This is a genomic window from Sphingopyxis sp., assembly GCF_035686825.1.
Classification (GTDB): Bacteria; Pseudomonadota; Alphaproteobacteria; order Sphingomonadales; family Sphingomonadaceae; genus Sphingopyxis.
The window spans coordinates 729,147-840,065 of the sequence record NZ_DASRYZ010000003.1; the positions used below are offsets into that span (position 1 = coordinate 729,147).

Here is a 110,919-nt window from a genome sequence, read left to right on the forward strand (position 1 = left end):
GGCAGGCGACGATATTGGTGCGCCGCCCGGCGCGAGCTCCCCGCTGCGCTGCGGGTGACACCTTGCCCGTGCTGGCGATCTAAGGGAAGGTTCAGAGCGTCAGCCCGCCATCGACGACCAGGGTATGACCGGTCACATAGGATGCGAGCGGCGACGCGAGGAAGACCGCGGCGCCCGCCATGTCGCCCGGCGTTCCCATCCGGCGCTGGGGGATCGACGCCAGGCTCTTCTCCAGCCGTTCGGGATGCGACGTGGTCGCCTTGGTCAGCTTGGTGTCGACGAGACCCGGAGCAAGGCCGTTGACGCGAATGCCGTCCGAAGCGAACGCCTGACCGAGGCTTCTGGTAAGGCTTATCGCCCCCGCTTTTGAGGCCGCATAGGCGGGGTTTCCGATATTGCCCCGCAAGCCTGACACCGAGCTCACGATGACGATGGATCCGCCCGCTTGCGCAAGCTGGCCCCGGAACTTGCGCGCGATATGCATGAGGCTGTCGAGGTTGACGGCCATGACCCGGTCCCAGCCGTCCTGCTCGAACTCGCCGCGGCCATAGACGACGGTTCCCTGGCAAAGGATCAGCGCGTCGAGCGTTCCGAACGGGGCCGCCGAGGCTTCTATCGCGGCGGGATCGCCGACATCGACGCAGGAATAACCGAGCCCGGCGAGGTCGGAACCCTCGCCGGGATCATAATCCGAGGCGGCCGCTCGCGTCCCCCAGACATGAACCTCGGCGCCGCGAATCCGGAAACCTTGGGCGATCCCGTTTCCGATACCGCTCGATCCGCCGACCACGAGAACGTTCCGGCCGGCAAAATTCGTGTCATCCTGCATTTCCACCTCTCCGCGCCGCCGCTTCCGCACGACGGATAACAGCTCTTCGCCGGCGCCGCAGCCGATGATGCTTGCGCGAGCGTCGCACCTGATTATTTATCTAATAGATATAGGCAAGCCCGATCTTGCCCTCGCCTCGGACGGTAGACGGGCGAGAAGGAATTCGAGCGCATCCAGCTGCGCCCCGCCCGATATTGGGACGAGCGCAAAGGGACGGAGAAGCGAGAAGCTCTCGTCAGCTTAGGGACGCCGGGCAAGCGTTTCCCACGTTTACTTTGCCGATGATCGATTGCGAATGAATGTCCGGGGAAGGGTGAACTCCAACAGTCCATATGCCAACGGGACAAAAGCAGTCTTGCAGCGCCCGAGCTCGCGGTATCGGTGACCACGATCGGCGTTGGGGGACAACTGCGTCGAATTTCGTCCTGTGAACGCGGCATTGATCGTCAAATTTCTCGTCCTCACCTCCGCCGACTTAATATCCCGCCTCCACCGAAAGCCGGATCGCGTCGGCGGTCGTTTCAAGCTTCAGAGCTTTGAAGAGCGCCGCGCGATGCATTTTTACGGTGCGTTCGGATATACCGAGCCGGTGCGCGATCTGCTTGTTCAAATTGCCCGCGGCCAATTCGATCAACACTTCGCGTTGCCGCGGCGGCAAGGCATCGATCCGCGCGCGCGCTGCCGTGCAGCGGTCATTTGCATCTCCCGGAGCATCGACCGGCGATAGCGGACGTTCGGGCATTTCAACCCTTGTAGAACATCCAGCCGATCATCACCCCGCCGGTTATGACGAGAATTAGAGAGAGCCATCGCCAGTCGCCCATACCCAGCCAGACTCCGGACATAATCGGCCTGCGAGCCACTGCGACGCGAGCACTGTGCGCAATCCGGTGCGAGTAAATGGCCGCGCCCGACAAGGCGAGACCGGTCATCAAGAGGCCAAACAGGAACCAGGGAATACGCGTCCAATAGCCAGCGAATGTTCCGAAATGCAGCGGATCAGCCATTTCGGAAATGCGCTGATGAACGCCCAGATCGCCGCCGTCGCTGGCCATCACGACGCGCGCGGACGCGCCGTCGACCCATATGGCATTGGCGCGCGGGCGGACCAGCCAGGCGCTGCGCTGACCCTGAAAAACGAAGGCGCCCGACTTTTCGTCGGGAAACTGGACGGATTCTACGACAAGGGTCGGGTCGGCGCGACGCGCTGCAGCAAGACTGACGGCTAACCGGTCGGCGGCGCTCGTGGCTGCCGCCCCCGACGGCAAAGCCGCAACCTCGCTCGTCGGCTCGGGGAGGCCGGGTGCTTCTCCGCCGAGCTGCTCGACAAGGTACCAGAGGCCGGTAAGCGCGATGAGCGCAACGAACCACAGGCTCCACACCCCGGCGAGACGATGAAAATCACCCCACGCCGTGCGCACGTCGCGCCAGCGGATCGGCTTGAAGAAGCCACGCCACCATTTCCTATAAACCACAAACGAAGTGACGAGACTGATCAACAACAGGATCGCCAGCGAGCAGACGATCGGGATGCCATATTTGACCGGCAAATTGAGATGCCGGTGCAAATTCCGCAACACGCGCTGGGCATCGACGAAGCTTTGTTCGCCCTGCACTTTCCCCGTCGTCGGATGGACATGGAGATAGCCCCGGCTTTCATCGGCGCGCTGGAACGCCACGCGCACAGCGAACGCTCTCGCGGTCGGGCGGGCGATATAATTGATCGTCGCGACGCCGGGATAGCGTGCGGAATTTTCGGCGATCAAATCCCAGCGGGGCGGCCCGTCGACCGAGGACGGGGAGACGCGCAACGTCGGGTGCAACAGCCAGTCGATCTCTGCGCTGAGTACGGCCAGCGTCCCGGTGAACAGGATGAAGGCCAGGAATAGCGAGAGCTTCAGTCCAACCCACTGGTGAACCGCCCACCACAGCCTGCGACCGCTGGCCTTCTTTTTCACAGGAGGAGCTGCAGCAGCGGCGGTCAGAATTTATATCCCACTTCGACGAAGGCCGACCGCGGTTCGCCCGGGAAATGCCCGCCGCGATCGTTGAAGCCGGAGGCGGCATAGGTCTTGTCGAAGATGTTGTCGACGCGCAGCCGGACGTCCCACGGACCGCGGGTCCAGGTCACCGATCCGTCGAACACGAAATAAGGGTTCACCGGCTGGTTCGAAAGGCTGATACGCTTCGACACATAATCGCCGCCGAACGCGAAGGCCAAACCGGTGCTCGGAATTTGGTAGCGCGTCCAGAAGCCGAGCTTGTTTTTCGGGGCATTGGCAAAGCGGCCGCCAGCGACGACGTTGCCGATGCCGCCATTGGTGTCGGTAGTCGATTTGGTGACCTTGGTATCATTATAGGCGTAGGTCAGCGTCAGCACCCAATTGTCGGTGATATCGGCCGCGATATCGACATCGACGCCCTTCGACACAACTTCGCCAAAGGCGATATTGTTGTTGATCCCGTCCGGCGGCGTATTCGTGTCGCCGAGCGGATCCGCCTGCAGCAAATTTTGCCGCTTGATCCGGTAGACCGACAGGCCGCTTTGGATGCGCCCGCCGAGGAGAGCGGTCTTGACGCCGCCCTCGAACATGTCGCCCGTCGTCGGCGGAAACGGCCCGCCGGCGCGCGGGTCCTGCGCCGAGGCCGACTGCGGCTCGAAGCTCGTCGCATATTGACCGAACAGCGACAGGTCGTCGCGCACGCGCCAGACAAGGCCGACGCGGTAGCTCTCGTCGCGATCCTTGAATCGCGTGCGTGCGCCGTTCGCCGCGATACTGACATCCTCGAAGCTGTCGGTGCGGATGCCCGCGACCGCGATCACCCGCCCGATCGTGAGTTCGTTGAGCAGGTAGAAGCCGTTGCGCTTCGTATCGGTATAGGTCGTCGTCGGCGTCTGGAGGTCATAGGCGGCAGGATCGCAGGCACGATAGACCGGGTTCGCGAAATCGAGCGGGCATGGCCGCCCCGCGACCGCCGTGGCCCCGCCGGTCAGCGACGTGGCGGTCGAGGTGGCGTCCTCGGTGCTGTAGTCGAAGCCTGCGAGGATGCGGTTCGAAATGCCATCGGCGATCTGCGCCGACCACACCGCGTTGCCGCCAAAAGACCAGCTCTTCGTGCCGCGATACTGGTCGCGATACTGGCGCGCCACGGCGTCGAAACGGCCATCGGCGTTCCGATCGAGCAAAGCGATCGGCTCATGATATTTCTGCTTCTCGGAGGCGTCGATGCGGCGGCCGCCGACGTCGATCTTCAAATTCTCGGTCGGCTCGAACTCGAGCTTAGCTTGAAACGCCGTCGAGCGAAGATCGAGAAAGTCGCTGGGTTCATTATGGTTCCAGCGCCGGTCGGCAAGGAAATGGCCGTCGGCATCGACCGCGATGCCGCGCAAGCGGTTGGCGGCCAGATCCTGCTCGATGCGCCAGGCCTGCGTCGTCAATTTCGCGAAGCCTAAATCGAAGGTCGCACCTGCGTCGAGGAGCAGCGACTTGTTGCCTGCAAACTTGCGTGGCAAGTCGCGGTCCTCGAAGAAAGCGCCGCCGCGCAGCGAAATGACATCGTTGACGGGACCGGTCACCTCGACCTGCCCGCCGTATCGGTCCTCGGTCCCTGCGACCAGCTTTGCCGACGCCGAGAAAGTCTGCGACGGCTTTTTGGTCACATAGTTGAAGAGGCCGCCGGGCGCGGTCTGTCCGTAGAGCATACCCGCCGGCCCCTTAAGGAACTCGACACGTTCGATGTTGAAAAGCTGCGGCACCGCAAAGCCGATATATGGATCGCCGCGCAGGCCGTCGTAGAAATTCTCCTGCTGCCGAAAGCCGCGCGCGGTGACGCCGGCATAGGAAAAGAAGCTGACGCCAGAGATATTGCGATAAAGATCTTGCGCATCGCGCGCGCCCTGGTCCTCGATCAAATCGGCGGTGAGCACCGTGATTGACTGCGATGAGGCCAAGGGCTCCGTCGGCATCTTGCCGCTCGCCGTCTCTTCGACGCGATAGAGTTTCGACACACGCCCCGTGACGATGATTTCGTCTCCCGCGCCGTCGGCGGCTTCCTCGGCAAATGCGTTCGGTGCCATGGCAGCGGCCGCGGCGGAAAGCCCCAGCGCAATCTTGCGAATCATTCTCATTTCCCCTTTTCGAACGCGCCGCTAGCGCAGTTGAGAATGGTTCGCAAGAAATTCGATTGGCGTGTATGGCGATTGCAGACCGTGCGCTCATCAGCGAAGGAGAACGGCGGCCGTCAAGGAACCGGTGCATTCCTCAAAGAGGAGCCAGCTTCGGCCGGCAAGGATCGGCGAACGGCCCGCGTCATCAGTCGATAGCCTCGACGATTGGGATGGACGCCGTCAAAGCTGAACCCGTCGTTTGTCGCACCATCGCGAGTGGTCAGCACGGCGTGATAGTCGATGAATTCAAGCTTCTCGGCCTCCGCATAACTCCTCAGCCAATCGTTCAACGCGGCAATCTGCGGCACGGGCTTCAGGTCCGGCTTCCATGGAAAATGTGCGGCTGGCGGAATCGAGCCGAGGATAACCTCGATCCCGTTCGATTTGGCGAGCGACACCATAGCCTTGATATTATCCTTATACTGGTCGGTGCTGGTTGGACCGGTGTTGCCTGCAATATCGTTGGTGCCAGCCAATATGTGGACGATTGCCGGCTGCAGCGCGACGACGTCGGCCTGAAAACGAAGCAGAATTTGCGGGCTCGTCTGGCCGCCGATCCCCCGGTTGACGATGCCTTTGCTGAAGAGGTCCGGATCGCCGAGGACCCAAAGTTCGGTGATCGAATCGCCGATAAAGACGACCCGCCGTTCCGACTTCGGGCCGGCGCGCAAGCGTTCGTTATCGGCATGATAACGGCAGAGGTCCGGCCAGTCGCTCTTTCGCGCCTCGGCACTCGCCAAGCGGTAAACGGCAAGCTCGGGCGGCGGCGGTGTTCGCGTTTGCGGCATCGTCACGAGGGCATAGAAATGGGCCCTTACCGTATCCGGAACCGCGACCACCGACCCCTCACAGGGATCGGAAACCATGCCCACGCGTGGCTGCGGCTGGGCGGCGGCACCCGCGGCAGCGCCGAATGACGCCAGCAAAAGGATGGAACGGATCACGGAAACCCCCTTTGCCACTTCGTCTTAATCCGGATGGCGCGCCTGCCAGCTTGCGACGCGGTCGATCGCGTTGGCGCGGATGCTCGCATAGAACAGGCCATAGTCGTTCCGGTGATAGCTGCCGTACAGCCAGCTTAGCGTATCGCGGAACGGCGAACCCCAGGCGACATCGACGTCGAGAAGCATGTCGGTGCACCGCGCGCCCGTCAGTCCCTTCTCGAGCGGCGCCAGCGTGGCCGCCTGCCTGGGATAGGGCGCCTCCGGGAACGGCAGGCTGCCGGGGTTCGACGCCGCGTTCGCTATGCCCTTTTCGTTCCAGGTCAGCGGATTGACGCAGATCGCCGGAGCGGTGCTTTTGACGCGTTTTCCCTGCCACCAGAAATCGACGTCCTTGGTCAGCATCGACGCGGCGGTGCGGCCTTCCTGACTGGCGTTCCACGACAGCACGCAGCCGGTCTGGCGCGCATCGTCGCACGTCGGCAGGCCGAGCGAAGCGAAGCTCGCGGGCGTATAGGCCCCCACCGTATAAGCCGCGACGAGCCGGTCCTGCAGCGGTGTCCCGATGATGGCTTCCTGCAGCAGGCGAACGGCGTGCCCCGTTCCCTGGCTGTGCGAAGCAATGATGAAGGGCCGGCCGCCGTTATAATGTTCGACATAATAGCGAAACGCGCGAGCCACATCGTCATAGGCGAACGCCACGGCATCGCCGTCGCGAAGCCCGGCGAGCGAGGCTTGCCGATAGTGCGGCGCGTAGAGCAGGCAGCAGCCATTGAACGCCGACAACTGCGCGAGCAGCACCGGGCCGTTATAGGCACCCTCGACGTCGTAAGGCGCGTTCCACACGTCGTTCTTCAAATACATCGTCGGATGGATGAAGAAGACGTCGGCGGGCGCCTCGCCTTCGTCGATCGCCGTAAAGCCCGGCGGTACCGAACGTTCGAGGCCATTGGCACCGGGCAGCGCGAACCACGCCGCTTTTTGTGCATAGTCGGGTGCGGGCGGCGCCTTCGTCTGCGCGAACGGCGCGTCAGGTTTGCGCGTGCTTTCGACCAGGCTTTTCGTGATCGAACATTGCGACAGCAGCGCAAGCAGGGCGACGATCGTCGCCAGGATTTTCCAGCGTTTGCGGATTCTGCCGGCCTTGCCGCGCAGCCAGTTCGGCTGGCGCTCGGCCGGCGCGATCACTTGCCGCCCTCACGCGCCGCGCGGCGCGCCTCGCAGGTCGCGATGAAACCCGCCGCCATGAAACGCGCCATACGCTCCTTGACCGCCTCGAAATCGTCCGACAGGCAAAGCCCGCCCGACAATTTGTCGATGCGCCCGGTTCGCCCGAGCGTCAGCATCAGCCCCGCCGACACGAAATGATAGCCCCAGAAAAGATCCTCCTCGGGGCAATCGGGCATCGCCTGTTTGATGATTCCGATCAGTCGCAACACGACGTGATCGAAATGGGTATCCATCAATTCGGCGCCCCATTCGGCGGTGTTGCTCATCTGCGCGCCGAGTTGACCATAATGGCGCCAGCCGATTCCGCCTTCGGAAAACAGTTCTAGATCGGTGTCGAGAAACGCCCGCAACGCCCCTTCGACCGACGGCCGGCCCTCGACCGCCGCTTCATAGGCATCGAGCGCCTTCATCCGCCGCTCTACGGTGACCGAAGCCCGGCGCGCGATCACCGCGTCGAACAGCTCCTTCTTGTCCTTGAAATAATAATGGAGCAGCGACTGGTGGACGCCGACCTGCGCCGCGACTTCCTTCAGCGTGACGCCATAGAGCCCACGCTTCGAGAATAATTCTTCGGCGGCGTCATATATCTGCTCCATCGTCGCCGCGCGCTGGTCGGCCTTGGTCGGCCGTCTCCGGTTCGTCTGCTTCACCGCCTTGGTCATTTTATCCCCTTCGCCGCGGGTCACAAAAGCCCGCGGGCAGGCGTCGTCATTGGTTCAGCCATGATCGGCTCGCAAGCGCATTTTGTCGATCTTTCCGGTGAGCGCCAGCGGCATCGCGGTGCGCCGGACGATCGCATCGGGCAGCCACCAATTCGCGACGCGTCCCCGCAGCGCATCGAGCAAAGTCTCGTCGCTGACCTCGACGCCGGCGCGCGGTTCGACGATCAGCACCGGACGCTCGCCCCATTTCTCGTGCGCACGGCCAACGACGGCAACGAGCGCGACCTCGGGCAGACCGCCGACGATAGCTTCGATTTCGGCAGGATTGATCCATTCGCCGCCCGATTTGATCAGGTCCTTGGCGCGCCCGGTGATCGACAGATTGCCGTCGGCGTCGATCGTCGCGAGGTCGCCCGTGTCGAACCAGCCGTTCGCGTCGGTCGCTTTCTCGTCGTGGCCGAAATAGCGTTCGACGACGCTGCCGCCCCTGACCCACAGCCGGCCCTCGCCGCCGCGCTGATCGGGCAGCGGCGCGCCCTGCGCGTCGGTGAGCAACAGGTCGACGCCCATCGGCGGGCGGCCCGATTTAGCCGCGACACGGGTTTTCGCGGTCGCCGGCATCATCGCGCCGAGCGGGGACAATTCGGTCATGCCCCAGCTCGTCTGGACGGTGACGCCCAGCCGCCGTTCCAGCCGCTCCATCAGCGCCTGCGGCACCGCCGAGCCACCGAGCAAGAGCCGCTTGAGCGAGGGCAGTTCGCCGCCGACCGCGTCGAGATGGTCGACGAGGCCAAGCCACACGGTCGCGACGCCCGCCGCGACGGTGACTTCCTCATCGGCGATCAGCTTCGCAAGGCTCGCGCCATCCTGGTCGCGGCCGGGAAGCACGAGCTTCGCGCCGACCGCGGGCGCGGCGAAAGGAAAGCCCCAGCCATTGGCGTGAAACATCGGCACCGCGACGAGCACCGAATCTTCGCACGTCAGCCCCATGACGTCGGCCTGCAGCAGATGCGTCGTGTGGAGATAGTTCGAGCGGTGCGTGTAGGTGACGCCCTTGGGGTCGCCGGTGGTGCCCGAGGTGAAACAGAGCCCCGCGGGCGCATTTTCATCGAACCCGCCCCAAGCCGTGGGCGCCCCGTGCGTAGCGAGGAGGTCGGCCAGATGCCAGAGCCGCGCACCGGTCACGACCGGCACCACGTCGCTCGCCGGGCCATCGTCCATCATCACGACATGCTCGATCGCGGGGCACTGCCCCACCAGATCCTGCACGAGCGGCGCGAGCCCGCTGCTGACGGCGAGCACGCGGTTGCCGGCACGGTGCATCATCTTCGCAAGATGGTCGGCGGTCAGCCGGGGGTTGAGCGTGTGACAGACGATGCCGGCGCCCATCGCAGCGTACCAGCATTCCATATGCGCCTGCGTATTCCACGCGAGGGTGGCAAGATGATCGCCTTCGCGAAGCCCGAGCGCCGCGAACGCCCCCGACAGATGGTTGCTGCGCTCGCAGAGCCCGGCATAGTCGGTCCGCGCCGGGGCGGCGCCGGTGACGATCTCGCGCTGCCCATGCCATTTCGCGGCATGGCGGAGAAATTTGTCGAGCGTCAGCGCATAGGGTTGCGGATTACCGGAAATCACGGGCATGTCTCTTCTATATATGGGGCGACGGGAACGGTTATCGAAGCGGAGCCTCAGGCAGCTTCACGACTTGCCTTTCGTTTGAGAACGCGCGCGAGCGCGAGGTGCAGCGCGATCGCAACGAAATAGAAGGGAACGAGGCTGTAGAAGGCGAGCTGGAGCGAGTTGTCGGGGTGCGTCGGCTTCAGCCAGTCGCTCACCGCGCCCAGCCAGGTCGGACCGAGGCCAAGCCCGATCAGATTCATGATCAGCAGCAGCACCGCGCCGGCCAATGTCCGTTGACGCGCCGGCACCGCGTTCTGGACCAACGTCACCGCCGGGGTCAGGTAGAAATAGTTGAGGAAGGTCGGCCCGAGCAGAAAGAGCATCGCGAGCGGCCATGCCGGCGTGTGGACGAACCCGATGAAGAAGGGCACCGCAAGCAGCAGCGAGATCGCGGGGATCAGCCCGTAGGCTTCCGGCCGCTGCGCCGCATAGCGGTCGACGAGGCGGCCCGAAAGATAGATGCCCGCGCTGACCCCGATGCCGAGGACGAGCGCGTACCAGATCGCGATCTGGTCGAGCGTCATGCCCTTTTCACGCATCAGGAACAGCGTCGTGAAGCCGAGCGTCGCATAGGTCACGAACTGGGTCGCGCCCGCAGCGAGCGAGACGAGCGTCAGATCGGGGCGCGCGAAGAACATCTTCATCGTCGCGCCAAAGGTCGGCGCATCGCCAGCCGGCTCGATCGTCCGCACGACGTCGGTCGCCCCGCGTCGCGGTTCGCGGACGAAAGCCCAGACGCCCGCCGCGGCGATCAGCCCCGCAATGCCGAGCAGCAGGAAAGCCAGTCGCCAGTCATAGGCGGCAGCGACCTTCGCCCCGAACGCCACGCCCAGCGCCTGCCCGAGCGGCGGGCCGAGATTGAACAGGCCGAGCGCGAGCCCCCGCCGTTCGGGCGGAAAATAGTCGGAGATGATCGAATAGGAGGGCGGTACGCCGCCCGCCTCGCCGACGCCGACCCCCATGCGCGCGGCGGCAAGCTGAACATAGGTCGTCGACATGCCGCACGCGATCGTCGCGGCGCTCCACAGCGCGCAGGCGACCGAAAGCACGCGCACGCGATTGGTGCGGTCGGCGAGCCACGCGACGGGGATGCCGAGGACGCAATAGAATATCGCGAAATAGAGCCCGCCGAGCAGCCCGAGTTCGCCGTCGGTGATGCCGAGGTCGTCCTGGATCGGCTTGGCGAGGATCGACAGCAGTTGCCGATCGAGAAAGTTGAGGACGTAGACGAAGCACAGCGCCGCAAGGACGAACCAGCCATAGCGATCGCCCTGCCGGCCGGCAGGAGAAACAGACGGGGACGAAGCTGCCGGCATTGCGCGTTATTTCCCGGAAAAAAGAGGCGGACATGGCCAGGACGTGGCCATGTCCGCGAGGGAGGATCAGAAATTGCGGCTGACGCGCAGGCCATATTGGCGCGGCGCCCCCGCAAGGCGGCGCGCGCCGTTGATCGCGGCGACATAATGCTGGTCGGTCAGGTTGGTGCCATAGGCCGCGATCGACCAGTCGCCGGTGGTCAGCGTCAACTGGGCGTTGAGGATATTGCGCGCCTCCAGCCGGTCGCCGAACAGCCGGTTCTGGAACAGGCTGCCCCAACTCGCCGCGATATGCGCGAAGTCGACGCGCGGCGTCAGTGTGGCATCACCGCCGAGCGGGATGGCATATTGGGCGCCTGCGCTGAGCGTCAGCTTGGGCGCATAGGCCTGTTCGTTCCCGGTCAGGTCGAGGCAACGCGGCGTCGCCGGACCGTTTTCGGGGCTGCACGGGGCGGGTGCGCCGCCGAGCCGCGGATCGGCCGCGAAGAAGGTGCCGAGCTTGGAATTGGACACCGATCCCGCGAGATCGAGCGAAAAGCGGTCGAAGCTTCCCTGCGCCGAAAATTCGACGCCATAGAGCTTGGTCGTGCCAGGCACGTTGAAGATCGACGAGATGCTCGGGGAAACCGGGTCGACGATGCTGACCTGGAAATTCTTGTAGAGGTTGTAGTAGCCGCCAAGCTGCGTCCGCAGATGGCCGTCGAAGAAGGTGCCTTTCCAGCCAAGCTCGAAATCAGTGACATCCTCTGCATCGAACGCCAACGGCGTCCGGCCGAGGATATTCGGACCATTGAGGCCGCCGGCCTTGCTGCCGGTGGCGACGAAGGCATAGAGGAAATGGTTCGGATCGACGGTCCAGTTCAGCGCGACCTTGCCATTGACCTTTTTGTTGACGGTCCGGTCGACCTGCGGGAGCACAAGGATCGGGCCGGGAATGCCCGTGAAATAGGCCCGCGCTTCGGCATCGTTGGCCGACGTTGTGCGCGACCAGCGCCCGCCGACCGTGATCTGCAACCCGTCGGCCAGTTCGTAACCGACCTGCCCGAAAGCCGCGAGCGCGGTCTTCGGATTGGTGCCGACGATCTCGATATCGAGGGCGGTCGGCGTATTCGGCGTCGCGTCCGAATAATAGCCGCCGTTTTCGGGGATGAATATCTTGTCGTGCTGATAATAGCCCCCGAGCACCCAGGTGAAGGGGCCGGTGTCGGGCGAGACGATGTTGAATTCCTGGCTCCAGATTTCCTCGCTGATATTGTCGCGGAACGACAGCGCGGGAATGATCGTGGCGGTGCCGTCGGAGTCATAGGATATCTGCGTCGTGCCGCGCTGAAACCCGCTGATCGAGCGCAGCGTCAAGCCGCTGTCGAACTTATATGCGACGTTGAGCACGACGCGGCCGAATTCGTCGCGGCCGCTGAGATGGGCGTCGCTCGCGACATCGAGCGGATCGCCGGTTTCGGTGGCGCGGCTCGCGGGCAGGCCGCCATATTCGATATTGTTGTAATCGCCCTTCAGCAGCACGGTGAGTTCGGGCGTCGGCTCCCACGCGATGCTGACGCGCGCGCTGTAATCGCGGCGGTTGCCGGGATTGCCGGTCCACGGACCCGACATGTCGTAGAAAGTGTCGCGCCGCTCCATATTGCCGGCAAAGCGGATCGCGAGCGTGTCGCTGTGCGGGATATTGAGCGCGCTCTGCAGCTTCATATGGTCGTAATTGCCATATTGGGCGAGGAAATAGCCGCCGACGCGATCGAAGGTCGGGTTCTGCTGGGTGATGAACACCGCGCCGCCGGTCGCATTGCCGCCCGCGAAGGTCCCTTGCGGTCCGCGCAGCACTTCGACGCTGGCGATGTCGTAATAGGGCTCGCTCTGAAAATAGCCGGGCAAGGTCGCGACGCCGTCGCGATAGGTGATGACGCCGACGCCGATCGCGCTCGTCTGTTCGGTCTTGCCGATGCCGCGGATGTTGAAGGCGTTCCCCTGCCCCGTCGTGTTCACCGTCAGCGAGGGCGAGGCGAACTGTAGCCCCTCGACGCTGTTGACCCCCTTGCGCACCAGATCTTCGCCGGTGAGCACCGTTGCAGCGACGCTGCTGCGCTGCAGGCTGGTGGTGCGGCGTTCGGCGGTGACGACGATCTCGGCGCCCGATGCATCGGCGGCCGCCTCGTCGACAGGTGCAGTCGTTGTCTGAGCAAAAACCGGCACCGGCCCCAGCAGGGCCATGGCCGACACGGAAAGCAGCAGCTTCCTCATCCTATCTTCTCCCAATGGCGAAACGCTCTGCGGCGTCCTCGACCGGAGACCTGTGCCCAAAACGGCGCCATGTCAACTATCATTCATACACGAATGAATATCATTTCGGCCTGTCTTACGTTACGTTATCCTTATCATAATGCCGATATCCGGAAAAATATCATCAAAGATAATTCACTAATTAATAGCGTAGTGAATTTCTTGAATCGATGTTAAGCCTTCCTCCGACTCGCAAAATGGCGGGACGGGAGAGACAGATGCCTTGCCAACATGCCCTGGCGTGCGAGCCCTCGCACACGCTCCGAACCTCTCGATCGACGGTCCTTCCCTGCCGGGGCGGGCAGCCACGACAGCGAACGGAAAAATGACTGCGCGACGCGTCCGTCAGGCGGCGTTGCTGCTGTGGGCTCTTCTTGCCGGCTGCGACGATGGGCCCGACGCCGATCCCGCCTCGCACCCCGCGGTCGTCATTCACGCCGTGTCGCAGGCGGAACGCAAGGCGTCGCAGCCCGCGCACGTTCCCGCGCCACCTGCCCCGCTGACGCCCGAAAACCGCCCCCCACTCACAGAAATGGCACCGCAAAAGCCATTCACCGACCCGCCGCTACCGCCCGAGTTGCTCGACGACGGCGACCTCATACCGCTGCCCTCCCCGCCCCGCCGTCAATGAAGAAGGAGAGGATATGACCCGTTCGCTTTTCCGGGCGCTCGCCGCCCCGCTCGCACTGCTCGCCGCTTGGGCGGCCTCGTCGGCGCCCGCCTCGGCGGCGCCATGCGCGAGCAACTGCCTTCAGCCCGGCGACCACCGTATCGCCATCTGGTCGGGCGGGCTCCTCCGCTCCTTTCTTGTCCATGTTCCCGAGAGCTACACCGGTCGCGACGATGTCCCGCTGTTGCTCGACTTGCACGGTTTCAGCAGTTATGCCGCCGACGAGCGCCAATGGTCGGGACAGCTCCGCGAATCCGATCGCCGCGGATTTATCGCGGTCTGGCCCGAAGGCATGGCGCTGAGCTGGAACGCTTATGGCTGCTGCTTTCTCGGCAACGCGCTGCTCGTCGACGACGTCGCCTTCCTGCGTTCGGTGATCGTCGAAATGAAGCGCCGCACCCATATCGACGATGACCGGGTATATGTGACGGGCATCTCGAACGGAGGCGGCATGGCGCAGCGGATGGCGTGCGAGGCGGCGGACGTCGTTACCGCCGTGGTATCGATATCCTTCCCGCTCAATAGCGACCAGTGCCGCCCTGCGCGCCCCGTCAGCGTGACGGCGATCGCGGCGACCGACGACGGCACGATCAACTATTACGGCAATTCGCCCGTCTGGCCGCTGCCCGCCACCCTCCTCGGCGTGCCGCTGGGAATTCAGGGCGCCCGCGAAAGCCTGGCGGCGTGGAAGCGCCTCGATGGATGCAGCGACGAACTCACACGCATCCAGTTGAAGGACGACGTCCGTGTCGAGGAGTATCGCGACTGCCGCGGCGGGACGCGCGCCGGCCTCGTGACGATCGTCGGCGGCACGCACGTCCTTTACAGCGGCTATGTCGGCCTCGGTTACTCGGGCGACTATGTGGCGCCGATCGACGTCGCCGAATATATGTGGACGACCGTCTTCGACCGGTAGCATGTCCAAAAAAGCGCGGGTGGCCGCCTGAAATCGGCTGGCTACTCGCGTTTCGGCCTTTCATATCCGGTTGGCCTTTGCCCGCATGCCGAGATATCGTGCGCTGGGTTTCAGCGTACGCTTGAAAGTTTTGCGGTCGACCTCGACCAGCCCGAACTTTTTGGCATAGCCCGAGGTCCACTCGAAATTGTCGAGCAACGACCAGTAGAGATAAGCCTTCACGTCGATACCGTCGTCGATGCACTTGCTGACCTCGGCCATCGTCGCTTTGATGAACGCGATGCGCGCGGCATCGTCGGTCGTGCCGATCCCGGTTTCGGTCAGATAGAGCGGCTTGCCGATATGCCGGGCGGCGTAGCGGATCGTGTGACCGACCGCGGGCGGATAATTCTCATACCCCATATCGGTCAGCGGGGCGCCCGGCGTTGGCGGCAACAGCCCCTTCGGTCCGATGCGCAGCCGCGAATAGGTCTGGACACCGACGAAATCGGACTGGCGCGCCGCCTCGATCCAGCCGCCGTACATCGTTTCCTCGGCTTCTTTCCCGCGATGGTCTTCGCCGACGCCCTGAATCTCCTGCATCGACAGCGTCACGCCGACGGGCAGGTCGGACCGCGCCGCCTTGATCGCCGCATAGGCCTTGGCATGCGCATCGAGCATGACCCTGTCGATCTTGTCGGGATCGCCGAACAGCATCGACGAGAATTTCGGCGAGTTGGTGCGGCGCGCCGCCGCGGCGATCATCGCGCGGGCGTTTTCCGCCGCGGCGTCGCTCGCAAAGCGCGGAATCACCTTGCGCAGCCCAAGGATGTTCGCTTCGTTGAACGTCGTCGCCATGCCGATCAGCGGCCCCAGCCTCTCCGTCGCGCGGCCGCAGAAACGCGCGAACAGGTCGGCGCCGTCGGCGACCTCGAATCCGCCGCGCATCGCGAACCACAAGGGCACGGTGAAATGGTTATAGGTGACCATCGGCATCAGCCCGCGCGCGCGGCATGCTTCGAGCACGCGGACATAATGGTCGAGCGCGGCTTCCGAGAACATGCCCTCGGCGGGTTCGATCCGTGCCCATTCTATGCCGAAGCGGTAACAGTTGAGCCCGAGGCTCGCCGCGATGTCGAGGTCTTCTTCATAGCGATGATAGCTGTCGCAGGCATCGCCTGACGGGTCGACGAATGCGGTCGGCTTGTTCGTCTCGAGCAACCAGCTGTCAGAAGCGGTGTTGCCTCCCTCGCTCTGGTGCGCCGAGATTGCGGTGCCCCAGAGGAAACCCTCGGGCGCTTTTCGCCTCACGGCCAGAGCGCGCGCGGGCGCCGTCGCCATGGCCGCCACCAGTCCCGTCGCACCTGCGACGATCTGGCGCCGGGTCGGCCGGGTCGATGCAATGGTCATGGCCTCTCCTGAACCCCGTGTTTTTTCGCCGCGCGGTTTCAGCGAGCGGCAGGCGCCGACCAGGCCTTGATCGCCGCAGCCATCGAAGCCGCCTTGGCTTTCTCCTCGACCGGGGCCAGGCGCGCGGCATGCGGCTTGGCGCCGATGACCAGATAGTGGGTCGGCGGGGTCGTCACCGCGGGCCAGCGCACCGCATCCTTGCCATTCGGGTCGCCCGTCGTCGCGAACCGCACCCAATAATCGCCCATCAGCTTCGACACCTTCATATCCTCGGTGTCCCAGCGATGTTCGGCGGCCTTGTTGCCGAACAGATATTCGAGCTCGCCGCCATGGTCGGTCCCCGCCGCGGTCGCGCGCTGGTCGACCGGCACCTGATCGAAGAAATAGGCGAAGGCCTTGTTGCCCCCCGCCGCATGCATATCGGCCACCGCGATCGACGGCAGGACGAAGCCGAGACCTTCGGCCAAATCGACGGCAGCGGCGCCGGGGTCCTTGCCGTTCAGCGCGATATAGCCCGCATGAAGTTCGGGAAACGCGCTCCCCAGGACCATCTTCGCCGTCGCCTCGGTCATGCCGCCAAGGCTCGATTCATTGGAGTTCGAGCCGATGATCAGCGGGACGCCCATCTGCTTGTTCTTGTAGAAGGCCTCACCCGGGCTCATGGTGACAATCTTGCCGTCGATGAACGGGAAGGCGCGCGCCTTGATGATTTCGGAAACCGGAATCTTTCGGAGTTGCTCGGCGGTTGCATCCTTCAAGCCCAGTTCGTCGGTGAATTTCCGGCCGAGCATTTCGGCATTGATCGCGCCGCCGCGGATCGGTGCCAACACGGTGTTGCCCGATCCCGACTGCGACGCGGCCTTATGGAACAGGCCCGCGGCGGCCGGGGATCCCATCAAAATCTGCACCGCCCCTGCCCCGGCCGATTCGCCGAACAGCATGACATTGCCGGGATCGCCGCCGAACTGGGCGATGTTGCGCTTCACCCATTCGAGCGCCGCAATCTGATCCATAACGCCGAAGTTGCCGAGTTTGCCGTCGGGGTCTTCGCGGGTCAGCGCCGGATGTGCGAAATAGCCAAGCCGGCCGAGGCGATAGTTCATCGTGACGACCACCGCGCCGCGCGCCGCGAGCCCCGATCCGTCGTACAGCGGAACGCCTGCCGCGCCAAAGACGAAGCCGCCCCCGTGCAGAAAGACCATCACTGGATATTTGCCGGGCTTCTTCGGCCGCCAGACGTTGAGGAACAGGCAATCCTCGCTCTGCGCGCCGACCTGCGCCCAGGCTTCGGTGCGAACGGGCTGCGGGCAAGCGTTGCCATAAGCCTTCGCGTCGCGAACGCCACTCCAGGCGAGGGCCGGCTCCGGCGCCTTCCAGCGGAGCGGCCCCACCGGCGGAGCGGCGTAAGGAATTCCCTTGAATGAAATGACCAGTGCATCCGCCGTACCGGCGACCGTGCCGGTGTCGGTCGCCACCGAGCTTTGCGCGAACGCAGGCACCGCGAACGACGCGCCCAGCAACAATGCGAACAGCATATGCCTCATCATCAATCTCCCATGGCCGGATCTGATCTCCGCGTTTTCGCGGGGACCGTCCGTTGTTTCAGTTTCCCGATCGATGCCCGGGCAGGGCCCACCCCATCAAGAATCCCGAGGCCATCCTGCAACACCCTCAAACCCTCGTCAACATGTTCATTAATTTATGAATGAATATATTGACGAGCGTGGCTCCTTGGACATGCGTGGGCGGCGAAGCAGATCTCCTGATCATCAGCTGTTCGAGGGGGAGTGCTGTTGGCGCCGCGCCCGCGATGTAATCCGCAGCGAATTTGGCGATCGCGGCGCGGTCGGTTTCGAACTCTACTCAAAGCCCGACATCCGCATCGCGAAAGCCGAACGCGACACTATCTCAAAGGTAGTCGACCCAGCCGAGTTTTTTTGGTTGCCCGGCGATATCTTTGCCGACGCGAGCGGTATAGCGCATCTATCCGGAACAATTCGGTACCGGCCGATGTGACGAAGCGAACAAACGAACAATCCAGGATTGAAACTTTGAGCGGTGCAGCAGAAAGGACGCGCGGGGAACCAAGGACTGCGAGCATTTTGCGGCAAATGCGCGTGGCACTAGGCATTTCGCAGCTTGAATTGGCGCTTCGCCTCGGCATGTCTCAACGCCACATCGGTTTTGTCGAGCTTGGGCGTGCCCGGCCCAGTTTAAGCTTGATCCTCAGTTGGACGCGCGAGACTGGCGGGACGATCGACGAACGGAACGCGGCCTTGGTGAGTGCGGGCTATTCGCCGGCGCTTCTGGAAAGCGCACCCGCCGAATGCCGTCAATCTGCCGAAATTCGGACTCTGCGCGAAATGCTGGTCGCCCACGAACCCTATCCCGGGATCATATTCGATGCCGATTGGACGGTAAGGGCCATGAGTGAAGGTGGACAATGGCTTTGCAGCGTCGGCATGCCAGGACTTCTCGAACATGACGGCGTCCCGTCGAGCGAAATTGACATGATTACCGCTGTCACCCACCCGGCGGGCCTATTGTCCAAGGTCGTCAACGCTGCTGAAACCGGACGGGCATTGCTACGGCAACTGCGGCTGGAGCAACTGACCAGACCTTCTCTCAAGGCCCGTGTCGATCGATTTGAAGAGTCGCTGACAGCCAGGTACGGAGCGGCGGGCAAATGCGCACGCGCGCCGGGCGACACCCATCTCAAGGTAATCCTGGACACCGAATACGGGCAGATGACGTTCCTGCTCGTCCAGACCGTGTTCGGATTACCGCAGAATGTAACCCAGAAGTCGTTGCGCTCGGAACTCTGGTTTCCGTTCGATGACGCAACGAGGGTGATAATGACGACGCGAAGGCGATTAGGTCTTGCAGCAGGAAATCAGTCAACGAAGCAGGTTATGCGCTGAGCGAGACGATGCCGCTGTGAAAGCAGACGCGCACCATTGTCGCCGCAGCAGTTTCCGGGGCCGTTGTACGAAAGGCCGCAACGGCCCTTCGCACTTGTTCGCGGTTCAGGATCGAGGGCGGGCCGCGCGGTTCCAGCCGGAGGCTGCGATGCGCCGCCTCCGGCTCGACCCATGCGCTTCGCCGCAAGGCCGGGGTCAGTAGCAAAGAAATTTGTTCAACGCCTCGAGCATGCTTTCCCAGCCGGATCGATGCCCCGCCACGTCGTCGAGACCATCCAGATACAAGCCTTGCTCGATAAGCCGCATGCGCGTGCCGTCGCCGTTCGCCTCGAATGTGACCGCAACGGTGCCGACGAACCCGACCCGGCCTTCGGTCATCAGCCAGGTTGAATAGATGATCCGCTTGCCGGGCTCGATCACGAGATAGCGGTTCTCGTTGAGATATTCCGCGCCGCCATCAGGGCCGAAACGGCACAGATCGGACTCGCCCACGGCGAAGCGGAACGCATCGAAGCTCATGGACCAGCCTTCGCCCGGGTCGCTCCATGCGAGTTGGGCTTGCTGATCCGACCAGGCCGCGAAGACCTTTTCGACCGGTATATCGAATTCTTTCGTCAGATCGACGGTTCCCTCGGAAATACTCATCGCAAACTCCTGCGTTCGGTTGGGGGGCGCTGGAAAGAATGCTCGCCTCAGCCCCGATCCGGCAGAGGCAAACTGGACTGTTTCGGGGCTTTTGTGCCATATGATGTCGATGCCCATACGACCAGTGCCGACCATTCCGCTGCGCGTGTCGATCCTGGTCTTGCCGGAGAGCGGCACGATGGCCGCTTTCGGGCTGCATGAGGTGCTGGGCGAAACCTCCCGGAACGGATGCGCGTTATCGCGTCCGATCCGCCCGACGCTCGTTGCTCGCCAGTTGGCCCCCTATCGGTCGAGCACAGGCCTCGCTGTAACTCCCGAAGAAGCGTTGAGTACGGATTGTGCCGACGTCGCTATCATTTGCGACATTCATTTCGACAAGGACGAAACCCCGGCGGGGCGGTGGAGCGAAGAGATCGCGTGGGTGCAGCGCCACATCGAAGCTGGCGCACTTGTCTGCTCGACGTGCAGCGGATCGGTATTGCTTGCCGAGGCTGGCTTGCTGGACGATGCCGAGGCGGCCTCGCATTGGAGCATGGCGGACATGTTCCGGGATCGGTATCCACGCGTCCGGTTTCGACCGGAACGGATTTTGTGCAACAGCGGCCGCGGCGGTCGATTGATAACGACCGGCGGTGCATCGGCGTGGCAGGATCTCGCTCTGTATTTGATTGCGAGATACTGCGGCGCAGCGGAGGCCGCCCGCGTGGCGCGCCTCTTTCTGCTCGGCGATCGCGGCCATGGACAGTTGCCCTTCGCGTCTATGACTCGACCTCGCCAGCACAGCGACGCCGTTATAGCGACGGTTCAGGAATGGCTGGCGGACAATTACGCGACCCCAAACCCGGTGTCGGCGATGGCGGAGCGGTCGGGTCTGCCGGTTCGCAGCTTCAAGCGCCGCTTTTCGACCGCGACCGGCTATTCGCCCGTCGGCTATGTGCAGGCTCTGCGGATAGAGGAAGCCAAACAGATGCTGGAAACCGAAGATTTGGCAATCGAAGAGATATCCGCTGTCGTGGGCTATACGGATCCGACATTTTTTCGCCGGCTGTTCAAGCGCCTCGCAGGCGTTACGCCGGCCGAATACCGCCAGCGCAGCAGTATCCTGCCTACCGCATAGTTTCGATGGCAAGTCCGGAGTGCTCGCCTACCTTCAAGATAGTCGTTTCCCGCAGTCCCTTCTGTCATTTTCAACGCAACGGACTGGAAAGCAGCTGATGACGCCGCAAATTCTCCTCGGGTTGGCCGGTTTTCTATCGGCGCTTTGGCTCGTCTTTCACCTGGTTCAAGGGGGTAAGGAAGTTGTGAGGCCATTGCGCGCGTCGACCGGCCTTGATCCCGCGGTGCGGGACACTCTCTACATGTGCTGGCATTTTGTAACGGCAACCCTCGCGGTCATGTTCGCATCATTTGTTCTGGCGATCGCCACATCGCGACAAGATTTGGCCATCGTCGGGACATCTATCGCGTTCGGTTTTACGCTGACCGGAATTGGACAGGTGCCGGCGATGCGTGCCCGCTACCGCGATCTACCCCAAGGCTGGCTTTTTCTGCCGATAACAATTTTGGGTTCAGCTGGACTGATGCTTTGATCGCTTGCCGAGAGTTCAGCCAAGCCCGAGGCCCCTGATATTGGCGACCACCTCGTCCGGAGGCTGCCACCCGAGGCGGCGCCTCGCGGCTCTGCTGCCTTGGTCCGGTCTGTCGAAGCATATATTGGACATTTAGTGCATCTCCGCAGTTCGACTGGAAGTTCGACCGGACCCGGTGACAACTCCAGCCCGTTCCCACCCTTTGCGAAGGCCAGTCTCACTATGTCCAAAAATGCAGTCACCAATCTTGCGTTGGCAACAGGATTACTTCCGCCAGCGGGGTGGCAGAGTTTGGTGCTGGGAAAGGCCGGCGATGTCCAAATCAAGCTATTCAAGGTGGATCCCGGTGGCCTGCAGCAAGAGACCCACGTCGCATGGTCAGAAAGCTTGATCATGATCAAAGGAGAAATGCAGGTCGAAATAAATGGCTCGATCCACACAGTACGCGCAGGCGAATATCTAAATATTCCAGCGGGGCAATCTCATTCCATCTGCCCAGGAGGGCACGGACATTTTCTTCTAATAGATCCGGAACCCTAACACTCATCATCAATAATGTTGGCGCGCCACGACGGGCGAAGAAGAGAATTACGTTTTTGCTATTGCTCTCTGAGATTGGCCGGAGTTTTCTAGCGCCATAAATACGAGCAAGCTATATCGCCCAATCGACAGCAATCGCGTTCGCTTGTTCGAGCACGAGATCTACCGCGGCTTTTTGAAGGTCAGGCGGATAGCCATAGCGGGCCAGCAGCTTGCGAACCTCGATCCGCATCTTTGCTCGCACGCTCTCTTTTTGCGTCCAATCGACAGTAACGGTGCTGCGGATTGTTTTGACGAGCAATTGAGCAAGGGTGCGGAGTGTCTCACGCTCCATCAGGTCTCGGGCTGATCCGTTTTCAGCCAACGCATCGTAGAAGGCCAACTCTTCGGGCGCCATGCCTAGCTCCTCGCCGCGCTTGGCCAATGCGGAAACCTCACGCGCCAGCGAAATCAGCTCATCGATCACCTGCAAGCTATCGACAGCCCGATTGTGGTAGCGGGTCAGAACATCGGCGAGCCGCTCACTCAGCTTGCGCGCTTCGACGATGTTCAGCCGTTCGCGCGCTTTAATGTTGCCCTGCAAAAGCCGCCGCAGTGTTTCAACCGCCAAGTTTGGCTGCTTGGTCTGCTTCACTTCCATCAGGAAATCGTCGGACAAGATGGCAAGATCGGGCTGCTCAAGACCGGCATCCTTAAACACGTCCAGAATACCATCAGACATGACGGCCTGCGACAAGAGTTGGCGGATTTCCTGTTCGATTGCCTGCCTGCCGCGTCCGCCCTTGCCAGACGTGTATTTGATAAGATTGGCCCGCAAGGCGACGATCAGCGCCACCTTTTGCCGTTTCGCCGATGCGCGCTCATCGCCTGCCGCGATGGCGAAGACTGCCTCGGCCTGCGTGGCAAGGTCGATGAACTCTGCACGGTGATCGCCGGACAGGATTTCTTCTAGGCACTGTTTGAGGATGGTCAGGCGGGCGGCTGGATCAGCATCGAAAAAGGCCTGCCAGTTGACCTTGCCGAGCAATGCCAGCGCGGATTCAACCTTGGTCAGAAGCTGGCGCACCGCCTCATCCATGTTGAAGCTGACCTGCTCTTGATCGCGGGCGCTATACTGTGCCAGTGCAGCCCGCAATTCCGCCCCGATGCCAAGATAGTCGACGATCAGCCCGCCCGGCTTTGCACCGAACACGCGGTTGACCCGTGCGATGGCCTGCATGAGGCCATGCCCGCGCATCGGTTTGTCGATGTAGAGGGTGTGCAGCGAGGGCGCATCGAAGCCCGTTAGCCACATGTCGCGCACGATCACCAGATCGAAGCCGGATACTGGATTCTTAAAACGGTCAGCCAGCTCCTCAAGCCGCGACTTGGTGCGGATGTGCGGTTGCATTGCCTGCGGATCAGCATTGTTGCCGGTGATGACGACCTTCATCATGCCATCGCTATCGTCAGAAGAATCGGAGCCTACCCATGCGGGGCGCAATCGGGCGATCTCATCATAGAGGGCTACCGCGACTTGACGGCTGATCGCCACGATCATGCCCTTGCCACCGCCCATCGCTTCTTTGCGTTCCTCGAAATGAGCGACGATGTCGGCGGCAATCGTCTCAATCCGCTCCTTGGAGCCGACAATTTCCTCAAACCGGCTGAACTTCGCTTTCAACTGTTCTGCGGCGCGAATGTCGCTGCCCTCGGTCAGCTCTTCCGCCAGTGCATCCAGTTCTTCGCGTTGCCCTTCGTCCAACCGCAACATCAACTTGGCGAGCCGGGCGGAATAATGAATCGGCACCGTCGCCCTGTCGATGACCGATTGGGTCATGTCGTAAGTGTCGATTACATCTCCAAAGACCGCGGCGGTGCTACGATCCCGCTCGTCAATCGGCGTGCCGGTGAAGCCGATGAATGTGGCGTTGGGAAGCGCCTGCCTCAAATACTCGGCAAAGCCGACTTCCTCGCGCACCTCATCGCCGCGCGTAACAAACCGGCGATTGAGGCCATATTGCGAACGGTGCGCCTCATCTGCGATCACGATCACATTGCTTCGGTTGGTCAGCAGCGGGTGCTCGCCTTCATCGCCACGAAACCGCTGGATGGTGGTGAACACCAACCCACCAATATCGACCTTGAGCAGTTCCCGCACCGCCGCCACGGTTTCAGCGTTGCGTGGCTCGCCACGGATGGCGCTGCCGTGCGCGGTGAAGGTCTTGAAAAGCTGATCGTCCAGATCGTTGCGATCAGTGACGACAACGATTGTCGGGTTTTTCAGCTTCTTCGCCAGTTGGAGCTGGCGGACATAGAACAGCATGGTCAGCGACTTGCCACTGCCTTGCGTATGCCAGACTACACCGCCCTTGCGGTGCCCGCCTTCACCCGCTGCCTTGGTCGTTGAGGCCAGCGCCCGCCGCACAGCGTGAAACTGGTGATAGCCAGCCAGCTTCTTCGATTTGACCACGCCATCGGCCATTTCAAAGGCGGTATAGTCGAACGCCAAGTCAAGCAGTCGCGCCGGATCGAAGGCACCCTTGATGAGCACTTCCAGCTCTGCGCGGCCAAAGTCATCGTGCTTATCGCCGTCGATGGTCCGCCACGGTTGGAAGCGATCAAGCCCGGCAGTCAGCGAGCCGATGCGCGCTTCCATCCCGTCGCTGATGACCAGCGCCGTGTTGAAGCGGAACAGTTCAGGTGTCTTGTTCTTGTAGTTTTGAAGCTGCTCGTGCGCCCGGTCTATCGTGGCGTTTTCATCGGCGGGGTTTTTCAGTTCCAGCACCGCCAGCGGCAGACCGTTGACGAACAGCACTATGTCGGGCCTGATCGTGTGCCGCTCGTTTTGCACGACGAACTGGTTGGCGGCGATGAAGCTGTTGTTGTCCGGCTTCTTCTGGTCGATCAGGCGCAGGCGGACAGTCCGGCTTTCGCCATTCTCGTTAAATTCTGCCGGAACGCCCTCGATCAGCATTTTGTGGAAGGCGCGATTGTTTTCCAGCAGGTTCTGCGTCGGCGCAGCCAGCACAGCGCGGATGGCCGTTTCCACCATGCTTGAGGTCGCATCGGGGTTGAGCGTGGCGAGCGCATCGCGAAGCTGCCCTTCCAGCACCGTTTGCCGATAGTCGGTGCGGGCGGTCATCGGGCCATCGGGGGCAAGATAATCGCCGGGCAGCACCCTCCAGCCGGAAAGATCAAGCCAACTCATGGCCGCCAGTTCAACCGCGCCCTCGTTGAAGCGATTGGGGGTGGAGTGGCCGCCGGTGGACCAGTTCATGCGGCGGCTTCCTCTTCGGCATCGGCGGGGTTGGTAAGCCGCCATTCGACAAGCGCCGCCTCGTATTGGGTTCGATCAAGGGTAAAGAGAATGCGGCTGGCCTCAAAACTGGACCCCGCGATTTCCACCAGCTCATACTCGCTATCGATGCTGTCGTTGAACTCTCCTTCCATTTCGTATGATGGGCCGGACGGCTCCTCCACCTCTTCGGCAGGGCGACTCCATGCGACATCGAGCAAGAAAGACACCAGCGCGTCGCAAAGGCCGCCCAGCATGTAGGCATGCTGGCGCTCAAGCGTGGGCCAATCGAGTGCGCCACCATGCCGCAGATTGGGAATATTGCTCAATGCGGCCAACGACGATGCCGCCCCGTTTATGCTGCCAAGCAGTTTCTTGAGATGGTGTTCAATCTTGTCCTTTTGCGGATGGTTGCCCAAGGACAGGTCAAGTGCCTTGATGACCAAGCTGGTGCGCTTGGGGAAATCATCGTCATCCCCATAGGTGATCCGAAGGACGCCATGTACGCTATGCTGCATTGCTTCGAACATTGCGCGCACATTGGAAAGGCACGTTAGCGGCAGTTGCTCAATGCTCTGTTCCAGCGCGGCAACATGCAATTCAAGGTTGCCAGCCCGCTCCGGGTGTCGCTCGATCAGATTTCGCAGGAGCTGGAGCTGATAGGCCATGCATTCCCCTATGCGGCGGCAATCGAATTTGCCGCGTCATCCACGCGAAGCTCGCCAGACAAGAGTTTAGGGAGAAGCGCATCACGAAGCTGCTCCAGATTCTGGCATTCGGCAAGACGTTTGCCAATCTGCGCTATGTGAGAAAGAGCAATTTCGTTGAAGGCCTCAAGCACTTTGCCATCATCCGAAGCAAATTGTTGTTCGGACATATATGACCAATCCGCCCTTGGCATCCGCGTTCCTGTTGATGCGCCAGATGCAGAGGCAACAAACTTTTCTTCGCTGAAGCCAAAATACATGAGCGCCCGGTATTTCTCGGATTTGGCCCGAAACACAAATATGTCGGACGAAGCGATGCCCTCAAACGACATGACCGACACTTTGTGAAAATATGGCCTCAGCTTGCCGAACAGCAAATCACCTGCCTTGAAATACAGCTTTCCGCTTTCAACGTCACTGGCGTAGCCGTGGCTGTCCATGCCAAGCGATTTGCGTGGCATGTGCTCAAGTCCGACATAGGGTGTTTCGGGCGGCAGAGCCTTCGGGTCTGCCGTTGATCGAACAGACCCGGCAATTTCGTCGGCGCGCTTCCAAAGCCACCCCTTCGGCAAGCCATCATCGTCAAAGCCATCGGGGAACAACGCGGCGATGTCGGCAGGCAGGGCAGTGTCGCGGCCTTCGGCTTTGGCGTGAACAGGGTCGAAATCGACAAACCAGCTCTTAAATAGCGCCCGCGCTATTTCCTCCAGCGTCATGGCCATCTGGCGGTTGAGGTCGATCTTCATGTCGAGGCCTAGCAGGACGCCACCGATTGAAATCTGATCGTCAATTGGAGGCAATGTGATCTCGAACACTGTTCTTTGGTCGGTGAGCGAGATGTAAGGTGCCATGTCAGTTTGTGCAGCGGACCAACTCATCTGGTGCCGCATCTCTTCTGAATGAAGGGCATAATACAGCCAACTCGGGTCAATCCTGCGAGGGTTCAATGACCGCCAAAAGCAAAGCTGCGGAGAATAAATGAAGGCTGGATCATCGGGACGCACTAGCGCCATTCGACCGATCGTGCCCTTCGTCGTTATCACAGCGTCGCCTGGCTGAGACCGTTTGTTGCCGACTGATGCAAGCGACGCTTCACCAAGTAGGTCAACACCTGTCGTATTCACACGCCCGTTGACATCGCCGGCCCTAACAAAAGGTAGTCCGGTATCAGCCATTTCCGAATTTTTCGCACGATAGCCGTCGCCAATCTCAAGCCAGCCGTTGCCAATAAGCTGAGAAACTTTCAGTTTCGCCCAATTGTCCGGCAACTGCGATGCTGGCGCATCACCAGCCATAACCAACCCTTTTCAGTTGGTTGCGAATTTCCATATCAAGCACATTCCCGCGCTCCATCTGTGTCTTCAGCGTCGCGTTCAGGCGGGCCATCTTGTCCTTGAAGAGCTCGTCATCTTCGGCCTGCGCTGCCTGCTCCACATACATGCCGGGGGTGAGAACGAAACGCTTGGCGGCAATGCCCTCAATTTTCACTGATTTGGCGAAGCCGGGCACATCCGCATACTTGCCGTTCTTTTCCCGCCACGCGTGATAGGTATCGGAAATGGTCGCCACGTCTGTTTCGGTCAGCTCTTTCAGCGTCCGCGTAACCATCGTGCCCATGTTGCGCGCGTCAATGAACAGCACCTCGCCGCGCCGGTCACGCAGCTTCTTATCCTTCACTATGCCGTTCGATTTGTCGCGGGCGACAAACCACAGGCACACCGGAATCTGCGTGGTCGAAAAGAGCTGACCGGGGAGCGAGACAATGCAGTCGATCACGTCCTTTTCAATCAGCCGCTGGCGAATTTCGCCTTCGCCGGATTGCTGGCTGGACAGCGAGCCGTTGGCCAGCACAAAGCCGGCTATACCGTGTGGCGCCAGATGGTAATAAATATGCTGGACCCACGCGAAATTGGCGTTGCCCGATGGTGGCGTGCCGAACTGCCAGCGCGCATCGCCCTGCAATTTCTCCTGCCCCCAGTCGCTGGCGTTGAACGGCGGGTTGGCGAGGATATATTCCGCCTTGATGCTAGGGTGCATATCCTCGTGGAAGGTGTCGGCCCACTTGCTCCCAAGGTTTGCCTCTATGCCTCGGATGGCGAGGTTCATCTTGGCCAACCGCCATGTCGTGGGGTTGGATTCCTGCCCGTAGATCGAAATGTCGTTGCGCCCGCCCTCGTGCGCTTCGATGAACTGTTCGGATTGCACGAACATGCCGCCTGACCCGCAGCAGGGGTCATATACTCGGCCCTTGAAGGGCTCGATCATCGCCACCAGCAGCCTCACGACGCACCCGGCGGTGTAATACTGTCCGCCGCGCTTGCCTTCGGCGATGGCGAACTGGCCAAGGAAATATTCGTAGACGCGGCCCAGCACGTCTTGCCCGTGATGCTCGTCGCGGAACGCTAGATCGGAGAAAAGCTTGACCACCTCGGCCAGCTTGGTCTGGTCCAGCTCGGGCCGGGCATAGTTCTTGGTCAGCACGCCTTTCAGCGTGGGGTTCTCAGCCTCTATCGCCAGCATCGCCGCGTCTATAAGCTCGCCGATGGTCGGCTTGGTGCTGGTGGCGTTTTCCTTGAGATATTCCCACCGTGCATGTTCCGGCACCCAGAACACGCTTTCAGCAGTGTAGGAATCTTTCTCTTCAAGCAGCTCATCCCGGAGCACGTCAGGGATGGTCTGATCCGACGCAATCTCATTGCGCCGCTCATTGAAGCGGTCAGAAATATATTTGAGGAAAATAAGCCCCAGAGCGACGTGCTTGTATTCCGCCGCGTCCATATTTCCGCGAAGCTTATCGGCGGCGGCCCACAGCGGCGCCTCGAACGAGCGCGTAGCTGAAGCATTTTTTGGCTCAATTCGAACCTTTTTGGGTCGCCCCCGAGCCATATGAATCACCCCTGTAAAGCATTATTTTTTTGTTCTTTAGCCAGAGAATGCTCGTTGTCCTAGCGCCTCGTTGCCCCTCCCCAAGGATGGTCTTCCCGAACTGGATGGTCACCAAGGCAAGCTCGAGGATATGGGTGACGGAAGCCGCCGCATCTTTTAGCCTCATGGTAAGCCATTGAAACTTGCTGGAAAATTGATCGCTGTATAGCTCGAACTGCCTATAACCTTACAGTAAGCCGTTGAAAAGTAACCACAATACTCCCGGAGCTGGCACCGCTTTTATCTTGCCTTCCACACCGCCTCCCATTTTCGCTGTCCTGCAATGTGAAACGGCCCGCCCGCTATCGAACGCTGCGGATACGCGTCCCTCGATCATCCCTTCCGCCAGCCTCGCCATATCCCGAAATCCACTGTTAATTATGATGGCTCAGCATCGTCTGCGAGACTCGGACGCCGTGAGTTTGAATAAGGCCCAGACCTTGTATCGAGTGCGGCGCCGGGTCGTCCTGATTGGGAGATAGTCAGGTGGGCGAGCGACTTTGGGTCGGCCTCGATGTCGGTGTTCATATGACCTCGGCTTGCGTGCTCAACTCTGCCGGGGAAACGATGCTTGAGCAGGACTTTGCCACGTCCGTGGCGACTGTGGACGCGATACTGCGCCCCTTGTGCTGCGACAAAATGGGTGTGATTGGCATGGAAGCGGGATCGACGAGCATCCATCTCGCTCGCGGCCTCCGTCGTCTCGAATATCAGGTCGCCGTATTTGAATGCCGACAAGTCAGCGCCTACCTCGGCATCAGGAAGAACAAAACAGATCGCAATGACGCTCGGGGCATCGCAGAAGTGGCGCGGTTGGGACGCGGCACAGTTTCAGAAGTGGCAATCAAGAGCCTCGCCTCTCAACGCATCCGGTCAATGCTGGTCACTCGGCAGCATCTCCTCAGAATGCGGGTTGGCGGTGAGGCCGGAATAAATGCGTTGTTCCACCTATACGGTGGCAAGTTACCAAGGAGCACTTCAACAGCGGTGCTGAGACGGAACACACTAACTGAGATTGCTCGACTCCAGAGGGACGAAAGGGTTGATCTTAAGGAAGATATCGAGCCAATTCTCGACTTATGTGGGCGCCTACGCGCTCAGATTGAAAACCTTGATCAATCCCTTGCAGCAATGGCCAGCGAAAACGAAGTGTGCCAGCGATTTATGGGCATTCCTGGCGTTGGGCCAATCACCGCACTCTCATTCTATAGCGCCGTTGACGACCCCGAGCGCTTCCGGAGAAGCGCAGACGCCGGCCCATATCTCGGACTTGTCCCCCGTGTTCGCCAATCCGGCGGCACGGTCGCGCGCTTTCGTATCAGCAAAACCGGAAACACCATGACGCGGCAACATCTTGTGGGTGCCGCTATGGTCATTCTGAGGGCGACGACCAAAGAGTCTGAATTGAAAAAATGGGGCCTTGGTTTGCGCGAGCGTCGAGGTTGGGGCAAGGCCCGGGTTGCCGTCGCGCGAAAGCTGTCATCTGTCATGTTGGCTATGTGGAAGAATGGCAGCGAATTTAACCCTTCGCCCCGAAAGCGTACGCCTATTGGCAATGGCCTAGCGGAAATTAACTCCCCATAGCGGGAGCGGCAGACCCGAACGCCGGATTCGGAATTAGGGGGCCAACCCTGAAAAATAATTTGGCGGGGTCTGCCGATATGCAACCTGTTGCGCCTGCCGAGCGTGCAGCGATGGCAGAAACGCCGCGCCCAAAATGCGATGTTGCCGGGCCTCGATGCTTCGCATCGGACCCACAATTTACAGTCACACACCTCACGCACGGGTGCATAACGCTTTTCCGCCACTTTTTGAGAGGCTAATCCGACTACACAGCCGCCCCGTTTGTTCAAAGTGACGGTTTTCTGCGAAGTTTCGAGGGTGCGCATCGCACTCTGTTCGGACGCGAACTCGGCGGACGAAAAACGCGCGAGCGGCGAATCGGCCGCTTAGGGTTTCTGCTCTTCTTCTCGCCGTCGAAGCTCCCGCTCGACGGCCTCGCGAATAAACTTCGCAAGCTGCCGGTTTCCGACCTGCGCTTCAATTCGACGGATTGTGTCCACCGATAGCCGGATGGTCGTTGCTTTCATTCCGAGCGGCGGGCGTCCCATGCCGTCGTCGCTATCGGCCTCTCGCTCAATCTCAAAGAGAATCGCGTTAATGACATCGTTTATTTGCATATACGCTACCGTTTATGATATAAACGATAGCGTAAACAAGCCTTGGTTTTTCGGCGGACGATGAACTGAGGTCGAATCACACAAGCGACGGAGGCGACATGATCCACAATGCCCATAGCGCCCGATCGAAGTCGGTCAGGAGAGGCACACAGCTAGCCACCCCGATTACGCCGTCCTTTGGCGAGCAGCCGACCGCATTCCCCGAACTCGTGAGATCACGCGCAGGCCGGGTGTTGAGCGAAGCTCGCTACCGAAACGGCGAGAGTTTCTATGTCGCAATTGCAGAATTGCGCTTCGGCAATACGAGCGACCTACTCTACCACACCGGCATCGTGGTCCAGATGGCGCTAAGCTCGCATCTCATGGACGTGGGTTTTGATGATCGATGGTGCGCCCGGAACATCGGCCTGCACATCGGTAAGTCGCTGGCATATGCCAATGCGACCGGCCTCAATTGTCGATCCCCCGAACTGGAGCGGCTGACCCCTGTCCTGTCGCCCTACAGCGTCTGGCGCAATCCGGACCTGAATGGATCACGGCCCCCGCCCCCCGCATCGCTGCCGGACATTCCGCCCCTGCTCCGGGACTTACTCGATCATGTGCGGGGTGTGACGGGTCACCCCCACCCCCGGCGGAGGAAAGCTCATGGCTGACGACAACATGGCCGTTCGCTTCGCGCGCACGATCCGTAACCTGCTCGTCCCGCTGCCGGTCGTTCCGAGCTGCGACGAAAATGTTGATCCGGAGATCAGGCGGGTTGAGCAAGCCATTGCTCGCTTGCCAAAGCGCACCCGCGAGGTGTTCATGATGCACCGCTTCGACGATCTGGGTTACGACCGTATCGCGCACCGGCTGGGTATCAGCGAAAAGGCGGTCGAGCGGGAGATGGTCAGGGCGTTGCTGGCTATTCGCAAGGCTAGGAAAGATCATGCCCGCGAGCTTCCCAAATAGCCTTCTGGCAAGGTCGCCGATGGCAGTGATTCGCGACGCGAGGCCAGACCCAGACCCGAAAGCCGCAACGGCGCCAGCATCCCATCTGCGCCATCGATTGTTTTTCTACCCCACCGTACAACGAGCGGCCCGGAATGGCGGATTGTTGTTTCATCGCGCCACGAACTGCGCGACCGTTGCATCATGGCCCGCCCCTCCCCCGAGCGAGCGCCAAGCGCATCGGAGCAGCTTGAAGCGCTGCTCGGCAAGCCTTGGCCGTTTCCCGGTCGGCCTCCCAAGCATGACCTCTCGACATGGCGCGTCATCAACGACTGGCCCGATCCCGTTCCGGTCACGTTGGCGGAAGTCGAAGCGTTCGAGCGCTGGTTTGGCGATCTTTTCGACGAGTTGTTTTCCCCATCCATTTGAGCTGCCCTTACGGAGATTGCCATGACTGCGCCGCACACCATCACGGGGGCGCGCGCAGCCCTCTATCTTCGTGTCTCGACCGCGAGGCAGGCCGAACATAATGTGTCGATCCCCGACCAGCGGCGACAGGGCGAGGACTGGTGCGCCGCGCGCGGGTTCAAGATCGTCGAAACATATGTCGAACCCGGCGCCACGGCGACGAACGACCGCCGCCCCGTTTTCCAGCAACTTATCGAGGCCGGGACGTCCAAGCCTGCCCCGTTCGACATCGTGGTCGTCCACAGCTTCTCGCGCTTCTTTCGCGATCATTTCGAACTAGAGTTCTATGTCCGCAAGCTCGCTAAGAATGGCGTGAAGCTCGTCTCCATCACGCAGGAGATGGGCGACGATCCGATGCACGTCATGATGCGCCAAATTATGGCGCTGTTCGACGAGTATCAGTCGAAGGAGACCGCCAAGCATGTGCTGCGCGCAATGCGCGAGAACGCACGGCAAGGCTTCTGGAATGGGTCGCTGCCGCCAATCGGCTACCGCGTCGTCGCGGCCGAACAGCGCGGCGCGAAGATCAAGAAGCGGCTGGAGATTGACCCCTTCCATGCCGAGACGGTGCGGACCATCTTCCGGCTCGCATTGCAGGGCGACGGCGGCTCGGGATCGATGGGGGTCAAGGCTATTGCCGCTTGGCTCAACGAGAGGTCAATCCGCACCCGCGATGGCGGGCGCTGGGGCCTTGGCGCGGTCCATCAGATACTCACCCGCACGACCTACACCGGGCGCCACGAGTTCAATCGCCGGGGCAAGGACAGGAAGCTCAAGCCGAAGTCGGAGGCCGTGTTGGTCAATGTGCCCCCGATCATCGATCAGGGGGCGTTTGACGCGGTGCAGGCGCACTTGCAGGCCCGCAACCCCAAGAAAGTGCCGCCGCGCGTCGTAAGCGGCCCCACGCTGCTTACAGGGCTGATCCATTGTGCAACGTGCGGCGGTGCCATGACCATCCGCACCGGCAAGGGTGGCCGCTATCGCTATTACACCTGCTCGACCAAAGCACGGCAGGGGCCGATGGCCTGCTCCGGCATGACGGTGCCGATGGAGAAGCTGGACGATCTGGTCGCAAAGCATCTGGAGGACGAGCTTCTCCTACCCGACCGGCTGGAAACCATCCTGTCTGCGGTTTTGGATCGGCGGCAAGAGCAGACGACGCGCAAGCGCGCCCATGTCGCAGAACTCAACAAGCGAGCTACCGAAGCCGAGCTGCGACTAAAGCGGCTTTACGATGCCATCGAAAACGGAATTGCCGAGGTCGACGACGCCGACCTCAAGGAGCGCATAGCGACCCTCAAGGCAACGCGCGATCAGGCAAAGGCCGACGCCGAGCGCGTCAGAACCTCGCTCAGTGCTGAAGGGCGGAAAGCGGTCGCGCCCGAGATGCTAGCGAAGTTCGCCAGCGCCGCGCGTGAGCGGATGCGAAATGAGAATGGCGGCTATCGCCGTGATCATCTCCGCGCGCTGGCACAGCGGGTCGAAGTGGATACCGATGAGGTTCGGATTCTCGGCTCAAAGAGTAATCTGCTGCAAGCACTGATCGCGGGAGCCGCCGAAACAAAGCCGGGCGCAGTGCCCAGCTTTGTTCCGAAGTGGTGCGCCCGGCAGGATTCGAACCTGCGACCACCCGCTTAGAAGGCGGGTGCTCTATCCAGCTGAGCTACGGGCGCGCGGCACGGCTGTGCCGGGCGCGAATAGCGCGGTTTGCGTCCGCCGCAAAGCAGGTTAAGCAGCGGCCGATGACCGATTCCGACGCGACCCCCGCCAAACCCGCGCCCGTCAGCGCCGGAAGCATCCGGCACTTTCGCTATTACGACCTCGTCATGGCCGCTTTCGTCGCGGTGCTGCTGCTGTCGAACATCATCGGCGCGTCGAAGCTGTCGATGGTCGGCGGGCTGACCTTCGGCGCGGGTATCCTCTTCTTTCCGATCAGCTATGTCATCGGCGACGTGCTGACCGAGGTCTATGGTTATGCGCGCGCGCGGCGGGTGATCTGGACCGGGTTCGCGGCCCTCATGTTCATGGCGGTGATGAGCTGGATCGTGCTCGCGATGCCGCCGGCGCAGGACTGGTGGTGCAGCGGGACCGAGACGCTGACGCTGAAATCGGGCGCCGACGCGGCGGGCCCCGGCGCGGTCTGCCAGCAAACCTATGAAAGCGTGTTCGGCGCCGCCTGGCGCATCGTGCTCGCATCGATGGCGGCTTTCTGGGCCGGCGAGTTCGTCAACTCCTATGTCCTCGCGCGCATGAAGCTCGCGACCGAGGGACGCCACCTGTGGATGCGCACGATCGGCTCGACGATTTTCGGGCAAGGCATCGACAGCCTGATCTTCTATCCCATCGCCTTTCTCGGCATCTGGGAAACCGAACAGGTGTTTCTGGTCCTCACGACCAATTGGGCGATGAAGGTCGCGTGGGAGGCGGCGCTGACCCCGGCAACCTATGTCGTCGTCGGCGCGTTGAAGCGCCGCGAAGGTGTCGACGTGTTCGACGAAGGCACCGATTTCAACCCTTTTGGCGCCAAGGTCTGATCGCGAATGACCCTGATCGAAATCGCCTCGCTGTTCGAGGCCCGCAAACTGTCGGTGATCGAAGCGACCGGCTTGGGCAAGGATGCGCTGCACATCTATTTCGGCATGGCGCTGTTTCTGGCGGTGCGCTTCGCGTGGCGCGGTCGCGGCGGCTGGGTCGCGGCGTGGCTCGCGGTGCTCGCGATGGCCTGCGGCGGCGAATGGCTCGACCTGACCATCGAATATAGCAATGCGACGGTCCAGCCCGACGCCGAGCATTGGCACGACATCTGGAACACGATGTTCTGGCCGACGGTGCTGCTGCTCGTCGGCCGCTGGCTGCAACCGCAGCGCGACGCGCCGGACGCCTCCGATCGCGATCGGGTCCTAGGCGAGGACGCCGAGCGCCGCCTCGAACAGGCGTAGCCCGTCGGTGCCGCCATGCGCGCGGTCGATCGCGCGTTCGGGGTGCGGCATCATACCGAGCACATTGCCCGCATCGTTGAGCACGCCCGCGATGCCTCGCGCCGATCCGTTGACTCCATCCGCATAGCGGAAGGCGACGCGCCCTTCGCCCTCGATCCGGTCGAGCGTCGCCGCGTCGGCGAAATAATTGCCGTCATGATGCGCGACGGGGATGTCGAGCGTCTCGCCCGCCTGATAGCCAGCGGTGAACAGCGACTGGCTGTTCTCGACCGTCAGCGGCACGGTGCGGCACACGAAATTGAGGCCCGCGTTGCGCATCAACGCGCCCGGGAGCAGCTGCGCCTCGGTCAGGACCTGAAAGCCGTTGCACACGCCGAGCACCGGCACGCCGCGCCCCGCGGCGTCCGAGACCGCGCGCAGGATCGGCGACCGCGCCGCCATCGCGCCCGAACGCAGATAATCGCCATAGGAAAAGCCGCCGGGGAGCGCGATGAAGTCGGTCCCGTCCGGAAGCGCGCTTTCGCGGTGCCACACCATCGCGGGCGCCTTGCCCGTTACAGCCTCGAGCGCGACCGCCATGTCGCGGTCGCAGTTCGAACCCGGAAAGACGATGACGGCGGTCTTCATGGCCTTGGCTCCTTTACGGCCGTTCGATGCGATAGTTTTCGATCACCGTATTGGCGAGCAGCCTGGCGCACATCGCGTCGAGATCGGCGTCGCTCGTCCCGTCGGCGACGTCGAGCTCGATGAAACGGCCGGCGCGCACGTCCGATACGCCGCCGAAACCCAGCCCTTCGAGCGCATGATGGATCGCCTTGCCCTGCGGGTCGAGCACCCCCGGCTTGAGCGTCACATAGACATTCACTTTCATCGGGGCGGACCTTTGCTGGGAAGGGCGGGAAGATGGGCGCGCCTATGCCCGCGAATCACTTCGGGGGCAAGGGGTGGGCGGCGATCGCGACGCCAAAAATGCGGCTGTCCGGATTGCGAACCAATCGCATCTTTGTTGTTGCGAATCTCTCGCACTATCCCTAAATCAGCATTGTTGAGAAGGATTCGCACATGGTCGTCTGTGTCTGCAACGCAATAAGGGAAAGCCAGCTGCGCGATGTCGCGCGGAGTGGCCAATTGCGGTGCGCCAAGGCGGCCTATGCGCAATTGGGTCGCAAACCCAAGTGCGGACAATGCCTGTCATTCGCTCGCAATATCATCAGCGACGCCGCCGCCACCGCCTGATTTTTCTTGGTTTTCCGCCATTTTTGACCTTGGCCTGATGGGGCCGGGGCGCCTATAATGCGCCCACTCCATTCCCAAGACGAAATGACAGGATAGACACCATGAAGGGCGACGAAAAAGTCATCGATTTCCTCAACGAGGCGCTCAAGAACGAGCTGACCGCGATCAACCAGTACTGGCTGCACTATCGCATGCTCGACAATTGGGGCGTCGCGCGCCTCGCCGCGTTCGAGCGCGAAGAGTCGATCGACGAGATGAAGCACGCCGACAAGCTCGCCGATCGCATTCTCTTCCTTGGCGGCCTCCCCAACTTCCAGCTGCTCGGCCGCCTGCGCGTCGGCGAAACGGTCGAGGAAATCCTCAAGGCCGACCTTGCGGTCGAGGAAGAGGCGATCCCGCTGCTCAAGGACGCGATCGCCCATTGTGAAGGCGTGCGCGACTATGTCAGCCGCGACCTCTTCGCCGACATCCTCGAAAGCGAGGAACATCATGTCGACGAGCTCGAAAAGCAGTTCGAGATGATCGAGCGCATGGGCATCGAAAATTATATCCAGCTCCAGTCGAAGCCCGCCGGCGACGACTGAGAATCATCTAAGAATCAATCGTCGCCCCCGCGCAGGCGGGGGCCGCTGTCGGCCTATTCCAGCGCTGCTGGATAAATCGCTAGCGGCCCCCGCCTACGCGGGGGCGACGTGAACCTGCGGATTCACGTCGTTTTCAGGGGCGCTTTCGGGCGCCTCTTTTTTTGCTTGTATTTGCGAATAATTCTCAATAGCAAGGTGGGGCAGTCCCCTCCTGCCGGCCGCTGCAACTTCAAGTTGCCCCAAAGCGGCCGGCATCTTTTTCCGAACGGGGCGAAGCGGACCGAGGGACTGCACGGGCCGGGAGAAACGAACCTCATGCAAAGCAGCGAGCTGATCCGCCAACTCACCGAACAGCCGCTGGTGCGCGACCTTTCGGTCGAAGCGGCGCAGGCCGTCCTCGCGCTGCGCTACTGCATTCTCTGCCGCCGCAGCGAGCGCGACCCGATGCCCGAACTCGAACGCCGCTGGGGCAATATCCTCGCGGCGCGCCGCTATCGCCTCGTCGTCGAGGCGATCGGCCATGTCTGGCCCGAACCCTTCGCCGTCGCCCCGCCTTGCTGCCCGCGCGTGAGCTTCGACGAGGCGCTGCTCGCCGCGATCGTCGGCGCCGCCGCGCGCCGTGATCGCGTCCAGTTCGACTGGCTGACCGCCGAAATGCTCGGCAGCGACGCGCGCGAAATGCTGTTCGTCGCCCTCGAAAACTTCATCCGCGCCCGCGCCCCGCGACCGGTGTGATCGGCGGTTTTGGGGTGGGGAGCGGACGGCAAACTACCCTCGCTTCGTCATCCCGGACTTGATCCGGGATCCACGACGACGGCGCAGCTATGGATCCCGGATCAAGTCCAGGATGACGATGAAGGAACGTCCGCTCCCGGTCGAAACCGGATGTTCCACGAAGACAAATTTGCATCCGTCCCCCCGCCTCCCTACATTGCTCCCTCAATCGCACCGGAGACTTTCGCCATGAACGACAATCTGACCGCAACGCCGCCCCGCCTTGCCGCCAGGAAAGTCCTTGTTCATGTCTCCCGTTTCTCCCTCGATCACCATCGCCAACCTCGGCTGGTCCGCGCCTGACGGCCGCGCCGTCCTTTCGGACCTCGATCTCCATTTCCAGCGCGAGCGGGTCGGCGTCGTCGGCCGCAACGGCGTCGGCAAATCGACGCTGCTACGCCTGCTGACCGGCGAGCTTTCGCCCGCTAGCGGCAGCATCGCCATCAACGGCAGCATCGCGATGCTGCGCCAGACGGTACAGGTCGCGGCGCACGAAAGCATCGCCGACCTGTTCGGCGCGCGCGCCGCGCTCGCGCTGCTGCGCAAGGCCGAAGCCGGCGCGGCGAGCGTCGAGGAAATCGGTGAGGCCGACTGGACGCTCGACGCGCGGATCGACGAGGCGCTCGCGGGCGTCGGCCTGCCGCTCCCCGCCGACACGCCGCTCGCGGCGCTTTCGGGCGGTCAGCGCACCCGCGCCGCGCTCGCCGGCGCGATGTTCGCCGCGCCCGATTTCCTGCTCCTCGACGAACCCACCAACAATCTCGACCGCGAGGGCCGCGAAGCCGTGCGCGATCTGCTCGCCGGCTGGCGCGGCGGCGCGATCGTCGTCAGCCACGACCGCGAACTGCTCGAGGAGATGGACGCGATCGTCGAACTGACCGGCCTCGGCGCGGCGCGCTACGGTGGCGGCTGGAGCGCCTATCGCGCGCGCAAGGATATCGAGCAGGAAGCGATCGAAGCCGCGCTCGCGGGCGCCGAAAAAGAACTCGGCCGCGTGCGGCGCCAGGCGCAAGTCACCGCCGAGCGGCAGGCGCGCCGCGACGCGGGCGGCAGGCGCAAGGCGGCGCGCGGCGACGAGCCCGCGATCCTGCTCGGAACGCTCAAGCGGCGCGCCGAAGAAAGCGTCGGCGCGAACCGGCGCCTCGCCGAACGCCAGCGCGCCGAGGCCGAGCAGGCGCGCGACGCCGCGCGCGGCAAGATCGAGGTCGTCGATCCGCTCGCCGTCGCGCTGCCCTCGACCGGGCTCCCCGCCTCGCGCACCGTGCTCGCGCTCGACCGGGTCAGCGCGGGCTACGCCCCGGATCGGCCGGTCATCGAAGGCCTGTCGCTCACCCTCACCGGCCCCGAGCGCGTCGCGATCACCGGCCCCAATGGTTCGGGCAAATCGACCCTCCTCGCGCTGGTCGCCGGGACGCTCGCCCCCTGGTCGGGCGAGGTGCGCGTCGGCGTCCCGTTCGCGCTGTTCGACCAGCGAGTCGGCCTGCTCGATCCCGCGCGCTCGATCGCCGACAATTTCCTCGGCCTCAATCCCGGGACGACGAACAACCAGTGCCGCGCCGCGCTCGCGCGCTTCCGCTTTCGCGCCGACGCCGCCGACCGTATCGCCGGGACATTGAGCGGCGGGCAGATGCTCCGCGCCGGTCTCGCCTGCGTCCTCGGCGCGCCGCGCCCGCCGCAATTGCTGATCCTCGACGAGCCCGGAAACCATCTCGACATCGAATCGCTCACCGCCATCGAAACCGGCCTCGCCGCCTATGACGGCGCGCTGCTCGTCGTCAGCCACGATGCGGCGTTTCTGGACGCGATCGGCGTGAACCGAAAAATCGCGCTCGGCCCGGAATGATCCGGCGCGAAGTCGGCGTTGGGGTGGGAGTGGAGGTTCAAAAATCCGATCGAACCGGCCAGTTCATCCGCGCCCAAAAATGAAGTCCGCCGGCAAGCCGACGGACTTCAAGAGAGCAAGATGGCCTTGGTTCCACCTTCCTCGGGTCGCAGGCCATTCATGGCCGATTCGCCCCCTTGTTTCGCTACCCACCTGGGTAGGGCGCCGATTTTTTTCATTTTATCGCATTGCGCTTGCTATCGTCCTTCCGCTCCCGTCAAATGCCCGGGCTGCGTATCTTCTGTGGGGAGAAGTGCATGCAGAGCGACCCGCGACGCGCCATAACCGCCGGCCATAATGCGCCGGCCGAATGGGAGGTGCTCAACGCGCTGATCGGCGAAATATACGATTCCGTCCTGCATCCCGAAAGCTGGAACGAAACCCTCGCCCGCATCACCGGCGCGCTCTGTCCCTTGAGCTGGGAGGCCGCCTTCATCCTCTGGGAAAGCAGCAATCCGCCGAGCGCGCGCTTCGTCGCGGCGACTGGCCTCGCCGCGGGAATCCAGGAAATCTACACCGCAGTCTACGCCGGTAACCACCCCTGGTCGCGCAAGTTCCAGCGCTATGGCAACGGCAGCGTCGTCGACAGCTTCGACATCATGACGCGCGAGGAATTCTACGAAACCGAATTCTTCCGCAATTTCCTCAAACCCTATGGCATCGACCGGCTGGTCGGGGTGCTGCTCGACCGCCGCGACGGCGACCGGCTCGGGCTGATGCTCCCCGGGCCGGGCGACCGCGACGTCGAACGGCTGAAGCGCGGCCTGCGCGTCCTCGCCCCGCATATGCAGCGCGCGATGCGGATCAGCGACCGCATCGCGACGCTCGACCTTGCCGCGGGCGCCGCGCGCGCCGCCGCCGACGCCGCGCCCTTCGCGATCTTCAGCCTCGACGATCAGCTCAATATCCTTGCCGCCAACGCCCGCGCCGCGCGTTACGAACGCGCAGGCTTCATCCGCACCGCGCAGGACCGCTTCGCCTTCACCCATCCGCCGAGCCAGAAACGGCTGCTCGATCTCGTCAAGAGCCCCGATCCCGCCGGCCTCGCTTTCCAGACGATCGGCGATGTCGACCGCGAGTGTCCGGTGCTCGTCGCGCGCGTGACGCGACAATCGGCACAGCAACTCGGCGGCGTCCGCCTCGGCGCCTCGCTCATCGTCACGCTCGGCAGTTCGCCGGGCGAAACCCCGGTGGTCGAGATCGACCGCGTCGCGCAATGGTTCGGCCTGACCCCGGCCGAGGCCCGCCTCGCCGTCGCGCTCGCCGCGGGCGACACGCTGCAGGATTATGCCGCGCTGCGCGCCGTCAGCCTCAACGCGGTGCGCTTCCTTTTGAAGGGCATTTTCCGCAAGACCGGCGCGACCAGCCAGGCGCAGCTCGTGGCGCTGCTGGCTAGGCTGCCCGCGCCGCGCGAAGCGTAGGTCCGCTATCTGGCGCGAGGCGGCCGATGGACTGGCCTGAGACCGCACACCGCGCAGCCGCCGGGGTTAACCGCCCCGGCGGCGCGGCGAAACGCTCCCCGGCGCAGCGCCGCGATGCTATGATGCCCGCGAAAGGAGAAAGCCCATGCAGGCCGTAACCGAAGGCGACCGCCGCAAGGAGGTGCGCAACCTCCTCGACCAGATTCAGGCGCATCCCGAGCGCGACTGGACCGCCGCACGCCGCCGCATCGCGACACTCAACAAGCTGATTGCCGCGCCGCCGCGCCCGCGCGCGCACTGACGCCCGCCACTCGTCGCCCGGATGCGACCGTCCGTCGCATCCGGGCGCCCCGCGATGCAACGAGCGGACATCGCGCCGGTTTCTCCGGCGAAGGCATCGACGCCGCCCCTCACCCCCCCCCCCGGGGGCGGCGTCGATGCCGACCAAATCATGGAGAGAGAGATGCGCAAGCCCCCCGCTCTTGGCGCGCTGGCCCTTCTGGCAACCGCCCCCGCCCTTCTCGCCGCAACCCCCGCGTTCGCGCAAGTCGCTTCGCCCGCGGCCACCGTGGGCAGCGACGGCGTCGCCAACGTAAATCTCGTCGGAAAGGTCGGCCTTAATGGCAACGCCGCGGTTCAGGACGCGGCCACCCCTGTCGGCGAGGCGGTCGATCAGGTCGATGGCGCCGCCCAGAAAAGCGTCGATACGGCGAACCTCACTCTGGCGACGCGCGAACAGGTGCGCGCCGGCGCCGAACTTTACGGCACCGACGGCAGCAGCGTCGGCACGGTGCAGAGCGTCGAGGGTGACGTCGCAGTCGTCGTGCGCGGCGGCAAGCTCTACAATGTGCCGCTCGCCGAAATCTATCATGGCGCGGTGGGCGCGACCCACGGTCTCGTCACCAAGCTGTCGAGCGCCGAGATTCAGGCGCGCACGACCGCCGAGGTCGAATCGCGCTGATATCGAACAAGCCGCGGCGACCTCCCGCATGGAGAGACGTTGCCGCGCGCTGGGGGAGCCGGGTGCACCTGGCTCCCCGCCCGACCGAATAGAGAGACCGCATCGCGTCCGCGATCGGGGAGGGAGCCGGAATGCCGGCTCCCTTTCGCCGTTTCGGTGCCCCGGAAATCTCGGCCCGGCGGTCCCAGCGACCTCGCTGATCACCAAGCCGCCCTGCATATGAAAACGGCCCGCCCCAGGGGAAAGGGCGGGCCAGTTCGGTGCCGGCGCGCCCGATTGCGCGCCCGGCCCTCTATTGTTCGCTGGATCGACTACTCGGCCTCTTCGAACAGGTCGACCGCATTGGCCGCGTTCGCCGACAGGCGCACCGTGTCGCCCTCGACCGCGGCGACCAGGCCGGCGGGCAGGTAATGATGCTTGCCGTCGCCGCTGTCGGCCCTGGTCAGCTTGATGCGTTCGCCTTCGAGATGGTCGACCGTGCCGACATGGACGCCGTCGGCGCCGACGACGGTCATGTCTTCCTTGATCGCGCTATGGTCATGCTCTGCCATGGTCATTCTCCTTGCCGCTCCGGGGGAGGGAGCCTGGCGATGATACGCATGGAAAGCGAGTCGGCTCCATAGGCCAGGACGGGACGCCCGAAAGCCGCGCCGGCTTTCCAAAAGGCGCTCGCGACGCTAGCCTCCGCTCATGCGCCATCTCCTCTCCGCCGCCGCACTCGCGCTCGTCGCCACGCCGCTGAGCGCATACGCCTGCTCGGTCGCGGCGGGTTATCGCGTGCCGACCAATATGGAACTTGTCGAGGACGCGGACCTCATCCTGCTCGGCACCGTGACGGGCGGCAATTTCGAACCCGACGGCACCGAACAGCAGATGATCGCGATCGAGCCCGTCGAGGCGCTCAAGGGCGCGATGCCGTCGGCGCCGATCGCCCTCCCCGCGATGATCGCGACCGACGGTGCGGTCCAGCTCAGCAATCCCTATGAACTCGAAGAGGCGCATCCGCAGAGCCTCGCCGGCGCCTGCGTCCGCTATATCTTCCCGCGCGGGTCGCGCGTGCTCTTCTTCCTCGACCGGCAGGACGGCGGCTGGCAGGTATCGGGCGGGCCGTTCAGCCGCTGGGCCGAGGATGTGCTGACCGACGACGCGCCATGGCTGCAGGCGGTGCGCTTCTATGTCGCGGTCGCGAAGCTGCCCGAGGAGGAGCGCGCCGCCGCGCTGGCCGCGCGCCGCGAAGAACTCGCCGCGATCGACGATGATCCCGTCGCGCAGCTGATCGCGGCGGACATCGGCCGCCAGCTCGCAGGCCCGAACGCGCCACTCAGGGATGAGCTGCCCCCGCCCGACGACGCGGCGGCGGACAGCGCGGCCGACGCCGCTGCCGACGCCGCCGACGCGGCGCCCGAACTCGACCCTTCCGGCCCCGAAACCTGACGCCGATGCGGCTGCCGACCTATGTCTACAGCCTGATCTACCCCGGCTTCCTCGGCAGCTTTCTTTACGGCTCGCTCACCGCCCCCTTCCCCGACGCGCTGCACGTCTGGGCGGCGCTGCTGATGCTCCTCTATTTCGGCGCGCAATATGGCGAGGGCGCTATCGCAGCCTTCCCCGGCGCCGACGGCGTGCGGCGCTACGGCGCGCCCGAGGCCGCGGTCGACCTCGCCGAAACGCTCGCGATGGCGGCGATCATGGCGGCGATCGGGGTGTTCGGCGGCGCGCCGACCGGGCTCGTCGGCCGCCTGTTCGACGCGGGCAACGATGCCGATCACTGGCTGTGGATGGCGCTCGCCTTCGCGCTGCCGCCGATCGCGCGCGTCGCGCTGTCGATCGTCGGGCGCGCGACCGACCGGCGCAGCCACGACCTCAAGGCGCACCAACGCCTGACCTTGCTGTCGCTCTCGGCCGCGGCGGGCGCGATCATCGGGCTCGCCAATCCCGTCGCCGGGCTGGTGGTGATCAGCCTCGCGCTCGGCATCTATCTTTTCGCCTTCATCTTCAAACCGTCGCTCGGCCGCGGCACGGTGCACGAGGCGCTATGGGGAACCCCGGGGGAGGATTAGCACCAGGGGCGCCGCGCGCCTTCCCACGGCCGCGCCAACCCCTCGGCGACCAGCGCCGACCCGACGCTCCCGCCGTCGCGCGTGACGATGCGCAGCTTGCGCCCATAGCGATCGGTATCGCGACCGGTGCTTTCGAGACTGAACGACCCGGCATTCAGCCAGTCGCGGAGCCGCCCGGTCGCGGCCTCGCCGAGCGCCGCCTCTTCGGCGCAGCGCGCGGGATGCGTTTCGGGCGTGTCGATGTCGGCGACGCGATATTTCTCGCCCGCGAACCAGAAGGTGTCGCCGTCGACGACGCAATCGCGCCCGCCGCCGCTGTGGCAAAAGCCGAAGCGCGCCGATAGCGCATCGCGCGTCCCCGCTCCTTCCGCCGCGAAGAGTGCGGCGACAGGGGCGGGCACGGCTTCAAAACCGGCCGGGAAGTGCTGAAAAGTGGCAAGCGCGGCAACAAAGGCCACCGCCATCACCGGCGTCAGCCACAGGTTCGATCCGATAGGGCGCCGCCGTCCGCGCACCGGCCTGCGGCGACGAACGGCATGGCGGCGCGGAGGGTGAAAATCGGGTCCCGACATGCCGGCGAGTCTACCGGCGGAGGCTTAGCGAAATCTCAACGAGGCGCATCCGCTATGGTGAGCAAACAGCATCGATCGCGCCCGATGCGGCGCCATTGCAGACTGCTTCAGGGCCGATCAGGGCGCGCCACGCGGTTCGTCATCCTCGACCCCGCCGGGGCCCAGCTCGTCATCCTCGTCATCGTCGCTTCGCTCGCCGCGATAGGCGTCCATGTCGATGCGGCCCGACCGCTCCATCTGGCGCATATGATCGACCAGATCCTGCACATCGTCGCTCGCGTCGCCGTTCGGCTTCTTGTCGCTGTCCTCGAGCCGCGCCTCGCGCCGCGCCGCCTCGGCGACGCTCTGCGCCTGCGCCGCCTCATCGTCCTGCTCGCGGTTGCGCGCCTCGGGGGCATCGGCTTCGGGTTTGCGGGGATCGTCGATCATGGCCGGTTCCTTTCAGGGGGAAACCCGAAAACGCGCGGAGCCGGACCGGCGTTCCTCAGGCGGCCGCGGACAGCACCTTATTCTCGATCACGCGGATGAACACCTCGGGGTCCTGCGCGCCGGGAACCAGCATCCGGCCGTCGAGGATGAAAGCGGGCACGCCGGTGATATTCCGGTCGGCCCAATAGGCTTCCTCGGTGCGCACCATGTCGCCAAACTCACCCGTGCCGAGGATCGCCGCCGCCCGGTCGCGGTCGAGCCCGACCGATGCCGCGACATCGGCGAGCACTTGCGTGTCGCCAACATCGCGATTGTCGGTAAAATGCGCCTTGAACAAGGCGAGCTTCAGCTCGGTCTGCACACCCGTAGGGCCGTCCTGATCGGGCTCCTCGATCGCCCCCGCCCAGGTCAGCAGACGGTGCGCGTCGAAACTGTTGCGCATCCGGAAAGCGGGGCCGCGGTTGAAGGCGAAACCGAGCTCGTCCGCGATGCTTGCGAGCCGCCCCGTATTGGCGCGGCTCTGCTCGGCGCTGATGCCATATTTGCGCATCACATGCGCGGCGGCATCCTCGCCCTCGGGCGGCATGTCGGGATTGAGTTCGAACGGATGCCACTGGACGCGAAAGTCCAGCCGGCCCGCGAAGTGATCCATGACCTTGCGGAACTTCAGCCAGCCGATGATGCACCAGGGGCACATCACGTCGGACACGATGTCGACGCTCAGGCGCGGCACGCGCGGTTCGGTCAAAGCCTGTCTCCCGTCGGCGCGTGCCGCCGCGCTCAGTCGGAGCGGCGATCCTTGCCCGTTCGCCGGTCGCCCTTGCGACGATCCGGCCCGTTGTAATTCGGGTCATCGCCCGCACGACGGTCACCCGACCGCCGGTCCGAACGCGCCCTCTTCTCCTCATCGCTCGCCATATGCTTCCTCCCCACCACAAAGGAAAACGGAAAAGCGACCCGGCGCACAGTAACTCACAAAAAGGTTAAAAAGACAAGCAACGCCGGAAATCCGCCGATTCCGGGGCATCGGTTTTGGGGTGGGAGCGGACATACCCAATAACCGTCGCCCCCGCGAAGGCGGGGGCCGCTGTCGGTTTAACGCAACGCCGCTGAGTAAGGCCGCTAGCGGCCCCCGCCTTCGCGGGGGCGACGGCCGATTTCGGCCGAAACCGGTCGTGTCGCGCGGCGATGGGAGGGGATATCTCAGCTATCCGGCACCCCCCGCCTCAGCTCGCCAGCACGCGCTCGATCAGCCGCTCTTCCTTGGCGATCCACGGCGCCATGCTCGGCCGCGACAATATCTCCTCGCTCCACGCCGCGATCTTCGGGTGCACCGCCGCGTCGATGCGCGCGCCGCAATGGCGGAAATTCATCAGCGGCGACGCGACCGCCAGATCGGCGAGCGTCAGCCGGTCGCCGACCAGATAACCCGATTCCGGGATCGCGCTTTCCAGATAGGCGAGCAGCTTCGGCAATTCTTCGCTCTCGGCCTGCGCCGCCGCCGCGAGGTCGCCCTCGCGGCCGAGGAATTTGGGCGCGACGATCCGATTGAAGAACATCTTGCCGCTGCACGCCGCGAACACCGTGTCGCCGAATTCCTCCCACCAGATCACGCGACCGCGATCCTCGGGGTCGGCGGGGATCAGCGCCGGCTCGGGATATTTCGCCTCGACATATTGGATGATCGCGCTCGAATCGGCGAGCAGGAAGCCACCATCGTCCATCGCGGGCATCTTGCCGAGCGGCGAGGCGGCGCGGAACCCCGGGTCGGGGTCGCCGATGCCGACGCCCTTCAGCTCGAACTCGATCCCCTTCTCGCCCAGATAACCGAGCAGCTTGCGCACGAACGGCGACACCACCGACCCGTAAATGATCATCGCGCTTCTCCTTTTTCCCGGATTACCATAAGCGAAGGGTTGCGGATCGCAACCCGTCCATCGCAGCCGCATCGGCACGAAATAAACTTGCCATCGGCGGCGCGGCATGGAACATCGGGTGGTGGAGGGGGGCGCTGCCAAGGCAGCCATCAGGCAGGATGAATTAATGCGCCCTTCTTCATGGGCCGATCGGCTGCTGGCGTTCTCCGCCCGCTTCGTGGGTCTTGTCATATTGGTCGCCACGCTGCTCGCTGCGGGGGCGAGCTTCCTCTACAACCGCGGCGAAGAGGCCGATCGCGCCGACCGCGTCGCGATGCAGGTCAATATGCGGCTGCGCGATCATATCGCGGTGCTCGAAGGCGTGCGCGCCCTCTATCAATCGGACAGCCAGTCGAGCGGTCCGGGCATCCGCGCCTATCTCGCGTCGCTGCGGCCGCAGGTCCACGCGCCGGGGATGGAAGGCATCGGTATCGCGGTGGCGATGCGGCAGGGAACGCCCGCGGCGGCCGAAGCGATGCTGCGCCAGAATTACGGGCGCGACATTCGCGTCTGGCCCGCGACCAGCCAGCCGATCGGCTTTCCGATCGTCCTCGTCGAACCCTATACGCCGCGCCGCGACCAGGCGCTCGGCTATGACATGTACAGCGAGCGCATCCGGCGCGAGGCGATGCGCCGCGCGTGGCAGACCGGCCAGCCCGCGGCGAGCGGCATCGTCCAGCTCGTCCAGGAAAAGGGCGTCGCCAAGCGGCAACCCGGTTTCCTGATCTACGTCCCCATCTATGCGGGCCGCGCCGCGTCCGGCCCGGCCGCACCCTCCGGCGACGCGTCCCCTTCGGCCGCCTTCGCCACCGCACCGAACGCACGGCCGATCGAGGCCTTCGTCTACGCCCCCTTCCGGATCCACGACCTGATGACCGCGGCGCTCGGGTCGCAGCTCGACACGATCGGGGGGCTGGAAATCTTTGCGGGCGAAGGCCCGTCGGCGCCGCTCGTCTTCAGCCACGGCAAAATGGGTTGGGATACCCACGAACAGAAACTCCGCGTCGGCGACCGGCAATGGACGATGCGCATCTCCTACGGCCGGCTGCTCGAACGGATTGGCCGGCCCTTCGGCATCTTCCTCTTCGGCTTCGCGATCATGCTGCTCGCGATGCAGCTCCACCGCCTCCAGCAACGCCGCGTCGGCGCCTTCCAGGCGCTCGCCGACGAACAGGCGCGCCACGCCGCCGACCGCGAGCTGATGATCGGCGAGATGGCGCACCGGATGAAGAACGCCTTCGCGCGCATCGGCGCGCTCGCGCGCATCACGCTGCGCGAATCGACAAGCCTCGAGGATTTCGAGGCGCGCTTCGACGGCCGCATGCGCGCGTTGTCCGACGCCAAGCAGATGCTCGTCACCGGCGCGGTCGGCAGCGTCGAGCTCGGCCAGATCATCCACCGCGAACTCGATCTCGCCGGGGTGTCGGAACAGCAGCTGGCGGGCATTTCGGGGCCCCACGTTCGCCTGGACGACGAGGGGGCGCAAGCGATCTCGCTCGCGATCCACGAATTCGTTACCAACAGCATCAAATATGGCGCGCTCGCGGGCCAGGGACATCTCACGGTCGGCTGGCACCGCGACGATGGCGACATCGAACTCGACTGGACCGAAAGCGACCTCGCCGAAACCCCCGATATCGAAAGCGAAAGCTTCGGCACCCAGTTCATCCGCACCCTGATCGAGCGGCAATTGAAGGGCAGCTGGAGCCGCACCGCGGTTGACAAGCGCCTCGCCATCGTCATTCGCTGGCCCGACAATGGCACCCCCGACTGACGACCGCTGGCATATCTGGATCGACCGCGGCGGCACCTTCACCGATGTCGTCGCGCGGCGTCCCGACGGTGCCGTCGTCACGACCAAATATCTCTCCGAGGACCCCGCGCGTCCCGGCGACGCCGCGGTCAATGCGATCCGCGACCTCACCGGCGCCGGCAGCGGCGCGCTCCCCCCGCTCGCGATCCGCATGGGCTCGACCGTCGCGACCAACGCGCTGCTCGAACGCAAGGGCGAGCCGACTTTGCTCGCGATCACGCGCGGCTTCGGCGACGCGCTGACGATCGGCTATCAGGACCGCCCCGAGCTGTTCGCGCGCCGGCTCGACCGTACGCCGCCGCCGCATGCCGAGGTCGCCGAGATCGCCGAGCGCGTCGCCCCCGACGGCACCATCCCGACCCCGCTCGACGAGGAAGCCGCGCGCGCATCCCTGCAAGCCGCGCGCGACCGCGGCCTTTCGAGCATCGCGATCGTGTTGATGCACGGCTACCGCTACCCCGATCACGAACGGCGCCTCGCCGCCATCGCCGCCGACCTCGGCTTCAAGCAAATCTCGACCAGCCACGACGTCAGCGCGCTGATCAAGCTCGTTGGCCGCGGCGACACGACGCTCGCCGACGCCTATCTCTCGCCCGTCCTCCACCATTATGTCCGCCAGTTCGTCGCCCAGCTCGGCGACGGCGTCGACCCGCAATTCATGAAGAGCTCGGGCGGCCTCGCCGCCGCGTCGGCCTTCCACGGCCGCGACGCGATCCTCTCGGGCCCGGCGGGCGGCATCGTCGGCATGGTCGGCAGCGCCGCGCCGCTCGGCAAGCACCGGCTGATCGGCTTCGACATGGGCGGCACCTCGACCGACGTCAGCCATTATGCCGGGCGCCTCGAACGCGATAACGAGGGCGTAGTCGCGGGCACGCGCATCCGCGCCCCGATGCTGCGCATCCACACCGCGGCGGCGGGCGGCGGCTCGATCTGCCGCTGGGACGGCGCGCGCCTGCTCGTCGGCCCCGAAAGCGCCGGCGCCAATCCCGGTCCCGCCGCCTATGGCAACGGAGGCCCGCTCACCGTCACCGACTGCAACGTCCTGCTCGGCAAGATTCAGCCGGGTCACTTCCCCAAACTCTTCGGTCCGAACGGCGACCAGCCGCTCGACCGCGAGGTCGTGGTGCGGAAATTCGCCGCGATGGCCGCCGAGGTCGGTAATATCACCCCCGAAGCGCTCGCCGAAGGCTTGCTCGCCATCGCGGTCCAGCAGATGGCGAACGCGATCAAGCGCATCACTATCGCGCGCGGCCACGACGTCACGCAAGGCTACAGCCTCGTCGGGTTCGGCGGCGCCGCGGGCCAGCATGTCTGCCTCGTCGCCGACGCGCTCGGCGTCGACGAGATTTTGCTCCACCCGCTCGCGGGCGTGCTCTCGGCCTATGGCATGGGCCTCGCGCAGCCCTCGGCGATCCGCGAGCGCACGCTGGCGCTGACACTCGACAAAGAGTGTGCCGCCGCCCTCGCCACCGCCGAAGCCGAGCTCGCCGAACAGGCCCGCGCCGAGCTCTCCCCGGAAGCCGAGACTACCCGCGAAACGCTGCTCTTCGTCCGCCTCGCCGACAGCGACAATGCGATCGAACTCGCGCTGGCTCCGCCCGCCGAGGTCAGGCAGGCTTTCGCCGCCGCCTTCCGCCAGCGTTTCGGCTACGCCCCGCACGCCAATCTGGTCGTCGACCGCATCCGCGTCGAGCTGACCGAGGCGGGCGATGCGCCCGCCGCCCTGCCCCCTCCCGCGCCGGCCGCCGAGGCCGAACCCGAGACCGTCACCGCGTGGCTCGCGGGCGCGGCGCACGCCGTCCCGCTCCATCAGCGCGGCGCCCTCGCCCCCGGCCGCAGCATTGCCGGCCCCGCGATCATCATCGATGCGCTGTCGACGACGGTGGTCGAACCGGGCTGGCGCGCTGAGGTCCAGCCCGAAGGCACCCTCCTCCTCGCGCGCACCCGCTCGGCCGAGGTCGCGGCAATCGCCCACGACGACCTCGCGACCCCCGACCCGATCCGCCTCGAAATCTTCAACAGCCTGTTCATGGCGATCGCCGAGGAGATGGGCGGCGCGCTTCAGCACAGCGCCTCGTCGATCAACATCCGCGAACGGCTCGACTTCTCCTGCGCGATCTTCGACGGCAGCGGCAGCCTCGTCGCCAACGCGCCCCATATGCCCGTCCATCTCGGCTCGATGGGCGAAAGCGTCCGCACCATCCTTCGGCAAAGGACGATCGACGGCCGCGGTATCCGCCCCGGCGACGCCTATGCACTCAACGCGCCCTATGACGGCGGCACCCACCTTCCCGACATCACCGTCATCATGCCGGTGTTCGTAGAGGGCGAAACCCCGAGCTTCTTCGTCGCCGCGCGCGGCCACCACGCCGACCTCGGCGGCATCGCCCCCGGCTCGATGCCCCCCGACAGCAAGAGCATCGCCGACGAAGGCATCCTCTTCGACAACAGGCTGATCGTCGACGACGGAAATTTCCTCGACGCCGATGTCCATACGCACCTCACGTCGGGCGACTGGCCCGCACGCAACCCCGCGCTCAACATCGCCGATTTGAAGGCGCAGGTCGCCGCCTGCCAGCGCGGCGCGAGCGCGCTCGCCGACCTCAGCGCCGCGCACGGCGCCGCGACCGTCGCCGCCTATATGGCGCACGGCCAGCGCCAGGCCGAAGTCGCGGTGCGCCAGCTGATCGCCCGCCTCGACGACGGCCAGTTCGGCTACGCGATGGACAATGGCGCCGTGGTCGCGGTCGCCGTCACAGTCGACCGCGAAGCGCGCGACGTCACGATCGACTTCACCGGCTCCAGCGCCACCCTCCCCGACAATTTCAACGCCCCGATGCCCGTCGTCCGCGCCGCCGTCCTCTATGTGCTGCGCACCATGCTCGACGACCCGATCCCGATGAACGAGGGCTGCCTCGCCCCCGTCACGCTGACCGTTCCCGACGATTCGATGCTTTCCCCAAGCTATCCCGCCGCGGTCGTCGCGGGCAATGTCGAGACGAGCCAGGTCATCACCGACGCGCTGTTCGCCGCCTTCGGCGCGATGGCGCCCGCGCAGGGGACGATGAACAATTTCACCTTCGGCAACGACGCTCACCAATATTATGAGACGATCGCCGGCGGCTCGGGCGCCGGCCCCGGCTTCGACGGCACCAGCGTGATCCAGACGCATATGACCAACAGCCGCATGACCGATCCCGAAGTGATGGAAACGCGCTTCCCGGTGATCGTCGAGGAGTTCTCGATCCGCAAAGGCTCGGGCGGCGCGGGACAATGGCACGGCGGCGACGGCGCCACCCGCCGCATCCGCTTCCGCGAACCGATGGCCGCGAACATCCTCGCCAATCGCCGCAAGATCGCGCCAAAGGGCCTCGCGGGCGGCGCCGACGCCGCACCCGGCCGCAACTGGGTCGAACGCGCCGACGGCTCGGTCGAGATGCTGGCGGCGACGGGCAGCGCCGAACTAGCGGCAGGCGACGCGTTCGTGATCGAAACGCCCGGCGGCGGGGGCTATGGGAAAGCGGGGGGAGAATAGATTGAGATTTGCGCCACCTAAAACTTCGTCATTCCCGCGAAAGCGGGAACCGAGTTGCGGCGCTGGCTCGCTGGGCTCCGGCTTTCGCGGGAATGACGAAAGAGGGGTGCAATCATGCTCGTCCTGATCGGCATCCTCATCATCATCGCGGGCTTCCTGCTCCGCTTCAATCCTTTGCTCGTGATCATGGCCTCGGCGCTCGCGACCGGGCTCGCCGCGGGGCTCGACGTCACCGCGATCATCGCCGCCTTCGGCAAGGCGTTCAACGACACGCGCTATGTCAGCATCGTCTGGATCGTCCTCCCCGTCATCGGCCTGCTCGAAGCTTATGGCCTGCAACAACATGCGCGCAGCCTGATCGGCCGCATGAAGGGCGCAACGCTCGGCCGCCTGCTCACCTCCTATCTGCTTCTCCGGCAGGCGATGGCGGCGGTCGGCCTCACCTCGGTCGCGGGGCATCCGCAGACCGTCCGCCCGCTCGTCGCGCCGATGGCCGAAGCCGCCGCCGAGGCGAAGAACGACGCGCTCACCGAAGACCAGCGCGAGGAGGTCAAGGCCTTCGCCGCCGCGACCGACAATGTCGGCCTCTTTTTCGGCGAGGATATCTTCCTCGCGATCGGCTCGATCCTGCTGATGAAGGGCGTACTCGAAGGCTATGGCTATATCATCGAGCCGCTGCACTTCTCGCTCTGGGCGATCCCGACCGCGATCGCCGCCTTCATCATCCACGGCCTCCGCCTCCGCCGCCTCGAACGGCGAATGAAGAAGCAGGAGGCGGGCGCATGATCACGCTCGGCTTCGTCTATATCCTCGCGGGGGTCACCTTCGCACTCTTCGCCACGCTCGGCCTTCTCGACCGCAGCAACCCGAAACGCTTCGGCAACGCCGCCTTCTGGGGCCTGCTCGCGCTGTCGATGCTCGCGGGCGACCGCCTCGGCGATTTCGGCAACGGCCTGCTCGTCCTCGCCCTCGTCGCCATAGCCGGCACCGGCCAGATCGGCCGCGCGCCGGGCGGCGATGTCCCCGCCGACGTTCAGGCGGAACGCGCCGCGCGCCACGGCAATTTCCTGCTCCTCGTCGCGCTGATCATCCCCGCGGTCGCGCTCGCGGGCACCTTCCTGTTCAAATGGGTCCCCGGCCTCGCCGACCCCAAGCAGGCGACGCTCATCTCGCTCGGTATCGGCGTGCTGATCGCGCTTGGCGTCGGCATGGCGCGCCTCAAACCGCCGCCTTTGCTTCCGCTCGAGCAGGGCCGCCGCCTGCTCGACGCGGTCGGCTGGGCCGCGATCCTGCCGCAGATGCTCGCGAGCCTCGGCGCGGTCTTCGCGCTCGCCGGGGTCGGCGAGGTGGTCGGCGACCTCATCGGCACGACAATCCCCGAAGGCAGCCTGTTCGGCGCGACGCTCGCCTTCGGGCTCGGCATGGCGCTGTTCACCATGGTGATGGGCAACGCCTTCGCCGCCTTCCCGGTGATGCTCGCCGCGGTCGGCATGCCGCTGCTGATCGAGCAATATGACGGCGACCCCGCGGTCGTCGCGGCGATCGGCATGCTCGCGGGCTTCTGCGGCACGCTGATGACCCCGATGGCGGCGAACTTCAATTTGGTCCCAGCGGCGCTGCTCGAACTCAAAAACCCCTATGGTGTGATCAAGGCGCAGATCGGGACGGCGGTGCCTTTGCTCGCGGTGAACATCGTCTTCATCTGGCTCTTCGCTTTCTAAAGATCCTCCCTGCGGCGAAGCCGTGGGGAGGGGGACCGCTCGCGAAGCGAGCGGTGGAGGGGCCGCGTTACTGCCCCTCCGTCAGCGCTTCGCGCTGCCACCTCCCCATCGCTGCGCGACAGGGAGGATCATCTCGACTAGGACGACGGAATGCACCTCACCGCCACTCACGCCACCCGCTTCGCCACCGCCACCCTCGCGCACCTCGGCCGCGAATATCCGTACAAGATGGACCTCGTCCTCGTCGGCCCCGAGGACGCCAAGCCCCCGCGCGAGCATCATCCGATCTTCCACGGCAGCTTCGACTGGCACAGCTGCGTCCACGGCTGGTGGCAGATCCTCCGCCTCGCGCGCCGTTTTCCCGACCTGCCCGTCGCCGCCCAAATCCGCGCGCGCGCCGGCGAAATGCTCGTCCCCGAAAAGGTCGCGGGCGAACGCGCCTTCCTCGATCGCCCTTATTCGGCCGCCTTCGAGCGCCCCTACGGCTGGGCGTGGCTCCTCGCGCTCCACGCCGAGGCCGCACGCCACGACGCCCCCTGGGCCGCCGCGCTCGAACCGCTCGCCCTCGCCTTCGCCGAACGCTTCCATACCTTCCTGCCCAAACTCACCTATCCCTTGCGCGTCGGCACCCATTTCAACATCGCCTTCGCCTTGCTCCTCGCGCGCCACTGGGCCGAAACCCGCGATCCCGCGCTCGTCACCCTCATCGACGCCCGCGCCGACGAATGGTTCGGTGCCGACCGCGACTGCCAGGCGTGGGAGCCCGGCGGCGACGAATTCCTTTCCTCGGCGCTCACCGAAGCGCATCTGATGGCGGCCGTCCTCGGCGGCGATTTCCCCCGCTGGTTCGACGCCTTCCTCCCGCGTGCCGCCACGCAGCAACCCGCGACGCTCTTCACCCCCGCGACCGTCTCCGACCGCAGCGACGGCAAGATCGCGCATCTCGACGGCCTCAACCTCAGCCGCGCGTGGAGCTGGCGCGCCATCGCCGCCGCGCTGGGCCCCGCTCACCCCGCCAGCCCGGTCGCCACCGCCGCGGCCGAGCGCCACCTCGCCGCCGCGCTCCCGCACGTCACCGGCGACTATATGGGCGAGCATTGGCTCGCGAGCTTCGCGCTGCTTGCACTGGATGGCCTCGCCGATTGACAACCCACGCGCTCGCGGCAACAGACGGCGCAAGGGGGGAGAGGCGAGAGGTGAACGGAAAGATGCTGCGTCCCACATCGTTCGACGTCGCCGAGCGCGCCGGCGTGTCGCAATCGACCGTCTCGCGCGCTTTGCGCAACAGCCCCGGCGTCAACGCCGAGACGCGCGCGCGCGTCTCCGCCGCCGCGCGAGAGCTCGGTTATGTCGTCGACCGCCACGCCTCGTCGCTGCGCCTGAAAAGCAGCGAGACGATCGCGCTCGTCACCATCTGCCGTCCGGGCGAGGATCGCAGCGCGATCAACCCCTTCTATTTCGCACTGCTCGGCAGCATCGCCGCCGCGACCTCGGCGCGCGGCTTCAACCTGCTCGTTTCGTTCCAGGAAAATGCCGACAATTTCCGCGCCGATTTCGTCGCCTCGGGGCTCGCCGACGCGATGATCGTCATCGGCACGACCAGCAACCGTCCGGCGTGGGACTATTTCGCCGCCGCACAATCGTCAGGCCTCGACTTCGTCTGCTGGGGCAGTCCGGGCAGCCCCTTCCACTGGATGCGCAGCGAGAATGACATCGGCGGCCAGCTCGCCGCCGAGCATTTTATCGCCACCGGCCGCCGCCACATCGCCTTCGTCGGGCCGCAGCAGTCGCCGCAGCGCCAGTTCGACGAGCGCCGCGACGGCTTCACCGCCGCGCTCGGCCTCCACGGCCTCACCCCCGTCGTCGCCGAGCCCCCCGCCGCCGCCGACCGCCACGCGCAGGGCGTCGCCGCGGTGCAGGCCCTCCTCGAAGCGCATCCTGAAACCGACGCGATCTTCGCCGCCAGCGACATGCTCGCCTTGGGCGTGCTCCAGGGCCTCAAGGACGCCGGCCGCCGCGTGCCGCAGGACGTCGCGCTGATCGGCTTCGACGGCATCCGCGCCGGCACCCTCGCCGACCCCGCGCTCACCACGCTCGAGCCCGACCTCGACGCCGCGGGCGAGGCGCTCGTCGCGATGGCGCTCGAGGACGACGAACGCACGCGCAGCGGCACCCGCATCCCCGTCCACCTCGTCGTGCGCGGCACCGCGTAACCGTGACTTAACTCCCCGAAAAGTAACCACTTGTTATCCATGTCCTGCTACCCCCGGGGGGCGGGGGCAGAAAGCGGTAGTGTGAACGGACAATTTTTCATCTCGCTGCTCAATCCGGGCATCGGCCTCCTGTTCGCGGTCGCCTTTTTCCTGCTGTGGCTGAACCGGCGCGAGCCTTATGTCGCCTATGCCGCCGGCGCCTATACCGCCACCGCGCTCGCCTTCCTGATCCAGGACGTCGGCCCGGTCCTGCCGATGGAGCTGCAGCGGCTCCCCGCCAATTTCCTCTTCCTGATGACCGGCGTGCTCTTCGCCGCCGCGATCATCAAACGCTATGCGCTCCCCGTGCCGTGGCGCGCGATGGCCGCGACCACCGGCGTCGCGACCGCGGTTTTCCTCTGGTTCCTGATCGGCAGCCCGAGCATCGCCGCGCGCATCCTGTCGATCAGCATCGGCGCCGGGATCATCGCGATCATGGTCGTCGCCGCGCTCTGGCCGCTCGAAAAGCGCCACCTCATCGACCGCGTGCTCTTCTGGGTCGCGGCGATCTCGGCGCTCAACCTCATCGTCCGCCCCGTCGTCCTGCTCTCGCTCCACGGCGGCTTCGACGATTATGTCGGCTTCCAGCAGTCGGTCTATTGGACCACCGTCCAGTTCAGCCAGGCGATGGTGTCGATCGTCGCGGCGATCAGCCTGATGGTCGCGGTCGCGCTCGACCAGATCGCCGAACTCCGCCGCGAGGTCGACGCCGACGATCTCTCGGGCCTGCTCAACCGCCGCGGGTTCGAGGCGCAGGCGGCGGCCGCGCTCCGCCGCTGCCTCGAAGAGCGCGCGCCCGTCGCGCTGATCATCGCCGACCTCGACCGCTTCAAATCGGTCAACGACAATCACGGCCACGCGGTCGGCGACGCGATCATCGCCGCCTTCGGCGCGCACGTCCGGCTGATCGGCCCCGCCGAAATGGTCGCGGGGCGCATCGGCGGCGAAGAGTTCGCGCTGCTTGTCCCCGGCGCGGGGGTCGAGGCGGCGCGCCAGCTCGCCGAGGCGGTCCGCACCGGCCTCGCCGCCGCCTGCGCCGGCCGCATCCCCGCCAGCCTCTGCCCCACCGCGAGCTTCGGCATCGCGATCGGCGCCCCCGCCGCCGGCCTGTCGGCGCTGATGCAACAGGCCGATCAGGCGCTCTACGAAGCCAAGCGTAGCGGCCGCAACCGCGTCCGCGCCTTCGCCCCCAAGCCGGTGCGCAGCATGGCGGGCGGCTGAGCCTTCGATTAATACCGGCTTATCCGCGCGTTAAGCCTGTTCCGCAGCAAAATCGCGACCCCGCCGCGCTATTCCCGCACCGCGACCGAAGCGACGGAACGGGGGACAGGGATATGCGGGCCATGCCGCGAACGGGGTTGATCAAGGACCAGAAGGGCGCGACCGCCATCGAATATGGCCTGATCGCCGCGCTGATTTCGCTCGCCTGCCTCATCGCCTTCCAGATGCTCGGGCTCAGCCTCGCGGGCATCTTCACCACGATCAACGACGCGCTCAACCGCTAGCGGCGTCGCGCCCGCCCCGGTCGCCGCCGCCCGCATCGCCCCCGCCCGGATCGGCGCCGCCCGCCTCGCGCGCGCGCTCGGCCGCGAGCCGCGCGAGCGCCTCGCCCGCCGCCAACTGGCCGCAGCGCATGCACAAGCCCGTCGCGGCCTCCTCCCCGGCCTTCTCGGCGGCGTGCGCCGCGCGCATCCGGTCGAGCTTGCCGAGCAGCTTCTCTGTCGCGCTGCCCGGATGGAAATATTTGATCCCCCCGCCGTCGAAGCGCCAGCCCGCCAGATGCTCCTCGGCGCTGATCGCCGCATCGCCGTCATAGCGCCGGTACCTTGTCCCCGCCGCGCCGCCCTCTCCCAGCTCGCCGCGCTTCAGCAGCAGCCCGAGCATCGCGTCCGACGGCACGATCCGCCGCTCGACCTCCTTGCCGCCCCGGATCACCACCATCTCGCGCCCCACCACCGCGCGTTCATAGGCGACCGCCTGCAATCCGCGCAGCGCGCGCGCCAGCGCGGTCGAACAGGCGCGATCAAACGCGTCAAAGCGACGGCGCGCGTCATTGACCGACTTGCGGCTGATCCCCGCCACCCGCGCCGCATCGGTGACGCACCCCGACTGCGCCAGCACGGCAAGAAACGTCCGCGTCCGCGCCACGGTCCACCCATCCTCGCGAATGCGCAGCCCGGGCATGAAGGGATTTTCCTTCTTGGCCCCCTCGGCGCCCCCCTGAATCCCCTCCCGCTTGCGGGAGGGGGTGCGAGACTTGCCAGCTCGCTGGCTAGTCGCAGCGGGGTGAGCACCATTCCCGCCCCCACCGTTTTCTCCCGATTTCCCCCGCGAACCCCGCGCCACCTTACGCCCCATAGCTCCATCTCCCGAATCACTTGGAATGAATCTGAATTATTTTGAACCTATTTGGATAATGTAGGAAAGAAGAAATTTGGACCATGAAGTTTGATATAAAGAATTCTTTATATGATGATTGACAAGCTGCACGAAAGGAATATCCTGAAAGCTGTCGAGGTTCTTCGCGTCGCCCGTGCGGCACGAAGCTAAGACGGGAAGCCGGTGGGTCCCGACAGGGACGAATCCGGCGCTGCCCCCGCAACTGTAAGCGGCGAGCGGCGGTCATCATGTGTCACTGGTTCGGCAAGGAACCGGGAAGGCCCGACCGCAGCATGGACCCGCGAGCCAGGAGACCTGCCTCGTCAGATACGTCCTCCGGCGGGGTGTCCGGTCAGGCCGCAAGCATGGCTGCGCCCGACCTTGCCTCGCGGGTGCGGGTCCCCGTGCCTACGCGTCTGCCCGGCGCCTTGCCCATCGCAAGGTGCTTGAAACATGACTGTCAGCGTCGCCACCCTCGGCTTCCCCCGCATCGGCCTCCGCCGCGAGCTCAAATTCGCGCTCGAAAATTACTGGGCGGGCAAATCCTCGCTCGCCGAATTGCAGATCGCCGCCACGGGCCTTCGCGCGGTGGGCTGGGCGCGGCAGAAGGCGCTCGGCGCCGACATCCTGCCTTCGAACGACTTCTCGCTCTACGACCATGTCCTCGACACAAGCGCGCTCGTCGGCGCGGTCCCGTCGCGCTACGACTGGAGCGGCGCGACCGTCGATCCCGACCTCTATTTCGCGATGGCGCGCGGCGCGCAGGCGCCCGCCGCTTGCGGCCATACCCACGGCGGCGACACGACCGCGATGGAAATGACCAAATGGTTCGACACCAACTATCATTTCCTCGTCCCCGAACTCACCGCCGGCCAGAGCTTCCGCATCGCCTCGACCAAGATCTTCGACGAATTTGAAGAAGCGAAGGCGCTCGGCTATGCGACGCGCCCCGTCCTCCTCGGCCCCGTCAGCTATCTGATGCTCGCCAAGGGCAAAGCGGTCGAACCGCTCGCGCTGCTGCCCCAGCTACTCGAAACCTACGCCGAAATCCTCGCCCGCCTCGCCGCGTTCGGCGCCGAGTGGGTGCAGATCGACGAACCCTGCCTCGTGCTCGACCTGACGGGCGACCAGCGCACCGCCTTCGAGCGCGCCTATGCCAGCCTCGCGACGCGCGGGCCCAAGCTGATGCTCACCACCTACTTTGGCGGCCTCGGCGACAATCTCGATCTCGTCGCCGAGCTGCCCGTCCACGGCCTCCACCTCGACCTCGTCCGCGCGCCCGATCAGCTCGAACCCGTGCTGGCAAAGCTCCAGCCGCACGTCTTGCTGTCGCTCGGCGTGATCGACGGCCGCAATATCTGGCGCGCCAACCTCCCCAATCTCTACTGGCGCCTCAAGACCCTCGCCGGAAAGCGCGACCTCATCCTCGCGCCCTCCTGCTCGCTCCTCCACGTCCCCGTCGACCTCGCGCTCGAAACCGCGCTCGACCCCGAAATCGCCCAGTGGCTCGCCTTCGCCGCGCAAAAGGTCGAGGAACTCGCCGCGCTTGCGAAAGCGCTCAACGAGGGCGAGGACGCAAGCTTCGCCGCCTTCTCCGCCTCGCGCATCGCCGCGGTCGCGCGGTCGACCTCACCGAAAATCCACGACCCCGCCGTCGCCGCCCGCCTTGCCGCGCTCGACGAAAGCGCCACGCACCGCGCCTCCCCCTTCGCCGCGCGCCGCGAAGCGCAACAGCGACGGCTCAACCTCCCCGCATACCCTACCACCACGATCGGCAGCTTCCCGCAGACCCCCGAGGTCCGCAAGGCGCGCGCCGCGCATATCCGGCGCGAGATCGACGACGCGGCTTACGCCCAATATCTCCGCGTCGAAACGCGCGCCGCGGTCAAGTGGCAGGAGGAAATCGGCCTCGACGTCCTCGTCCACGGCGAGTTCGAGCGCAACGACATGGTGCAATATTTCGGCGAGCAACTCGCCGGCTTCGCCTTCACCCGCGCCGGCTGGGTGCAAAGCTATGGCTCACGCTGCGTCCGCCCGCCGATCCTCTACGGCGACGTCTCGCGCCCCGAACCCATGACCGTCGACTGGTGGCGCTTTGCGCAGGAACAGACCGGCTTGCCGATGAAGGCCATGCTCACCGGCCCCGTCACCATCCTCAACTGGTCCTTCGTCCGCGATGACCAACCACGCGCGGCAAGCTGCCGCCAGATCGCGCTCGCGATCCGCGACGAGGTGGCGGACCTCGAAGCCGCCGGCGCCCCGATCATCCAGATCGACGAGGCGGCCTTGCGCGAAGGCCTGCCGCTCCGCCGCTCCGAATGGCAGCACTACCTCGACTGGGCGGTTGAAAGCTTCCGCATCGCCGCCGCGGGCGTCCGCGACGACACGCAGATCCACACACATATGTGCTATTCGGAATTCAACGACATCATCCGTGCGATCGGCGCGATGGACGCCGACGTCATCTCGATCGAAACCGCAAGATCGCAGATGGAGCTGCTCGACGCCTTCGCCAGCTATGCCTATCCGAACGAGGTCGGTCCCGGCGTCTACGACATCCACAGCCCACGCATCCCCGCGGAACGCGAGATGACCGACCTCCTCACCCTCGCCGCAAAGCATGTCCCGCCCGCACAGCTATGGGTGAATCCCGACTGCGGGCTCAAGACGCGCAGATGGAACGAGGTGCGCCCCGCGCTGATCGCGATGGTCGCCGCCGCGAAATCGATGCGCGCCCGCGCGCGCGTGAAGGAGGCCTATCTTGCCAAGTGACGCCGCTCCCGAAGCGATGCCGGGCGCCCTTCCCGCCGTCCGCGTCACCGCCATGCCCGCCAACGCCAATGTCTATGGCGATATTTTCGGCGGCTGGCTGATGGCGCAGATGGACCTCGCCGCCTCGTCGGTCGCGTCGCTCCACGCGCGCGGCCGCGCGGTGACGATCTCGGTGGAGGGCATGTCCTTCCACCGCCCCGTCTTCGTCGGCGACGAGGTCTCGGTCTTCGGCCGCCTCGTCAAGGTCGGACGCACCTCGATGCACGTCGAGGTCGAAACCTGGGCGCGCGACCGCCATGCCGACGAAGCGCACAAGGTCACGCAGGCGGTCTTCATCTTCGTCGCGGTCGGCCCCGACCGAAGGCCCCGCGCGGTGCGGCCTTTGCCGGACTGAATATTGGACGCTCGCAAAGGGGGTGAGGGAACATCATCTCCCCCCCACCCCCTTGCATTTCCCCACCCTCGGCGTAAGGCGGCGCCAACATAAACCTGCGCGTGCGACTCCGCTTAGCTCCGCTCTCCCGAACGGGCACCGGCCGTCATTCCCCGCCGCGCCAACATGGGGACTGCAATCCTATGACCACCACCGGCCACGACACGCTGGGAACCCGCTCGACGCTCGACGTCGGCGATAAGAAGTACGCGTACTATTCGCTCGACAAGGCCGCGGCCAAGCTCGGCGACGTTTCGCGCCTGCCCTTTTCGATGAAGGTGCTGCTCGAAAATCTGCTGCGCTTCGAGGATGGCGGCTTCACCGTGTCGAAGGATGACGTGCAGGCGCTCGTCGACTGGCAGAAGGACCCGCATTCGAACCGCGAGATCCAGTATCGCCCGGCGCGCGTGCTGCTGCAGGATTTCACCGGCGTTCCCTGCGTCGTCGACCTCGCCGCGATGCGCGACGCGATCGCGACGCTCGGCGGCGACACGTCGAAAATCAACCCGCTCGTTCCCGTTCACCTCGTCATCGACCACAGTGTGATGGTCGACGAATTCGGCCACCCCAAGGCGTTCGAACAGAATGTCGAGATCGAATATTATCGCAACGGCGAACGTTACGACTTCCTGAAATGGGGATCGAAGAGCCTCGACAATTTCAAGGCGGTGCCCCCGGGCACCGGCATCTGCCACCAGGTCAACCTCGAGCATATCGCGCAGGCGGTGTGGTCGAGCGAAGACGCGTCGGGTGAAACCGTCGCCTATCCCGACACCTGCGTCGGCACCGACAGCCACACGACGATGATCAACGGGCTCGGCGTGCTCGGCTGGGGCGTCGGCGGGATCGAGGCCGAGGCCGCGATGCTCGGCCAGCCCGTGTCGATGCTGATCCCCGAAGTCGTCGGCTTCAAATTCACCGGCAAGCTGAAAGAGGGCGTCACCGCGACCGACCTCGTGCTCACCGCGACGCAGATGCTGCGCGAGCGCGGCGTCGTCGGCCGCTTCGTCGAATATTTCGGCCCCGGCCTCGCCTCGCTGAGCCTCGCCGACCGCGCGACGCTCGCCAACATGGCGCCCGAATATGGCGCGACCTGCGGCTTCTTCGGCGTCGACGACAAGACGCTCGATTATATGCGCCTGACCGGCCGCAGCGAAGAGAATATCGCGCTGGTCGAGGCCTATGCCAAGGCGCAGGGGCTGTGGATCGTCGAGGGTGCCGCCGACCCGGTGTTCACCGACACGCTCGAACTCGACCTTGGCACCGTCGTCCCGTCGCTCGCGGGGCCGAAGCGTCCGCAGGACCGCGTCTCGCTTCCCGAGGTCGACGATGTGTTCAACGCCGACATGGCGAAGGTATACAACAAGGCGCAGGCGCGCGTGCCGGTCGAGGGCAAGGATTTCGACATCGGCGACGGCGACGTCACCATCGCCGCGATCACCAGCTGCACCAACACCTCGAACCCCGGCGTGCTCGTCGCCGCGGGGCTCGTCGCGAAAAAGGCCGACGCGCTGGGGCTGAAGCCCAAGCCGTGGGTCAAGACCTCGCTCGCCCCGGGGTCGCAGGTGGTCACCGACTATCTCGAAAAGGCCGGGCTGCAAAAGCATCTCGACAATATCGGCTTCAACCTCGTCGGCTATGGCTGCACGACCTGCATCGGCAACTCGGGCCCGCTCGCCGAGCCGATTTCGAAGGCGATCAACGAGAATGGCCTCGTCGCCGCGGCGGTGATCTCGGGCAACCGCAACTTCGAAGGCCGCGTATCGCCCGACGTGCGCGCCAACTTCCTCGCCTCGCCGCCGCTCGTCGTCGCCTATGCGCTGAAGGGCACGGTGATCGAGGATTTCACCACCACGCCGATCGGGCAGGACCAGTCGGGCAACGACGTGTTCCTCAAGGACATCTGGCCGACCAACCAGGAAGTCGCCGAGACGGTGCAGGGCGCGGTCGACCGCGACATGTTCGAGGCGCGCTACGCCCATGTCTACAAGGGCGACGAGCATTGGCAGAAGATTTCGGTCGAGGGCAGTGACACCTATCAGTGGCGCGCGGGCTCGACTTACGTGGCGAACCCGCCCTATTTCGAGGGCATGTCGATGACCCCGGCGCCGGTCGCCGACATCATCGACGCCAAACCACTCGCGATCCTCGGCGACAGCATCACCACCGACCATATTTCCCCCGCCGGCAGCATCAAGGCGGACTCGCCGGCCGGAAAATGGCTTATGGAACATCAGGTTAGCAAGGCCGACTTCAACAGCTACGGCGCCCGCCGCGGCCACCACGACGTCATGATGCGCGGCACCTTCGCCAACATCCGCATCAAGAATGAAATGGTCCCCGGCATCGAGGGCGGCATGTCGCGCTATGGCGCCGAGGTCATGCCGATCTACGACGCCGCGATGCGCCACAAGGCCGACGGCACGCCGCTCGTTGTCATCGCCGGCAAGGAATATGGCACCGGCTCATCGCGCGACTGGGCGGCGAAGGGCACCAACCTGCTCGGCGTCCGCGCGGTGATCGTCGAAAGCTTCGAGCGCATCCACCGCTCGAATCTCGTCGGCATGGGCGTGCTGCCGCTGCAGTTCCTCGAAGGCCAGAGCCGCGAGACGCTGGGCCTGACCGGCGACGACCAGTTCACGATCACCGGCGTCGCGGACCTGAAGCCGCGCCAGACGGTGGCGGTGAACGTCACCCGCGCCGACGGCTCGACCTTCGCCTTCGACACGCTCTGCCGCATCGATACCGCGAACGAGGTCGAATATTATATGAACGGCGGCATCCTGCACTATGTGCTGCGCAAACTCGCGGCCTGACGCCGCGCACCGCTGATGCTATGAGCGCCCGCCCCCTCACCGGGGCGGGCGTTTTCATTTGGAGAAGGGCCGCATGGACGCGGAGGTCATCGTCATCGAAGTGATCGGCTGGACCGCCGCCGCGATCATCCTCGCCGCCTATATCCTGCTGTCGCTCGGCAAGCTCGAGGGGCGCAGTTATTTCTATCAGTGGATGAATGTGATCGGCGCCGGGGGCTTCATCGTCAATTCGGGCTACAACGGCGCGCTGCCCTCGGCCGTGCTCAACGTCATATGGGCCGGGATGGGCCTGTTCACGCTTTGGAGCGTCTGGCGCGCACGGCAAGCGTCGCGCGCCGTAATCCCTTAACGCGCCGCCCCCTCGGCGTTCCACGCCGCGACCTTCGCCCGCGTATCGGCGAGCATCTTGTCGAGCGTCGCGCGATCCTGGACCATTCCGCGCAGCACCACCGTATCGATAGCGCGCGTGGCGGCGCTGTCCTCGAGCGGATTCTTGGTGAGCAGCACGAGGTCGGCCGCCATTCCAGGTTTGATCGCCCCATAACGATCGAGCTGCCCGAACCATGCCGGTCCCGCACGCGTCGCCGAAGCGAGCGCCTGCGCGAGTGTCAGGCCTTTCGCCGTGAAAAGCTCGATCTCGTCGTGCAGCCCGAACCCGGGATAGTTGAAGCTGTTGAGGAAGCCGGCATCGGTCCCCGCGATGATCGGTACCCCCGCTTCGGCGAGCATCGGCAGGATCGTCGCCACATCCTCGATCTGCTTGTGCCGTGCCACGATCGCCGCCGCATCGGCCTTGGCCGCACGCTCGATCCGCCAATCATAGGTCTTGCGCAGCTTCGGCCCGATATAGGCAAGCCCTTCGTCCTTCGAATGATCGTCGCGGTCGAGATAGGCGATGATGCGGCTGCCGTTGAGCGTCGGCGTCACGAACACGCCCTTGGCGGCAAAGCGGCGATACGCCGCCATCGCGGTGTCGCGGTCGAACCCCGCGTCCAGCCGGCGGTTCGCTTCCGCGCGGTCGATGCGCCCGGCGGCGAAATCGGCGGCGATCGCGGCTTCGTCCTTCGCGCCGGCATTATAGGCATAGTCGAGATGCTCGATCGAACTGATCCCCGCGTCGACCGCCTGATCGACGGTCAGCGCCATCGGGATGTGCCCCGACGTCTTGAGGCCGAGAATCTTCGCCTGCCGCAGCGCATAAAGGAAGAGTTCGGGTTTCAGCGTGCTGTCGGTGATCTTGACGAAATCGACCTTGTCGCGGTTCTTCAAACGGTCGAGCGCCGCATCGACATCGGCCTCGCTGCCGACCTCGATCGTGCCCTTCCACACCGGCGCGATCCCCTCGATCTTTGCCCCCGATGTCAGCAAGCGCGGGCCGAACAGGCTGCCGCTCGCAATCTCGCCGCGCCAGGCGAGCACCTGCTCGGGCATATCTCCCGAACAGTCGCGGATCGTGGTGATGCCGTTCGCGACATAGAGCGGCAGCAGCGCCTTATTCTCTTCGATCAGGTCGGGCCCGCCGCCGAAATGGACGTGCATGTCCCAAAGGCCGGGGATCAGATAGCGCTTCTTGCCCTCGATCGTTCGCGCCGCGTGCCAGTCTTTTGCAATCGCGCCATCGGCGCCCACCGCGACGATATCGTCGCCTTTCAGCACCACCGCCTGCCCGGCGATCGTCTTCGCCGCTTCGACATCGACGATCGAGACATGACGGATGATTACATCGCCCTGCTTCGGTGCGGCCAGCGCGGACGGAGCAAAAGCGAGCAGCGCCGGGGCGAATGTGAGGAACAGTTTTTTCATGGGGCGACCTTTCCGATAACTTTCCCCTTAACCTCGTCGGACGCGAGATCAAGCGACCCAGACACCCTCGGCCTTGTGCCATTCTTCGATCGATTTTTCAGGGTAAAGGTCGAACGCCGCATCGCCGGGTCCAATGGCGGGTTCGACCCAGCTCGCCTTATATTTGAGCATCAGATGCACACGCGACGGCGCCGTCGGAAGCTCCGAATCGATCGCGCTCGCGAAGGGATGGACGAGATCGGGCCAGTTCGGGTCGTAAAGCCACAGTGCCGATCCGCACCCACGGCAGAAACGCCGCTCGCCGCTGGACAGCTTGCATGCCGAATGTTCGTCATCCTCGATCCGCGCGCGATAAAGGCCCAGATGCTCCTCGCCCTCGATCGTCAGGCTCGTCGCGTCGGCGCCGAGGTTGATCGCATAGCCGCCGCCGCCCTGCTGCTTGCGGCAGATCGAACAATAGCACAGCTGATACGGAACCGGCGTATGGCTCATCACCGAAAAGCGCACCGCGCCGCACCGGCACGAGCCGTCGAGTTTGGTCGGCATGAATGTTCCTTTCGCGCGATCAAGGGCCCGCTAGCGCCAACGCGCGATCGAAAGGAAGGTTCGTGGTGGGCGCTGACGGGCTCGAACCGCCGACCCTCTCGGTGTAAACGAGATGCTCTACCAACTGAGCTAAGCGCCCCCAAAGATGTCGCCATCAGGGAGGTGCGCGCCCTGCCACAAGCCGTCGTCGCTGGCAAGCGATGGGTCGCCCGCGGTCAGAGCCAGCCGATATGTTTGAAGCGCCAATAGAGCGTGAGGCAGATCGCGCCCATCGCGCCGACGATCAGCGGATAGCCAAAGACCCAGCCGAGTTCGGGCATGAACTCGAAATTCATGCCGTAAATGCCCGCGATCGCGGTCGGAACCGCGAGGATCGCGGCCCAGGCGGCGAGTTGGCGGGTGATCACGCCCTGACGCTGCTGTTCGAGCATGCCGTTGGTCTCGATGACCGACGCGGCAATGTCGCGCAGCCCGTTGAGGCGATATTCGGCGCGCTGCACATGGTCCCAGACGTCGCGATAGAAGGGACGCACCGCGGGGTCGATATTGGGTAGATCATCGTCCGTGGTCAGGCGGCCGGCGACCTCTTTCATCATCCCGACCGGCCGCTGGAAGCGGATGATCTCATGCCGTTGCTTGTAAAGGTGGCGGATTTCAGCGGCATCAAGCGGGGTGTCCATCACGCTGTCCTCGACCGCCAACATCCGTTCCTCGATCGCATCGATCACCGGGAAATAGCCATCGACGATGAAATCGAGCACGGCATAGAGAACATAATCGGGGCCGTGCGCGAGTTTCGCCGGCAGGCTTTCGAGCCGCGCCCGAACATCGGTGTGCGTTCGCGCCGATCCGTGGCGGACACTGACGAAGAAATGCGGGCCGATAAAAAAGGCGGTTTCGCCCGGCTGGATCGTATCGCCGTCGAGATTGGCGGTTCGGGTGATGATGAACAGCTGGTCGCCATAGGTTTCGACCTTGGGCAACTGGTTCGCCTTCAGCGCGTCCTCGACCGCCAGCGGATGCAGGCCGAACCGCTTGGCGATGCCGGCAAGCTCTTCCGGGGTCGGCTCGTAGAGGCCAAGCCAGAAGAAATCGCCGGTGTCGCAATCCTCCGGGATCGCCTCGTCCGGGCCGAGGTCGCGGACGAGCTTGCCGTCATGATAGAGGCGGGCGGCCATGATCGGCATTCGGTGGAAACTCCCTTGCGTGCGGCGCCTACATAGTGTGCGGGAGCGGCAAGGGAAATCACCTCTTAAACCCGACTAGATATCCCGGCTGTCGTACGCCCATTGGAGCAGCGCCTGGCGTTGCTTCGGGCGGCAAAAGGGATCGCCGGGCTCGCAGTGCTTGCGCACTTGCGCCGCATGACGCCGGAACGCGCGCCATCGCGCAATCTGCCGGCGATCTTCGTCCGGCATCCGCCGCCCCGAATAATAGCGGCAATACCATTGGAACCAGCCCCGCGGATCGTCGGGATGGATCCAGCCCTTTTCGATCCAGATGCGGAGCGGCACGCTCGCCCGAACGCCGAAATAGTTCAGCGAACAATCGGGAGATTGTGGCGCAAGCTTCCCTTCCTCGAACCAGCTCGCGGGGAATTCGGCCGCACAGTCGGTCATATATTTCCCGCAGAACACGCCCAGTTTCAGCATTTCCGCGGGGGTGAGTTCGGGTTCGAAATCGGGATCGAACGCCCGCCCCATTGGCGCCGCGCGCGTGTAACGGTAGCCCCTCTGCATCCGGTCGTTCACAACCACTTCGGCTTCGTTCTTCATCGGGCGAGGCTAGCGCGCCGTTCGGAGCCGGGCCATCGCTATTCGTCGAGCGCCTCGAAATAGCGGGAAAGCGCATCATGGGCTCCCTCGGCCAGCGCGATGAAGATGCGGCGGCCGTCGTGCGGATCGGCCTCGCGAACGAAGAGGCCCGCGTCGGTCATCGTCTTGATCCAGCGCAGCGCCGTCGTCGCGGGAACAGCGGCCGCGATGCACAGGCTCGACACCGACACCGGCTGGCGCTCGAGCCGCGCGGCATACAGGTCGAGCAACATGTCCCACGCCGGATCGGCGAACAGGTCGGCGGGGAAATATTGCTCGCGCATCCGCCGCTGGCGCAGCATCCGCCGCACCGCTTTCGCGCGCTGCCGGTCGAGCGTTCGGTCTTCGGGAATGAAGCTGCGCGGCATGGCCGCATAGTCGCGCGTTGGCGCGCGAACCTGCTCTGACGCTGCCGAATCCGCGTCCCATGGCACGAAGCCGGTCGGCGTGCCGGGAAGACCGCTCCGCTGTCCCGCAAGGTCGCCGAGAAGGCGGGAAATGCGCGCGACTTCCTCTTGCAGCCGGTCAATCCGTTCCATCGCGTCGTCGCGGGCGATATCGTGGACCGCCCCGTACCGCGTGCGCCGCGCCGCCGCGAGCGCGACGAGCTTGTCGGCCGCATCGGCGTCGACGAGTAGCTGGACCTCGATCGATGCGGGAATGGCCGCGACAATTCGGTCGAGCGCCGACAAAGCGGTTTCGCAAATCAGGTTGCATCCCTGCTCGCCCGCTGCCGCGCAAATATCGGCCAGCATCTCGCTCTCCACCGCGTCCGATGCCGCCAGCCAGATGATGTCGAGCGTATCGGTCCGCCGGATATGGCTCGCCGCCTCCGATGCCGCGACCGTTCCGGCCACCCGTATGTCGGAGAGGTCGGCAATATCGGGCAAATCCGCGCGGGTTCCGACGAACAACAGCGGCGACGCGACAGCCTGGGGGATCGAACCCCTGGATTGCGTCCCTGCCCAGACCTCACCCGAATGAAAACCGCGATCCGGAAGAACCGACGTGTCGAAGTCGATTTGCGTCCTCTGGTCCATCATGCTGCAGCCCCCGTTTCCATCGCTCCACCTTGGCGTAACTATGTCGTCATTCCGGCGTCATTCACCTTTTGTTCGTTCCTGTTTGCCGCCAATCCGGACCCAAGCGCGCGATTAGCATGAGTCGCCGGTAGGTCGGCCGGAACGGAATGGTCCATTTTGGACATGATTTGTTCTCCTCGTCAATATCTTATTCGGACTTGCCAACCCGGCAGCCGCGGGCGCACTCGGGGGCCATGATCCGCGCTCCGTCTCCCCTCACTCGTTTGCGATGGCGGCGGCGGCTGCGTTCGCTCATCGCATTGCTGTTGCTCGCGGGTTTGGCGCTGGCGGCGTGGGTTTGGTTGCCGGCACCGGTCGCGACGGTGCCGCTTGTCCATATCATCGACGGCGACAGCCTGACGGTGCGGCATGACGACAGCACGCTGACGATTCGCCTGACCGGGATCGACGCAGCCGAATATCGGCAGGATTGCGCGCGCGCCAATGCAAGCCGGTGGCCCTGCGGCCGCGAGGCGCGCGCGATGCTCGTAAAGCTCGCCGGGCGCGGGCCGCTCCATTGCGAAATCGCGGCGAAGGATCATTACGACCGCACCCTCGCCGCTTGCCGCACCCGGCCGCTTCCCGACGGGATCGACCTCGGCGCCGAGATGGTCCGGCTGGGCGGCGCGATCGCGACCAGCGACGCCTATATGGTCGAAGAGGCCGAGGCGCAGGCGAAGCGGCGGGGAATCTGGCAAGGCGATTTTGTCCGGCCCGCCGACTGGCGCGCGGCGCACGAACGCCCCGCGAATGCGCTCGCGCCGCCCGACAGCTAGTATCAGGCGCAGCATGACGCGCCCGCTATGCCTCGCCGCCGTTTCCGGCTAGGGCGAGCGACATGAACAGCCTGTTTCCTGTCATGATCGGCGGCGCGATCGGCGCCGGCGCGCGCCATCTCGCCGGGCAAGCGATGCTCGCGCGGCTTGGCCCGGGCTTTCCCTGGTGGACGCTGTCGATCAACATCGCCGGCAGCCTCCTCATGGGCCTGTTGATCGGCGCGCTGGCGCGGGGCAGCGACGGCGGCGAAACCGCGCGCCTTTTTGTCGGCGTCGGAATCCTCGGCGGCTTCACCACCTTTTCCTCCTTCAGCATGGAATTCTGGATGCTTTTCGAACGCGGTCAGATCGCTCAGGCGGCCGCCTATATGCTCGCGTCGGTGATCGGCGCCATCCTCGCCTGCGGGGTCGGTCTGTTCGTCATGCGGCAGATACCGGCATGAGCGCGCGGGACACCAAATTCGACGGCGCGACGATCGCCGAGGAGGATGACGGCATCCGGCTCGACCGCTGGTTCAAGCGCCACCGGCCGGGGACGCCGCACGCCTTGCTCGCGCGCTGGGCGCGCTCGGGGCAGCTGACGCTCGACGGCAAAAAGGCCGACGTGTCGGACCGCATCGAAACGGGGCAGAGGCTCGTCATGCCGACCCCGCCCGCCGAGATCGAAGCGCGCCCGGCGCGCAAGGGTCGTCCGCTCACCGAAGCCGACATCGAACTCGCGACGTCGATGCTGATCCACCGCGACGCGAGCGCGCTCGTGCTCAACAAGCTGCCCGGGCTCGCGACGCAGGGCGGCACCAAGACCGAGAGCCACGTCGACGGCCTGCTCGACGCGCTCAAATATGACGCGCCGGTGCGGCCCAAGCTCGTCCACCGGCTCGACAAGGATACGTCGGGGGCGCTGCTGATCGCGCGCACGCCCAAAGCGGCCGCCTATTTCGCAAAGAGCTTTTCAAACCGCAGCGCCAGGAAGACCTATTGGGCGATCGTCGTCGGCGTTCCCGACATCGCGCAGGGCGAAATCGACCTGCCGCTCGCCAAGCAGCCGGGGTCGGGCGGCGAGAAGATGCACGTCCACGATAGCGGCCTCGCGTCGAAAACGCGCTACCGCGTCATCGAGCGCGCGGGGAACAGCGCGGCGTGGGTCGAGCTCCAGCCGCTGACCGGGCGCACGCACCAGCTACGCGTCCATATGGCGGCGATCGGCCATCCAATCGTCGGCGACGGCAAATATGGCGGCAAGGGCGCCTTCCTCACCGGTACGATCAGCCGCAAGATGCACCTCCACAGCCGGCGGCTGCGCATCGACCACCCCGACGGCGGCGCGATCGATATCAGCGCGGAGGTGCCCGAGCATTTCGCCGCCAGCCTCGATGCGCTCGGTTTCGACCTGCTGCTCGGCGAGGTCGGGATCGACGATGTCGCCAAGGGCCCGCCGCCGAAGGCCGCGGCAAAAGCCGCTGCGAAAGCGCACAGCAAGCAAATTCGCAAGGCGCGACGCGGCGAGCGGCGCGGACGCACCGCCGACAGCAAACCGACAGATTTTGTCGGCAAGGCAAAACCCAAGGCAAAGACGAAACCGGGCAAGGCAGCGCCGGGGAAACCCGCAGGCAAAAGGCCGGGCGCGAAAAAGCATCCGTCGCGCCCTGCCCGTCCGAGCTGATGCACCCGAACAGCGCCTTCCGGCCCAGACAGGACGACCTCGCCGAACTGCTCGTGCGCGAGATCGGCTTTGCCGCGATCTTTGCGGGCACCCCCGACGGCCCGCGCGTCGCGCACGCTCCGGTGGTGCTGAGCGACGACCGGACGACGCTGCAATTCCATCTGGCGCGCGGCAATGCGCTCACCCGTCATCTGGGCGGCGCGAACGCGCTCGCGGTCGTGCAGGGCCCCGACGCCTATGTCAGCGCGAGCTGGTATGCCGCGGCCGACCAGGTGCCGACGTGGAATTATGTCGCGATCGAGATGGAAGGTGTCGCCCGCAGGCTCGACGACAGCGCGCTGGTCGCGCAGCTCGACACCCTCTCGGCACAGCATGAAGCGCGCGTCGGGGCGAACCCGCCGTGGACGCGCGCCAAGATGAATCCCGCGATCTTCGGCAAGATGACCGGCGCGATCACCGGCTTCGAGATGCGGATCACCGCATGGCGCCCGACGATCAAGCTGTCGCAGAACAAGTCCGCCGACGAACGCGCGCGCGTCATAGCCGGGGTCGAGGCGACCGGCCACGGTGCGCTCGCGGAGTTGATGCGCCACCTCGGCGGCGATAGGGAGGGCGCATGAGCCAGACCGACGACGCACTCGCCAAGAAGCGTTTTTTCGCGATCACCCTCATGCGGCTGATGGGCGCCGCCTTCGTGGCGATCGGTTTCATCCTGATCGGCGGCGGCTTTGCATTCGCGGGACAACCGGCCGACCGCTGGATCGGCGTCGCGATCGTACTGGTCGGCGCGTTCGATTTCGCGGTGATGCCGATGCTCCTCGCGCGCCGCTGGCGTTCGCCCAAAGACCTGTGAAGCGTTTCTGGAAAGAGGTCGCCGTCGTCGCCGAGGGCGACGGCTGGGGCATCGCGCTCGACGGGCGGGCGGTGCGCACGCCGCAGCGCGCGCCGCTGGCGGTCGCGAGCGCGGCGCTCGCCGAGGCCATCGCCGCCGAATGGCGCGATGTCGGCGAAACGATCGCCCCCGCGGCGATGCCGATGACGGGGCTCACCAACGCCGCGATCGACCTCGCCGCGCCCGATCTCTCCGCCTTCGCCGCGCCGGTCGCCGCTTATGCGGAAAGCGACCTCTTCTGCTACCGCGACGCGCGCGACGCGGCGCTGCAGGCCGAACAGGCGGCGGCGTGGAACCCGCTGCTCGCGTGGGCCGAGGCGCGGTACGGCGTCGAATTCGCGCTGACGCAGGGCGTACTGCCGGTCGACCAGCCCGAAGCGACGGTCGCGGCACTGCAGGACGCGGCATTCGCGCAGGACCAATGGCGCATCACCGCGCTGACGCCGCTGGTGACGATCGGCGGCTCGCTCGTCGCGGGCCTCGCGCTCGTCGAGAGGGCGTTCGGCGCCGACGCGCTTTGGGATGCGGTCAGCCTCGACGAGCTGTATCAGGAACGCCGCTGGGGCATCGACAGCGAAGCGCAGAAAGCGCGCGCCGGCAACAAACGCGACTGGGACAATGCCGCGCGGTTTTTGACCCTGCTCTAATCGACGAAATTCGGCTTGCGCTTCTGCATCCCCGCCATCACCGCTTCCATCTGGTTGGGCGTGCGGATGACCTTCACCTGTTCGTCGCTCTCGGCCTGCAGGATTGCGGCGTCGCTCGCATGGCCGAGCATGTTGCAGAGCCGCTTCGCCCCGCGGATCGCATGCGGATTCTTGTCGGCGATCACCTCGGCGAGCTCCATTGCCTTCGCCAGCGGATCGTCGGAAACATGCGTCGCGAAACCGAGCAGCTTCGCTTCCGACCCGTTGAATTCGCGGTTGGTATAGATCAGCTCGCGCAGCACATCGTCGGCGACCTGCGTGCGCCACAGCGCCATGCCCGCGACGTCGGGGACAAGGCCCCAGCGCATTTCCATGATCGCGATGCGCGTGTCGGGGTGAACGATGCGGATGTCGGCCGCGGCCATGATCTGGCTGCCCGCGCCGAACGCGACGCCATGCACCGCCGCGATCACCGGCACCGGCAGTTCGCGCCAACCCCACGCCGCATATTGGGCATTGTTCGCGATGCCCTTGGTCCGGTCGGCAAGGCCGCCGCCCGCGCTGCTCGCCCCCGGATCGCGATCGTTGCTGAGACTGGAGAGATCGAGTCCCGCGCAGAAAGCGCGCCCCTCGCCCGATAGCACGACAACGCGGAGGCCCGCGGTCGCCTTCAATTCATCGACCGCTTGGGCAAGCGCATCCCACATCGCGGGATCGAGCGCGTTCATCTTGTCGGCGCGGATCAGCCGGACGTCGGCGATCCCGCCATCGAGCATGGTGATCGAAATACGGTCTTTCACGCGAGAATCCTTTTCAGCGTTCCAATGCGGCTTCGACGAGCGGAAGCTGGTCGTTGCCGAAATACATATCGTCCCTGTCAACGAAGATCGTCGGCGAACCATAGCCGCCGCGCGCGATGACTTCATCGGTATTCGCGCGCAGCCGCGCCTTGATCGCGTCGCTGCCTGCGGCCGCGGCGAGCGCGGCGCCGTCGAGCCCCTCGGCATCGGCGACCGCCGCGAGCACCGCGGGGTCGTCGAGATTCTCCTGCCGGCCGAAATAGCTGGCGAAGGCCGCGCGCGCGAAACGGACGAGCGCCGCCTGATCATCCTCGAGCGCGCAGCAGAAGCGCATCGCGGCGATGCTTTTGGCCGGATGCCACTGCGACGGGAAATTCATCGGCACGCCCGCGAGCCGCGCCCAATCTTTCAATATCTTCCAGCTGTGCGTCAGCCGCCGGTTGTCGACCTGCTCGCGCGCCGCATAGACGGCGGGATTCACCGCGTTGAACACCCCGCCGACGAGGATCGGCCGGTATACCGCGGCCGCACCCGTGCGTTCGAGCACGCCGGGCAGATTGTGGAACGCAAGGCAGGTCCACGGCGACGACAGATCGAAGAAGAATTCGACGCGTGCGGTCATGCTCAGGCCTCGGCCTTCGCCTTTTCCCAATATTGGTCGCGCAGCAGACGCTTGTAGAGCTTGCCTGTGTCGTGGCGCGGCAGCGCTTCGAGGAAGTCGATCCGGCGGGGGATCTTAACCCCCGACAATTTCTCGCGGGCATAGGCGATCAGCTCATCGCGCAATTCCTCGGTCGCATCCGCCATATTCGCGGGCTGGATCACCGCGATCACTTCCTCGCCCATTTCGTCGTGCGGCCCGCCGACGACCGCGACGTCGGCGACCTTGGGGTGGGTGACGAGATGATTCTCGATTTCCTGCGGATAGATATTCACCCCGCCCGAGATGATCATGAAGCTCTTGCGGTCGGTGAGATAGAGGAAGCCTTCTTCATCAACTTTACCCACATCGCCCAAAGTCGACCAGCCCTTCGAGTTGCGGCTCGAAGCCGTCTTCTCATTATCCCCATGATATTCGAAGACATTTTCGCTTTCAAAGAAAACCGCGCCTTCCTCGTCGGGGCCGAGTTCGGTCTCGTTGTCCTCGCTCATGATATGGACGGTACCGAGGATCGGGCGGCCGACGCTGCCCCGGTGCGTCAGCCAGTCGGCGCTGGAGATGAAGGTCATGCCATTGCCTTCGGACCCCGCATAATATTCGAAGAGCACCGGGCCCCACCAGTCGATCATCGCCTGCTTTACCGGCACCGGGCACGGCGCCGCGGCGTGGATCGCGACCTTCAATGACGCGGTGTCGTAGCGGGTGCGGACGTCGTCGGGGAGCTTGAGCATCCGCACGAAATGCGTCGGGACCCACTGGCTCGAATTCACACGATAAGTCTCGATGTGCGACAACGCCGCTTCGGGGTCGAATTTCTTCATCAGGACGACGGTGCCGCCGAGGCGGTGGATCGTCATCGACCAGCGCAAAGGCGCGGCGTGATAGAGCGGCGCGGGCGAGAGATAGACGCTGTCCGAATTGATCTGGAACACCGCCGAGGCGAGCATGACGAGGCTGTTGACCGCGTCGATCGCCGGGTCCTCGGGCAGCGGCACGCGCACACCCTTGGGCCGGCCGGTGGTGCCCGACGAATAGAGCATGTCGACCCCGGCGCGCTCGTCGGCGACGGGGGTCGCGGGCATCGCCGCGACGGCATCCTCCCAGCTTTCATAGCTCGGAATGGCGCCGCCCATCGCGAACCGCTTGATCCCGGTGGTGAGCTGCTGCGCCGCACCCGCGAGGCTCGCCGACACGACGAGGATCTGCGCGCCCGAGTTTTCGAGGATATAGTCGGTCTCGTCCTGCGTCAGCCGCGACGAGATGCAGACATAGCGGAGGCCCGCGCGCTGCGCGCCCCAGGTGAGACCGTAATAATGCGGCGTGTTGTCGAGCATGAAGGCGACGACATCCTCGTGCCCCAGCCCGTGCGACCGAAAGAGCTGCGCGGCGCGGTTCGAGGCTGCGTCGAGTTCGCCATAGCTGATCGCCTCGCCCGTTTCGGCGACGATGATCGCGGGCTTGTCGGGGTTGGCGCGGGCATGGACTGAGGGGTGCATCGGGCATCATCTCCGGAATCACTGGTTTCTTTATGTCGAAGATGAGTAGCAACCTGAAACTTTTGGTCAAGCAAGCTGGGGCTCGTGACAGGGGGGTGCGACAAATCCCTCCCTTGGGGAGACCGCGCTACTCCGGCCGCGAGCGCAGCGTATAGCCCCGCCCTTTCACCGTATGCAGCATCGGCCAGTCGAAGCCGCGATCGACCTTGGCGCGCAGCCGCGACATATGCACCTCGACCCGGTTGGTGCCGGGATCGAAATCGATCCGCCACACCGCACGGAGCAACGCATCGCGCGACACTGGGCGGTCGGGGACGCGTGCGAGATTGGCGAGCAGGTCGAACTCGCGCAGCGGCAGGCGGATGAGTCGCCCCGCGCGCTCGACGCGGCGATCGATCAGGTCGATGCGAAGCTCGCCCTCGCCGAGCTGGCCCGCGGCGATACGGCTGCGGCGGAGCAGGCTCGCGATCCGCGCCAGCACTTCGGGGAGATTGTCGGTCCAGCCGACGGCATCGTCCGCGCCCGCACCCAGCGCCTTCATCCGGTCGCCGAGCGCGTCGCGGTCCGAGATGACGAGCAGCGGCCGCCGCCCCGCGATCGACCGCGCCAGCCGGACAAATTCGAACGGCTCCTGCCAGTCGAGGAACGGATTGACGATCAGCAGGTCGAAACAGCTGTCGACCCATGCGCGCAGACCGTCGACATGCTGCGGTAGCAGTTGCACAGCAAGGCCGGCGGCACCGATCGCCGCCATCAGCGCATGGGCCCGATCCGGCTGCGGATGATAGACGGCGACGAGCAACTTCCTGTCGCCTCCCTCTTCCATACCCGATGATGCCATCCCCGACCCCGCCCTTGCCGTAACATACTGTCGCCTGCCGCCCCGCCCGGCATTGCACCGCTTTTCGGCTGTGCTAGTCCTCGGGCATGACCAGTATCGAAATGCTTGACGGTGACTTCGCCACCCTTCCCGACCTTGTCCGTGCCCATGCCGCGGAGCGTCCCGATGCCGTAGCGGCTGCCGACCCGTTCCGGCGGCTGAGCTGGTCCGAACTGGATCAATTGACCGACCGAATCGCGGCGCGATTGCAACAGGACGGATTCGCAAAGGGCGACCGCACGGCGGTCGCCGGGCTCAACAGCGTCGAGCAGATGGCGGTGATCCTCGGCACCTTACGCGCCGGCGGCGTCGCGGGGCTCGTCACCAACAGCGCGACCGGCGAGCAGATGGCGGCGATGATCGCCGACACCGGCGCGCGCCACCTGTTCCTCGACAGCGCCGCGAAATCGAGCCTCGACGGGCAGGTCAGCGCCGCAAGCGACCTGATCGCGATGGACGGCAGCCACGCGGGAACGCCCCTCGACTCCTGGCTGTCACTAGCGGGCGCCAAACCCGCCCCGGTCGACATCCGGCCCGAGGACGGGTTCAACATCATCTATTCGTCGGGGACGACGGGCACGCCCAAGGGCATCGTCCACAGCCATGCGATGCGCTGGCAGCATATCGTCCGTGGTGCGCCCGCTTATGGGCCCAAGGCCGTGACGATCCTGTCGACCCCGCTCTATTCGAACACAACGATGGCGAGCTTCATGCCGACGGTCGGGTCGGGCGGGCAAGTCGTGTTGATGAAGAAATTCGACGCGCGCGGTTTCCTCGAACTTGCCGAACGGGAACGCGCGACGAACTGTATGCTGGTGCCCGTCCAATATCGCCGCATCATGGCGCTCGACGATTTCGGCAGCTTCGACCTTTCCAGCTTCGTGATGAAATATTGCACCTCGGCGCCCTTCCCCGCGGCGCTGAAGGCCGATGTGCTGGAGCGTTGGCCGGGCGGGCTGGTCGAGATTTACGGCATGACCGAAGGCGGCGCGGCGTTCATCCTTGAGGCGCATCAATTTCCCGACAAGCTGCACACCGTCGGCAAGCCAGCGCCCGGGCATATCGCCAAGGTGATCGACGAGGAGGGCAAGGAACTGCCGCAAGGATCGGTCGGCGAAGTCGTCGGCCGCAGCCCCGCGATGATGACCGGATACAACAATCGCCCCGACGCGACCAAGGCAATGCACTGGTATGATGGCGACGGAAATCTCTTCTATCGCCACGGCGACATCGGACGGATCGACGAAGACGGTTTCCTGACGTTGATGGACCGCGCGAAGGACATGATCATTTCGGGCGGCTTCAACATCTTCCCGAGCGACCTCGAAGCGATTTTGATCGCCGACGATCGCGTCGTCGAGGCGGCGGTCGTGGGCATGCCGAGCGAGGAATGGGGCGAGACGCCGGTGGCGTTCGTGGTGCTGACAGAAGGCGCCGACCCCGAAAACGTGCGCGCCGATTGCAACGCGAAGGTCGGCAAGACGCAGCGGCTGAGCGCAATTACGGTGGTTGATGAATTGCCGCGCAGCCCGATCGGCAAGGTGCTGAAGCGCGAACTGCGGGATGCCCACGCCGGGTGAATTGGGGGTAAGGAAGGCCTGAAAGCGGCCGAGAGTTGCCCTATCAATCATCGTCACCCCGGACTTGATCCGGGGTCCATGACTTCGACGCTGCTATGGATCCCGGATCAAGTCCGGGATGACGAAAGATTGAAACCGACCGAAAGGCGACGCTTGGTATCTCATTAACTCGTCATTCCCGCGAAAGCGGGAACCCAGAGCGCGCATCGCCTGACCCCACCCTGGGTTCCCGCTTTCGCGGGAATGACGAATGTTGGGAATGGCAAAATCCACCCCAAAGCCGCCGCGTAACCCTACAGCATATATTTCATCCGGATCGACTGGCGCATGTCGCCCGCGACCGCGAAGCTGGCCGATTTGAAACTCGGCGGCCCGACGGTGATCGTGGGGTTACGCGAAAAGCCGAAGCCTTCTGTCGGCAGGAAGATCGCCGTATCGAGCTTGTTGTTGCCATTCTCGTCATGCACGACCGCGATCGCATAGGTTCCTGCGGCGGGCGCGTGGACGGCGAAATTTGCCGCGTCGACCGCCTTCACCGCCATGCGCACCGATCCCGCATCCTTGCTGCAATCGGGAAAGGCCTTGCGGTTCGGGGTCAGGCAGACGAGGACCTGCCCCTTCGCGCTGCGTAGCCCCGTGACGCTGACCTCAACCGTCGGCGGCGGCGGACTTGCGGCGGCCAGCAGCATCGGCAAAAGTGCCAAGCCCGATATCCGTGCCGCACGCCTTGTCCCAAAAGCGGAAATAGAGACCATAATTCCCCCGGTAAGCCGCATGATGCGCCTGATGATGCGTTGCGGTTATCAGCCATCGCCCTGCGGGTCCATGAACGAGTGCGCGCGGAAACATCTCCCACCCCATATGATTGCCGACCCCCATCACCGTCATGATCGCGAGCACGAGGCCGAGCACCCCCACATGGATGGGAAGCAGAAAGACGAGCGCGGGGATGACGACCGCCCCGGTGACCGCCTCCAGCGGATGAAAGCTCATCGCCGCCCAGGCGGTCGGCGGGCGGCTCGCATGATGGACCGCATGCGCGGCGCGGAACAGCGCCGGGCGGTGCATCCAGCGGTGCGTCCAATAGAACCAGCTATCGTGGAGCAGCAGATAGGCGAAGAAGCTGACGGGCAGATACCAGAGCGGAAAGGCGTCGACGTCGGTATAGATGCGCGTCCAGCCATGTTCCTGCCAGCCCCAGGCGACGATGCCCGCCGGGACCCCGTAAATGGCGGCGCTCGCGAGGCTCCAGCCGATCTCGCGCTTCATCTGCGGTTCGAGCCCGCGGTAGAGGCCAGGGTGCTTCCACTTCGTCGCGACGGCGAAGGCGCCACTGGTGAGCAGATAGCGCACGCCGACGATCGCGGTCATCGCGAGCGCGGAGAAAAGGATCGCCCAGCCGGTCATGGCGCGAGGCTAAACGCTCGCCGCCGCGTTGCAATGGCTTTGCGCCCGCGCGTTCGGGTGGCTAAGGCGGAAGGATGGCGGGGCAGAGGATCGATAAATGCGACATCGCGATCGTCGGCGGCGGGCTCGCCGGCGGGCTCGCGGCGCTCGCACTGGCTGCGAAGCGGCCCGATCTCGACGTGCGGCTGGTCGAACCGGGACCGGTCGGCGGCAATCATATCTGGTCCTTTTTCGACAGCGACATCGCGAAGAAGGATCGCTGGCTCGTCGCGCCGCTCGTGCGCCATCACTGGCCGCGCTACGATGTCCGCTTTCCTGCTCACGCGCGACAGCTGCGCATGGGATATAAGAGCATCACCGGCGAGGCGCTCGCCGAAGCGGTCGCGGCGGCGCTACCCGCAGGGCATATCATCGCCGACAAGGCGAAGCATGTCGCGCCCGACCATCTGCTGCTGGCGCGCGGAGGTCGGCTGTCGGCGAAGCATGTCATCGACGCACGCGGCGCGGGCAAATTCGCGGGGCTCGACTGCGGCTGGCAGAAGTTCGTCGGGCAGGCGCTGACGGTAAAAGGCGGGCATGGGATCGAATATCCGGTGGTGATGGACGCCAAGGTCGAGCAACTGGACGGCTATCGCTTCGTCTATCTCCTCCCCTTCGACGCCGAGACTCTATTCGTCGAGGACACTTATTACAGCGACGACGCCGACCTCGACGCCGCGGTGGTGCGCGAACGGATCGCCGCCTACGCTGCGGCGCAAGGCTGGAAGGTCAAGGCGACGACGCGCGAGGAAAACGGCGTGCTGCCGGTGGTGATGGCGGGCGATTTCGAGCGGCTGTGGCCCGCGTCCGACCGCACCGCGCGGATCGGCGTGCGCGCCGGCCTGTTCCACGCGACGACGGGCTATTCGCTCCCCGACGCGGTGCGCACCGCGTCGGCGCTGCCCGCGCTCGTCGACCGGTCCGATCTTGCCGCCGTGCTTCGCGGCCGCGCGGCGGCGGCGTGGCGTCGCCAACGTTTCTACCGGATGCTCGGCGCGATGCTGTTCCGGGCGGCGGAACCCGATGCGCGTTTCCGCATCTTCGAGCGCTTCTACCGCCTGTCGCCGCGGCTGATCGCGCGTTTCTATGCCGGGCGATCGACGACGGCGGACAAGCTGCGGCTGCTCGTCGGCAAGCCGCCGGTCGCGATCGGCCGCGCGATCGCCGCGCTGGCGAAGCTCGACTGGCGATGACGCGCCGCGCGATCGTGATCGGCGCGGGGTTCGGCGGGCTCGCGCTCGCGATCCGGCTGCAATCGGCGGGCGTCGCGACGACGATCGTCGAGGCGCGCGACACGCCCGGCGGGCGGGCCTATCACTGGAGGCGCGAGGGTTTCACCTTCGACGCGGGACCGACGGTCATCACTGATCCGCCGTGCCTTGAAGAACTTTGGTCGCTGAGCGGGCAGGATATGGCGCAGGACGTCGACCTCGTCCCCGTCATGCCTTTCTATCGGCTCAACTGGCCCGACGGCACGAATTTCGATTATTCGAACGACGAGGCGGCGCTGCGCGAGGAGGTCGCGAAGCTCCATCCCGCCGATGTCGCAGGCTACGACCGCTTCCTCGAATATTCGAAGGGCGTCTATGAAGAGGGCTATGTGAAGCTCGGCGCGGTCGCCTTTCTCGACTTCGCCGCCATGGTCCGGGCGGCGCCGGCGCTGATGAAATATCGCGCTTGGCGCAGCGTCTATGGCGTCGTGTCTTCCTATGTGAAGGACGAGCGGCTGCGGCAGGCGCTGTCGTTCCACACTTTGCTCGTTGGCGGCAATCCGATGACGACGAGCGCGATCTATGCGCTGATCCACACGATCGAAAAAGAAGGCGGCGTCTGGTTCGCGCGTGGCGGCACCAATGCGCTGGTGCGCGGCATGGTGCGCCTGTTCGAGCGGCTCGGGGGGGTGCTGCGCCTCGGCGATCCGGTGGCGCGGATCGACACGGCGGGCGACCGCGCGACCGGCGTGACGACGCAAAGCGGCTGGCATGGCGAGGCTGACATGGTCGCGACCAATGCCGACTTGATGCACAGCTACCGCGACTTGCTCGGCGGTCATCGGCGCGGGACCAGCACGGCCAAGCGCCTGGCGCGCAAACGCTGGTCGCCCTCGCTCTTCGTCGTCCATTTCGGGGTGAAGGGAAGCTATCCCGACATCGCGCATCACAGCATCTTGTTCGGACCGCGCTACAAGGGGCTGCTCGACGACATCTACGGCGGCGTCGTTCCGGATGATTTCTCGCTCTACCTCCACCATCCGAGCATCACCGATCCCGGCATGGCGCCGCCGGGGCACTCGACCTTCTATGCGCTCGCGCCCGTCGCGCATCTCGGCAAGGCGCAGGCCGACTGGGACGGCGACTTCGGCCAGCGCTTCGCCGCCGCGATCCTCGAAGAGGTCGAGCGCCGCGTCGCGCCGGGTCTTCGCGCCAATCTCGTCACGCGCTTCCACTATACGCCCGCCGATTTCGGCCGCGACCTTTCGGCGCATCTCGGCAGCGCGTTCAGCCTCGAGCCGCTGCTGCGGCAAAGCGCATATTTCCGCGCGCACAATCGCGATGACGCGATTTCGAATCTTTACTTCGTCGGCGCGGGGACGCATCCGGGCGCGGGAATCCCCGGGGTCGTCGGCAGTGCCAAGGCGACCGCCCGATTGATGTTGGAAGATATATGAAACGCCTTGCCGTCTATTGCGGGTCCGCGACCCCCGAAGATCCGATCTATATCGAAACCGCACGCCACGTCGGTCGCACCTTGGCCGAGCGGGGGATCGGCGTCGTCTATGGCGGCGGCCGGCTCGGGCTGATGGGCGCGGTCGCCGACAGCGCATTGGAAGCCGGCGGCGAGGTGATCGGGATCATTCCCGACGCGCTCGTCGGCGCCGAGGTCGCGCATCGTGGTTGTACCGAATTGCACGTCGTGTCGGGCATGCACGAGCGCAAGAAGATGTTCACCGACCTCTCCGACGGCTTCCTCACCATCCCCGGCGGCGTCGGGACGATGGACGAACTGTGGGAAGCGATCAGCTGGGCGCAGCTCGGTTATCATGCGAAGCCCGTCGGGCTGCTCAACGCCGCGGGCTTCTATAACGACCTGATCGCGTTCAACCGCAACATGATCGAGGTCGGCTTCATCCGCCCCGCGCACGCCGGGATCATGATCGTCGACGCCGGGCTCGACGAACTGCTCGACAAGATGGCGGCTTATGTCCCGCACAAAACGATCTTCGCGATGAAGGCCGACGATCTCTGATGATCGAGGAGGGGGCCTATGACGCGCATGCCCTCCACGGTTTCGCGCACGACAGCATCGCGCGCGGATCGAAAAGCTTTGCGCTCGCCAGCCAGCTCTTTGACCGCGAAACACGCGAGCGCGTGTGGCTGCTTTATGCCTGGTGCCGCGCCGCCGACGACCTGACCGACGGACAGGATCATGGCGGCACGATGAAGCCGGACCATGACCCCGCAGCCGCCGTCGCGCATATCCGCGCGCAGACCGACAAGGCCTTTGCCGGCGAGCCGACCGGCGACATGGCCTTCGACGCGCTCGGCTTCCTGCTTACCGAGGTCGATATTCCGCGCGCCGTGATCGAAGACATCATTGCGGGGTTCGAACTCGACGCAAAGGACTGGCGCCCGCGCAGCGAGGACGACCTGCTGCGCTACGCCTATCATGTCGCGGGCGCGGTCGGGGTCGCGATGGCGCTGGTGATGGGGATCGACGCGCAAGACGAAACGACGCTCGACCGCGCATCGGACCTCGGCATCGCCTTCCAGCTCGCCAATATCGCGCGCGACGTCGCCGAAGATGCCGCCGCCGACCGCTGCTATCTGCCGGTCGAATGGATGGTCGAACTCGACATCCCGCCGGGGCAGCACATGCATCCCGCTTTTCGCGGACGCCTGTCGGTGATGGCCAAATGGCTGGCCGAGATGGCCGGGGAATATGAGGCGTCGGGCCGCTGGGGCGCGCGACGACTGCCCCCGCGCAGCCGCTGGGCGGTGCTCGCGGCTGCGGGCATTTATGGCGACATCGCACGCGAGGTGCGGCGCCGCGGCGACCATGCCTGGGATCATCGCGCGTCATCGAGCCTGTTCGCCAAGCTCGGCTGGATCGCGCGCGCCGGCTGGTCGGTGCTGCGCCGCCCGCCGCAGCGGCGGATCAGCCGCGACGGGCTGTGGACGCGTCCGCGGCCCACCGACCCGGCCGGCCGCGCCGGGGCATGAGCTATCTCGAAGCGATCGCCGCGGCGCTCGTGCTGATCAACGTCGCGCTCGTCGCGCTGCGCAGCGTGTGGAACTATCCCTTCGCGCTCGTCGCGGTGACGCTCTACGCCTTCGTCTTCTTCGAAGCGAAGCTGTACAGCGACATGCTGCTCCAGGCCTTTTTCTTCGCGCTCAACCTTTATGGCTGGGCGGCTTGGATGCGCGCGCGCGATGAGAGCGGCGTTCCGGTGCGCTGGATGACCGATCGCGCCCGCCGCGGCTGGGGGCTGGCGACGATCGCCGCGTGGGCGGGCTGGAGCTTTGCGATGGACCGATATACCGACGCGGCCGCGCCATGGATCGACGGCGCGATCGCGATGCTCAGCATCACCGCGCAATGGCTGCTCGCGCGGCGCCGCGTCGAAAGCTGGATCCTGTGGATAATCGTCGACCTGATCGCGGTACCGCTCTTCGCCTCGCGCGGGCTCTACGCGACGAGCGCGGTCTATGTCGTCCTGCTCGGCCTGTCGATCGACGGGCTGATCCAGTGGCGCCGCGCCGCCGCGACGGGCAGGGTGGCGCGGTGACGCGCCATATCTGCCTGCACGGCGCCGAAAGCACCGGCAAATCGACGCTCGCCCCGCGCCTCGCGCTGCGGCTCGGCGGCCTCGTCGTCCCCGAATATGGCCGCACCTATGCCGAGGCCAACGGCACCGACCTCGACGAGGTCGACCTGCTCGCGATCTTCGACGGACATCGCGCGGCGACCGAGGCCGCGCTCGCGCAGAAACCCGAATGGCTCGTATCGGACACCGATCCGTTGATGACGCAGGCGTGGGCGATCATGCTGCTCGGCCGCCGCCTGCCCGAAATCGACCTGTGGGACGCGGTCGCCGACCTCTATCTCGTTCCCGCGATGGACCTGCCGTGGCAGGAGGATGGCACGCGGCTGTTCGGCAGCGAACTCGCGCGGGCGCAGTTCATGGAGGTCGCGATCGGCGAACTCGACCGGCGGCGGCTGCCATGGGCGTGGGTCGCGGGCGAAGGCGATGCGCGGGTCGAAAAGGCGCTGGCGGCAATTGAGGCAGCCGGGCTGAGCTAACCGCCGCTATCGTCATTGTCGCAGCCCCGCCGCGCGGCTAAAGCAACGCGCGTGACCGCGCTTTCCCTCCGCATCGCCGCTTTCGCCGACCGCCGGCCAAAGCTCCTCGCCCTGTTGCTCGGTGCCGTTTCGGCGACGGGATTCGCCCCGCTCCACCTGTGGCCGCTGACCCTGCTGGCGCTCGCGGGCTGGATGGCGCTCGTCGCGCGCAGCGCCAAGGGTTCGCGCGCGCTCGGCATCGGCTGGGCGTTTGGGGTCGGTCATTTCGTCGTCGGCCTGAACTGGATCGCGACCGCTTTCACCTATCAGGCGGCGATGCCCGCATGGCTGGGATGGATCGCGGTCATACTGCTGTCGCTGTATCTGGCGGTCTATCCGGCGCTGACGGCCTGGGGTGCGTGGTTGGTAAAGCCCAGGGGCGATACGCATTTTGCCGCGCCGTCCTATCTGCTGGCGTTCGGCGGGCTCTGGATTCTCACCGAGTGGCTTCGCAGCTGGATCTTTACCGGCTTTGCGTGGAATCCGCTCGGCGTGATCGCCGTCCCGCACGCCGCCATGCCCGCGCGCTGGATCGGGACCTATGGCATGAGCGGGATCGTCTTCCTGCTCGCGGGGGTTCTGATACTGGCGTGGTTTCGGCGCCGCGTCGCCGCGGCCGCGCTGTTCGGCAGCCTGATGGCCTTCTGGGGCGCCGCCTTCGTTTCGCAAATGGGCAGCAGCGCCGACGCCGCCGTCCGATCCAAGGGCATCGCCCGGATACCGATCACCGTCGTCCAGCCCAATGTCGGGCAGGAGGACAAGTGGGAGGGCAGCAAGGCCGACGCCAATTTCGCCAAGCTCGCACGGCTGACGACGCCCAAGGACGACACACCGCGGCTGATCCTGTGGCCCGAAGCCGCCGTGCCCGACTATCTCGAACGCGGCTATCCGTCGGTCTATTACGACCGTTCGCCCGCCGAAGCGCGCGCGCGGATCGTCCGGTTGATGAACCCGAACGACATCATGCTGCTCGGCGCGCTCAAGCTCGAACTCGATCGGGCGGGCGATGTCGTCGGCGCGCGCAACGCGGTGATGACGGTGCATGCCGACGGCACGCTCGGGCCGCGCTACGACAAGGCGCATCTGGTGCCCTATGGCGAATATCTACCGATGCGGCCGATCCTGTCGGCGATCGGCCTGTCGCGCCTCGCGCCCGGCGACATCGATTTCTGGCCCGGACCCGGCCCGCGCACGCTCGACCTCGGCGCCTTCGGCCGCGTGGGACTGCAAATCTGTTACGAGATCATCTTTTCGGGCCAGGTCGTCGATCGCGACCACCGCCCCGACTTCATCTTCAACCCGTCGAACGACGCCTGGTTCGGCAGCTGGGGTCCGCCGCAGCATCTTGCACAGGCCCGCCTCCGCGCGATCGAGGAAGGCTTGCCGGTGATCCGTGCGACTCCCACCGGAATCAGCGCGGTGATCGACGCCGACGGGCGCATCGTCGAATCGCTGCCCATGCACAAGGCGGGGCGTATCGATACGACGGTGCCACTGGCGCGCGCGCCGACGCTCTTTGCGCGCTTCGGCAATAGTCTGCCCGTCGGTTTCGCCTTGCTGTTGCTCGCGCTGGCCATTGCGTTCCGGCGCTCGGGGCGCTAACAGCGCGCGGACATAAAGCATCCTTTATATTCGATTCCGAGAAGGCTTCCCCATGCGCAACAGCTTCCTTTTCACCTCCGAAAGCGTGTCGGAGGGCCATCCCGACAAGGTCGCCGACCAGATTTCGGATTCGATCGTCGACCTGTTCCTGTCGAAGGATCCCGAGGCGCGCGTCGCGTGCGAAACGCTGACGACGACGCAGCTCGTCGTGCTCGCGGGCGAGATTCGCTGCAAAGGCGTGTTCGAGAATGACGCCTGGGCGCCGGGCGCGCTCGACGAGATCGAGGCGACCGTTCGCAACACGGTGCGCGAGATCGGCTATGAGCAGTCGGGCTTTCACTGGCAGAGCTTTCGCTTCGAGAACAACCTCCACGGCCAGTCGGCGCATATCGCGCAGGGCGTCGATGAGAGCGGCGACAAGGACGAGGGCGCGGGCGACCAGGGGATCATGTTCGGCTATGCGTCGGACGAAACCCCCGACCTGATGCCCGCGACGCTCGATTACAGCCACAAAATCCTCGAGCGCATGGCCGCCGACCGCAAGGCGGGCACCGCGCCCTTCCTCGAACCCGACACCAAGAGCCAGGTCACGCTGCGCTACGCCAACGAGCGTCCGGTCGAGGCGACCGCGATCGTCGTGTCGACCCAGCATGCGCCGGGCTATTATTTCCACAACGGCGAAGGCGACGAGGCGAAATATACCGAGCTGCGCAAGTACGTCCTTGGCGTGATCGCCGACGTGCTGCCCGCCGAGCTGCTCACCGCGAACACCGTCTATCACATCAACCCGACCGGCCGCTTCGAGATCGGCGGGCCCGACGGCGACGCGGGGCTGACCGGGCGCAAGATCATCGTCGACACCTATGGCGGCGCGAGCCCGCACGGCGGCGGCGCGTTCAGCGGCAAGGATCCGACCAAGGTCGACCGCTCGGCGGCCTATATCACCCGCTATCTGGCGAAGAATATCGTCGCCGCGGGCCTCGCGCGCCGCTGCACGATCCAATTGAGCTATGCGATCGGCGTCGCCGAGCCGCTGTCGATCTATGTCGACCTGCACGGCACCGGCACGGTCGAGGAAGGCCGCATCGAGGCCGCGATCCCGCAGCTCGTGCGCCTGACGCCCAAGGGCATCCGCACGCACTTGGGGCTCAACAAGCCGATCTATCGGCAGACCGCCGCCTATGGCCATTTCGGCCGCACCGCCGAGGGCGACGCCTTCCCGTGGGAGCGCACCGACCTCGTCGACAAGCTCAAGGCCGCGCTTGCCGCCTGACACGGCGCGGGGGCGCTTGCCGCCCCCGCCCACGGATCTACGGCGCTTGCCGCCCCCGCCTCGCCGCGCTAACGGGCGCGGCATGACTGCGCATAAACCCGGCGATCCGACGACCCTGAACCGCCTTTACGGCCGATCGAAGGGCAAGCCGCTGCGCGCGGGGCAGCAGGATCTGGTCGACACCTTGTTGCCGCAGATCGCGGTGCCCGAAGTTGGCGAAGTTTCCGCGGAGCGTCTGTTCGGGCAGGCATGTCCGTTGCATTTTGAAATCGGTTTTGGCGGCGGCGAGCATATGGCGGGGCGCGCCGACATGCTGCCCGACCATGGTTTCATCGGCGCCGAGCCGTTCGTCAACGGTGTGGCGCAGGCGCTGGTGCATGTCGCGGGCGATCATGGCGAGCGGCTGCCGCTCGGCAATGTCCGCATCCATCATGGCGATGCATTGGAAGTGCTGCGGCGGATTCCCGACGGCGCCCTCGCCTTCGCCTATCTGCTCCACCCCGACCCCTGGCCCAAGGCGCGCCACGCGAAGCGGCGGATGATGAACGACGGTCCGCTCGACCTGATCGCGGCGAAGCTGAAGCCCGGCGGCGAGTTCCGGTTCGGCACCGATCACCCCATCTATCTGCAGCACGCGCTGATGGTGATGCGCCGCCACCGCCACCAGTATGAATGGCTGGCGAAGGAGGCGCGCGACTTCCAACAGCGCCCCGGTGGCTGGCCCGAGACGCGCTATGAGGCCAAGGCGCGCGCGCAGGGGCATGAGGTCTGGTATTTCCGCTACCGGCGGATCTAGTCGTCCGGTTCGCGCCTGTCGGCCGCTTGCCGCAGACGATTTTCACGCATCGCCAGTTCCTCATACCGACACAGCGGCACGGCCGGCTTCGCCGTCGAACGATCGGGCGGCGTTTTACGGCGGGGTTTCTTCGCGGGCATGGCGTCGGCCATCATAGCGCGCGCGGCGCGCATAAACAAATGGGGCGGCCTCGTGTCGAGTGCCACCCCAGTGTTTTGGATCCGTCGGGGAGAGGGAGAGGACGGTTCCGGAGATTGGTGTGTCAGGCTGTCTTAGCGCCCCAAATTAACGGGAGGCCATCTGGCTGTCGGTTTCGACTTCGGCGACGCCGGCGATCTTGAGCGCGGCGCGGAACTGCTTGGCGGCGGCGCGTTCGTTACCCGCTTCGCACAGCTTCTTGCCGGTCGAAACGAAGCGCTTGGCGCTCGACTGCTTGCTGCCTTCGACGCCGCTCGCGGCGACATGCGCCTGTTCGGCGAGACCGGCGCAGCGATAATCGCCGCCCGACTGGGCATAAGCGGGGGCCGTCGATGCCATCAGGCCGGTGAAGGCGAGCGCCGAAGCGGCGACGACGGCAAAGGCGGTGGGAAAGCGGCGGAAAGAGGAGAGCTGATAGGACATGGGAGAGGTTCCTTTCGTTTCGTTGTGCAACCTTTATAGGCGCGGTTGCGCACTTAGATAATCCTCTATAATCTGCAAGTGCTTTGAAGCAGGATTTAACAATCCCCCAAGGGGCGCTCGACGGGATCGAAGCCTTCCTGCGTGTCGCGGAAAGGCGCAGCTTTTCCGCCGCGGCCGCCGACCTCGGCGTCTCCCCCTCCGCGATCAGCCAGACGGTCAAGGCGCTCGAAGCGCGCGTCGGCGCGCCTTTGTTCATGCGCACGACACGCAGCGTGGGTCTCACCCAGGCGGGCGAGATGTTCCTCGAGCGCGCGGCGCCCGCCTATACCGGGCTCGCCGACGCCTATGAGGCGGCGCGCAACCTCGGCAACCGGCCCGCGGGGCGGCTGCGGATCAATTTGATGCGCGGCGCGGTCCAGCCGCTGTTCGAACCGATCATCGCGGGCTTTTGCGAAACCTATCCCGATATCGAGCTCGAGATTTATGCCGACGACGCGCTGGCCGACCTGAGCGCCGGGGGCTTCGACGCCGGGGTGCGGATGGGCGAATCGCTCGATGCCGACGTCATCGCCGTCCGCCTGACCGGTCCGTTCCGTTTCGTCGTCGCGGCGGCGCCCGCCTATCTGGCGAAGCACGGCCGCCCCGAAACGCCCGAGGAATTGCGCGACCATCGCTGCATCCGCTTTCGCCTCGCCACCGGGGCGCTGATGCCGTGGACGTTCGAGAAGGGAAACCGCGAATATGACGTCAGCGTCACCGGGCCGGTGATCGTCAACGACTGGATCGCCGCGCTCGTCGCGATCCGCGCCGGCGTCGCGATGGGCATGATGGCCGAACCGATGGCGAAAGCGATGGTGGAAAACGGCGAGCTCGAACTGGTGCTCACCGACTATGCGTCGGCGACCTCGGGGCTCTTTCTCTATTATCCCGGCCGCAAGCAGGTCATGCCCAAGCTGCGCGCCTTCATCGAGTATGTGCGCGAATATCTGCCCGACGAGATCACCGCATGACGCGGTGAAGCGGTTCGGCCCGGCGCGGAAACAAATCCCTTTGCCGTCAGCAGAAAAATTGGGCTGGCGCGCGGCGGCGAATCCCGGCAGCAAGTTGTCAACTAAATGAGTTGGGATGAAATATGATCGATCTTGCGGCCATCGACTTTACCGCGCTCCTGCCGTTCATCCTGATCGGCTTTGCGGCGCAGCTCGTCGACGGCGCGCTCGGTATGGCGTTCGGCGTGATCTGTAACACCTTGCTCGTCGCGGTGCTCGGCGTCCCGCCCGCGACCGCGTCGGCGCGCATCCATGTCGTCGAGATTTTCACCACCGGCGTGTCGGGGCTGAGCCATGTGTTCCACCGCAATATCGACTGGCCGCTGTTCTTTCGCCTGCTCGTCCCAGGGGTGATCGGCGGGGTGATCGGCGCCTATGTGCTGTCGTCGCTGCACGCCGAGGTCGTGAAGCCCTTCGTGCTCGGCTATCTCGTGCTGATCGGCATCTGGTTGCTGATCCGCGGCGTGCTGTATCCGCCCAAATTCTCGAAGCCCAAGGTCGTCGCGCCGCTCGCGGTGGTCGGCGGCTTTCTCGACGCCGCGGGCGGCGGCGGCTGGGGCCCGGTCGTCACCTCGAACCTGCTCGTCCAGGGCGGCGAACCGCGCAAGGTCGTCGGCACCGTCAACAGCGTCGAATTCTTTCTCGCGGTCGCGGTCTCGCTCGCCTTCATCTGGCACCTCGGCATCGAAGATATCCTCGGCCCGACACTGGGGCTGATCATCGGCGGCGTCGTCGCCGCACCGATCGGCGCGATGATGGCGAAACGCTTCTCGCCCAAGGTCATGCTGATGCTGGTCGGCACCGTGCTGACCGCGACGAGTGCGTTCGGGCTTTACAAGGCACTTGTGGGCTAGCGAGGTGATGGCGGGTTCGACCGATTGCTGCCGTTCGTTCACGGTCGTAGCGCGCCTTCGAACAGACGGTGGAGAGACCATCTTGACCGGCATCCGCATCTACGAGACGAAGACCGTTCAACGGCTTCTCACCAGAAAGCTTTCCTCGTAAATCTCGTCAGTGCGTTCGACTATAGACTTGCTTATAGACAATCGGTTTAGAGAGAAGTGGACTGATAATCGTGGTGTCCTCCACCAAGTCCTGACCAACACTACGATAGGTTGTGGTCCGCTCGCTGTCATCGCCACGGAATGTCAGAGAAATGGCTTCACCATCGGCTTTTGCCGACACGTCAAAAACAAGCTCTTCTATGAGTTTCCACTTAACCGGCTCTCCGCCGAGCCAAACGACGATAGGTGTTTTGGCATCATACGCGATCCCCAATCGACTTCCAGAACTCGAGATTCTAATTCTAGTTACCGCAATGGACTTGCGCAGCCTCATGCGAGCGAGAGGGCGCTTGGCGCTGGAAAGGCCTGCAATAGCGCTCTCGATCGCTTGAAAGGCGTTGTCGCTCCGTTCCTCGTCCAGAACATAGATGCCTGAAACCACACCTTGCACCGGGCTCGCGGAGCCTGAGCTAGAGCTCAAGATGAAAGCTCCGATCGCCGCAGACAAAGTCCAATGACGCATCACGCACTCCTCAAATTCCGCTGCTCGCGGTGACGGTGTAGTGACGATCCGGCTTAGCGCATAGGGGATTCTCTGGTTGTCGGATCGAGGGACTTCCTCCCCGTTTTTAGACGCACAGACTGGCGGAGGGCTGGCTGTATCAGAGGGCCAAGCCTCGTGGCCGCTAACCCGATCTGCAAACTCGAAAGCGGACCAGCCGCTCTCACCCCGAAACCGCCGATCAATTCGCCGGTCGCGTCTCGTCGATCTTGTCGACCCATTCGGGGAAGAAGCTCGGCTCGCGCGCCGACCAGCCGGGGGCGGTGGCGGCGGCTTCGCTGATCGACTGGAGCAGGATCTTGCGCTTGTCGGGATGGAGGTGCGGCAGCGACGCGGCGGCGCAGAAGGCGCCGGGAAGCCACGGCCGCGCGTGCGCGCCGAGCAGCCGTTCGTAGAGGAAGCGATAGGACGCGAAGCCCGGCAGGCGGTCCTGCCCGAGGTCGAACGCCGACACCGCGATCAGCGGCGCCATGAAATGTTCGAGCGCATCGAGCCCGCTGTCGTCGGGCACATGCGCACGAATCTCGACGAGCCGCTGATAGACACGCGCCTGGACGCGGATCGCGGTTTCTTCGACCATGTCGCGCGACCAGCGCGCGATCGCATCGTCGCGTTCGAGCCCGATGTCGAGCGAACGGCGGATGTAGCGCTGGGTCGCCGCGGGAAAGCCCGCAAATTCCTTGATCTCGGAAAGGGACAGGTCGCCTGCGGCCGGTCCTGAACGCGTCGCCATGGTCATGCTCCCGCTCGGCGCCCGGGGAGCCATCCCCCCGGAGGCCTGCATCAAACAGTCTGCCACCATATTGGTTAGTGGCAGGTTAACCATGACGTCGGGACTCGTTCAGCAAGTCACGGGGCGTTGCGCGATGCCGCGGCGGGCCCTAATCAGCGTGTCTTGAAACCATAAGACACACGCAGGTCCACCATGTCCAACGCACCGCAGCCGGTCATTTCCGCAACCGGCCTTTTCACCCCCGCCGAAGCGATCTCCAACGAAGAACTTGTCGCCAGTTTTAACGCCTATGTTGCGCTGCACAATAGAGAAAATGCGGCGGCGATCGCGGCGGGCGAGGCACCCGAACTGACTGAATCGAGTGTCGAATTCATCGAGAAGGCAAGCGGGATCGGATCGCGTTTCGTCGTCGACAAGGCGGGCATTCTCGATCCCACGCACATGGCGCCACGCATCGCCGAACGCGGCAACGACGAGCTGTCGATCCTCGCCGAAATCGGCGTCGCGGCGGCGAAGGACGCGCTGGCGCGCGCGGGCCGCGACGCGGGCGACGTCGACGCCGTGCTGTGCGCCGCGTCGAACATGCAGCGTCCCTATCCGGCGATGGCGGTCGAGATTCAGGACGAACTCGGCATCGACGGCTTTGGCTTCGACATGAATGTCGCCTGCTCGTCGGCGACCTTCGGCATCCAGACCGCCGCCGACTATATCCGCGCCGGCCATGCGAAGAGCGTGCTCGTCGTGAACCCCGAAATCTGTTCGGGGCACCTCAACTGGCGCGACCGCGACAGCCATTTCATCTTTGGCGACGTCGCGACCGCGATCCTCGTCGAGCAGAAGGACATCGCGCCCGCGGGGCATTGGGACATCCTCGGCACCAAGCTGAAGACCGTCTTCTCGAACAATATCCGCAACAATTTCGGCTTTTTGAACCGCGGCCATGGCGGGATCGACCAGTCGGGGCCGAAGAGCGACAAGCTTTTCGTCCAGGAAGGCCGCAAGGTGTTCAAGGAAGTCGTGCCGATGGTCGCGAACATGATCGTCGAGCAGATGGAACTGCTGGGCCTTGAAGGCGGCGACATGCGGCGGCTGTGGCTGCACCAGGCGAACACCAATATGAACCGGCTGATCGCGCAGCGGGTGCTGGGGCATGAGGCGAGCGAGGACGAGAGCCCGACGGTGCTCGACACCTATGGCAATACGTCGAGCGCGGGATCGATCATCGCCTTTCACCTGAACCATGCGGATATGGTCGCGGGCGATACCGGGCTGATCTGTTCGTTCGGGGCGGGGTATAGCGCCGGGACGGTGTTCGTTCGGAAGTCTTAAAACCACGTTGCGTACCCCCGCGAAGGCGGGGGTCCATCTCCCGTGGGCGACATTTTGAACCGGCAGGAGATGGGTCCCCGCCTTCGCGGGGACGCACGGCCAAGCAGGACCGATGCGTTACGGCACAAACGTCGTGAACAGGTAGATCGCGAACAGCATCAGGTGGATCACCCCCTGCAGCACCGTGGTGCGGCCGTTCGCGAGCGTCTGCACCGACACGATCAGCGACAGGAAGAGCAGTACCGTCGATTTGGCGTCGAGCCCGAGGCTGATCGGCATGTCGGCGACGATCGAGAGGATCGCGACCGCCGGAATGGTGAGGCCGATGGTGGCGAGCGCCGAGCCAAGCGCGAGGTTGAGGCTGGTCTGGAGGCGGTCGGCCTTCGCCGCGCGCACCGCCGCGAGCCCTTCGGGGGCGAGGATCAGCGCCGCGATCAGCACGCCGAGCACCGCGGGCGGCGCGCCCCAGTCGGCGAGCAGCGCGCCCATCACCGGCGAGAGATTCTTCGCGAGCAGCACGACCGCGACGAGGCTGGCGAGGAGCAGCGCGCCCGAAATCGCGGTGCGCTGGATGGTCGGCGGCGCGGCGTGCGCGTCGGGCACGCCGTCGCCGTCGGCATCGCCGTCGGGAAGGAAATAGTCGCGGTGGCGAACCGTCTGCACCAACGCAAAGGTGCCATAGAGGATCAGCGACACCACGGCGACGAAACCGAGCTGGGTCGCCGAATAGAAGGGGCCCGGCACGCTCGAGGTGAAATTGGGGAGCACGAGCGTCACGACGGTGAGCACGGTGAGCGTCGCGAGCGCGGCGCCGATGCCGGTGCGCTGGAAACGCTGTTCGTGATGGCGGATGCTGCCGGCAAGCAGGCAAAGACCCATCAGCAGGTTGAGGATCACCATCACCGCCGCGAACACCGTGTCGCGCGCGAGCGTCAGCGCCTTTTCGGGCTCGGCCTGCATCAGCGTCAGGATCAGCCCGACCTCGATCACCGTCACCGCGAGCGCGAGGATCAGCGTGCCGAAGGGCTCGCCGACGCGGTGCGCGATCACCTCGGCATGATGGACCGCCGCGACGACCGCGCCCGCGAGGATGATCGCGACCGCCCAAGCATTGAGCGGCATCGCGAGGCTCGCCATCGCGGCGAGGAAGCCGAGGATCGGGAAGAGGTCGTTGGTGCGGTCGGCGAGGCGGAGTTTGGCGGTCATCGGGCTTCTATTGCAGCCACTTTCCGGCGTGGCTACCCCCGACGGCGCAATTAATGTGCGCGAACCGGCAATCCGGCCGCGGCGAGCCGGGCGTGGGCCTCGGCGATCGTCGCTTCGCCGAAGTGGAAGATGCTGGCGGCGAGCACCGCGCTGGCGCCGCCTTCGATCACGCCCTGGGCGAGATGGTCGAGATTGCCGACGCCGCCGCTCGCGATCACCGGGACGCTGACCGCATCGGCGATCGTGCGGGTGAGCGCGAGGTCGTAGCCGTCCTTTGTGCCGTCGCGGTCCATGCTGGTGACGAGCAGCTCGCCCGCGCCGAGTTCGGCAAGCCGAACAGCATGTTCGAGCGCGTCGATGCCGGTCGGCTTGCGGCCGCCGTGGGTGAAGATTTCCCATCGGCCATCCGCAACGCGGCGCGCGTCGATGCTGCCGACCGCGCACTGGCTGCCGAAGCGGCCCGCGATGTCGGCGACGAGTTCGGGGCGCGCGACCGCGGCGCTGTTCACCGCGACCTTGTCGGCGCCCGCGAGGAGCAGCGCGCGCGCATCGTCGGCGCTGCGCACCCCGCCGCCGACGGTGAGCGGCATGAAGCAGACTTCGGCGGTGCGCGCGACCATGTCGAGCAGGGTGCCGCGGCCCTGATGGCTGGCGCTGATATCGAGGAAGCAAAGCTCGTCGGCGCCCGCGGCGTCATAGGCGCGCGCGGCTTCGACCGGGTCGCCCGCGTCGCGCAGGTCGATGAAATTGACGCCCTTGACGACGCGCCCGTCGGCGACGTCGAGGCAGGGGATGACGCGGACGCGGACGGTCACGCCGCCCCCGCCGCGATCGCCTCGGCGAGGTCGAGGCGGCCGTCGTAGAGCGCACGGCCGGTGATGACGCCTTCGATGCCGTCGGCGACGTGGGGGCGCAGCGCATCGATGTCGCCGATGTCGGCGACGCCGCCGCTGGCGATCACCGGGATAGCGACCGCTTGCGCGAGCGCGACGGTCGCCTCGACATTGCATCCCTTGAGCAGCCCGTCGCGGCCGACGTCGGTGAAGAGCAGGGCGGCGACGCCGGCATCCTCGAAGCGGCGCGCAAGATCCTCGACGCGGACGTCGGAGACGTCGGCCCAGCCCTCGGTCGCGACCATGCCGTCGCGGGCATCGACCCCAACGACGATCCGGCCGGGAAGGTCGCGCGCGGCCGATTTGACGAATTCGGGATTTTTCAGCGCCGCGGTGCCGATGATCACGCGGCTGACGCCGAGCGCGAGCCAGCGGTCGACCCCCGCGCGGTCGCGGATGCCGCCGCCGACCTGCACCTTGCCCTGGAAGGCGGCGATGATACTTTCGACCGCAGCGCCGTTGACGCTGGCGCCCGCGAAGGCGCCGTCGAGATCGACGACGTGGAGGTGCGACGCGCCCGCATCGGCGAAGAGGCGCGCCTGCGCCGCCGGATCGTCGCCATAGACGGTCGCGCGCGCCATATCGCCCTCGGCGAGCCGCACCACCTGCCCGCCTTTGAGGTCGATCGCGGGGAAGATGGTCAGGCCAGAATCTACGGACGCCATGCGAGGAATCTCTCTAGTGTCGCGAGGCCGTAGGCCTGGCTTTTTTCGGGATGGAACTGGACGCCAACGATATTGTCCTTCGCCACCGCGGCGGTGAAGGTCGCGCCGTGGCTGCTGGTCGCGGCGACATGCGCGGCATCGGCGAAATGATAGCCGTGGAGATAATAGGCCTCGCCCGCCGCAATCACCGGATGCGCCACGGTGGGCACGACGTCGTTCCAGCCCATGTGCGGGATGCGGAGGCCGGGTGCGGGGTCGAAGGCGCGCACGGTGCCGCCGATCCAGCCGAGCCCCTTGTGCGTCCCATGCTCCTCGCCCGCGTCGGCGAGCAATTGCATGCCGACGCAGATGCCGAGGAAGGGCGCGCCTTGCCCACGCACGCGCTGCTCCATCGCATCGATCAGCCCGTCGATCGCCGAAAGCCCGTTCATGCACGCGGCGAAAGCACCGACGCCGGGCAGGACGATGCGGTCGGCGCTGGCGACGACATCGGGATCGGCGGTGACCGCGACATTGTCGGCGCCCGCCGCGACGAGCGCGTTGTGCACCGAGCGAAGATTGCCCGCGCCATAGTCGATCAGGGCAATGACGCTCATCGGCTGGTCCTAGAGAACGCCCTTGGTCGAGGGGATGGCGTCGCCCTTGCGCGGGTCGATTTCGACGGCCTGGCGCAACGCGCGCGCGAGCGCCTTGTACATGCTTTCGGCGATGTGATGATTGTTCTCGCCGTAGAGCATCTCGATGTGCAGCGTGATCCCCGCGGTCTGCGCGAAGCTGTGGAACCAGTGCGGGAACATCTCGGTGTCCATCTCACCGAGCCGCGGCTGCGAGAAGGAGGATTTATAGACGCAGTGCGGGCGCCCCGAAATGTCGAGCACGCAGCGCGTCAGCGTTTCGTCCATCGGCGCGTGCGCCTCGCCATAGCGCGCGATGCCGCGCTTGTCGCCGAGCGCCTTGGCGACCGCTTCGCCGAGCGCGAGCGCGCTATCCTCGACCGTGTGATGCTGGTCGATATGAAGGTCGCCCTTCACCTGCATCGAAATGTCGATCAGCGAGTGGCGCGACAATTGCTCGACCATATGGTCGAGGAAACCGATGCCGGTGGACACCGAATAATCGCCCGTTCCGTCGAGATTGACGGTGATCGCGATATCCGTTTCCTTGGTCGTGCGCTGGACGGTGGCGGTTCGCATGGGCGACCCCTTAGAGCGTCTGTTTCGCGTTGCAAGGCGATTCTCCCCCCTTGACCGACGTGCGGTGCGCGTTCATCCCCTCGCGTCATGAGTGATGACGTTCGCGACAGCCTGATTCCCTATGACGAAATCGTGCAGGACGCGCTGCGCGCCGTGGTCGGCCGCGTGCTGAGCCAGATCGAGGGTTACGACAGCCTGCCCGGCGAACATCATTTCTACATCACCTTCAAGACGCAGGCCCCCGGGGTCGACATCCCCGCGCATCTGATCGCCAAATTCCCCGACGAAATGACGATCGTGCTGCAGAACCGTTTCTGGGACCTGAGCGTCGAGGAGGATCATTTCGCTGTCGGCCTGTCGTTCAACCAGACGCCGTCGATGCTGACGATCCCCTATGCCGCGATCACCGCCTTCGTCGATCCGTCGGTCGATTTCGGGCTGCAGTTCCAGGTCAGCGACGACGAGGCCGCGCAGCCCGAGCCGCACGACGAAGCCGACAACGACCGTCCCGACGTAACGAGCGAGGACGGGTCGAACGTCGTGACGGTGGATTTCGGCAAGAAGAGATAGCGTGCCGGGCCCCGCCTGGCCTCCCAGCCGTTTCTGGCAATATTGGGCGCTCGCGGGAATGCTCGTCCTGACCGGCGCCTTCTGGTGGGGTGTCGAGGGTTATGCGCTGTTCGAGGGCGGCTATGCGCGCAGCCAGATCGCCGACGGACTGCTGCGCTTCAGCTTGCTGGTACTGACCCCCGCGCTCGTGCTCGTCTGGCTCGTCGCCGCATGGCTGCGCCGCCGCGTTGGCGAGGGCGGCTATTGGCAATTGCTCGGCCTTGTCGCGATGATCTGGGCGGGCGCGGTTCTGGTGACAAGGATGCTGATCTTATGAGCGACACCCGGATCGAGAGCGACAGCATCGGCGAGGTCGCGGTTCCGGCGGACGCCTATTGGGGCGCGCAGACGCAGCGTTCGATCGAAAATTTTCCTTTCGGCGCGCGCGAGCGAATGCCGATCGAGATCGTCCACGCGCTCGCGCTCGTCAAACAGGCCGCAGCGCGCGTGAATCGGAACCACGGGCTCGATCCGGCGCTGGCCGACGCCATCGAAGCGGCAGCAGCCGACGTCGCTGCGGGTCAATTCGACGATCAGTTCCCGCTGGTCATCTGGCAGACGGGCAGCGGCACCCAAAGCAACATGAACGTCAACGAGGTGATCGCGGGGATCGCCAACGAACGGCTGGCGGGCACTCGCGGCGGCAAGTCCCCGGTGCATCCGAACGATCATGTGAACATGAGCCAGTCGTCGAACGACAGTTTTCCGACTGCGTTGCATGTGGCGGCCGCCCTCGCGCTCCGCACCCGCCTGCAGCCCGCCATCCTCCAGCTTTGCGGCGAACTCGAAGAGAAGGCGGAGAATTGGTCGGATATTATCAAGATCGGCCGCACGCATCTTCAGGATGCAACCCCACTGACGCTGGGGCAGGAGTTTTCGGGCTATGCCGTGCAGCTTGCAAAGGCGAGCGTCCGCATTACCAGCGCCTCCACGGACATATTCCATTTGGCGCAAGGCGGAACCGCCGTCGGGACCGGCTTGAACGCACCCGCCGCATTCGGCGAGGACATCGCGCACGAGATCAGCGCGCTTGCGGGAGTCGAATTTTCCAGCGCCGCCAATAAATTCGAGGCACTGGCAACCAATGACGCACTGGTCGAACTTTCGGGCGCCCTCAATGTTGTCGCCGTCTCGCTGACCAAGATCGCGAACGACATCCGCCTTCTGGGATCGGGCCCGCGCGCGGGGCTCGGCGAGCTCGACCTGCCCGCGAACGAGCCGGGCAGCTCGATCATGCCGGGCAAGGTCAATCCGACGCAGTGCGAGATGCTGACGATGGTCGCAGCCCAAGTGATCGGCAATCATCAGGCGGTGACCGTCGGGGGCCTGCAGGGCCATCTCGAACTCAATGTCTTCAAGCCGCTGATCGGCGCCAATGTGCTGCGTTCGATCGATTTGCTGAGCACCGGCATGACGGCCTTCGCCGAACGCTGCGTTGCCGGGATCGAACCCAACCGCGCGCGTATTGCCGAGTTGGTCGATCGCTCGTTGATGCTCGTCACCGCGCTCGCGCCCGAAATCGGTTACGACAAGGCGGCGAAGATCGCGAAACATGCGCATGAAACGGGCGGCACGCTGAAGGAAGCCGCGCTCGATCTGGGCTTTGTCGATGCCGCGACCTTCGACCGCGTGGTCGATCCGCGAACGATGCTGGGTTCGGAACCCTAGCGCGTCTCGGGGCATTGATGAGGGGAAGGAGAGATGAGCATGATCGGTCGCATCGTAGGCGGCGTTCTGGGCAGCGCCATCGGACGTAACAAGGGCAATCACCCCGTCGCGGGCGCGGTGATCGGCGCCGGCACATTGTTCGCGGCACGGCGCCTGTTCCCGCAGCGCTATGCGGTGCTCGCGGCCACGGTCGCCGCGGGCTATATTACCAAGAAATGGGCCGAGCGCGCCGAGGCGCGCAAGGCGGCGGCGGAAGCGCATGCGCTCGACCCCGAACTGGCGCGCGCCGGCGTGGTCGACACCTATGCGGGCACCGCGAAGGTGCCGACCGATGGCGAGACGATGGGTGACGCGCTGCCGCCCGCGATCCCGCTCGACGCCGACGGCAAACGGCCGGCGATCCACTGAATCTCCCTCGTCGCATGACGAAGACAGCCGGCCACGACGCCTATATCGCCGCGGCACCCGAGCCGTTTCGCGCGATGCTGGCGAACTTGCACACGCAACTGGCGCGGGCGCTGCCCGAGGCCCAAGAGGTCATGAAATATGACATGCCCGGGTTCGAGATCGCGGGCAGGACGATCGCCGGCTATGCCGCCTTCGCCAAGCAATGCGGCCTCTATGTCGATCCGGGCGCGATCGCCGCGCACGCCGACGAGATTGCCGCGTCGAAACTCAAGGCGACCAAGACCGGCGTCACCTTTTCGGCGAACCGGCCGATCCCCGATGAACTGATCGAGAAGCTGGCGCTGGCTTCGCGCAGCGCCCTGGCACTCTAGCCGCCGGCCTGCCACTCTTTGATCGCCTCGACCGGCGACACCAGCATCAGCACGTTGAGCGTCAGATTGTCGCGGATCGTCCACAGCGTGAAGAGTTCGAACGCAATCGCGATAACCACCGTCGCCCACCAGCGCATCCGGCTCGCCGCGAGGAAGCCGATCACCATGAAGAGCGCGTCGCTCACCGAATTGAGGATCGAATCGCCCGAATAACCATAGGCCATCGTGACTTCGCGATAGCGGTCGATGATGACGGGCGAATTTTCGAGGATTTCCCACGCCGCCTCGATCCCGATCGCGAGCGCGAGCGCGACCCACAAGGGCTGGCGCGGGATCAGCCAGCGCGACAGGCCGAAGAAGATGAAGCCGTGGATGACATGGCTGAAGCTGTACCAGTCCGAAATCTGCTGGCTGTTCTGGTTCGACTGGACGGTGCCGTGCCACAGGCTGATCGTCCCGCACGGGCAGACCGGCGGGCGCTCCATCGCGAAGAGGATGGCGGCGAAGGCCGCGAGCAGCGCGGCGGCGACCAGCCAGCCCCGTCTTGAAACTCCCAGGATCATAGCCGCCCCTTCCCGCTTGACCGCGCCCGTGTCTCGCGCAATTAGCGCCCATGGCTGAAAGCGTCCACCTGAACCGCCGCGGCGTGTTGTTCGTCCTCTCTTCGCCCTCGGGCGCGGGCAAGACCACCATCTCGCGCATGATGCTCGAGGCCGACAAGGATATCGCGCTGTCGATCTCCGCAACGACGCGCCCGCCGCGCCCCGGCGAGATCGACGGGGTCCATTATCATTTCGTCGATGTCGAAACCTTCAAGAAGATGGCGGCCGACGGCGAATTTCTCGAATGGGCGCATGTCTTCGGCCATCGTTACGGCACCCCGCGCGCGCGCGTCGACGAACTGCTCGAGGCGGGCAAGGATGTGCTGTTCGACATCGACTGGCAGGGCGCGCAGCAACTCTATCAGGAAGCGGGCCCCGACGTCGTGCGCGTCTTCGTGCTGCCGCCGACGATGGAGGAGCTCGAACGGCGGCTGCGCGCACGCAACACCGACAGCGACGAGGTGATCGCGGCGCGCATGGAACGCGCGGCGAACGAGATCAGCCACTGGGACGGCTATGATTATGTGCTGATCAACGACAATGTCGAAGGCTGTTTCGACGAGGTCCGCGCGATCCTGCGCGCCGAGCGGCTCAAGCGGCGGCGGCAGATCGGGCTGATCGGCTTTGCGCGCGATTTGATCCGGTCGGTGCCCGATGCGGACAAGAAGCTCTAGGAGGTCGGTCGTCGCCCGAGGAAAGGGGAGCGATGGTTTGTTTTAGCCCCCAAGCGCCGGCTCCATCCCCTCTCCATCGTCATCCCGGACTTGATCCGGGATCCATCATTCCGGCGTTGCGCGAGTGGATCCCGGATCAAGTCCGGGATGACGAAATGAGGGTTAGCTAAACCGGCCTCGCCAGCTTCTCTTCGAGTTCCGCCACCATCGCCGCGCGCAGCGGTTTCGCCTGCCCGTCGGTGCGGCACACCACCACCGTATCGCAGGTCGCAATGGCACGGCCGTTCTGAAACATCGCCTGGACGATCGTCCAGCTCGAGGTGCCGAGGCGGCCGATGCCGGTCGCGATCTGTACGGGATCGGGGAAATTGCCCTCGGCCAGATAGTTGATCTCGACCGCGGCGACCATCGTGCGCTCGTTCGAGGGGCGCTCGCCGAGCGGACGCACGTCGCGGTTGAGGAGGACGCGGCCGCTTTCGAACAAGGCGGCGAAGGCCACATTGTTGAGGTGCCCGTTGATGTCCATGTCCTGAAAGCGCGTCTGCAGTTCGATGCAGACGGGGTAGCTGGCGGCGTCGAGCCGCCAGCTTTCCGGTTTCGCCATATCAGCGCGGCGCCATGCGGATGCCGCCGTCAAGGCGGACGTCCTCGCCGTTGAAATAGCCGTTCTCGATCATGCAGAGCGCGAGATTGGCATATTCGTCGGGGTTGCCGAGGCGCTTCGGGTTGAGCACCGAGGCACCGAGCGCGTCGCGGACATTCTGCGGCGCGCCCGCGAGCAGCGGGGTGTCGAAAATGCCCGGCAGGATCGTGTTGACGCGGATATTCTCGTTACCGAGATCGCGCGCGATCGGGAGCGTCATGCCGACGACGCCGCCCTTCGACGCTGAATAAGCCGCCTGACCGATCTGGCCGTCTTCGGCGGCGACCGATGCGGTGTTGACGATCGCGCCGCGCTCGCCGTCCGCCATCGGGTCGAGCGTCAGCATGCCCGCCGCCGACTTGGCGATGCAGCGGAAGGTGCCGACGAGGTTGATCTGGATGATCCAGTTGAAGGCATCGAGCGGGAAATGCTTGATGCTGCCGTCTTCCTTGCTGCGGCTCGCGGTCTTGATCGCGTTGCCGGTGCCCGCGCAGTTGACGAGGATGCGTTCCTGCCCATGCGCTTCGCGCGCCTTGGCGAAGGCGGCGTCGACCGACGCGTCGTCGGTGACGTTGCATTCGCAGAAGACGCCGCCGAGTTCGGCCGCGATCGCCTTGCCCTTTTCTTCCTGCAGGTCGAAGATCGCGACCTTGACGCCCTTCGAAGCGAGCAGGCGCGCGGTCGCGGCGCCGAGGCCCGAGGCGCCGCCGGTGACGACGGCGGATACGGTGGAATCGAGTTTCATTATTTGTCTCCCTTATTCGTCGCCCCCGCGAAGGCGGGGGCCGTAAGCAGCCTTGCGCAAGGCCGGTGGCGGCCCCCGCCTTCGCGGGGGCGACGCCGATTTCTGGATGTTGTTACAGCCGCTCGATGATCGTGACGTTGGCCTGGCCGCCGCCTTCGCACATGGTCTGGAGACCATATTTGCCGCCGGTCGCATCGAGCACACCGAGCAAAGTCGCCATCAGCTTGGTGCCCGAAGCGCCGAGCGGGTGGCCGAGCGCGATCGCGCCGCCATGCTGGTTGATCCGCGCAGGGTCGGCGCCGAGATATTTGAGCCAGGCGAGCGGCACGGGCGCGAAGGCCTCATTGACCTCATAGGCGTCGATGTCGCCGATCTTCATGCCCGCTTTTTTGAGCGCGCGTTCGGTCGCGAACAAAGGTTCTTCGAGCATGATCACCGGGTCGCCCGCGGTCACCGAAATATGGTGGATGCGCGCGCGCGGGGTGAGATTGTGGTCCTTGAGGGCCTGTTCGGAGACGACGAGCGCGGCGCTTGCGCCGTCGCAGATCTGGCTGGCCGACGCCGCGGTGATCGCGCCGCCTTCCTGGAGCAGCTTGACCCCGGCGATGCCTTCGAGCGTCGCGTCGAAGCGGATGCCTTCGTCGATCAGGTGCGTTTCGCGGCCTTCGGGGGTGTCGATCTCGACCCCGACGATCTCGCGCTTGAAATGGCCCGCTTCGGTCGCGGCGGCGCCGCGGCGGTGGCTTTCAAGCGCATAGGCGTCGAGATCGGCCTTGGTGAGGCCGTGCTTCTTGACGATCATCTCGGCGCCCATGAACTGGCTGAACATGATGCCGGGATATTTTTCCTCGAGCCGCTCGGACTTGTAGTGGCCGAGCCCCTCTTTCATGAACAGGGTCGCGACGCTGCCCATCGGCACGCGCGTCATGCTTTCGATGCCGCTCGCGAGCACGATGTCCTGCGTGCCCGACATCACCGCCTGCGCGGCGAACTGGATCGCCTGCTGCGACGAGCCGCACTGGCGGTCGATCGTTACGGCGGGGATCGAGTCGGGGAGCTTCGAAGCGAGCACCGCGTTGCGGCCGACGTCCATCGTCTGCTGGCCGCCTTGGCTGACGCAGCCGGTGATGACGTCGTCGATCGCCTTGGTGTCGAAATCGTTGCGGTTGGCGATCGCGTCGAACACCGCGGCGCCGAGGTCGACGGGGTGGACGCCCGCGAGGCGGCCGCCGCGCTTGCCGCCCGCAGTGCGGACGGCGTCGACGATATAGGCTGTGGCCATGGGAGAATTCCTTTCTGGGTAATCGTCGCCCCCGCGAAGGCGGGGGCCGTTGGAGGCGCCGGGCGACGCCGGGTCAGGACGCCAGCGGCCCCCGCCTTCGCGGGGGCGACGGGCTTAAAGTTTCCGCCCGATCAGTTCCTTCATGATCTCGTTCGTGCCGCCGAAGATGCGCGTCACGCGCGCGGCGCGCCAGGCGCGGGCGATCGGATATTCGTTCATATAGCCCGACCCGCCGAACAGCTGGAGGCATTTGTCCATCACCTCCCACTGGAGGTCGGTGTGCCAGAGCTTTGCCGCCGCGCCCTCTTCGGGGGTCAGTTCCTTCTTCATGTGGCGCGCGAGCGCCCAGTCGAGGTGCGCCCAGCCGACCTGTAGCTTGGCCTTCAAATCGGCGAGCACGAAGCGGCTGTTCTGGAAATCGAGGATCGGCTTGCCGAACGCCTTGCGCTCGCGCGTATATTCGACCGTGTCGTCGAAGGCGCGCTGCGCCGAGGCCTGCGCGCTGACCGCGATCGACAGGCGTTCCTGCGGCAGTTCGCTCATCAGATAGATGAAGCCCTGCCCCTCTTCGCCGAGGCAGTTGGTGATCGGCACGCGGACGTCGTTGAAGAAGAGCTCCGACGTGTCGGCTTCGTCCTGCCCGATCTTGTCGAGGTTGCGGCCGCGCTGGAAACCCTCGCGGTCGGCCTCGACGAGCACGATCGACACGCCCTTCCACGCCGGCTCGACCTCCGTATCGGTCTTGACGCAGACGAGGATCAGATCGGCGTTCTGGCCGTTGGTGATGAAGGTCTTCGACCCGTTGATGACATAATGATTGCCATCCTTCTTGGCGGTCGTGCGCATCCCCTGAAGGTCGGAGCCGGTGCCCGGTTCGGTCATCGCGATCGCGGTGATCGTCTCGCCCGACACCATCCGGGGCAGCCAGTGCTTCTTCTGCTCCTCGCTGCCATATTTGACGATGTAGCTGGTGACGATGTCCGACTGGAGCGAGAAGCCGGTCGTCGCGCGGCCGTAATAGGCGCTTTCCTCGTCGACGATCGCATTATAGCCGAAGTCGAGGCCGAGCCCGCCATATTCCTCGGGGACCGTCGGGCACAGCATGCCGATCTCGCCCGCCTTCGGCCAGATCGACTTGGGGACGATCTTGTCCTCGGCCCATTGCGCCGCGTTCGGCGCGACTTCCTTTTCGAGGAACTGGCGCACCGTCGCGCGGAACGCCTCATGGTCGTCATTATAGGCGGAGCGCGAGAGACTATCGAGCGACATTGGTTTTCCTTTCCCTGAGGACGGCCGAACGCAAGCGGGGAGTCGGCCGCATCTTCCCGGCCAAGAGACCTTACGTTTACGTCCACGTCAAGTAGAAAGACGCTACGGCACGAGACTCTTTCGTCGCCCTGCCCTTTTATCGTCATCCCGACCCTTCGACCGGCTCAGGACAGGCTTGATCCGGGATCCATTCCTTCGGGCGCGGCAAATGGACCCCGGATCAAGTCCGGGGTGACGAAGGGGGTGAGGCGCCGTTTCGCATCTCTTCGAATAGGTTTGCAGCCGCTGGGCAGTCAGGGCCGCCCGCGCTAAGACCCGGCGCATGGTAGAATTGCTCCTCGACGCCGGCGCGCTGCTCGGCGAATCGCCTGTGTGGCACGCCGCCGAATCGCGCCTTTACTGGGTCGATATCGACGGCCGCAAAATCCATCGCACCGATCCCGCGAGCGGCGCCGACGAGGTCATGGAACTGGCCGAGCAGGTCGGGTGCATCGCGCCGCGCGCGGGCGGCGGGCTGGTCGCGGCGCTCGAAAACGGCTGCGCGCTGATCGACGGCTGGGGCGCGGCGCCGCGCCCCTTCGGCGCAGCGGTGCTCGCCGACAAGCCCGAGCAGCGTTTCAACGACGGCCGCGTCGATGCGCTCGGCCGCCTGTGGGTCGGCAGCCTGACGAGCGACAAGGCGAACCCCGCCGCGACGCTCTATCGCCTCGACCCCGACGGGTCGCTGACCGAAATCCTGCATGGGCTGACGACGAGCAACGGCGCGGCGTTCAGCCCCGACGGCGGCACCTTCTATCACGCCGACACGCCGAGCCACGCGATCCGCGCCTATGACGTCGATGCGGCGGCGGGCACGCTGGCGGGCGGCCGCGTCTTTCACCAGTTCGAGTTCGGCAACGGCCGGCCCGACGGCGGCGCGGTCGATGCCGAGGGCTGTTACTGGTCAGCGTTGTGGGACGGCTGGCGCGTCGTGCGCTTCTCACCCGCGGGCGAGCTGATCCGGACGGTGGAGCTGCCGGTGCAGCGCCCGACGATGATCGCGTTCGGCGGACCCGACCTCCAGACCGCCTTCGTCACCAGCGCAGGCAAGAATCTGACCGACGAGGAGCGAAAGGCGCAGCCGCATGCGGGCGGCGTCTTTACCTTCGGCGTCGACGTCCCCGGCCTGATTCAGCAGGAATTTGGCGCCTAGGCACCTTGCACCCCCCTGTCATCTCCGGTTAAGACGGCCCTCGACATGGTTTCGTCCGAAACCTTATTCTCCGGGGAGATATGCTTATGCCGCGCACCGCGCAGCCATTCGTCCGTCCTTTGTCGATCCTGCTTGCATCCACCGCGATGATGGCGGGTTATAGCCAGATGAGCATCGCAACCGCCGCCGAACCGACCGCCGCCGCCACGCCGGCCCCCGCCCCCGCGGGCGCGAACCCGCTGCTCCAGCCCTGGACCGGCCCCTATGAAGGGGTGCCGCCGTGGGACAAGCTCGACCCCGAACTGTTCCCCGACGCCTTCACCAAGGGCATGGCCGAGACCAAGGCGCAGGTGCAGGCGGTGATCGACAATCCCGAAGCGCCGACCTTTGAGAACACCCATGTGCCGATGATGCTGGCGGGCGACACGATGGAGCGCATCTTCGCGATGTGGGGCGTGCAGACGTCGAACAAGTCGAGCGACCGCGTCGAGGACATCGACGCCGAATGGAGCCCCAAACTCACCAAATTCTACACCGAGCTGTTCCTCGATCCCAAGCTCTTCGCGCGGTACAAGGCGGTTTACGAGAAGCGCAATTCGAGCGGGCTCGACGCGCAGCAGATCCGCATCGTCGAGCGCAGCTATGACGAGATGGTCCGCGACGGCGCGAACCTGTCGCCCGCCGACAAGACAAAGCTGGTCGAGATGAACTCGAAGCTCGAAGGTCTGTTCTCGGCCTTCTCGTCGAAGCTGCTCGGCGACGAGAAGCTCTATAGCTTCGTCACCGATAAGGCCGAGCTCGCGGGCCTCGAACCCGGCTTCGTGGCTTCGCTCGCCGCCGCCGCCGAAGCCAATGGCAAGCCCGGCCAGTGGGCGATCAAGAACACCCGCTCGTCGGCGCAGCCGGTGCTGCAGAACGCCACCAACCGCGCACTTCGCGAAAAAGTCTATAAGGCGTTCGTGAACCGCGGCGACAATGGCGACGCGAACGACACCAATGCGACGATCGCCGAGATATTGAAGCTGCGCCAGCAGCGCGCCGAATTGCTCGGTTTCCCGACCCACGCGCATTACCGCATGGCCGACACGATGGCGAAGACCCCCGAAGCCGCGATGGGGCTGATGATGAAAGTCTGGCCCGCCGCGGTCGCGCGCGTCAAGGAAGAGGTCGCCGACATGCAGGCGATCGCCGATGCCGAGGCGAAGGCGAACAAGACGCCGAAGATCACCATCGAGCCGTGGGATTACCGCTTCTACGCCGAGAAGGTCCGCAAGGCGAAATACGACCTCGATGAAAGCGAAGTGAAGCCTTACCTCCAGCTCGACAAGCTGACCCAGGGCATGTTCTGGGCGGCGGGGCAGCTTTACGACCTCGGCTTCAAGGAAAATACCGGCACGATCCCGGTGTTCGATCCCAAGGTGCGCACCTTCGAGGTCTATAACCTCAAGACGAACGAGAATGTCGGGGTCTTCTACCTCGACAATTTCGCGCGCGACGGCAAACGCTCGGGCGCGTGGATGACGACCTATCGCAGCCAGCAAACGCTGGGCGGCGAGCGCAACGTCCTCGCGTCGAACAACAATAATTTCACCGAAGCGGCGAAGGGCGAGCCGACGCTGATCAGCCTCGACGATGCGCAGACTTTGTTCCACGAATTCGGCCACGGCATCCATTATCTGCTGCAGCAGGTCACCTATCCTGCGCTCGCCGGGGTGCCGCGCGACTTCGTCGAATATCCGAGCCAGGTGAACGAGAATTGGCTGATGACCCCCGAAGTGCTGTCGAAATATGCGACGCACTATAAGACGGGCGAGCCGATGCCGCAGGCGCTGGTCGACAAGATCCTCGCCTCCGACAAGTTCAACCAGGGGTTCACCACGGTCGAATATCTGGCGAGCGCGATCGTCGACATGAAGCTGCACGACCGCAAGACGCCGCCGGCTGACGTCGACAAGTTCGAGCGCGAGACGCTTGCCGAGATCGGCATGCCGAATGAAATCGTCATGCGGCACCGCCTGCCGCAGTTCGGGCATCTGTTCAGCTCGGACGCCTATTCGGCGGGCTATTACAGCTACCTCTGGTCGGAAACGATGGACGCCGACACCTGGGCGGCGTTCACCGAAGCGGGCGGTCCGTGGGACCGCAGCGTGGCCGACAAGTTCCGCACCATCCTGCTGATGACGGGCAACGAGACCGACCGCGCCGAGGCCTATCGCGCCTTCCGCGGCCGCGACCCCGATGTGAAGGCACTGCTCGCGAAGCGCGGTTTTCCGACCGAGTGAGGCGAACGACATCAACGCGGCAAAGGGGGCGATTTCGCCCCCTTTGTTTATC

Annotated in this window: 113 protein-coding genes, 2 tRNA genes and 1 riboswitch (1 of these 116 cut by a window edge); of the genes, 62 read left to right on the forward strand and 53 right to left on the reverse strand. The window is 65.0% G+C overall.

Annotated elements, in window-relative coordinates:
* Positions 1-83, forward strand: the 3' portion of a protein-coding gene (locus VFG17_RS08075; protein ID WP_325028943.1) for a molybdopterin molybdotransferase MoeA. The gene continues 1,147 nt to the left of window position 1, outside the view; 83 of the gene's 1,230 nt are visible here — the last part of the coding sequence; its start codon lies off the left edge, out of view; it ends in the stop codon at positions 81-83.
* Between the two features lie 8 nt (positions 84-91).
* Here the strand turns inward: VFG17_RS08075 and VFG17_RS08080 are convergent, their stop codons facing one another.
* From VFG17_RS08080 to VFG17_RS08125, 10 genes are all read right to left on the reverse strand, one after another.
* The gene (locus tag VFG17_RS08080) at positions 92-829 is read right to left on the reverse strand and encodes an SDR family oxidoreductase (RefSeq protein ID WP_325028944.1); all 738 of its coding nucleotides are present in this window, start codon (positions 827-829) and stop codon (positions 92-94) included.
* A 475-nt stretch (positions 830-1,304) separates the two neighbouring features.
* Positions 1,305-1,571 carry a LuxR C-terminal-related transcriptional regulator gene (locus tag VFG17_RS08085; RefSeq protein WP_414712937.1) on the reverse strand — a complete coding sequence of 89 codons (267 nt, stop codon included), beginning with the start codon at positions 1,569-1,571 and terminating at the stop codon, positions 1,305-1,307.
* A gap of 1 nt (position 1,572) precedes the next feature.
* Complete coding sequence (locus tag VFG17_RS08090; protein ID WP_325028945.1) at positions 1,573-2,787, reverse strand: PepSY-associated TM helix domain-containing protein; 1,215 nt, start codon at positions 2,785-2,787, stop codon at positions 1,573-1,575.
* A 23-nt stretch (positions 2,788-2,810) separates the two neighbouring features.
* Entirely contained in the window at positions 2,811-4,952 is a 2,142-nt protein-coding gene (locus tag VFG17_RS08095; RefSeq protein WP_325028946.1) for a TonB-dependent siderophore receptor, read from the reverse strand.
* A gap of 119 nt (positions 4,953-5,071) precedes the next feature.
* Complete coding sequence (locus tag VFG17_RS08100) at positions 5,072-5,941, reverse strand: SGNH/GDSL hydrolase family protein (RefSeq protein WP_325028947.1); 870 nt, start codon at positions 5,939-5,941, stop codon at positions 5,072-5,074.
* A 24-nt stretch (positions 5,942-5,965) separates the two neighbouring features.
* Entirely contained in the window at positions 5,966-7,126 is a 1,161-nt protein-coding gene (locus VFG17_RS08105; RefSeq protein WP_325028948.1) for a DUF3089 domain-containing protein, read from the reverse strand.
* Entirely contained in the window at positions 7,123-7,830 is a 708-nt protein-coding gene (locus VFG17_RS08110) for a TetR/AcrR family transcriptional regulator (protein WP_325028949.1), read from the reverse strand. The genes VFG17_RS08105 and VFG17_RS08110 overlap by 4 nt, the downstream gene beginning before the upstream one ends.
* Positions 7,831-7,884: 54 nt before the next feature.
* On the reverse strand, positions 7,885-9,471 hold the full coding sequence (locus tag VFG17_RS08115) for an AMP-binding protein (RefSeq protein WP_325028950.1): 1,587 nt from the start codon (positions 9,469-9,471) through the stop codon (positions 7,885-7,887).
* Between the two features lie 47 nt (positions 9,472-9,518).
* Complete coding sequence (locus VFG17_RS08120) at positions 9,519-10,826, reverse strand: MFS transporter (protein ID WP_325028951.1); 1,308 nt, start codon at positions 10,824-10,826, stop codon at positions 9,519-9,521.
* 66 nt (positions 10,827-10,892) lie between these two features.
* Complete coding sequence (locus VFG17_RS08125) at positions 10,893-13,079, reverse strand: TonB-dependent receptor (protein ID WP_325028952.1); 2,187 nt, start codon at positions 13,077-13,079, stop codon at positions 10,893-10,895.
* A 364-nt stretch (positions 13,080-13,443) separates the two neighbouring features.
* Between VFG17_RS08125 and VFG17_RS08130 the strand changes: the two genes are divergently transcribed.
* Together VFG17_RS08130 and VFG17_RS08135 are read left to right on the forward strand one after the other, a co-directional pair.
* Positions 13,444-13,749, forward strand: coding sequence for a hypothetical protein (locus VFG17_RS08130; protein ID WP_325028953.1), 306 nt, complete (start codon positions 13,444-13,446; stop codon positions 13,747-13,749).
* 13 nt (positions 13,750-13,762) lie between these two features.
* Positions 13,763-14,704, forward strand: coding sequence for a PHB depolymerase family esterase (locus VFG17_RS08135; RefSeq protein WP_325028954.1), 942 nt, complete (start codon positions 13,763-13,765; stop codon positions 14,702-14,704).
* A gap of 60 nt (positions 14,705-14,764) precedes the next feature.
* Here the strand turns inward: VFG17_RS08135 and VFG17_RS08140 are convergent, their stop codons facing one another.
* Positions 14,765-16,093: a glycoside hydrolase family 1 protein gene (locus VFG17_RS08140; RefSeq protein ID WP_325028955.1), complete on the reverse strand. Its 1,329-nt coding sequence runs from the start codon at positions 16,091-16,093 to the stop codon at positions 14,765-14,767.
* 38 nt (positions 16,094-16,131) lie between these two features.
* Positions 16,132-17,637, reverse strand: a complete 1,506-nt coding sequence (locus VFG17_RS08145; protein WP_325028956.1) for a carboxylesterase/lipase family protein — start codon at positions 17,635-17,637, stop codon at positions 16,132-16,134.
* A 157-nt stretch (positions 17,638-17,794) separates the two neighbouring features.
* On the opposite strand from VFG17_RS08145, the gene VFG17_RS08150 reads away from it, so the two are divergent.
* On the forward strand, positions 17,795-18,109 hold the full coding sequence (locus VFG17_RS08150; protein WP_325028957.1) for a hypothetical protein: 315 nt from the start codon (positions 17,795-17,797) through the stop codon (positions 18,107-18,109).
* 35 nt (positions 18,110-18,144) lie between these two features.
* Positions 18,145-19,014, forward strand: a complete 870-nt coding sequence (locus VFG17_RS08155) for a helix-turn-helix domain-containing protein (RefSeq protein WP_325028958.1) — start codon at positions 18,145-18,147, stop codon at positions 19,012-19,014.
* 195 nt (positions 19,015-19,209) lie between these two features.
* On the opposite strand, the gene VFG17_RS08160 is transcribed toward VFG17_RS08155, so the two are convergent.
* The gene (locus VFG17_RS08160) at positions 19,210-19,836 is read right to left on the reverse strand and encodes an SRPBCC domain-containing protein (RefSeq protein WP_325028959.1); all 627 of its coding nucleotides are present in this window, start codon (positions 19,834-19,836) and stop codon (positions 19,210-19,212) included.
* A gap of 1 nt (position 19,837) precedes the next feature.
* Here VFG17_RS08160 and VFG17_RS08165 point away from each other — a divergent pair, with 1 nt between their 5' ends.
* The 3 genes from VFG17_RS08165 (at position 19,838) to VFG17_RS08175 (ending at position 21,788) form a co-directional block, all read left to right on the forward strand.
* Positions 19,838-20,776, forward strand: coding sequence for a GlxA family transcriptional regulator (locus tag VFG17_RS08165; RefSeq protein WP_325028960.1), 939 nt, complete (start codon positions 19,838-19,840; stop codon positions 20,774-20,776).
* Positions 20,777-20,873: 97 nt separating this feature from the next.
* On the forward strand, positions 20,874-21,248 hold the full coding sequence (locus tag VFG17_RS08170; RefSeq protein WP_325028961.1) for a hypothetical protein: 375 nt from the start codon (positions 20,874-20,876) through the stop codon (positions 21,246-21,248).
* A gap of 222 nt (positions 21,249-21,470) precedes the next feature.
* A complete protein-coding gene (locus tag VFG17_RS08175) occupies positions 21,471-21,788 on the forward strand; it encodes a cupin domain-containing protein (RefSeq protein ID WP_325028962.1) in 318 nt (105 codons plus the stop codon).
* A 112-nt stretch (positions 21,789-21,900) separates the two neighbouring features.
* On the opposite strand, the gene VFG17_RS08180 is transcribed toward VFG17_RS08175, so the two are convergent.
* Genes VFG17_RS08180 through VFG17_RS08195 form a run of 4 tightly spaced genes read right to left on the reverse strand, consistent with a single transcriptional unit; the run spans position 21,901 to position 28,658 of the window.
* Positions 21,901-25,047, reverse strand: a complete 3,147-nt coding sequence (locus VFG17_RS08180) for a type I restriction endonuclease subunit R (protein ID WP_325028963.1) — start codon at positions 25,045-25,047, stop codon at positions 21,901-21,903.
* A complete protein-coding gene (locus VFG17_RS08185; RefSeq protein WP_325028964.1) occupies positions 25,044-25,733 on the reverse strand; it encodes an abortive infection family protein in 690 nt (229 codons plus the stop codon). The genes VFG17_RS08180 and VFG17_RS08185 overlap by 4 nt, the downstream gene beginning before the upstream one ends.
* Before the next feature lie 8 nt (positions 25,734-25,741).
* Entirely contained in the window at positions 25,742-27,067 is a 1,326-nt protein-coding gene (locus tag VFG17_RS08190; protein ID WP_325028965.1) for a restriction endonuclease subunit S, read from the reverse strand.
* Positions 27,057-28,658: a class I SAM-dependent DNA methyltransferase gene (locus VFG17_RS08195; protein WP_325028966.1), complete on the reverse strand. Its 1,602-nt coding sequence runs from the start codon at positions 28,656-28,658 to the stop codon at positions 27,057-27,059. Before VFG17_RS08195 ends, VFG17_RS08190 begins: the two co-directional genes overlap by 11 nt.
* A 525-nt stretch (positions 28,659-29,183) precedes the next feature.
* Between VFG17_RS08195 and VFG17_RS08200 the strand changes: the two genes are divergently transcribed.
* On the forward strand, positions 29,184-30,281 hold the full coding sequence (locus VFG17_RS08200) for an IS110 family transposase (protein ID WP_325028967.1): 1,098 nt from the start codon (positions 29,184-29,186) through the stop codon (positions 30,279-30,281).
* A gap of 365 nt (positions 30,282-30,646) precedes the next feature.
* On the opposite strand, the gene VFG17_RS08205 is transcribed toward VFG17_RS08200, so the two are convergent.
* Positions 30,647-30,877: a hypothetical protein gene (locus tag VFG17_RS08205; RefSeq protein ID WP_325028968.1), complete on the reverse strand. Its 231-nt coding sequence runs from the start codon at positions 30,875-30,877 to the stop codon at positions 30,647-30,649.
* A 98-nt stretch (positions 30,878-30,975) separates the two neighbouring features.
* Here VFG17_RS08205 and VFG17_RS08210 point away from each other — a divergent pair, with 98 nt between their 5' ends.
* From VFG17_RS08210 to VFG17_RS08220, 3 genes are all read left to right on the forward strand, one after another.
* Positions 30,976-31,530 carry a hypothetical protein gene (locus tag VFG17_RS08210; RefSeq protein ID WP_325028969.1) on the forward strand — a complete coding sequence of 185 codons (555 nt, stop codon included), beginning with the start codon at positions 30,976-30,978 and terminating at the stop codon, positions 31,528-31,530.
* On the forward strand, positions 31,523-31,828 hold the full coding sequence (locus VFG17_RS08215; protein ID WP_325028970.1) for a sigma-70 family RNA polymerase sigma factor: 306 nt from the start codon (positions 31,523-31,525) through the stop codon (positions 31,826-31,828). The genes VFG17_RS08210 and VFG17_RS08215 overlap by 8 nt, the downstream gene beginning before the upstream one ends.
* A 429-nt stretch (positions 31,829-32,257) precedes the next feature.
* A complete protein-coding gene (locus VFG17_RS08220; RefSeq protein WP_325029095.1) occupies positions 32,258-33,913 on the forward strand; it encodes a recombinase family protein in 1,656 nt (551 codons plus the stop codon).
* Here VFG17_RS08220 and VFG17_RS08225 read toward each other — a convergent pair.
* Positions 33,872-33,948, reverse strand: a tRNA-Arg gene (locus VFG17_RS08225). The two genes, VFG17_RS08220 and VFG17_RS08225, sit on opposite strands and share 42 nt — an antisense overlap.
* Before the next feature lie 69 nt (positions 33,949-34,017).
* Between VFG17_RS08225 and VFG17_RS08230 the strand changes: the two genes are divergently transcribed.
* On the forward strand, positions 34,018-34,809 hold the full coding sequence (locus tag VFG17_RS08230) for a queuosine precursor transporter (RefSeq protein WP_325028971.1): 792 nt from the start codon (positions 34,018-34,020) through the stop codon (positions 34,807-34,809).
* Positions 34,810-34,815: 6 nt separating this feature from the next.
* Positions 34,816-35,214, forward strand: a complete 399-nt coding sequence (locus VFG17_RS08235; protein WP_325028972.1) for a hypothetical protein — start codon at positions 34,816-34,818, stop codon at positions 35,212-35,214.
* Here the strand turns inward: VFG17_RS08235 and purQ are convergent.
* A complete protein-coding gene (gene purQ / locus VFG17_RS08240; RefSeq protein ID WP_325028973.1) occupies positions 35,176-35,841 on the reverse strand; it encodes a phosphoribosylformylglycinamidine synthase subunit PurQ in 666 nt (221 codons plus the stop codon). The two genes, VFG17_RS08235 and purQ, sit on opposite strands and share 39 nt — an antisense overlap.
* Before the next feature lie 13 nt (positions 35,842-35,854).
* Positions 35,855-36,085 (reverse strand): phosphoribosylformylglycinamidine synthase subunit PurS, encoded by a 231-nt coding sequence (gene purS / locus VFG17_RS08245; RefSeq protein ID WP_295323054.1) that lies wholly within the window; start codon positions 36,083-36,085, stop codon positions 35,855-35,857.
* A gap of 191 nt (positions 36,086-36,276) precedes the next feature.
* On the opposite strand from purS, the gene VFG17_RS08250 reads away from it, so the two are divergent.
* The 7 genes from VFG17_RS08250 (at position 36,277) to VFG17_RS08280 (ending at position 42,072) form a co-directional block, all read left to right on the forward strand.
* The gene (locus VFG17_RS08250; protein ID WP_081933078.1) at positions 36,277-36,450 is read left to right on the forward strand and encodes a (2Fe-2S)-binding protein; all 174 of its coding nucleotides are present in this window, start codon (positions 36,277-36,279) and stop codon (positions 36,448-36,450) included.
* A 101-nt stretch (positions 36,451-36,551) separates the two neighbouring features.
* Positions 36,552-37,034: a bacterioferritin gene (gene bfr, locus VFG17_RS08255; protein WP_325028974.1), complete on the forward strand. Its 483-nt coding sequence runs from the start codon at positions 36,552-36,554 to the stop codon at positions 37,032-37,034.
* A 315-nt stretch (positions 37,035-37,349) separates the two neighbouring features.
* Positions 37,350-37,769 (forward strand): addiction module antidote protein, encoded by a 420-nt coding sequence (locus VFG17_RS08260; RefSeq protein ID WP_325028975.1) that lies wholly within the window; start codon positions 37,350-37,352, stop codon positions 37,767-37,769.
* Positions 37,770-38,055: 286 nt separating this feature from the next.
* Positions 38,056-39,651: an ABC-F family ATP-binding cassette domain-containing protein gene (locus VFG17_RS08265; protein ID WP_325028976.1), complete on the forward strand. Its 1,596-nt coding sequence runs from the start codon at positions 38,056-38,058 to the stop codon at positions 39,649-39,651.
* A gap of 296 nt (positions 39,652-39,947) precedes the next feature.
* Positions 39,948-41,111, forward strand: coding sequence for a hypothetical protein (locus VFG17_RS08270; protein ID WP_325028977.1), 1,164 nt, complete (start codon positions 39,948-39,950; stop codon positions 41,109-41,111).
* 145 nt (positions 41,112-41,256) lie between these two features.
* Positions 41,257-41,412, forward strand: a complete 156-nt coding sequence (locus VFG17_RS08275) for a hypothetical protein (protein ID WP_325028978.1) — start codon at positions 41,257-41,259, stop codon at positions 41,410-41,412.
* A gap of 162 nt (positions 41,413-41,574) precedes the next feature.
* A complete protein-coding gene (locus VFG17_RS08280; RefSeq protein ID WP_325028979.1) occupies positions 41,575-42,072 on the forward strand; it encodes a hypothetical protein in 498 nt (165 codons plus the stop codon).
* Between the two features lie 311 nt (positions 42,073-42,383).
* Here the strand turns inward: VFG17_RS08280 and VFG17_RS08285 are convergent, their stop codons facing one another.
* The gene (locus VFG17_RS08285; RefSeq protein ID WP_325028980.1) at positions 42,384-42,623 is read right to left on the reverse strand and encodes a DUF2171 domain-containing protein; all 240 of its coding nucleotides are present in this window, start codon (positions 42,621-42,623) and stop codon (positions 42,384-42,386) included.
* Positions 42,624-42,762: 139 nt separating this feature from the next.
* On the opposite strand from VFG17_RS08285, the gene VFG17_RS08290 reads away from it, so the two are divergent.
* Both VFG17_RS08290 and VFG17_RS08295 read left to right on the forward strand, forming a co-directional pair.
* Positions 42,763-43,506: a hypothetical protein gene (locus tag VFG17_RS08290; protein ID WP_325028981.1), complete on the forward strand. Its 744-nt coding sequence runs from the start codon at positions 42,763-42,765 to the stop codon at positions 43,504-43,506.
* Between the two features lie 5 nt (positions 43,507-43,511).
* Positions 43,512-44,132 (forward strand): hypothetical protein, encoded by a 621-nt coding sequence (locus VFG17_RS08295; protein ID WP_325028982.1) that lies wholly within the window; start codon positions 43,512-43,514, stop codon positions 44,130-44,132.
* On the opposite strand, the gene VFG17_RS08300 is transcribed toward VFG17_RS08295, so the two are convergent.
* The 4 genes from VFG17_RS08300 to VFG17_RS08315 form a co-directional block, all read right to left on the reverse strand.
* Positions 44,129-44,704, reverse strand: coding sequence for a thermonuclease family protein (locus tag VFG17_RS08300; protein ID WP_325028983.1), 576 nt, complete (start codon positions 44,702-44,704; stop codon positions 44,129-44,131). The two genes, VFG17_RS08295 and VFG17_RS08300, sit on opposite strands and share 4 nt — an antisense overlap.
* Before the next feature lie 117 nt (positions 44,705-44,821).
* On the reverse strand, positions 44,822-45,133 hold the full coding sequence (locus VFG17_RS08305) for a hypothetical protein (RefSeq protein ID WP_325028984.1): 312 nt from the start codon (positions 45,131-45,133) through the stop codon (positions 44,822-44,824).
* Between the two features lie 55 nt (positions 45,134-45,188).
* The gene (locus tag VFG17_RS08310) at positions 45,189-45,881 is read right to left on the reverse strand and encodes a DsbA family oxidoreductase (protein WP_325028985.1); all 693 of its coding nucleotides are present in this window, start codon (positions 45,879-45,881) and stop codon (positions 45,189-45,191) included.
* A 478-nt stretch (positions 45,882-46,359) separates the two neighbouring features.
* Positions 46,360-47,010: a glutathione S-transferase family protein gene (locus VFG17_RS08315; protein ID WP_325028986.1), complete on the reverse strand. Its 651-nt coding sequence runs from the start codon at positions 47,008-47,010 to the stop codon at positions 46,360-46,362.
* Positions 47,011-47,176: 166 nt separating this feature from the next.
* Here VFG17_RS08315 and VFG17_RS08320 point away from each other — a divergent pair, with 166 nt between their 5' ends.
* From VFG17_RS08320 to VFG17_RS08355, 8 genes are all read left to right on the forward strand, one after another.
* A complete protein-coding gene (locus tag VFG17_RS08320) occupies positions 47,177-48,823 on the forward strand; it encodes a CHASE domain-containing protein (protein WP_325028987.1) in 1,647 nt (548 codons plus the stop codon).
* Positions 48,807-52,397, forward strand: a complete 3,591-nt coding sequence (locus tag VFG17_RS08325) for a hydantoinase B/oxoprolinase family protein (RefSeq protein WP_325028988.1) — start codon at positions 48,807-48,809, stop codon at positions 52,395-52,397. The genes VFG17_RS08320 and VFG17_RS08325 overlap by 17 nt, the downstream gene beginning before the upstream one ends.
* A gap of 114 nt (positions 52,398-52,511) precedes the next feature.
* Positions 52,512-53,183, forward strand: a complete 672-nt coding sequence (locus tag VFG17_RS08330) for a DUF969 domain-containing protein (protein ID WP_325028989.1) — start codon at positions 52,512-52,514, stop codon at positions 53,181-53,183.
* Positions 53,180-54,118, forward strand: a complete 939-nt coding sequence (locus VFG17_RS08335) for a DUF979 domain-containing protein (RefSeq protein ID WP_325028990.1) — start codon at positions 53,180-53,182, stop codon at positions 54,116-54,118. The genes VFG17_RS08330 and VFG17_RS08335 overlap by 4 nt, the downstream gene beginning before the upstream one ends.
* A 150-nt stretch (positions 54,119-54,268) precedes the next feature.
* A complete protein-coding gene (locus VFG17_RS08340) occupies positions 54,269-55,264 on the forward strand; it encodes a DUF2891 domain-containing protein (RefSeq protein WP_325028991.1) in 996 nt (331 codons plus the stop codon).
* 62 nt (positions 55,265-55,326) lie between these two features.
* Positions 55,327-56,331 carry a LacI family DNA-binding transcriptional regulator gene (locus VFG17_RS08345; RefSeq protein WP_325028992.1) on the forward strand — a complete coding sequence of 335 codons (1,005 nt, stop codon included), beginning with the start codon at positions 55,327-55,329 and terminating at the stop codon, positions 56,329-56,331.
* Between the two features lie 81 nt (positions 56,332-56,412).
* On the forward strand, positions 56,413-57,591 hold the full coding sequence (locus tag VFG17_RS08350; protein ID WP_325028993.1) for a GGDEF domain-containing protein: 1,179 nt from the start codon (positions 56,413-56,415) through the stop codon (positions 57,589-57,591).
* Positions 57,592-57,713: 122 nt separating this feature from the next.
* Positions 57,714-57,875 (forward strand): Flp family type IVb pilin, encoded by a 162-nt coding sequence (locus tag VFG17_RS08355; protein ID WP_325028994.1) that lies wholly within the window; start codon positions 57,714-57,716, stop codon positions 57,873-57,875.
* On the opposite strand, the gene VFG17_RS08360 is transcribed toward VFG17_RS08355, so the two are convergent.
* Positions 57,865-58,554, reverse strand: coding sequence for a hypothetical protein (locus VFG17_RS08360; protein WP_325028995.1), 690 nt, complete (start codon positions 58,552-58,554; stop codon positions 57,865-57,867). The genes VFG17_RS08355 and VFG17_RS08360 overlap by 11 nt on opposite strands.
* Positions 58,555-58,868: 314 nt before the next feature.
* Positions 58,869-59,086, forward strand: a riboswitch (cobalamin riboswitch).
* A gap of 116 nt (positions 59,087-59,202) precedes the next feature.
* On the opposite strand from VFG17_RS08360, the gene metE reads away from it, so the two are divergent.
* The 4 genes from metE to VFG17_RS08380 all read left to right on the forward strand — a co-directional run bounded on the left by metE (position 59,203) and on the right by VFG17_RS08380 (position 65,119).
* Positions 59,203-61,521 carry a 5-methyltetrahydropteroyltriglutamate--homocysteine S-methyltransferase gene (metE, locus tag VFG17_RS08365; protein WP_325028996.1) on the forward strand — a complete coding sequence of 773 codons (2,319 nt, stop codon included), beginning with the start codon at positions 59,203-59,205 and terminating at the stop codon, positions 61,519-61,521.
* 16 nt (positions 61,522-61,537) lie between these two features.
* Entirely contained in the window at positions 61,538-61,915 is a 378-nt protein-coding gene (locus VFG17_RS08370) for an acyl-CoA thioesterase (protein WP_325029096.1), read from the forward strand.
* A gap of 182 nt (positions 61,916-62,097) precedes the next feature.
* Positions 62,098-64,770: an aconitate hydratase AcnA gene (gene acnA, locus VFG17_RS08375; protein WP_325028997.1), complete on the forward strand. Its 2,673-nt coding sequence runs from the start codon at positions 62,098-62,100 to the stop codon at positions 64,768-64,770.
* 73 nt (positions 64,771-64,843) lie between these two features.
* A complete protein-coding gene (locus VFG17_RS08380) occupies positions 64,844-65,119 on the forward strand; it encodes a CBU_0592 family membrane protein (protein ID WP_325028998.1) in 276 nt (91 codons plus the stop codon).
* Here VFG17_RS08380 and VFG17_RS08385 read toward each other — a convergent pair.
* The 6 genes from VFG17_RS08385 to VFG17_RS08410 all read right to left on the reverse strand — a co-directional run bounded on the left by VFG17_RS08385 (position 65,116) and on the right by VFG17_RS08410 (position 69,976).
* Positions 65,116-66,573, reverse strand: coding sequence for an amidohydrolase family protein (locus VFG17_RS08385; protein WP_325028999.1), 1,458 nt, complete (start codon positions 66,571-66,573; stop codon positions 65,116-65,118). The genes VFG17_RS08380 and VFG17_RS08385 overlap by 4 nt on opposite strands.
* A gap of 48 nt (positions 66,574-66,621) precedes the next feature.
* Complete coding sequence (locus VFG17_RS08390; protein ID WP_325029000.1) at positions 66,622-67,119, reverse strand: GFA family protein; 498 nt, start codon at positions 67,117-67,119, stop codon at positions 66,622-66,624.
* Positions 67,120-67,182: 63 nt separating this feature from the next.
* Positions 67,183-67,258: transfer RNA gene (locus tag VFG17_RS08395), tRNA-Val, on the reverse strand.
* A gap of 76 nt (positions 67,259-67,334) precedes the next feature.
* Positions 67,335-68,306 (reverse strand): magnesium and cobalt transport protein CorA, encoded by a 972-nt coding sequence (locus VFG17_RS08400; protein WP_325029001.1) that lies wholly within the window; start codon positions 68,304-68,306, stop codon positions 67,335-67,337.
* Positions 68,307-68,381: 75 nt separating this feature from the next.
* Positions 68,382-68,894, reverse strand: coding sequence for a hypothetical protein (locus tag VFG17_RS08405; protein WP_325029002.1), 513 nt, complete (start codon positions 68,892-68,894; stop codon positions 68,382-68,384).
* A 38-nt stretch (positions 68,895-68,932) separates the two neighbouring features.
* Complete coding sequence (locus tag VFG17_RS08410) at positions 68,933-69,976, reverse strand: MarR family winged helix-turn-helix transcriptional regulator (protein ID WP_325029003.1); 1,044 nt, start codon at positions 69,974-69,976, stop codon at positions 68,933-68,935.
* A 233-nt stretch (positions 69,977-70,209) separates the two neighbouring features.
* On the opposite strand from VFG17_RS08410, the gene VFG17_RS08415 reads away from it, so the two are divergent.
* The 6 genes from VFG17_RS08415 to VFG17_RS08440 all read left to right on the forward strand — a co-directional run bounded on the left by VFG17_RS08415 (position 70,210) and on the right by VFG17_RS08440 (position 73,993).
* Positions 70,210-70,791, forward strand: coding sequence for a thermonuclease family protein (locus tag VFG17_RS08415; protein ID WP_325029004.1), 582 nt, complete (start codon positions 70,210-70,212; stop codon positions 70,789-70,791).
* Between the two features lie 62 nt (positions 70,792-70,853).
* Positions 70,854-71,234 carry a fluoride efflux transporter CrcB gene (gene crcB / locus VFG17_RS08420; protein ID WP_325029005.1) on the forward strand — a complete coding sequence of 127 codons (381 nt, stop codon included), beginning with the start codon at positions 70,854-70,856 and terminating at the stop codon, positions 71,232-71,234.
* Positions 71,231-72,454, forward strand: coding sequence for an RluA family pseudouridine synthase (locus VFG17_RS08425; RefSeq protein WP_325029006.1), 1,224 nt, complete (start codon positions 71,231-71,233; stop codon positions 72,452-72,454). The genes crcB and VFG17_RS08425 overlap by 4 nt, the downstream gene beginning before the upstream one ends.
* Complete coding sequence (locus tag VFG17_RS08430) at positions 72,454-73,074, forward strand: FMN-binding negative transcriptional regulator (protein ID WP_325029007.1); 621 nt, start codon at positions 72,454-72,456, stop codon at positions 73,072-73,074. Before VFG17_RS08425 ends, VFG17_RS08430 begins: the two co-directional genes overlap by 1 nt.
* Positions 73,071-73,307, forward strand: coding sequence for a hypothetical protein (locus VFG17_RS08435; protein WP_325029008.1), 237 nt, complete (start codon positions 73,071-73,073; stop codon positions 73,305-73,307). The genes VFG17_RS08430 and VFG17_RS08435 overlap by 4 nt, the downstream gene beginning before the upstream one ends.
* Complete coding sequence (locus tag VFG17_RS08440; protein WP_325029009.1) at positions 73,304-73,993, forward strand: ATP12 family protein; 690 nt, start codon at positions 73,304-73,306, stop codon at positions 73,991-73,993. Before VFG17_RS08435 ends, VFG17_RS08440 begins: the two co-directional genes overlap by 4 nt.
* On the opposite strand, the gene VFG17_RS08445 is transcribed toward VFG17_RS08440, so the two are convergent.
* From VFG17_RS08445 to VFG17_RS08460, 4 genes are all read right to left on the reverse strand, one after another.
* On the reverse strand, positions 73,990-74,793 hold the full coding sequence (locus tag VFG17_RS08445) for a crotonase/enoyl-CoA hydratase family protein (RefSeq protein ID WP_325029010.1): 804 nt from the start codon (positions 74,791-74,793) through the stop codon (positions 73,990-73,992). The genes VFG17_RS08440 and VFG17_RS08445 overlap by 4 nt on opposite strands.
* 13 nt (positions 74,794-74,806) lie before the next feature.
* Positions 74,807-75,415 (reverse strand): 2-hydroxychromene-2-carboxylate isomerase, encoded by a 609-nt coding sequence (locus VFG17_RS08450; RefSeq protein ID WP_325029011.1) that lies wholly within the window; start codon positions 75,413-75,415, stop codon positions 74,807-74,809.
* Positions 75,416-75,417: 2 nt separating this feature from the next.
* Positions 75,418-76,950 carry an acyl-CoA synthetase gene (locus tag VFG17_RS08455; protein ID WP_325029012.1) on the reverse strand — a complete coding sequence of 511 codons (1,533 nt, stop codon included), beginning with the start codon at positions 76,948-76,950 and terminating at the stop codon, positions 75,418-75,420.
* A 127-nt stretch (positions 76,951-77,077) separates the two neighbouring features.
* The gene (locus tag VFG17_RS08460; protein ID WP_325029013.1) at positions 77,078-77,776 is read right to left on the reverse strand and encodes a response regulator transcription factor; all 699 of its coding nucleotides are present in this window, start codon (positions 77,774-77,776) and stop codon (positions 77,078-77,080) included.
* Positions 77,777-77,877: 101 nt separating this feature from the next.
* Here VFG17_RS08460 and VFG17_RS08465 point away from each other — a divergent pair, with 101 nt between their 5' ends.
* Positions 77,878-79,410 (forward strand): class I adenylate-forming enzyme family protein, encoded by a 1,533-nt coding sequence (locus VFG17_RS08465; RefSeq protein ID WP_325029014.1) that lies wholly within the window; start codon positions 77,878-77,880, stop codon positions 79,408-79,410.
* Positions 79,411-79,703: 293 nt separating this feature from the next.
* On the opposite strand, the gene VFG17_RS08470 is transcribed toward VFG17_RS08465, so the two are convergent.
* Together VFG17_RS08470 and VFG17_RS08475 are read right to left on the reverse strand one after the other, a co-directional pair.
* Positions 79,704-80,114, reverse strand: a complete 411-nt coding sequence (locus tag VFG17_RS08470) for a DUF2141 domain-containing protein (protein ID WP_325029015.1) — start codon at positions 80,112-80,114, stop codon at positions 79,704-79,706.
* Positions 80,059-80,817: a sterol desaturase family protein gene (locus VFG17_RS08475; RefSeq protein ID WP_325029016.1), complete on the reverse strand. Its 759-nt coding sequence runs from the start codon at positions 80,815-80,817 to the stop codon at positions 80,059-80,061. Before VFG17_RS08475 ends, VFG17_RS08470 begins: the two co-directional genes overlap by 56 nt.
* A 74-nt stretch (positions 80,818-80,891) precedes the next feature.
* On the opposite strand from VFG17_RS08475, the gene crtY reads away from it, so the two are divergent.
* From crtY to trmB, 9 genes are all read left to right on the forward strand, one after another.
* On the forward strand, positions 80,892-82,049 hold the full coding sequence (crtY, locus tag VFG17_RS08480) for a lycopene beta-cyclase CrtY (RefSeq protein ID WP_325029017.1): 1,158 nt from the start codon (positions 80,892-80,894) through the stop codon (positions 82,047-82,049).
* Positions 82,046-83,524 (forward strand): phytoene desaturase, encoded by a 1,479-nt coding sequence (locus tag VFG17_RS08485; protein WP_325029018.1) that lies wholly within the window; start codon positions 82,046-82,048, stop codon positions 83,522-83,524. The genes crtY and VFG17_RS08485 overlap by 4 nt, the downstream gene beginning before the upstream one ends.
* Positions 83,521-84,102 (forward strand): TIGR00730 family Rossman fold protein, encoded by a 582-nt coding sequence (locus VFG17_RS08490; RefSeq protein WP_325029019.1) that lies wholly within the window; start codon positions 83,521-83,523, stop codon positions 84,100-84,102. Before VFG17_RS08485 ends, VFG17_RS08490 begins: the two co-directional genes overlap by 4 nt.
* Entirely contained in the window at positions 84,102-85,076 is a 975-nt protein-coding gene (locus tag VFG17_RS08495; protein ID WP_325029020.1) for a phytoene/squalene synthase family protein, read from the forward strand. Before VFG17_RS08490 ends, VFG17_RS08495 begins: the two co-directional genes overlap by 1 nt.
* A complete protein-coding gene (gene pnuC, locus VFG17_RS08500) occupies positions 85,073-85,642 on the forward strand; it encodes a nicotinamide riboside transporter PnuC (protein WP_325029021.1) in 570 nt (189 codons plus the stop codon). The genes VFG17_RS08495 and pnuC overlap by 4 nt, the downstream gene beginning before the upstream one ends.
* On the forward strand, positions 85,603-86,157 hold the full coding sequence (locus VFG17_RS08505) for an AAA family ATPase (protein ID WP_325029022.1): 555 nt from the start codon (positions 85,603-85,605) through the stop codon (positions 86,155-86,157). The genes pnuC and VFG17_RS08505 overlap by 40 nt, the downstream gene beginning before the upstream one ends.
* A 51-nt stretch (positions 86,158-86,208) precedes the next feature.
* On the forward strand, positions 86,209-87,798 hold the full coding sequence (gene lnt, locus VFG17_RS08510; RefSeq protein WP_325029023.1) for an apolipoprotein N-acyltransferase: 1,590 nt from the start codon (positions 86,209-86,211) through the stop codon (positions 87,796-87,798).
* 52 nt (positions 87,799-87,850) lie between these two features.
* On the forward strand, positions 87,851-89,071 hold the full coding sequence (gene metK / locus VFG17_RS08515; protein ID WP_325029024.1) for a methionine adenosyltransferase: 1,221 nt from the start codon (positions 87,851-87,853) through the stop codon (positions 89,069-89,071).
* An 82-nt stretch (positions 89,072-89,153) separates the two neighbouring features.
* Positions 89,154-89,867, forward strand: a complete 714-nt coding sequence (gene trmB, locus VFG17_RS08520; protein ID WP_325029025.1) for a tRNA (guanine(46)-N(7))-methyltransferase TrmB — start codon at positions 89,154-89,156, stop codon at positions 89,865-89,867.
* Here trmB and VFG17_RS08525 read toward each other — a convergent pair.
* Together VFG17_RS08525 and VFG17_RS08530 are read right to left on the reverse strand one after the other, a co-directional pair.
* Positions 89,864-90,019: a hypothetical protein gene (locus VFG17_RS08525; protein WP_325029026.1), complete on the reverse strand. Its 156-nt coding sequence runs from the start codon at positions 90,017-90,019 to the stop codon at positions 89,864-89,866. The two genes, trmB and VFG17_RS08525, sit on opposite strands and share 4 nt — an antisense overlap.
* Positions 90,020-90,152: 133 nt before the next feature.
* Positions 90,153-90,488: a hypothetical protein gene (locus VFG17_RS08530; RefSeq protein ID WP_325029027.1), complete on the reverse strand. Its 336-nt coding sequence runs from the start codon at positions 90,486-90,488 to the stop codon at positions 90,153-90,155.
* Between the two features lie 83 nt (positions 90,489-90,571).
* On the opposite strand from VFG17_RS08530, the gene VFG17_RS08535 reads away from it, so the two are divergent.
* Together VFG17_RS08535 and VFG17_RS08540 are read left to right on the forward strand one after the other, a co-directional pair.
* Positions 90,572-91,498, forward strand: a complete 927-nt coding sequence (locus VFG17_RS08535; protein ID WP_325029028.1) for a LysR family transcriptional regulator — start codon at positions 90,572-90,574, stop codon at positions 91,496-91,498.
* 122 nt (positions 91,499-91,620) lie between these two features.
* The gene (locus VFG17_RS08540) at positions 91,621-92,391 is read left to right on the forward strand and encodes a sulfite exporter TauE/SafE family protein (protein WP_325029029.1); all 771 of its coding nucleotides are present in this window, start codon (positions 91,621-91,623) and stop codon (positions 92,389-92,391) included.
* 157 nt (positions 92,392-92,548) lie between these two features.
* Here the strand turns inward: VFG17_RS08540 and VFG17_RS08545 are convergent, their stop codons facing one another.
* Together VFG17_RS08545 and VFG17_RS08550 are read right to left on the reverse strand one after the other, a co-directional pair.
* The gene (locus tag VFG17_RS08545) at positions 92,549-93,064 is read right to left on the reverse strand and encodes a hypothetical protein (RefSeq protein ID WP_325029030.1); all 516 of its coding nucleotides are present in this window, start codon (positions 93,062-93,064) and stop codon (positions 92,549-92,551) included.
* A 220-nt stretch (positions 93,065-93,284) separates the two neighbouring features.
* The gene (locus tag VFG17_RS08550; protein ID WP_325029031.1) at positions 93,285-93,836 is read right to left on the reverse strand and encodes a hypothetical protein; all 552 of its coding nucleotides are present in this window, start codon (positions 93,834-93,836) and stop codon (positions 93,285-93,287) included.
* Between the two features lie 192 nt (positions 93,837-94,028).
* Between VFG17_RS08550 and VFG17_RS08555 the strand changes: the two genes are divergently transcribed.
* Positions 94,029-95,165 carry a beta-ketoacyl-ACP synthase III gene (locus VFG17_RS08555; RefSeq protein ID WP_325029032.1) on the forward strand — a complete coding sequence of 379 codons (1,137 nt, stop codon included), beginning with the start codon at positions 94,029-94,031 and terminating at the stop codon, positions 95,163-95,165.
* 117 nt (positions 95,166-95,282) lie between these two features.
* Here the strand turns inward: VFG17_RS08555 and VFG17_RS08560 are convergent, their stop codons facing one another.
* Genes VFG17_RS08560 through hisB form a run of 5 tightly spaced genes read right to left on the reverse strand, consistent with a single transcriptional unit; the run spans position 95,283 to position 99,122 of the window.
* On the reverse strand, positions 95,283-96,371 hold the full coding sequence (locus tag VFG17_RS08560) for an ionic transporter y4hA (protein WP_325029033.1): 1,089 nt from the start codon (positions 96,369-96,371) through the stop codon (positions 95,283-95,285).
* Between the two features lie 50 nt (positions 96,372-96,421).
* Positions 96,422-97,186 carry an imidazole glycerol phosphate synthase subunit HisF gene (hisF, locus tag VFG17_RS08565; protein ID WP_325029034.1) on the reverse strand — a complete coding sequence of 255 codons (765 nt, stop codon included), beginning with the start codon at positions 97,184-97,186 and terminating at the stop codon, positions 96,422-96,424.
* Positions 97,183-97,929, reverse strand: a complete 747-nt coding sequence (gene hisA, locus VFG17_RS08570; protein WP_325029035.1) for a 1-(5-phosphoribosyl)-5-[(5-phosphoribosylamino)methylideneamino]imidazole-4-carboxamide isomerase — start codon at positions 97,927-97,929, stop codon at positions 97,183-97,185. The genes hisF and hisA overlap by 4 nt, the downstream gene beginning before the upstream one ends.
* Positions 97,917-98,525 (reverse strand): imidazole glycerol phosphate synthase subunit HisH, encoded by a 609-nt coding sequence (gene hisH, locus VFG17_RS08575; protein ID WP_325029036.1) that lies wholly within the window; start codon positions 98,523-98,525, stop codon positions 97,917-97,919. Before hisH ends, hisA begins: the two co-directional genes overlap by 13 nt.
* Positions 98,526-98,534: 9 nt before the next feature.
* The gene (gene hisB, locus VFG17_RS08580) at positions 98,535-99,122 is read right to left on the reverse strand and encodes an imidazoleglycerol-phosphate dehydratase HisB (protein ID WP_325029037.1); all 588 of its coding nucleotides are present in this window, start codon (positions 99,120-99,122) and stop codon (positions 98,535-98,537) included.
* Positions 99,123-99,209: 87 nt separating this feature from the next.
* On the opposite strand from hisB, the gene VFG17_RS08585 reads away from it, so the two are divergent.
* Genes VFG17_RS08585 through VFG17_RS08605 form a run of 5 tightly spaced genes read left to right on the forward strand, consistent with a single transcriptional unit; the run spans position 99,210 to position 102,178 of the window.
* Positions 99,210-99,692 carry an SspB family protein gene (locus VFG17_RS08585; RefSeq protein ID WP_325029038.1) on the forward strand — a complete coding sequence of 161 codons (483 nt, stop codon included), beginning with the start codon at positions 99,210-99,212 and terminating at the stop codon, positions 99,690-99,692.
* A gap of 1 nt (position 99,693) precedes the next feature.
* On the forward strand, positions 99,694-100,008 hold the full coding sequence (locus VFG17_RS08590) for a hypothetical protein (protein WP_325029039.1): 315 nt from the start codon (positions 99,694-99,696) through the stop codon (positions 100,006-100,008).
* Positions 100,005-101,399 carry a class II fumarate hydratase gene (gene fumC, locus VFG17_RS08595; protein ID WP_325029040.1) on the forward strand — a complete coding sequence of 465 codons (1,395 nt, stop codon included), beginning with the start codon at positions 100,005-100,007 and terminating at the stop codon, positions 101,397-101,399. The genes VFG17_RS08590 and fumC overlap by 4 nt, the downstream gene beginning before the upstream one ends.
* A 39-nt stretch (positions 101,400-101,438) precedes the next feature.
* Positions 101,439-101,807, forward strand: a complete 369-nt coding sequence (locus VFG17_RS08600; RefSeq protein ID WP_325029041.1) for a hypothetical protein — start codon at positions 101,439-101,441, stop codon at positions 101,805-101,807.
* 14 nt (positions 101,808-101,821) lie between these two features.
* A complete protein-coding gene (locus VFG17_RS08605; RefSeq protein WP_325029042.1) occupies positions 101,822-102,178 on the forward strand; it encodes a DUF1801 domain-containing protein in 357 nt (118 codons plus the stop codon).
* Here VFG17_RS08605 and VFG17_RS08610 read toward each other — a convergent pair.
* Positions 102,175-102,741: a DUF2585 domain-containing protein gene (locus VFG17_RS08610; protein ID WP_325029043.1), complete on the reverse strand. Its 567-nt coding sequence runs from the start codon at positions 102,739-102,741 to the stop codon at positions 102,175-102,177. The two genes, VFG17_RS08605 and VFG17_RS08610, sit on opposite strands and share 4 nt — an antisense overlap.
* Positions 102,742-102,791: 50 nt before the next feature.
* On the opposite strand from VFG17_RS08610, the gene gmk reads away from it, so the two are divergent.
* Positions 102,792-103,454, forward strand: a complete 663-nt coding sequence (gmk, locus tag VFG17_RS08615; RefSeq protein ID WP_325029044.1) for a guanylate kinase — start codon at positions 102,792-102,794, stop codon at positions 103,452-103,454.
* Between the two features lie 166 nt (positions 103,455-103,620).
* Here gmk and VFG17_RS08620 read toward each other — a convergent pair whose 3' ends face one another.
* From VFG17_RS08620 to VFG17_RS08635, 4 genes are all read right to left on the reverse strand, one after another.
* On the reverse strand, positions 103,621-104,058 hold the full coding sequence (locus VFG17_RS08620) for an acyl-CoA thioesterase (protein ID WP_325029045.1): 438 nt from the start codon (positions 104,056-104,058) through the stop codon (positions 103,621-103,623).
* Between the two features lies 1 nt (position 104,059).
* The gene (locus VFG17_RS08625; RefSeq protein ID WP_325029046.1) at positions 104,060-104,842 is read right to left on the reverse strand and encodes an SDR family NAD(P)-dependent oxidoreductase; all 783 of its coding nucleotides are present in this window, start codon (positions 104,840-104,842) and stop codon (positions 104,060-104,062) included.
* Positions 104,843-104,954: 112 nt separating this feature from the next.
* Positions 104,955-106,124, reverse strand: coding sequence for an acetyl-CoA C-acetyltransferase (locus VFG17_RS08630; protein ID WP_325029047.1), 1,170 nt, complete (start codon positions 106,122-106,124; stop codon positions 104,955-104,957).
* Between the two features lie 114 nt (positions 106,125-106,238).
* The gene (locus tag VFG17_RS08635) at positions 106,239-107,393 is read right to left on the reverse strand and encodes an acyl-CoA dehydrogenase family protein (RefSeq protein ID WP_325029048.1); all 1,155 of its coding nucleotides are present in this window, start codon (positions 107,391-107,393) and stop codon (positions 106,239-106,241) included.
* A gap of 322 nt (positions 107,394-107,715) precedes the next feature.
* Here VFG17_RS08635 and VFG17_RS08640 point away from each other — a divergent pair, with 322 nt between their 5' ends.
* Positions 107,716-108,585 carry an SMP-30/gluconolactonase/LRE family protein gene (locus VFG17_RS08640; RefSeq protein ID WP_325029049.1) on the forward strand — a complete coding sequence of 290 codons (870 nt, stop codon included), beginning with the start codon at positions 107,716-107,718 and terminating at the stop codon, positions 108,583-108,585.
* An 86-nt stretch (positions 108,586-108,671) separates the two neighbouring features.
* On the forward strand, positions 108,672-110,867 hold the full coding sequence (locus VFG17_RS08645; protein WP_325029050.1) for a M3 family metallopeptidase: 2,196 nt from the start codon (positions 108,672-108,674) through the stop codon (positions 110,865-110,867).
* Positions 110,868-110,919: the final 52 nt, after the last annotated feature.

What these genes read in the sequence shown, in the direction of transcription:
- VFG17_RS08325 (WP_325028988.1), top strand. Translation starts at nt 48,807, where the DNA reads ATGGCACCCCCGACTGACGACCGCTGGCATATCTGGATCGACCGCGGC.
- purQ (WP_325028973.1), bottom strand. Translation starts at nt 35,841, where the DNA reads ATGAAGACCGCCGTCATCGTCTTTCCGGGTTCGAACTGCGACCGCGAC.
- VFG17_RS08300 (WP_325028983.1), bottom strand. Translation starts at nt 44,704, where the DNA reads ATGTCGGGACCCGATTTTCACCCTCCGCGCCGCCATGCCGTTCGTCGC.
- VFG17_RS08380 (WP_325028998.1), top strand. Translation starts at nt 64,844, where the DNA reads ATGGACGCGGAGGTCATCGTCATCGAAGTGATCGGCTGGACCGCCGCC.
- VFG17_RS08290 (WP_325028981.1), top strand. Translation starts at nt 42,763, where the DNA reads ATGCGCCATCTCCTCTCCGCCGCCGCACTCGCGCTCGTCGCCACGCCG.
- VFG17_RS08645 (WP_325029050.1), top strand. Translation starts at nt 108,672, where the DNA reads ATGCCGCGCACCGCGCAGCCATTCGTCCGTCCTTTGTCGATCCTGCTT.
- VFG17_RS08235 (WP_325028972.1), top strand. Translation starts at nt 34,816, where the DNA reads ATGACCCTGATCGAAATCGCCTCGCTGTTCGAGGCCCGCAAACTGTCG.
- VFG17_RS08210 (WP_325028969.1), top strand. Translation starts at nt 30,976, where the DNA reads ATGATCCACAATGCCCATAGCGCCCGATCGAAGTCGGTCAGGAGAGGC.
- hisB (WP_325029037.1), bottom strand. Translation starts at nt 99,122, where the DNA reads ATGCGAACCGCCACCGTCCAGCGCACGACCAAGGAAACGGATATCGCG.
- gmk (WP_325029044.1), top strand. Translation starts at nt 102,792, where the DNA reads ATGGCTGAAAGCGTCCACCTGAACCGCCGCGGCGTGTTGTTCGTCCTC.
- VFG17_RS08550 (WP_325029031.1), bottom strand. Translation starts at nt 93,836, where the DNA reads ATGGCGACGCGTTCAGGACCGGCCGCAGGCGACCTGTCCCTTTCCGAG.
- VFG17_RS08140 (WP_325028955.1), bottom strand. Translation starts at nt 16,093, where the DNA reads ATGACCATTGCATCGACCCGGCCGACCCGGCGCCAGATCGTCGCAGGT.
- VFG17_RS08460 (WP_325029013.1), bottom strand. Translation starts at nt 77,776, where the DNA reads ATGGAAGAGGGAGGCGACAGGAAGTTGCTCGTCGCCGTCTATCATCCG.
- VFG17_RS08360 (WP_325028995.1), bottom strand. Translation starts at nt 58,554, where the DNA reads ATGCCCGGGCTGCGCATTCGCGAGGATGGGTGGACCGTGGCGCGGACG.
- VFG17_RS08640 (WP_325029049.1), top strand. Translation starts at nt 107,716, where the DNA reads ATGGTAGAATTGCTCCTCGACGCCGGCGCGCTGCTCGGCGAATCGCCT.
- VFG17_RS08340 (WP_325028991.1), top strand. Translation starts at nt 54,269, where the DNA reads ATGCACCTCACCGCCACTCACGCCACCCGCTTCGCCACCGCCACCCTC.
- VFG17_RS08190 (WP_325028965.1), bottom strand. Translation starts at nt 27,067, where the DNA reads ATGGCTGGTGATGCGCCAGCATCGCAGTTGCCGGACAATTGGGCGAAA.
- VFG17_RS08230 (WP_325028971.1), top strand. Translation starts at nt 34,018, where the DNA reads ATGACCGATTCCGACGCGACCCCCGCCAAACCCGCGCCCGTCAGCGCC.
- VFG17_RS08620 (WP_325029045.1), bottom strand. Translation starts at nt 104,058, where the DNA reads ATGGCGAAACCGGAAAGCTGGCGGCTCGACGCCGCCAGCTACCCCGTC.
- VFG17_RS08115 (WP_325028950.1), bottom strand. Translation starts at nt 9,471, where the DNA reads ATGCCCGTGATTTCCGGTAATCCGCAACCCTATGCGCTGACGCTCGAC.
- VFG17_RS08125 (WP_325028952.1), bottom strand. Translation starts at nt 13,079, where the DNA reads ATGAGGAAGCTGCTGCTTTCCGTGTCGGCCATGGCCCTGCTGGGGCCG.
- trmB (WP_325029025.1), top strand. Translation starts at nt 89,154, where the DNA reads ATGACTGCGCATAAACCCGGCGATCCGACGACCCTGAACCGCCTTTAC.
- VFG17_RS08410 (WP_325029003.1), bottom strand. Translation starts at nt 69,976, where the DNA reads ATGATGGACCAGAGGACGCAAATCGACTTCGACACGTCGGTTCTTCCG.
- VFG17_RS08400 (WP_325029001.1), bottom strand. Translation starts at nt 68,306, where the DNA reads ATGCCGATCATGGCCGCCCGCCTCTATCATGACGGCAAGCTCGTCCGC.
- VFG17_RS08475 (WP_325029016.1), bottom strand. Translation starts at nt 80,817, where the DNA reads ATGACCGGCTGGGCGATCCTTTTCTCCGCGCTCGCGATGACCGCGATC.
- VFG17_RS08145 (WP_325028956.1), bottom strand. Translation starts at nt 17,637, where the DNA reads ATGAGGCATATGCTGTTCGCATTGTTGCTGGGCGCGTCGTTCGCGGTG.
- VFG17_RS08455 (WP_325029012.1), bottom strand. Translation starts at nt 76,950, where the DNA reads ATGCACCCCTCAGTCCATGCCCGCGCCAACCCCGACAAGCCCGCGATC.
- VFG17_RS08600 (WP_325029041.1), top strand. Translation starts at nt 101,439, where the DNA reads ATGATCGGTCGCATCGTAGGCGGCGTTCTGGGCAGCGCCATCGGACGT.
- VFG17_RS08585 (WP_325029038.1), top strand. Translation starts at nt 99,210, where the DNA reads ATGAGTGATGACGTTCGCGACAGCCTGATTCCCTATGACGAAATCGTG.
- VFG17_RS08285 (WP_325028980.1), bottom strand. Translation starts at nt 42,623, where the DNA reads ATGGCAGAGCATGACCATAGCGCGATCAAGGAAGACATGACCGTCGTC.
- VFG17_RS08175 (WP_325028962.1), top strand. Translation starts at nt 21,471, where the DNA reads ATGTCCAAAAATGCAGTCACCAATCTTGCGTTGGCAACAGGATTACTT.
- VFG17_RS08130 (WP_325028953.1), top strand. Translation starts at nt 13,444, where the DNA reads ATGACTGCGCGACGCGTCCGTCAGGCGGCGTTGCTGCTGTGGGCTCTT.
- VFG17_RS08335 (WP_325028990.1), top strand. Translation starts at nt 53,180, where the DNA reads ATGATCACGCTCGGCTTCGTCTATATCCTCGCGGGGGTCACCTTCGCA.
- VFG17_RS08560 (WP_325029033.1), bottom strand. Translation starts at nt 96,371, where the DNA reads ATGACCGCCAAACTCCGCCTCGCCGACCGCACCAACGACCTCTTCCCG.
- VFG17_RS08345 (WP_325028992.1), top strand. Translation starts at nt 55,327, where the DNA reads ATGCTGCGTCCCACATCGTTCGACGTCGCCGAGCGCGCCGGCGTGTCG.
- VFG17_RS08610 (WP_325029043.1), bottom strand. Translation starts at nt 102,741, where the DNA reads ATGATCCTGGGAGTTTCAAGACGGGGCTGGCTGGTCGCCGCCGCGCTG.
- metK (WP_325029024.1), top strand. Translation starts at nt 87,851, where the DNA reads ATGCGCAACAGCTTCCTTTTCACCTCCGAAAGCGTGTCGGAGGGCCAT.
- VFG17_RS08625 (WP_325029046.1), bottom strand. Translation starts at nt 104,842, where the DNA reads ATGAAACTCGATTCCACCGTATCCGCCGTCGTCACCGGCGGCGCCTCG.
- crtY (WP_325029017.1), top strand. Translation starts at nt 80,892, where the DNA reads ATGGCGGGGCAGAGGATCGATAAATGCGACATCGCGATCGTCGGCGGC.
- VFG17_RS08490 (WP_325029019.1), top strand. Translation starts at nt 83,521, where the DNA reads ATGAAACGCCTTGCCGTCTATTGCGGGTCCGCGACCCCCGAAGATCCG.
- VFG17_RS08170 (WP_325028961.1), top strand. Translation starts at nt 20,874, where the DNA reads ATGACGCCGCAAATTCTCCTCGGGTTGGCCGGTTTTCTATCGGCGCTT.
- VFG17_RS08355 (WP_325028994.1), top strand. Translation starts at nt 57,714, where the DNA reads ATGCCGCGAACGGGGTTGATCAAGGACCAGAAGGGCGCGACCGCCATC.
- VFG17_RS08540 (WP_325029029.1), top strand. Translation starts at nt 91,621, where the DNA reads ATGATCGATCTTGCGGCCATCGACTTTACCGCGCTCCTGCCGTTCATC.
- VFG17_RS08305 (WP_325028984.1), bottom strand. Translation starts at nt 45,133, where the DNA reads ATGATCGACGATCCCCGCAAACCCGAAGCCGATGCCCCCGAGGCGCGC.
- VFG17_RS08330 (WP_325028989.1), top strand. Translation starts at nt 52,512, where the DNA reads ATGCTCGTCCTGATCGGCATCCTCATCATCATCGCGGGCTTCCTGCTC.
- crcB (WP_325029005.1), top strand. Translation starts at nt 70,854, where the DNA reads ATGAACAGCCTGTTTCCTGTCATGATCGGCGGCGCGATCGGCGCCGGC.
- VFG17_RS08265 (WP_325028976.1), top strand. Translation starts at nt 38,056, where the DNA reads ATGTCTCCCGTTTCTCCCTCGATCACCATCGCCAACCTCGGCTGGTCC.
- VFG17_RS08205 (WP_325028968.1), bottom strand. Translation starts at nt 30,877, where the DNA reads ATGCAAATAAACGATGTCATTAACGCGATTCTCTTTGAGATTGAGCGA.
- VFG17_RS08485 (WP_325029018.1), top strand. Translation starts at nt 82,046, where the DNA reads ATGACGCGCCGCGCGATCGTGATCGGCGCGGGGTTCGGCGGGCTCGCG.
- bfr (WP_325028974.1), top strand. Translation starts at nt 36,552, where the DNA reads ATGAAGGGCGACGAAAAAGTCATCGATTTCCTCAACGAGGCGCTCAAG.
- VFG17_RS08150 (WP_325028957.1), top strand. Translation starts at nt 17,795, where the DNA reads ATGAATGAATATATTGACGAGCGTGGCTCCTTGGACATGCGTGGGCGG.
- VFG17_RS08525 (WP_325029026.1), bottom strand. Translation starts at nt 90,019, where the DNA reads ATGGCCGACGCCATGCCCGCGAAGAAACCCCGCCGTAAAACGCCGCCC.
- VFG17_RS08275 (WP_325028978.1), top strand. Translation starts at nt 41,257, where the DNA reads ATGCAGGCCGTAACCGAAGGCGACCGCCGCAAGGAGGTGCGCAACCTC.
- VFG17_RS08385 (WP_325028999.1), bottom strand. Translation starts at nt 66,573, where the DNA reads ATGAAAAAACTGTTCCTCACATTCGCCCCGGCGCTGCTCGCTTTTGCT.
- VFG17_RS08270 (WP_325028977.1), top strand. Translation starts at nt 39,948, where the DNA reads ATGCAGAGCGACCCGCGACGCGCCATAACCGCCGGCCATAATGCGCCG.
- hisH (WP_325029036.1), bottom strand. Translation starts at nt 98,525, where the DNA reads ATGAGCGTCATTGCCCTGATCGACTATGGCGCGGGCAATCTTCGCTCG.
- fumC (WP_325029040.1), top strand. Translation starts at nt 100,005, where the DNA reads ATGAGCGACACCCGGATCGAGAGCGACAGCATCGGCGAGGTCGCGGTT.
- VFG17_RS08215 (WP_325028970.1), top strand. Translation starts at nt 31,523, where the DNA reads ATGGCTGACGACAACATGGCCGTTCGCTTCGCGCGCACGATCCGTAAC.
- VFG17_RS08320 (WP_325028987.1), top strand. Translation starts at nt 47,177, where the DNA reads ATGCGCCCTTCTTCATGGGCCGATCGGCTGCTGGCGTTCTCCGCCCGC.
- metE (WP_325028996.1), top strand. Translation starts at nt 59,203, where the DNA reads ATGACTGTCAGCGTCGCCACCCTCGGCTTCCCCCGCATCGGCCTCCGC.
- VFG17_RS08630 (WP_325029047.1), bottom strand. Translation starts at nt 106,124, where the DNA reads ATGGCCACAGCCTATATCGTCGACGCCGTCCGCACTGCGGGCGGCAAG.
- pnuC (WP_325029021.1), top strand. Translation starts at nt 85,073, where the DNA reads ATGAGCTATCTCGAAGCGATCGCCGCGGCGCTCGTGCTGATCAACGTC.
- VFG17_RS08390 (WP_325029000.1), bottom strand. Translation starts at nt 67,119, where the DNA reads ATGCCGACCAAACTCGACGGCTCGTGCCGGTGCGGCGCGGTGCGCTTT.
- VFG17_RS08555 (WP_325029032.1), top strand. Translation starts at nt 94,029, where the DNA reads ATGTCCAACGCACCGCAGCCGGTCATTTCCGCAACCGGCCTTTTCACC.
- VFG17_RS08080 (WP_325028944.1), bottom strand. Translation starts at nt 829, where the DNA reads ATGCAGGATGACACGAATTTTGCCGGCCGGAACGTTCTCGTGGTCGGC.
- VFG17_RS08605 (WP_325029042.1), top strand. Translation starts at nt 101,822, where the DNA reads ATGACGAAGACAGCCGGCCACGACGCCTATATCGCCGCGGCACCCGAG.
- VFG17_RS08415 (WP_325029004.1), top strand. Translation starts at nt 70,210, where the DNA reads ATGATCCGCGCTCCGTCTCCCCTCACTCGTTTGCGATGGCGGCGGCGG.
- VFG17_RS08165 (WP_325028960.1), top strand. Translation starts at nt 19,838, where the DNA reads ATGGCCGCTTTCGGGCTGCATGAGGTGCTGGGCGAAACCTCCCGGAAC.
- VFG17_RS08435 (WP_325029008.1), top strand. Translation starts at nt 73,071, where the DNA reads ATGAGCCAGACCGACGACGCACTCGCCAAGAAGCGTTTTTTCGCGATC.
- VFG17_RS08180 (WP_325028963.1), bottom strand. Translation starts at nt 25,047, where the DNA reads ATGAACTGGTCCACCGGCGGCCACTCCACCCCCAATCGCTTCAACGAG.
- VFG17_RS08425 (WP_325029006.1), top strand. Translation starts at nt 71,231, where the DNA reads ATGAGCGCGCGGGACACCAAATTCGACGGCGCGACGATCGCCGAGGAG.
- VFG17_RS08545 (WP_325029030.1), bottom strand. Translation starts at nt 93,064, where the DNA reads ATGCGTCATTGGACTTTGTCTGCGGCGATCGGAGCTTTCATCTTGAGC.
- VFG17_RS08530 (WP_325029027.1), bottom strand. Translation starts at nt 90,488, where the DNA reads ATGTCCTATCAGCTCTCCTCTTTCCGCCGCTTTCCCACCGCCTTTGCC.
- VFG17_RS08120 (WP_325028951.1), bottom strand. Translation starts at nt 10,826, where the DNA reads ATGCCGGCAGCTTCGTCCCCGTCTGTTTCTCCTGCCGGCCGGCAGGGC.
- VFG17_RS08315 (WP_325028986.1), bottom strand. Translation starts at nt 47,010, where the DNA reads ATGATCATTTACGGGTCGGTGGTGTCGCCGTTCGTGCGCAAGCTGCTC.
- VFG17_RS08220 (WP_325029095.1), top strand. Translation starts at nt 32,258, where the DNA reads ATGACTGCGCCGCACACCATCACGGGGGCGCGCGCAGCCCTCTATCTT.
- VFG17_RS08430 (WP_325029007.1), top strand. Translation starts at nt 72,454, where the DNA reads ATGCACCCGAACAGCGCCTTCCGGCCCAGACAGGACGACCTCGCCGAA.
- acnA (WP_325028997.1), top strand. Translation starts at nt 62,098, where the DNA reads ATGACCACCACCGGCCACGACACGCTGGGAACCCGCTCGACGCTCGAC.
- VFG17_RS08405 (WP_325029002.1), bottom strand. Translation starts at nt 68,894, where the DNA reads ATGAAGAACGAAGCCGAAGTGGTTGTGAACGACCGGATGCAGAGGGGC.
- VFG17_RS08280 (WP_325028979.1), top strand. Translation starts at nt 41,575, where the DNA reads ATGCGCAAGCCCCCCGCTCTTGGCGCGCTGGCCCTTCTGGCAACCGCC.
- VFG17_RS08260 (WP_325028975.1), top strand. Translation starts at nt 37,350, where the DNA reads ATGCAAAGCAGCGAGCTGATCCGCCAACTCACCGAACAGCCGCTGGTG.
- VFG17_RS08295 (WP_325028982.1), top strand. Translation starts at nt 43,512, where the DNA reads ATGCGGCTGCCGACCTATGTCTACAGCCTGATCTACCCCGGCTTCCTC.
- VFG17_RS08635 (WP_325029048.1), bottom strand. Translation starts at nt 107,393, where the DNA reads ATGTCGCTCGATAGTCTCTCGCGCTCCGCCTATAATGACGACCATGAG.
- VFG17_RS08250 (WP_081933078.1), top strand. Translation starts at nt 36,277, where the DNA reads ATGGTCGTCTGTGTCTGCAACGCAATAAGGGAAAGCCAGCTGCGCGAT.
- VFG17_RS08135 (WP_325028954.1), top strand. Translation starts at nt 13,763, where the DNA reads ATGACCCGTTCGCTTTTCCGGGCGCTCGCCGCCCCGCTCGCACTGCTC.
- VFG17_RS08085 (WP_414712937.1), bottom strand. Translation starts at nt 1,571, where the DNA reads ATGCCCGAACGTCCGCTATCGCCGGTCGATGCTCCGGGAGATGCAAAT.
- VFG17_RS08465 (WP_325029014.1), top strand. Translation starts at nt 77,878, where the DNA reads ATGACCAGTATCGAAATGCTTGACGGTGACTTCGCCACCCTTCCCGAC.
- VFG17_RS08450 (WP_325029011.1), bottom strand. Translation starts at nt 75,415, where the DNA reads ATGACCGCACGCGTCGAATTCTTCTTCGATCTGTCGTCGCCGTGGACC.
- VFG17_RS08185 (WP_325028964.1), bottom strand. Translation starts at nt 25,733, where the DNA reads ATGGCCTATCAGCTCCAGCTCCTGCGAAATCTGATCGAGCGACACCCG.
- VFG17_RS08495 (WP_325029020.1), top strand. Translation starts at nt 84,102, where the DNA reads ATGATCGAGGAGGGGGCCTATGACGCGCATGCCCTCCACGGTTTCGCG.
- VFG17_RS08195 (WP_325028966.1), bottom strand. Translation starts at nt 28,658, where the DNA reads ATGGCTCGGGGGCGACCCAAAAAGGTTCGAATTGAGCCAAAAAATGCT.
- VFG17_RS08095 (WP_325028946.1), bottom strand. Translation starts at nt 4,952, where the DNA reads ATGATTCGCAAGATTGCGCTGGGGCTTTCCGCCGCGGCCGCTGCCATG.
- VFG17_RS08370 (WP_325029096.1), top strand. Translation starts at nt 61,538, where the DNA reads ATGCCGGGCGCCCTTCCCGCCGTCCGCGTCACCGCCATGCCCGCCAAC.
- purS (WP_295323054.1), bottom strand. Translation starts at nt 36,085, where the DNA reads ATGAAAGTGAATGTCTATGTGACGCTCAAGCCGGGGGTGCTCGACCCG.
- VFG17_RS08110 (WP_325028949.1), bottom strand. Translation starts at nt 7,830, where the DNA reads ATGACCAAGGCGGTGAAGCAGACGAACCGGAGACGGCCGACCAAGGCC.
- hisA (WP_325029035.1), bottom strand. Translation starts at nt 97,929, where the DNA reads ATGGCGTCCGTAGATTCTGGCCTGACCATCTTCCCCGCGATCGACCTC.